This window comes from Schlegelella aquatica, assembly GCF_026013905.1.
Taxonomy (GTDB): domain Bacteria; phylum Pseudomonadota; class Gammaproteobacteria; order Burkholderiales; family Burkholderiaceae_C; genus Caldimonas; species Caldimonas aquatica.
In genome coordinates this window covers 1,803,502-1,916,818 of the sequence record NZ_CP110257.1, presented here as the reverse complement: position 1 = coordinate 1,916,818, position 113,317 = coordinate 1,803,502, and the positions used below count along the sequence as shown (strand labels likewise).

At 68.7% G+C, this 113,317-nt stretch carries 101 protein-coding genes, 2 tRNA genes, 1 pseudogene and 1 riboswitch (2 of these 105 running past the window's edge); of the genes and pseudogenes, 71 read left to right on the top strand and 33 right to left on the bottom strand.

Annotation, left to right across the window (positions count from 1 at the left end; genetic code table 11):
* From OMP39_RS08665 to OMP39_RS08600, 14 genes are all read left to right on the top strand, one after another.
* A protein-coding gene (locus tag OMP39_RS08665; protein WP_264891353.1) for a helix-turn-helix domain-containing protein crosses the window boundary here: on the top strand, positions 1-493 show its 3' portion. 386 nt of this gene lie to the left of the window's left edge; 493 of the gene's 879 nt are visible here — the last part of the coding sequence; the start codon falls outside the window, past its left edge; its stop codon occupies positions 491-493.
* Between the two features lie 22 nt (positions 494-515).
* Positions 516-1,796, top strand: a complete 1,281-nt coding sequence (gene ispG, locus OMP39_RS08660) for a flavodoxin-dependent (E)-4-hydroxy-3-methylbut-2-enyl-diphosphate synthase (protein ID WP_264891352.1) — start codon at positions 516-518, stop codon at positions 1,794-1,796.
* Positions 1,797-1,844: 48 nt separating this feature from the next.
* Positions 1,845-3,140, top strand: coding sequence for a histidine--tRNA ligase (hisS, locus tag OMP39_RS08655; protein ID WP_264891351.1), 1,296 nt, complete (start codon positions 1,845-1,847; stop codon positions 3,138-3,140).
* A 75-nt stretch (positions 3,141-3,215) separates the two neighbouring features.
* Complete coding sequence (locus OMP39_RS08650; protein WP_264891350.1) at positions 3,216-3,884, top strand: YfgM family protein; 669 nt, start codon at positions 3,216-3,218, stop codon at positions 3,882-3,884.
* 10 nt (positions 3,885-3,894) lie between these two features.
* A complete protein-coding gene (bamB, locus tag OMP39_RS08645) occupies positions 3,895-5,025 on the top strand; it encodes an outer membrane protein assembly factor BamB (protein ID WP_264891349.1) in 1,131 nt (376 codons plus the stop codon).
* 57 nt (positions 5,026-5,082) lie between these two features.
* Entirely contained in the window at positions 5,083-6,432 is a 1,350-nt protein-coding gene (gene der / locus OMP39_RS08640; RefSeq protein ID WP_264891348.1) for a ribosome biogenesis GTPase Der, read from the top strand.
* A gap of 70 nt (positions 6,433-6,502) precedes the next feature.
* Positions 6,503-6,745: an RNA chaperone Hfq gene (hfq, locus tag OMP39_RS08635; protein WP_264891347.1), complete on the top strand. Its 243-nt coding sequence runs from the start codon at positions 6,503-6,505 to the stop codon at positions 6,743-6,745.
* A gap of 77 nt (positions 6,746-6,822) precedes the next feature.
* Entirely contained in the window at positions 6,823-8,058 is a 1,236-nt protein-coding gene (gene hflX / locus OMP39_RS08630) for a GTPase HflX (RefSeq protein ID WP_264891346.1), read from the top strand.
* Positions 8,055-9,449 (top strand): FtsH protease activity modulator HflK, encoded by a 1,395-nt coding sequence (hflK, locus tag OMP39_RS08625; protein WP_264891345.1) that lies wholly within the window; start codon positions 8,055-8,057, stop codon positions 9,447-9,449. Before hflX ends, hflK begins: the two co-directional genes overlap by 4 nt.
* 27 nt (positions 9,450-9,476) lie before the next feature.
* Positions 9,477-10,364 carry a protease modulator HflC gene (gene hflC, locus OMP39_RS08620; protein WP_264891344.1) on the top strand — a complete coding sequence of 296 codons (888 nt, stop codon included), beginning with the start codon at positions 9,477-9,479 and terminating at the stop codon, positions 10,362-10,364.
* Between the two features lie 28 nt (positions 10,365-10,392).
* Entirely contained in the window at positions 10,393-10,560 is a 168-nt protein-coding gene (locus OMP39_RS08615; RefSeq protein WP_264891343.1) for a DUF2065 domain-containing protein, read from the top strand.
* Positions 10,561-10,636: 76 nt separating this feature from the next.
* Positions 10,637-11,800: an ATP phosphoribosyltransferase regulatory subunit gene (locus OMP39_RS08610; protein WP_264891342.1), complete on the top strand. Its 1,164-nt coding sequence runs from the start codon at positions 10,637-10,639 to the stop codon at positions 11,798-11,800.
* 48 nt (positions 11,801-11,848) lie between these two features.
* On the top strand, positions 11,849-13,183 hold the full coding sequence (locus tag OMP39_RS08605; RefSeq protein ID WP_264891341.1) for an adenylosuccinate synthase: 1,335 nt from the start codon (positions 11,849-11,851) through the stop codon (positions 13,181-13,183).
* Between the two features lie 57 nt (positions 13,184-13,240).
* Positions 13,241-13,762: a phosphoribosyltransferase gene (locus OMP39_RS08600; RefSeq protein WP_264891340.1), complete on the top strand. Its 522-nt coding sequence runs from the start codon at positions 13,241-13,243 to the stop codon at positions 13,760-13,762.
* 201 nt (positions 13,763-13,963) lie between these two features.
* On the opposite strand, the gene OMP39_RS08595 is transcribed toward OMP39_RS08600, so the two are convergent.
* Positions 13,964-14,048: transfer RNA gene (locus OMP39_RS08595), tRNA-Leu, on the bottom strand.
* An 87-nt stretch (positions 14,049-14,135) separates the two neighbouring features.
* Between OMP39_RS08595 and rnr the strand changes: the two genes are divergently transcribed.
* Positions 14,136-16,367, top strand: a complete 2,232-nt coding sequence (rnr, locus tag OMP39_RS08590; RefSeq protein ID WP_425340616.1) for a ribonuclease R — start codon at positions 14,136-14,138, stop codon at positions 16,365-16,367.
* Between the two features lie 45 nt (positions 16,368-16,412).
* Here the strand turns inward: rnr and OMP39_RS08585 are convergent, their stop codons facing one another.
* Positions 16,413-17,912 carry an NAD(P)H-hydrate dehydratase gene (locus OMP39_RS08585; RefSeq protein WP_264891339.1) on the bottom strand — a complete coding sequence of 500 codons (1,500 nt, stop codon included), beginning with the start codon at positions 17,910-17,912 and terminating at the stop codon, positions 16,413-16,415.
* A gap of 240 nt (positions 17,913-18,152) precedes the next feature.
* A complete protein-coding gene (locus OMP39_RS08580) occupies positions 18,153-19,505 on the bottom strand; it encodes an amidase (protein ID WP_264891338.1) in 1,353 nt (450 codons plus the stop codon).
* A 241-nt stretch (positions 19,506-19,746) separates the two neighbouring features.
* Between OMP39_RS08580 and rpsB the strand changes: the two genes are divergently transcribed.
* The 16 genes from rpsB to OMP39_RS08500 all read left to right on the top strand — a co-directional run bounded on the left by rpsB (position 19,747) and on the right by OMP39_RS08500 (position 34,774).
* Positions 19,747-20,490 (top strand): 30S ribosomal protein S2, encoded by a 744-nt coding sequence (rpsB, locus tag OMP39_RS08575; RefSeq protein ID WP_264891337.1) that lies wholly within the window; start codon positions 19,747-19,749, stop codon positions 20,488-20,490.
* Positions 20,491-20,684: 194 nt separating this feature from the next.
* Positions 20,685-21,575: a translation elongation factor Ts gene (tsf, locus tag OMP39_RS08570; RefSeq protein ID WP_264891336.1), complete on the top strand. Its 891-nt coding sequence runs from the start codon at positions 20,685-20,687 to the stop codon at positions 21,573-21,575.
* Between the two features lie 82 nt (positions 21,576-21,657).
* On the top strand, positions 21,658-22,368 hold the full coding sequence (gene pyrH / locus OMP39_RS08565; protein WP_264891335.1) for a UMP kinase: 711 nt from the start codon (positions 21,658-21,660) through the stop codon (positions 22,366-22,368).
* Between the two features lie 14 nt (positions 22,369-22,382).
* Entirely contained in the window at positions 22,383-22,943 is a 561-nt protein-coding gene (gene frr, locus OMP39_RS08560; RefSeq protein WP_264891334.1) for a ribosome recycling factor, read from the top strand.
* Between the two features lie 38 nt (positions 22,944-22,981).
* A complete protein-coding gene (uppS, locus tag OMP39_RS08555) occupies positions 22,982-23,713 on the top strand; it encodes a polyprenyl diphosphate synthase (RefSeq protein WP_264891333.1) in 732 nt (243 codons plus the stop codon).
* A 7-nt stretch (positions 23,714-23,720) separates the two neighbouring features.
* Entirely contained in the window at positions 23,721-24,560 is an 840-nt protein-coding gene (locus OMP39_RS08550; protein WP_264891332.1) for a phosphatidate cytidylyltransferase, read from the top strand.
* A gap of 4 nt (positions 24,561-24,564) precedes the next feature.
* The gene (gene ispC, locus OMP39_RS08545; protein ID WP_264891331.1) at positions 24,565-25,776 is read left to right on the top strand and encodes a 1-deoxy-D-xylulose-5-phosphate reductoisomerase; all 1,212 of its coding nucleotides are present in this window, start codon (positions 24,565-24,567) and stop codon (positions 25,774-25,776) included.
* The gene (gene rseP, locus OMP39_RS08540) at positions 25,773-27,140 is read left to right on the top strand and encodes an RIP metalloprotease RseP (RefSeq protein WP_264891330.1); all 1,368 of its coding nucleotides are present in this window, start codon (positions 25,773-25,775) and stop codon (positions 27,138-27,140) included. The genes ispC and rseP overlap by 4 nt, the downstream gene beginning before the upstream one ends.
* Before the next feature lie 4 nt (positions 27,141-27,144).
* Positions 27,145-29,463: an outer membrane protein assembly factor BamA gene (gene bamA, locus OMP39_RS08535; RefSeq protein ID WP_264891329.1), complete on the top strand. Its 2,319-nt coding sequence runs from the start codon at positions 27,145-27,147 to the stop codon at positions 29,461-29,463.
* Positions 29,463-29,981, top strand: a complete 519-nt coding sequence (locus OMP39_RS08530; protein WP_264891328.1) for an OmpH/Skp family outer membrane protein — start codon at positions 29,463-29,465, stop codon at positions 29,979-29,981. Before bamA ends, OMP39_RS08530 begins: the two co-directional genes overlap by 1 nt.
* A 10-nt stretch (positions 29,982-29,991) precedes the next feature.
* The gene (lpxD, locus tag OMP39_RS08525) at positions 29,992-31,023 is read left to right on the top strand and encodes a UDP-3-O-(3-hydroxymyristoyl)glucosamine N-acyltransferase (RefSeq protein ID WP_264891327.1); all 1,032 of its coding nucleotides are present in this window, start codon (positions 29,992-29,994) and stop codon (positions 31,021-31,023) included.
* Positions 31,020-31,463, top strand: coding sequence for a 3-hydroxyacyl-ACP dehydratase FabZ (fabZ, locus tag OMP39_RS08520; RefSeq protein WP_264891326.1), 444 nt, complete (start codon positions 31,020-31,022; stop codon positions 31,461-31,463). Before lpxD ends, fabZ begins: the two co-directional genes overlap by 4 nt.
* Before the next feature lie 3 nt (positions 31,464-31,466).
* Positions 31,467-32,255: an acyl-ACP--UDP-N-acetylglucosamine O-acyltransferase gene (lpxA, locus tag OMP39_RS08515; RefSeq protein ID WP_264891325.1), complete on the top strand. Its 789-nt coding sequence runs from the start codon at positions 31,467-31,469 to the stop codon at positions 32,253-32,255.
* An 8-nt stretch (positions 32,256-32,263) separates the two neighbouring features.
* The gene (lpxB, locus tag OMP39_RS08510) at positions 32,264-33,406 is read left to right on the top strand and encodes a lipid-A-disaccharide synthase (protein ID WP_264891324.1); all 1,143 of its coding nucleotides are present in this window, start codon (positions 32,264-32,266) and stop codon (positions 33,404-33,406) included.
* Entirely contained in the window at positions 33,378-34,004 is a 627-nt protein-coding gene (rnhB, locus tag OMP39_RS08505; protein ID WP_264891323.1) for a ribonuclease HII, read from the top strand. Before lpxB ends, rnhB begins: the two co-directional genes overlap by 29 nt.
* Positions 34,001-34,774, top strand: a complete 774-nt coding sequence (locus tag OMP39_RS08500) for a TrmH family RNA methyltransferase (protein ID WP_264891322.1) — start codon at positions 34,001-34,003, stop codon at positions 34,772-34,774. The genes rnhB and OMP39_RS08500 overlap by 4 nt, the downstream gene beginning before the upstream one ends.
* A gap of 268 nt (positions 34,775-35,042) precedes the next feature.
* Here OMP39_RS08500 and ppsR read toward each other — a convergent pair whose 3' ends face one another.
* A complete protein-coding gene (ppsR, locus tag OMP39_RS08495; RefSeq protein WP_264891321.1) occupies positions 35,043-35,864 on the bottom strand; it encodes a posphoenolpyruvate synthetase regulatory kinase/phosphorylase PpsR in 822 nt (273 codons plus the stop codon).
* Positions 35,865-36,072: 208 nt separating this feature from the next.
* Between ppsR and ppsA the strand changes: the two genes are divergently transcribed.
* From ppsA to dnaB, 10 genes are all read left to right on the top strand, one after another.
* Positions 36,073-38,469 carry a phosphoenolpyruvate synthase gene (gene ppsA / locus OMP39_RS08490; RefSeq protein ID WP_264891320.1) on the top strand — a complete coding sequence of 799 codons (2,397 nt, stop codon included), beginning with the start codon at positions 36,073-36,075 and terminating at the stop codon, positions 38,467-38,469.
* A gap of 175 nt (positions 38,470-38,644) precedes the next feature.
* Positions 38,645-38,941, top strand: a complete 297-nt coding sequence (locus OMP39_RS08485) for a hypothetical protein (RefSeq protein WP_264891319.1) — start codon at positions 38,645-38,647, stop codon at positions 38,939-38,941.
* The gene (locus tag OMP39_RS08480; RefSeq protein ID WP_425340615.1) at positions 38,932-39,522 is read left to right on the top strand and encodes a tetratricopeptide repeat protein; all 591 of its coding nucleotides are present in this window, start codon (positions 38,932-38,934) and stop codon (positions 39,520-39,522) included. The genes OMP39_RS08485 and OMP39_RS08480 overlap by 10 nt, the downstream gene beginning before the upstream one ends.
* 106 nt (positions 39,523-39,628) lie before the next feature.
* The gene (locus OMP39_RS08475) at positions 39,629-39,883 is read left to right on the top strand and encodes a DUF4212 domain-containing protein (RefSeq protein WP_264891317.1); all 255 of its coding nucleotides are present in this window, start codon (positions 39,629-39,631) and stop codon (positions 39,881-39,883) included.
* A 4-nt stretch (positions 39,884-39,887) separates the two neighbouring features.
* Positions 39,888-42,005, top strand: coding sequence for a VC_2705 family sodium/solute symporter (locus OMP39_RS08470; RefSeq protein ID WP_264891316.1), 2,118 nt, complete (start codon positions 39,888-39,890; stop codon positions 42,003-42,005).
* Positions 42,006-42,246: 241 nt separating this feature from the next.
* On the top strand, positions 42,247-42,609 hold the full coding sequence (rpsF, locus tag OMP39_RS08465) for a 30S ribosomal protein S6 (protein ID WP_264891315.1): 363 nt from the start codon (positions 42,247-42,249) through the stop codon (positions 42,607-42,609).
* 52 nt (positions 42,610-42,661) lie between these two features.
* Entirely contained in the window at positions 42,662-42,961 is a 300-nt protein-coding gene (priB, locus tag OMP39_RS08460; protein WP_264891314.1) for a primosomal replication protein N, read from the top strand.
* Between the two features lie 37 nt (positions 42,962-42,998).
* Positions 42,999-43,283, top strand: coding sequence for a 30S ribosomal protein S18 (gene rpsR, locus OMP39_RS08455; RefSeq protein WP_264891313.1), 285 nt, complete (start codon positions 42,999-43,001; stop codon positions 43,281-43,283).
* Between the two features lie 12 nt (positions 43,284-43,295).
* The gene (rplI, locus tag OMP39_RS08450) at positions 43,296-43,748 is read left to right on the top strand and encodes a 50S ribosomal protein L9 (protein ID WP_264891312.1); all 453 of its coding nucleotides are present in this window, start codon (positions 43,296-43,298) and stop codon (positions 43,746-43,748) included.
* 215 nt (positions 43,749-43,963) lie between these two features.
* Positions 43,964-45,379: a replicative DNA helicase gene (gene dnaB / locus OMP39_RS08445; protein ID WP_264891311.1), complete on the top strand. Its 1,416-nt coding sequence runs from the start codon at positions 43,964-43,966 to the stop codon at positions 45,377-45,379.
* A 92-nt stretch (positions 45,380-45,471) separates the two neighbouring features.
* Here the strand turns inward: dnaB and OMP39_RS08440 are convergent, their stop codons facing one another.
* The 3 genes from OMP39_RS08440 to OMP39_RS08430 all read right to left on the bottom strand — a co-directional run bounded on the left by OMP39_RS08440 (position 45,472) and on the right by OMP39_RS08430 (position 48,468).
* On the bottom strand, positions 45,472-47,127 hold the full coding sequence (locus tag OMP39_RS08440) for a PhoH family protein (RefSeq protein WP_264891310.1): 1,656 nt from the start codon (positions 47,125-47,127) through the stop codon (positions 45,472-45,474).
* 253 nt (positions 47,128-47,380) lie between these two features.
* Entirely contained in the window at positions 47,381-47,854 is a 474-nt protein-coding gene (locus tag OMP39_RS08435) for a peroxiredoxin (RefSeq protein WP_264891309.1), read from the bottom strand.
* 230 nt (positions 47,855-48,084) lie between these two features.
* On the bottom strand, positions 48,085-48,468 hold the full coding sequence (locus tag OMP39_RS08430) for an Mth938-like domain-containing protein (protein ID WP_264891308.1): 384 nt from the start codon (positions 48,466-48,468) through the stop codon (positions 48,085-48,087).
* 135 nt (positions 48,469-48,603) lie between these two features.
* Here OMP39_RS08430 and OMP39_RS08425 point away from each other — a divergent pair, with 135 nt between their 5' ends.
* From OMP39_RS08425 to clpB, 9 genes and pseudogenes are all read left to right on the top strand, one after another.
* Positions 48,604-49,830, top strand: coding sequence for a pyridoxal phosphate-dependent aminotransferase (locus OMP39_RS08425; RefSeq protein ID WP_264891307.1), 1,227 nt, complete (start codon positions 48,604-48,606; stop codon positions 49,828-49,830).
* A gap of 10 nt (positions 49,831-49,840) precedes the next feature.
* On the top strand, positions 49,841-51,154 hold the full coding sequence (locus OMP39_RS08420) for a homoserine dehydrogenase (RefSeq protein ID WP_264891306.1): 1,314 nt from the start codon (positions 49,841-49,843) through the stop codon (positions 51,152-51,154).
* A 30-nt stretch (positions 51,155-51,184) separates the two neighbouring features.
* Entirely contained in the window at positions 51,185-52,591 is a 1,407-nt protein-coding gene (gene thrC, locus OMP39_RS08415) for a threonine synthase (protein WP_264891305.1), read from the top strand.
* A 24-nt stretch (positions 52,592-52,615) separates the two neighbouring features.
* Entirely contained in the window at positions 52,616-53,200 is a 585-nt protein-coding gene (mobB, locus tag OMP39_RS08410) for a molybdopterin-guanine dinucleotide biosynthesis protein B (protein WP_264891304.1), read from the top strand.
* Complete coding sequence (locus tag OMP39_RS08405) at positions 53,142-54,347, top strand: molybdopterin molybdotransferase MoeA (RefSeq protein ID WP_264894504.1); 1,206 nt, start codon at positions 53,142-53,144, stop codon at positions 54,345-54,347. Before mobB ends, OMP39_RS08405 begins: the two co-directional genes overlap by 59 nt.
* Positions 54,344-54,595, top strand: a complete 252-nt coding sequence (locus OMP39_RS08400; RefSeq protein ID WP_264891303.1) for a MoaD/ThiS family protein — start codon at positions 54,344-54,346, stop codon at positions 54,593-54,595. Before OMP39_RS08405 ends, OMP39_RS08400 begins: the two co-directional genes overlap by 4 nt.
* 1 nt (position 54,596) lies before the next feature.
* Positions 54,597-55,076, top strand: a pseudogene (gene moaE, locus OMP39_RS08395) (molybdopterin synthase catalytic subunit MoaE); the annotation flags it as partial.
* Positions 55,077-55,174: 98 nt separating this feature from the next.
* Positions 55,175-55,561, top strand: coding sequence for a fluoride efflux transporter CrcB (gene crcB, locus OMP39_RS08390; protein WP_264891301.1), 387 nt, complete (start codon positions 55,175-55,177; stop codon positions 55,559-55,561).
* Positions 55,562-55,679: 118 nt separating this feature from the next.
* Positions 55,680-58,292, top strand: coding sequence for an ATP-dependent chaperone ClpB (gene clpB / locus OMP39_RS08385; RefSeq protein ID WP_264891300.1), 2,613 nt, complete (start codon positions 55,680-55,682; stop codon positions 58,290-58,292).
* A 75-nt stretch (positions 58,293-58,367) separates the two neighbouring features.
* Here clpB and OMP39_RS08380 read toward each other — a convergent pair whose 3' ends face one another.
* Positions 58,368-59,567, bottom strand: coding sequence for a hypothetical protein (locus OMP39_RS08380; protein WP_264891299.1), 1,200 nt, complete (start codon positions 59,565-59,567; stop codon positions 58,368-58,370).
* Between the two features lie 303 nt (positions 59,568-59,870).
* On the opposite strand from OMP39_RS08380, the gene nadB reads away from it, so the two are divergent.
* On the top strand, positions 59,871-61,493 hold the full coding sequence (nadB, locus tag OMP39_RS08375; RefSeq protein ID WP_264891298.1) for an L-aspartate oxidase: 1,623 nt from the start codon (positions 59,871-59,873) through the stop codon (positions 61,491-61,493).
* Between the two features lie 13 nt (positions 61,494-61,506).
* Here the strand turns inward: nadB and OMP39_RS08370 are convergent, their stop codons facing one another.
* The 9 genes from OMP39_RS08370 to OMP39_RS08330 form a co-directional block, all read right to left on the bottom strand.
* On the bottom strand, positions 61,507-61,791 hold the full coding sequence (locus tag OMP39_RS08370; RefSeq protein ID WP_264891297.1) for a late competence development ComFB family protein: 285 nt from the start codon (positions 61,789-61,791) through the stop codon (positions 61,507-61,509).
* A gap of 76 nt (positions 61,792-61,867) precedes the next feature.
* Positions 61,868-63,103, bottom strand: coding sequence for an imidazolonepropionase (gene hutI / locus OMP39_RS08365; protein WP_264891296.1), 1,236 nt, complete (start codon positions 63,101-63,103; stop codon positions 61,868-61,870).
* A gap of 17 nt (positions 63,104-63,120) precedes the next feature.
* Entirely contained in the window at positions 63,121-64,110 is a 990-nt protein-coding gene (gene hutG, locus OMP39_RS08360) for a formimidoylglutamase (protein WP_264891295.1), read from the bottom strand.
* Positions 64,110-65,657, bottom strand: coding sequence for a histidine ammonia-lyase (hutH, locus tag OMP39_RS08355; protein ID WP_264891294.1), 1,548 nt, complete (start codon positions 65,655-65,657; stop codon positions 64,110-64,112). Before hutH ends, hutG begins: the two co-directional genes overlap by 1 nt.
* Positions 65,654-67,339: a urocanate hydratase gene (gene hutU / locus OMP39_RS08350; protein WP_264891293.1), complete on the bottom strand. Its 1,686-nt coding sequence runs from the start codon at positions 67,337-67,339 to the stop codon at positions 65,654-65,656. The genes hutH and hutU overlap by 4 nt, the downstream gene beginning before the upstream one ends.
* A gap of 648 nt (positions 67,340-67,987) precedes the next feature.
* On the bottom strand, positions 67,988-68,854 hold the full coding sequence (gene nadC, locus OMP39_RS08345) for a carboxylating nicotinate-nucleotide diphosphorylase (RefSeq protein ID WP_264891292.1): 867 nt from the start codon (positions 68,852-68,854) through the stop codon (positions 67,988-67,990).
* 25 nt (positions 68,855-68,879) lie between these two features.
* Positions 68,880-69,992: a quinolinate synthase NadA gene (nadA, locus tag OMP39_RS08340; protein WP_264891291.1), complete on the bottom strand. Its 1,113-nt coding sequence runs from the start codon at positions 69,990-69,992 to the stop codon at positions 68,880-68,882.
* A 236-nt stretch (positions 69,993-70,228) separates the two neighbouring features.
* Positions 70,229-71,539, bottom strand: coding sequence for a hypothetical protein (locus OMP39_RS08335; protein ID WP_264891290.1), 1,311 nt, complete (start codon positions 71,537-71,539; stop codon positions 70,229-70,231).
* 191 nt (positions 71,540-71,730) lie between these two features.
* A complete protein-coding gene (locus OMP39_RS08330) occupies positions 71,731-72,624 on the bottom strand; it encodes an AraC family transcriptional regulator (RefSeq protein WP_264891289.1) in 894 nt (297 codons plus the stop codon).
* 110 nt (positions 72,625-72,734) lie between these two features.
* Between OMP39_RS08330 and OMP39_RS08325 the strand changes: the two genes are divergently transcribed.
* The 3 genes from OMP39_RS08325 to OMP39_RS08315 all read left to right on the top strand — a co-directional run bounded on the left by OMP39_RS08325 (position 72,735) and on the right by OMP39_RS08315 (position 76,758).
* Positions 72,735-73,988: an MFS transporter gene (locus OMP39_RS08325; protein WP_264891288.1), complete on the top strand. Its 1,254-nt coding sequence runs from the start codon at positions 72,735-72,737 to the stop codon at positions 73,986-73,988.
* A 119-nt stretch (positions 73,989-74,107) separates the two neighbouring features.
* The gene (locus OMP39_RS08320) at positions 74,108-75,811 is read left to right on the top strand and encodes a thiamine pyrophosphate-binding protein (RefSeq protein ID WP_264891287.1); all 1,704 of its coding nucleotides are present in this window, start codon (positions 74,108-74,110) and stop codon (positions 75,809-75,811) included.
* Positions 75,812-75,852: 41 nt separating this feature from the next.
* The gene (locus OMP39_RS08315; protein ID WP_342454849.1) at positions 75,853-76,758 is read left to right on the top strand and encodes a cobalamin-binding protein; all 906 of its coding nucleotides are present in this window, start codon (positions 75,853-75,855) and stop codon (positions 76,756-76,758) included.
* A 120-nt stretch (positions 76,759-76,878) separates the two neighbouring features.
* Here OMP39_RS08315 and OMP39_RS08310 read toward each other — a convergent pair whose 3' ends face one another.
* The 4 genes from OMP39_RS08310 to yedA form a co-directional block, all read right to left on the bottom strand.
* Entirely contained in the window at positions 76,879-77,709 is an 831-nt protein-coding gene (locus tag OMP39_RS08310) for an ABC transporter ATP-binding protein (protein ID WP_264891286.1), read from the bottom strand.
* Entirely contained in the window at positions 77,706-78,701 is a 996-nt protein-coding gene (locus OMP39_RS08305) for a FecCD family ABC transporter permease (protein ID WP_264891285.1), read from the bottom strand. Before OMP39_RS08305 ends, OMP39_RS08310 begins: the two co-directional genes overlap by 4 nt.
* Before the next feature lie 17 nt (positions 78,702-78,718).
* Entirely contained in the window at positions 78,719-80,581 is a 1,863-nt protein-coding gene (locus OMP39_RS08300) for a TonB-dependent receptor domain-containing protein (protein WP_264891284.1), read from the bottom strand.
* 63 nt (positions 80,582-80,644) lie between these two features.
* Positions 80,645-80,873, bottom strand: a riboswitch (cobalamin riboswitch).
* Between the two features lie 59 nt (positions 80,874-80,932).
* Positions 80,933-81,862, bottom strand: coding sequence for a drug/metabolite exporter YedA (gene yedA / locus OMP39_RS08295; protein WP_264891283.1), 930 nt, complete (start codon positions 81,860-81,862; stop codon positions 80,933-80,935).
* A 149-nt stretch (positions 81,863-82,011) separates the two neighbouring features.
* Between yedA and OMP39_RS08290 the strand changes: the two genes are divergently transcribed.
* The 4 genes from OMP39_RS08290 to OMP39_RS08275 all read left to right on the top strand — a co-directional run bounded on the left by OMP39_RS08290 (position 82,012) and on the right by OMP39_RS08275 (position 84,867).
* Entirely contained in the window at positions 82,012-82,497 is a 486-nt protein-coding gene (locus OMP39_RS08290; protein ID WP_264891282.1) for an Lrp/AsnC family transcriptional regulator, read from the top strand.
* The gene (rraA, locus tag OMP39_RS08285) at positions 82,494-82,988 is read left to right on the top strand and encodes a ribonuclease E activity regulator RraA (RefSeq protein WP_264891281.1); all 495 of its coding nucleotides are present in this window, start codon (positions 82,494-82,496) and stop codon (positions 82,986-82,988) included. Before OMP39_RS08290 ends, rraA begins: the two co-directional genes overlap by 4 nt.
* A gap of 300 nt (positions 82,989-83,288) precedes the next feature.
* Positions 83,289-83,489, top strand: a complete 201-nt coding sequence (locus tag OMP39_RS08280) for a hypothetical protein (RefSeq protein WP_264891280.1) — start codon at positions 83,289-83,291, stop codon at positions 83,487-83,489.
* Complete coding sequence (locus OMP39_RS08275) at positions 83,479-84,867, top strand: GAF domain-containing protein (RefSeq protein WP_264891279.1); 1,389 nt, start codon at positions 83,479-83,481, stop codon at positions 84,865-84,867. Before OMP39_RS08280 ends, OMP39_RS08275 begins: the two co-directional genes overlap by 11 nt.
* A 47-nt stretch (positions 84,868-84,914) precedes the next feature.
* Here the strand turns inward: OMP39_RS08275 and OMP39_RS08270 are convergent, their stop codons facing one another.
* The 3 genes from OMP39_RS08270 to mfd all read right to left on the bottom strand — a co-directional run bounded on the left by OMP39_RS08270 (position 84,915) and on the right by mfd (position 89,539).
* Positions 84,915-85,241 (bottom strand): hemerythrin domain-containing protein, encoded by a 327-nt coding sequence (locus OMP39_RS08270; RefSeq protein WP_264891278.1) that lies wholly within the window; start codon positions 85,239-85,241, stop codon positions 84,915-84,917.
* A gap of 98 nt (positions 85,242-85,339) precedes the next feature.
* Positions 85,340-86,038, bottom strand: coding sequence for a phosphoserine phosphatase SerB (gene serB / locus OMP39_RS08265; RefSeq protein ID WP_264891277.1), 699 nt, complete (start codon positions 86,036-86,038; stop codon positions 85,340-85,342).
* Between the two features lie 15 nt (positions 86,039-86,053).
* Complete coding sequence (gene mfd, locus OMP39_RS08260) at positions 86,054-89,539, bottom strand: transcription-repair coupling factor (protein ID WP_264891276.1); 3,486 nt, start codon at positions 89,537-89,539, stop codon at positions 86,054-86,056.
* Between the two features lie 207 nt (positions 89,540-89,746).
* Here mfd and ispD point away from each other — a divergent pair, with 207 nt between their 5' ends.
* Positions 89,747-90,433: a 2-C-methyl-D-erythritol 4-phosphate cytidylyltransferase gene (gene ispD / locus OMP39_RS08255; RefSeq protein WP_264894500.1), complete on the top strand. Its 687-nt coding sequence runs from the start codon at positions 89,747-89,749 to the stop codon at positions 90,431-90,433.
* On the top strand, positions 90,433-90,912 hold the full coding sequence (ispF, locus tag OMP39_RS08250) for a 2-C-methyl-D-erythritol 2,4-cyclodiphosphate synthase (protein WP_264894498.1): 480 nt from the start codon (positions 90,433-90,435) through the stop codon (positions 90,910-90,912). Before ispD ends, ispF begins: the two co-directional genes overlap by 1 nt.
* Before the next feature lie 37 nt (positions 90,913-90,949).
* Here the strand turns inward: ispF and OMP39_RS08245 are convergent, their stop codons facing one another.
* Together OMP39_RS08245 and ompR are read right to left on the bottom strand one after the other, a co-directional pair.
* Positions 90,950-92,281, bottom strand: coding sequence for a sensor histidine kinase (locus OMP39_RS08245; RefSeq protein WP_264891275.1), 1,332 nt, complete (start codon positions 92,279-92,281; stop codon positions 90,950-90,952).
* A 231-nt stretch (positions 92,282-92,512) separates the two neighbouring features.
* Positions 92,513-93,223, bottom strand: a complete 711-nt coding sequence (ompR, locus tag OMP39_RS08240; protein WP_280925504.1) for an osmolarity response regulator transcription factor OmpR — start codon at positions 93,221-93,223, stop codon at positions 92,513-92,515.
* Between the two features lie 242 nt (positions 93,224-93,465).
* On the opposite strand from ompR, the gene OMP39_RS08235 reads away from it, so the two are divergent.
* A complete protein-coding gene (locus OMP39_RS08235; protein WP_264891273.1) occupies positions 93,466-94,197 on the top strand; it encodes an SIMPL domain-containing protein in 732 nt (243 codons plus the stop codon).
* 65 nt (positions 94,198-94,262) lie between these two features.
* Here the strand turns inward: OMP39_RS08235 and OMP39_RS08230 are convergent, their stop codons facing one another.
* On the bottom strand, positions 94,263-95,033 hold the full coding sequence (locus tag OMP39_RS08230) for a 3-hydroxybutyrate dehydrogenase (protein WP_280925503.1): 771 nt from the start codon (positions 95,031-95,033) through the stop codon (positions 94,263-94,265).
* 109 nt (positions 95,034-95,142) lie between these two features.
* Between OMP39_RS08230 and OMP39_RS08225 the strand changes: the two genes are divergently transcribed.
* From OMP39_RS08225 to OMP39_RS08215, 3 genes are all read left to right on the top strand, one after another.
* Entirely contained in the window at positions 95,143-96,021 is an 879-nt protein-coding gene (locus tag OMP39_RS08225) for an alpha/beta fold hydrolase (RefSeq protein WP_264891272.1), read from the top strand.
* Positions 96,018-98,273 carry a RelA/SpoT family protein gene (locus OMP39_RS08220; RefSeq protein WP_264891271.1) on the top strand — a complete coding sequence of 752 codons (2,256 nt, stop codon included), beginning with the start codon at positions 96,018-96,020 and terminating at the stop codon, positions 98,271-98,273. Before OMP39_RS08225 ends, OMP39_RS08220 begins: the two co-directional genes overlap by 4 nt.
* Before the next feature lie 44 nt (positions 98,274-98,317).
* Positions 98,318-98,394 (top strand) — tRNA-Val (locus tag OMP39_RS08215).
* Positions 98,395-98,480: 86 nt separating this feature from the next.
* On the opposite strand, the gene OMP39_RS08210 is transcribed toward OMP39_RS08215, so the two are convergent.
* Complete coding sequence (locus OMP39_RS08210; protein ID WP_264891270.1) at positions 98,481-99,473, bottom strand: sodium:calcium antiporter; 993 nt, start codon at positions 99,471-99,473, stop codon at positions 98,481-98,483.
* Positions 99,470-102,190 carry a cation-translocating P-type ATPase gene (locus OMP39_RS08205; RefSeq protein ID WP_264891269.1) on the bottom strand — a complete coding sequence of 907 codons (2,721 nt, stop codon included), beginning with the start codon at positions 102,188-102,190 and terminating at the stop codon, positions 99,470-99,472. Before OMP39_RS08205 ends, OMP39_RS08210 begins: the two co-directional genes overlap by 4 nt.
* Before the next feature lie 338 nt (positions 102,191-102,528).
* On the opposite strand from OMP39_RS08205, the gene phaR reads away from it, so the two are divergent.
* The 3 genes from phaR (at position 102,529) to OMP39_RS08190 (ending at position 105,855) form a co-directional block, all read left to right on the top strand.
* The gene (phaR, locus tag OMP39_RS08200) at positions 102,529-103,110 is read left to right on the top strand and encodes a polyhydroxyalkanoate synthesis repressor PhaR (protein ID WP_264891268.1); all 582 of its coding nucleotides are present in this window, start codon (positions 102,529-102,531) and stop codon (positions 103,108-103,110) included.
* A gap of 59 nt (positions 103,111-103,169) precedes the next feature.
* Entirely contained in the window at positions 103,170-104,582 is a 1,413-nt protein-coding gene (gene rimO, locus OMP39_RS08195) for a 30S ribosomal protein S12 methylthiotransferase RimO (RefSeq protein WP_264891267.1), read from the top strand.
* An 85-nt stretch (positions 104,583-104,667) separates the two neighbouring features.
* Positions 104,668-105,855, top strand: coding sequence for a PLP-dependent transferase (locus tag OMP39_RS08190; RefSeq protein ID WP_264891266.1), 1,188 nt, complete (start codon positions 104,668-104,670; stop codon positions 105,853-105,855).
* 114 nt (positions 105,856-105,969) lie between these two features.
* Here the strand turns inward: OMP39_RS08190 and smpB are convergent, their stop codons facing one another.
* Positions 105,970-106,434 (bottom strand): SsrA-binding protein SmpB, encoded by a 465-nt coding sequence (gene smpB, locus OMP39_RS08185; protein WP_264891265.1) that lies wholly within the window; start codon positions 106,432-106,434, stop codon positions 105,970-105,972.
* Between the two features lie 46 nt (positions 106,435-106,480).
* On the opposite strand from smpB, the gene OMP39_RS08180 reads away from it, so the two are divergent.
* Together OMP39_RS08180 and OMP39_RS08175 are read left to right on the top strand one after the other, a co-directional pair.
* Positions 106,481-106,930, top strand: coding sequence for a type II toxin-antitoxin system RatA family toxin (locus tag OMP39_RS08180; RefSeq protein WP_264891264.1), 450 nt, complete (start codon positions 106,481-106,483; stop codon positions 106,928-106,930).
* Positions 106,931-106,932: 2 nt separating this feature from the next.
* The gene (locus OMP39_RS08175; RefSeq protein WP_264894494.1) at positions 106,933-107,229 is read left to right on the top strand and encodes an RnfH family protein; all 297 of its coding nucleotides are present in this window, start codon (positions 106,933-106,935) and stop codon (positions 107,227-107,229) included.
* A gap of 34 nt (positions 107,230-107,263) precedes the next feature.
* Here the strand turns inward: OMP39_RS08175 and OMP39_RS08170 are convergent, their stop codons facing one another.
* A complete protein-coding gene (locus OMP39_RS08170) occupies positions 107,264-107,773 on the bottom strand; it encodes a DUF4124 domain-containing protein (protein WP_264891263.1) in 510 nt (169 codons plus the stop codon).
* 234 nt (positions 107,774-108,007) lie between these two features.
* Between OMP39_RS08170 and guaB the strand changes: the two genes are divergently transcribed.
* Both guaB and guaA read left to right on the top strand, forming a co-directional pair.
* Complete coding sequence (guaB, locus tag OMP39_RS08165; RefSeq protein ID WP_264891262.1) at positions 108,008-109,480, top strand: IMP dehydrogenase; 1,473 nt, start codon at positions 108,008-108,010, stop codon at positions 109,478-109,480.
* Positions 109,481-109,550: 70 nt separating this feature from the next.
* A complete protein-coding gene (gene guaA / locus OMP39_RS08160) occupies positions 109,551-111,134 on the top strand; it encodes a glutamine-hydrolyzing GMP synthase (protein WP_264891261.1) in 1,584 nt (527 codons plus the stop codon).
* Between the two features lie 317 nt (positions 111,135-111,451).
* Here the strand turns inward: guaA and OMP39_RS08155 are convergent, their stop codons facing one another.
* Both OMP39_RS08155 and OMP39_RS08150 read right to left on the bottom strand, forming a co-directional pair.
* The gene (locus OMP39_RS08155) at positions 111,452-113,092 is read right to left on the bottom strand and encodes a Na/Pi cotransporter family protein (protein ID WP_264891260.1); all 1,641 of its coding nucleotides are present in this window, start codon (positions 113,090-113,092) and stop codon (positions 111,452-111,454) included.
* On the bottom strand, positions 113,047-113,317 hold the end of the coding sequence (locus OMP39_RS08150) for an SLC13 family permease (RefSeq protein ID WP_264891259.1). Its footprint extends 1,076 nt past the window's final position; 271 of the gene's 1,347 nt are visible here — the last part of the coding sequence; its start codon lies beyond the right edge, outside the window; its stop codon occupies positions 113,047-113,049. The genes OMP39_RS08155 and OMP39_RS08150 overlap by 46 nt, the downstream gene beginning before the upstream one ends.

Here is a 113,317-nt window from a genome sequence, read left to right as displayed (position 1 = left end):
TTCGCTGGGTGGGGGCGAGGAGGCCACCCCCTCGTCGCCCGCACCGAGCGCGCCCGCCTCCGGCCCTGCCGCGCCGGCCGCGCCCGCGTCTCCCGCTTCGCCGGCCTCGGAGCTGGCGGTGCAACAGCCGGTGCTGCCGCCGCTGCAACCCGCCTCGGTGTCCGGTGCGAACTCAGGCCCGGCTGCCGCGGTCGCCCAGCCTGCTGCGGCCCCGGCTGCGCCCGCGCCGCAGGAGCCAGCGGGTGCCGGCGACGCCGGCGGGTTGCTGGTCGTGCGTACCAGCGGCGAAAGCTGGGTGGAGGTGCGCGACGCGACCGGCCGGGTGCTGCTGTCCAAGCTGATGCGCAGCGGCGAAACCGCCCCGGTGGACGGCCCGCTGCCGCTGCGCCTGCTCATCGGCAATGCCAGTGTGACGGAAGTGTCAGTGCGGGGCCAGCCCCTCGACCTCAAGCCCTACGTGCGCGACAACGTCGCCCGCGTCGAGCTGCGCTGACCGCTCGCCAGAAGGGCCAGTCATGCACGAGACCCTCAAGCCCCTGAACGCGCCCATCGACCCGGCTCGACCGGCGCCGCGCCGCTCGCTGCAGGCGCGCGTCGTCTGGGGCCCGCGCGTCGTGACTATCGGCGGCGATGCCCCGGTGCGCGTGCAGTCGATGACGAACACCGACACCACCGACGTGATCGGCACCGCGATCCAGGTGAAGGAGCTGGCGCAGGCGGGTTCCGAGCTGGTACGCATCACGGTCAACACGCACGAAGCGGCCGAGGCCGTCCCTGCGATCCGCGAGCAACTGGACCGCATGGGGGTGGACGTGCCGCTGGTCGGCGACTTCCACTACAACGGCCACAAGCTGCTGACCGATGTGCCCGCGTGTGCCGAGGCGCTGTCCAAGTACCGCATCAATCCTGGCAACGTGGGCAAGGGCGAGAAGCGCGACCGTCAGTTCGCGCAGATGATCGAAGTCGCGATGCGCTACGACAAGCCCGTGCGCATCGGTGTCAACTGGGGCAGCCTGGACCAGGAGCTGCTGGCGGGCATGATGGACGAGAACGCGCGCCGGCCTCAGCCTTGGGACGCCAAGCAGGTGATGTACCAGGCGCTGGTCACGTCGGCGATCGAGTCGGCCCGACAGGCGGAGGCGTTGGGCATGCCGGCGCACCAGATCATCCTGTCGTGCAAGGTGAGCGGCGTCCAGGACCTCGTCACCGTTTATCGGGCGCTTGCCGAGCGTTGCCGCTATGCATTGCACCTCGGCCTGACCGAGGCGGGCATGGGCACCAAGGGCACCGTGGCCTCGGCCGCGGCGCTGTCGGTTCTGCTGCAGGAGGGCATCGGCGACACGATCCGGGTCTCGCTCACGCCGCAGCCCGGCGAGCCGCGCACGCAGGAGGTGGTGGTGGCGATGGAGATCCTGCAGGCCTTGGGTCTGAGGATCTTCGTGCCGAGCGTGACTGCCTGTCCGGGCTGCGGGCGCACGACGAGCACGGTGTTCCAGGAGCTGGCCAAGCAGATCGATGACTTCCTGCGCATGCAGATGCCGGTGTGGCGCTCACGCTATCCGGGTGTCGAGAGCCTCAAGGTGGCGGTGATGGGTTGCATCGTGAACGGTCCCGGCGAGAGCAAGCACGCCGATATCGGCATCAGCCTGCCCGGCACCGGCGAGGCGCCAGCTGCGCCTGTGTTCATCGATGGTCAGAAGGCCCTCACCTTGCGCGGCGAGGGCATCGCGCAGGAGTTTCAGAAGATCGTCGAGGACTACGTGGAGCGCCGGTTCGGCGCGAAGACGGTGGCCTGACGGCCCGGGGGTCGGGACGGCGCCACTCGCGAGCAGAGCAAGAATCAGATGGCAGACCAGAACAAGGCAATCCGTGCCGTCAAGGGCATGAACGACATCCTCCCGCCGGAGTCGGCGCGGTGGGAGTGGTTCGAAGACAAGGTGCGCGCGTTGATGCACCGCTATGGGTACGCCAACATCCGCACCCCGATCGTGGAGCCGACGCCGCTGTTCGTGCGCGGCCTGGGGGAGGTGACGGACATCGTCGAGAAGGAGATGTACTCCTTCGTCGACAGCATGAACGGCGACCCCCTGACACTGCGGCCCGAGAACACCGCCGGCGTGGTGCGGGCTGTGGCCGAGCACTCGCTGTTGTACGACGGCGGCAAGCGCGTCTACTACATGGGGCCGATGTTCCGCCACGAGCGCCCGCAGCGCGGCCGCTATCGGCAGTTCCACCAGATCGGTGCCGAGGCCCTCGGCTTTGCGGGGCCGGACGTGGATGCCGAGCTGATCCTGATGTGCCGGTCGCTGTGGCGCGACATCGGGCTCACCGATGTGCGGCTCGAGCTCAACAGCCTGGGCCAGCCACAGGAGCGTCGCGCCCACCGGGAAGCGCTGGTCGCCTACTTCGAGAAGCACCGTGACGCGCTCGATGCGGATGCGCAGCGGCGCCTGCATACCAATCCGCTGCGCATCCTCGACACCAAGAATCCTGCGATGCAGGAACTGGTAGAGGGCGCGCCCAAGCTGCTGGAGTACCTCGGCGAGGAGTCGCTGGCGCACTTCGACGCCGTGCGGCGCGTGCTGGAGGCCAACGGCGTCGAGTACAGGATCAACCCCCGGCTCGTGCGCGGGATGGACTACTACAACCTCACCGTCTTCGAGTGGGTCACCGATCGGCTCGGCTCGCAGGGCACGGTCTGCGGCGGGGGGCGCTACGACTACCTCATCGAGCAGATCGGGGGCAAGCCGGCGCCGGCGGTGGGCTGGGCGCTCGGCGTCGAGCGGGTGCTGGAGCTGCTCAAGGAACTCGGCGTGGAGCCCGACGTTCCGGGGCCGGCGGCCTATGCCGTCGTGCCGAGCAGCGAGGCCCTGGCGCCGGCCATGACCACCGTGGAGGCCTTGCGGGCGGCCGGCGTGTCCGTCTTGATGCATGCGGCCGGCCGCGACGGCCCGGGCAGCATGAAGAGCCAGTTCAAACGGGCCGACGCCAGCGGCGCGCGTTACGCACTGATCTTTGGCGAGAGTGAGCTTGCGCAGGGGCTGGTCGCGATCAAGCCGCTGCGCGAGGGCGGGGGCGAGCAGCGCACCCGCCCCTTGGCCGACGTGGCCCGCTGGGCTGCGGAACTCCTCACCGCATAATCACGCCGCGGGGCCGCGCTGCGGCCCTCGCTTTTTGAGCGGCTCCGACCGCCGCATCTCCTGCACGGAACGTCCATGGCGACCCATCTCGATCTCCAAGAACAGGAACAGCTCGACCAGCTCAAGCACTTCTGGAAGCAGTACGGCAACCTCATCACCTGGACGCTGATCCTCGCGCTCGGCGCCTTCGCGGCCTGGAACGGCTGGCAGCAGTGGCAGCGCAAGCAGGCCGTCGAGGCCAGTGCGCTGTTCGACGAGGTGGAGCGTGCCGCCCAGGCGGGCGACGCCGACCGGGCCCAACGTGCCTTCGCCGACATCAAGGAGCGCTATCCCAGGACCGCCTACGCCGCGCAGGCCGGGTTGCTGGCGGCGAGCACCTTGCAGGCGAAGGCCAAGGACGAGGCGGGCCGCGCCGCGCTCCAATGGGTGGCCGAGCAAGCCAAGCAGGAGGAGTACAAGGCGCTGGCGCGACTGCGTCTGGCGGGCCTCTTGATCGACTCGGGCTCGCATGACGAAGCCCTGAAGCTGCTGGAGAACATGCCGCCGGCATTCGAAGGGCTGGCGGCCGATCGCCGCGGCGACGCGCTGATGGCCAAGGGCGACAAGGCCGGGGCCCAGGCGCAGTACGAGAAGGCCTACAAGGCCATCCCGGAATCGCAGGACCTGCGCCAGCTCGTGCTGGCCAAGCTGACCGCACTCGGCGCACCCCCGGCGCCGGAGGCCGCAGCGTCGGCGGCGCGTTGAGGAGACGGGCATGAGCAAGACCGTCGCTCGTTCGCGTCTCGGCATCCTGGCCGTCTTTGGAGCGCTGCTTCTGGGCGCCTGTGGCGGTCCTGAGAAGCCCAAGCCCACGCCGCTGGAGCAGCCGGCGCCTTCGGCCGTGCAGCTGCAGCGGCTGTGGTCGCACCGCATGGACCGTTTCGCCTACCCACTCACGCCGCGTGTGGTGGGCGGCCGTGTGCTGGTGGCCGACAGCCAGGGGCAGCTTGCGGCACTGGAGCTCGCCAGCGGGCAGGTCGCGTGGCAGGCCAACGCCGGAGTCCCGGTGGCGGCAGGTGTCGGCAGCGACGGCCGTTGGAGCGCGGTCGTGAGCCGCAACAACGAGCTGATCGTGTTCGAGCAGGGCCGGGAGATCTGGCGCCGGCGTCTGCCGTCGGCCACCGTCACGGCGCCGCTGGTGGCCGGCGAGCGCGTGTTCGTCTACGCCTCCGACCGTTCGGTCCATGCCTTCGACGCCGTCAACGGAGGCAAGCTCTGGACGCTGCAACGCCCCGGCGACCCGCTCACCTTGGCCCACCCGGGCATCCTGATGCCGATGGGCGACACGCTCCTGGTGGGCCAAGGCTCGAGGTTGGCCGCCGTCGACCCCCTGCGCGGCACCCCGCGCTGGGAAGTGACCGTCGCCTCGCCGCGCGGGGTCAACGAGGTCGAGCGGCTGGCCGACCTGGTCGGCCCCGCCGCACGCGACGGCCGTACCGTTTGCGTGCGCGCGTACCAGCTTGCAGTCGGATGCATCGACGCGGCCACCGGCTCGCTGCTCTGGTCGCGCAACACGGGCGGCACCGCCGGTGTCGCTCTCGAAGGCCAGCGCCTGTACGGCGTCGATGCGCACGACCGTGTGACGGCGCGCGCCCGGGGCAACGGCGAGGTGCTGTGGTCCACCGAGCGGTTCCGCTTCCGCGGGCTCACGGCGCCGGCGGTGGCCGGCGAACTGCTCGTCGTGGGGGACGAGCAGGGGTACGTGCACCTGCTCGCCTCGCGCGACGGGCAGCCGCTCGGCCGCCTGGAGCTCGGTTCGGCACTGGCCGCGCCGCCTCTGGTGGCGGGACAGACCCTGCTGCTTGCCACCCGCGACGGCTCGGTGCACGCGTACCGGCTGCCATGAACCGCCTCTTGTCCACCCCTCGGCCTCCCTTGCGCGACTGACTGAAAGCCATCGACCATGAAACCCGTCATTGCACTGGTCGGACGACCCAACGTCGGCAAGTCGACGTTGTTCAATCGCCTGACCCGCTCGCGTGATGCGATCGTGGCCGACTACGCCGGCCTCACCCGCGACCGCCACTACGGCGACGGCAAGGTCGGCGAACACGAGTTCATCGTCATCGACACCGGCGGCTTCGAGCCTGATTCCTCCACGGGCATCGTGCGCGAGATGGCCAAGCAGACGAAGCAGGCGGTCGCCGAGGCCGATGCCGTCGTCTTCGTCGTCGACGTGCGAGCCGGCCTTTCCGCACAGGACCACGACATCGCGCAGTACCTGCGCTCCACCGACAAGCGCGTGATCCTCGCGGCCAACAAGGCCGAGGGTATGCGGGACGCGCCGCAGCTCGCCGAGTTCTACGAGCTGGGCATGGGCGAGCCGCACGCGATCTCTGCGGCCCACGGGCAGGGCGTGCGCAGCCTGGTCGAAGCCGCCCTGGAAGGGCTGGAGCCCGCACCCGAGCTCGGCGAGGAGGAGGGCGAGGAAGACGCCGAGGCGCCCGTCATCAAGCTCGCCGTCGCCGGGCGCCCCAACGTCGGCAAGTCCACCCTGATCAACACCTGGCTCGGCGAGGAGCGCTTGGTGGCCTTCGATCTGCCAGGCACGACGCGCGACGCCATCCGGGTGCCGTTCGAGCGCAACGGGCAGCGCTTCGAGCTGATCGACACGGCCGGCCTGCGGCGCAAGGGCAAGGTCTTCGAGGCCATCGAGAAGTTCTCGGTCGTCAAGACGTTGCAGGCCATCGCCGAGTCCAATGTGGTCGTGCTGCTGCTCGATGCCACCGAGGGCGTCACCGACCAGGACGCGCACATCGCCGGCTATGTGCTCGACAACGGCAGAGCGGTGGTGATCGCCGTCAACAAGTGGGACGCGGTCGACGACTACCAGCGCCAGATGCTGCAGCGCTCGCTGGAGCAGCGCCTGGCCTTCCTCAAGTTCGCTCCGGTGTTGCACATCTCGGCGCTCAAGCGCCAAGGTCTGGGGCCGCTGTGGAAAGCGATCGCCGACGCCCACGCCTCGGCCTTCCGCAAGATGCCGACGCCGGTGCTCACGCGCCTGCTGCACGAGGCCGTCCAGTTCCAGGCCCCCAAACGCGCGGGGATGTTCCGCCCCAAGCTGCGCTACGCGCACCAGGGCGGCATGAACCCCCCGCGCATCATCATCCACGGCAATTCGCTCGAGCACGTCACCGAGGCTTACAAGCGCTACCTGGAAGGGCGCTTCCGGGAGCATTTCAAGTTGGTGGGGACGCCCTTGCGCATCGAAATGCGCTCGTCCCGCAACCCCTTCACTGAGAAGGACTCCTGACCCCCTGGTCGGAACCCCGGGGCCCTGTGTTAACGTGCGGGCTCCGGAACTTTTCAACACGGAGCATATCGTGAGTAACAAAGGGCAACTTCTACAAGACCCGTTCCTGAACCTGCTGCGCAAGGAACACGTGCCGGTGTCGATCTATCTCGTCAACGGCATCAAACTGCAGGGCCACATCGAGTCTTTTGATCAGTATGTGGTGCTCTTGCGCAATACCGTGACCCAGATGGTCTACAAGCACGCGATTTCCACCGTCGTGCCGGGTCGCGCAGTGAACTTCCACGTCGGAGAGCAGTCCGAATCTCACTGAGGCCACCGGGTGCCCGACACCGGGCGCCCGCATGCCGCGGGTTCCTCCTTCTCATCACGGCTGACGCGACCCCCACTTTGAATTCTTCTTCTCCGGCGAGCCCGACCCGCACTGTGCTGGTCGGCGTGGATTTCGGCCCTGGTTCGCCTTTCGACCCCACGCTCGACGAGCTGGCGCTGCTCGCCGAGTCCGCGGGGGAGCAGCCGGTCGCGCGACTCACGGCGCGCCGCAAGTCGCCCGATCCGGCCCTGTTCGTGGGCAGCGGCAAGGCCGAGGAGATCAAGGCCCTGGTGGATGCCCACCAGGCGCAGTCGGTGCTCTTCGATCAAGCGCTTGGCCCGGCCCAACAGCGCAATCTCGAGCGGTTCCTCGGCGTGCCGGTGGCCGATCGGACGACGCTCATCCTGGAGATCTTCGCTCGCCGCGCTCAGAGCCACGAAGGCAAACTCCAGGTGGAACTGGCCCGCCTGCAGTACCTCTCCACCCGGCTCGTGCGCCGCTGGACCCACCTGGAAAGGCAGCGGGGTGGCGTGGGTCACCGGGGCGGTCCCGGCGAAACGCAGATCGAGCTGGACCGCCGCATGATCGGCCAGCGCATCAAGTCGCTGAAGGCGCAGCTGGAGCGGGTCAAACGGCAGCGCAGCACGCAGCGGCGCTCGCGCGAACGCAACAACACCTTCACCGTCTCGCTCGTCGGCTACACCAACGCCGGCAAGTCCACGTTGTTCAACGCGCTGGTCAAGGCCCGCACCTACGCGGCCGACCAGCTCTTCGCCACGCTCGACACCACCACGCGGCAGCTCTACCTGGCGGAGGCCGAGCGGTCGGTCTCGCTGTCCGACACCGTGGGCTTCATCCGCGATCTGCCGCACACCCTGGTCGAAGCCTTCCAGGCGACGCTGCAGGAAGCCGCCGATGCGGACTTGCTGCTGCACGTCGTCGACGCGGCCAGCCCGTCGTGGCAGGAGCAGGTGGAGGAGGTGCAGCGCGTGCTCAAGGAGATCCAGGCCGACGACATCCCCCAAGTGGTCGTCTTCAACAAGGTCGATCTGCTCGAGGCCTCCGGCCGCCCGCGCGCCGCGGTCGATGCCTTCGAGGTCGAGCCCCACCGCACCGTGCCGCGCGTGTTCGTGAGCGCAGCGCAGGGCGAGGGATTGGACGAATTGCGCCATATCATCGCGCAGGCGGCGCTCGGGCAGCTCGAACTGCCGGTGGCCGCCGAGCCGCAGACGCCGGCCGAGGACGGCGAGCCCGCCCCGGCCTGCGCATCGGCCGACACACAGAAGAATCGAGTCTCCACTGCAAGAGCATGAACACGAGCACCTCTTACGCTTCCCGAGCGAGGTCGGGTCGGGCCGTCGGCGGCCGCATCAAGGCGGTGAGCCTGGCGCTCGCGCGCCTTCTGGCGGGCACTGTTCGCTGGACGGGCCACCGGCTCTTGAACCTGAACGATTCACGCTGGGGGCGTCAGCTCGATCCACAAGCCAATGAGCCCACCCGCCATCAGCAGGGGGGGCCGGGCGGAGGACGCAATGACGGCCCGCCGGACCTGGACGAGTTGTGGCGCGACTTCAATCGCAAGCTGAGCGGCCTGTTCGGTGGCAAGGGTGGCGGGCCCCGCCCGGGCGGCAACGGCGGGGGTGGAGGCTTTCAGCCCGACATGCGCGGCGCCGGCCTGGGCGCGGGCCTGATCGCGGGGGTGGTCGTACTCATCTGGCTCGGCAGCGGCTTCTTCATCGTGCAGGAAGGCCAGCAGGCGGTCGTGATGTCGTTCGGCAAGTTCGCCTACACCACCGACGCCGGCTTCAAGTGGCGCATGCCGTACCCGTTCCAGTCCCACGAGGTCGTGCCCGTCACTCAACTGCGCTCGGTGGAAGTGGGCAGCGCCTCGGTCATCCCCGCCACGGGCCTGCGGGATTCCTCGATGCTGACGCAAGACGAGAACATCGTCGACATCCGCTTCACCGTGCAGTACCGCCTGAAGGACGTGCGGCAGTACCTGTTCGAGAACCGCCGCCCGGACGATGCGGTGGTGCAAGCGGCGGAGTCCGCGGTGCGCGAGATCGTCGGGCGCAGCAACATGGACCAAGTGCTCTACGAGCAGCGCGACGCGATCGCGGCCGACCTGGTCAAGCTGATCCAGTCCCAGCTCGACAGGCTGAGCGCCGGCATCCTCATCGCCAACGTGAACGTGCAAAGCGTGCAGCCGCCCGAGCAGGTGCAAGCCGCGTTCGACGACGCGTTCAAGGCGGGGGCCGACCGCGAGCGCCTCAAGAACGAAGCGCAGGCCTATGCCAACGAGGTGATTCCGCGCGCGCAGGGGACCGCCTCGCGGCTGCGCGAGGAGGCCGAGGGCTACCGATCGAGGATCGTGGCCCAGGCCGAGGGCGATGCCGACCGGTTCCGCGCGATCCTGGTCGAGTACGAGAAGGCGCCGGGCGTCACGCGCGACCGCCTGTATCTGGAGACGATGCAGCAGATCTACGCCAACACCGCGAAGGTGCTCGTGGATGTGCGCAACAACAGCAACCTGCTGTATCTGCCGCTCGACAAGCTGATGCAGCAAACCGGCGGCGCGGCCTACGGCTCCGCCGGGGCCGCGGCCGCTCCCTCGGGCAGCGAGAGCACGTCGGCTCCGTCCCCCACACCCGCCGACACCCGCGCCCGCGACAACCAGCGTACGCGCGAGCGCGAGAGCCGATAAGTCCCGCACCACGACAGAAAGAGAATCATGAATCGCATCGGACTCATCGTTTCGACCCTGCTGCTGGTGCTCGTGGTGGCCGGTTCGACGCTCTTCGTCGTCGACCAGCGCAAGTTCGCGGTCGTGTACGCGCTCGGCGAGATCAAGGAAGTGATTCAGGAGCCGGGCTTGAAGGTCAAGATGCCGCCCCCGTTCCAGAACGTCGTGTTTCTCGACCGCCGCATCCAGACGCTGGACGCCCCGGAGACGCGCCCCATCTTCACCGCCGAGAAGAAGAGCCTCGTGGTGGACTGGCTCGTGAAGTGGCGCATCGTGGATCCGCGTCAGTTCATCCGCACCAACGGGGTGGACATGCGCAATGCCGAGACACGACTCGCCTCGATCGTGCAGGCTGCCTTCAACGAGGAAGTGACCCGCCGCACCGTGCGGGAGGTCATCGCGATCGAGCGCGAACGGGTGATGCAGGGCGTGCGGCAGCGGCTGGCGGACGACGCCAAGTCCCTGGGCATCGAGATCGTCGATGTGCGCACCAAGCGGGTGGACTTCTCCGCCAGCATCACCGAGGCCGTCTATCGCCGCATGGAGTCGGAGCGCAAGCGGGTGGCGAGCGAACTGCGTTCCACGGGCGCTGCCGAAGGCGAGAAGATCCGTGCAGATGCCGACAAGCAGCGCGAGATCATCATCGCCGAAGCGTATCGCGATGCCCAGCGCATCAAGGGCGAGGGCGACGCGAAGGCGGCGGCCATCTACGCGTCGGCCTTCGGGCAGAACGCGCAGTTCGCGCAGTTCTACCGCAGCCTCGAGGCCTACCGGCAGAGCTTTCGCAACAAGAACGACGTGATGGTGCTCGACACCGACACCGAGTTCTTCCGCGCGATGCGGGGTGGAGCGGCCCCGGCACGCAGCAGCCGCTGACGCTCGCGCGATGAAGGATCCCTTGTGGATGGCACTCGCTTGGGTGCTGGTGATCGAGGGTCTGTTGCCCTTTCTCAGTCCGGCCACCTGGCGGCGGGTGTTCGAGCAGGCCTTGCGGCTGCGTGACGGCCAGATCCGTTTCCTGGGCCTTGCCAGCATGATGGGCGGGGCCCTGCTGCTGTGGTTGATGGGCTGACGCCCGCACCCCGTGTGCCGAGGGGCGGGCGGCGTCACGCCGGTACAATCGCGCTTTTAATCCCCCGGTGTTTTCTATGACGTCTGCTTGGCTGCTGCCCGAGCACATCGCCGATGTGCTGCCTTCCGAGGCGCGGCGCATCGAGGAACTGCGGCGCAGTCTGCTGGACGCGGCGCGCAGCTACGGCTACGAGCTCGTCATGCCGCCGCTGCTGGAGTACCTCGAGTCGCTGTTGTCGGGTACGGGCCGGGAACTCGACTTGCGCACCTTCAAGCTCGTGGACCAGCTGAGCGGCCGCACGATGGGCGTGCGCGCCGACACGACGCCCCAGGTCGCCCGCATCGACGCCCATCTGCTCAACCGCCAAGGCGTCACCCGCCTGTGCTATTGCGGCCCGGTGCTGCACACCCGCCCTTCAGGGCTCCACGCCACGCGCGAGCCGCTGCAGTTTGGCGCCGAGATCTACGGGCATGCGGGGCTCGAGGCCGACCTGGAGTCCCAGGAACTCGCGCTCGAGGCGCTGCGCGCCGTGGGCATCGGACGGCTCACCTTGGACATGGCCGACGCGCGCATCGTGCACGGCCTGCTGGCCGGCGTCACGGCCGATGCTGCGACGTTGGAGGAGGTCTACAGCTGCCTGGCCGCCAAGGACGCCGCGCGTCTCGCGGAGATCACGGCCGACTTCCCTGCGGCATCGCGCGAGGGGCTGGCGGCATTGATCGGTCTGTACGGCGGGCCGGAGGTGCTCGACGAGGCGGCGCAGGTGCTGCCCGCCCGGCCGGGTATCCAGGCTGCGCTCGCCGACCTGCGCTGGCTGGTGGAGCATGTGGGCCGCGCGCATCCCGACGTGCGGCTGAGCGTCGACCTGGCCGATCTGAGCGGCTATGCCTACTACAGCGGGCCTCGCTTTGCCGTGTACGCCGAGGGCTGGGCGGACTCCCTCGTGCGAGGCGGCCGCTACGACGAGGTGGGCGCGGTGTTCGGCCGCCGGCGGCCCGCGGTGGGCTTCAGCGCCGACTTGAAAGAACTCGTGCGCCTCGCGCGCGTGGACGGCACGCGTGCCGCCATCCGCGCGCCATGGGGCGAGGATGCTGCGTTGCGGGCGGCCATCCGGCGCCTGCGCGAGCAGGGCGAGACGGTCGTGTGCGTGCTGCCGGGCCACGAGCACGAGATCGAGGAATTCGCCTGCGACCGCGAACTGGTGCAGGCGCAAGGGCAGTGGGTGGTGCGCGCGCTCTGACGCCCCCGCCATTGTCACGACAGGACTTCGCTTTCCAGGAACGTATTCATGACTGAGCAACAGCAGCGCGGGCGCAACGTCGTCGTGATCGGCACCCAGTGGGGTGACGAGGGCAAGGGCAAGGTGGTCGATTGGTTGACCGACCACGCGGCCGGGGTCGTGCGCTTCCAGGGCGGGCACAACGCGGGCCACACCTTGGTCATCCGTGGCAAGAAGACCGCGCTGCAGCTCATTCCGTCGGGCATCATGCGCGAAGGGGTCGCCTGCTACATCGGCAACGGCGTCGTGGTCGATCCTACCCACCTGCTCGGCGAGATCGAGCGGTTGGAGGCCGCCGGCCTGGAGGTCCGCTCGCGCCTGTTCATCAGCGAGTCGTGTCCGCTGATCCTGCCGTTCCACGTCGAGGTCGATCGTGCGCGCGAGGCGCTGCGCGAATCGAGCGGCGCCGGCAAGATTGGCACCACGGGCAAGGGGATCGGCCCGGCTTACGAGGACAAGGTCGCCCGCCGCGCCTTGCGGGTGCAGGATCTCAAGCACCCCGAGCGCTTCGCGAGGAAGCTGCGCGAGTTGCTGGACCTGCACAACTTCGTGCTCGAGGGCTACCTGAAGGCGCCGCGGCTGGAGTTCCAGCCCATCTACGACCAGGCGATGCAGATGGCCGAGCAATTGAAGCCGATGCTCGCCGACGTGGGCGTGCGCATCCACGAGACGAACCTGCGCGGCGAGAACATGCTGTTCGAGGGCGCGCAGGGTACGCTGCTCGACATCGACCACGGCACCTACCCCTACGTCACCTCGAGCAACTGCGTGGCCGGCAATGCGGCGGCGGGCTCCGGCGTGGGCCCTGACAAGCTGCACTACATCCTCGGCATCACCAAGGCCTACACCACCCGCGTCGGCAGCGGGCCGTTCCCGACCGAGTTGCCCATCGATCAGGAAGGCACGGTGGGGCATCACCTCTCGACCGTCGGGCAGGAGCGCGGCACCGTCACGGGCCGGGCGCGTCGTTGCGGCTGGCTGGATGCGGCGGCGCTCAAGCGCTCGATCCTCATCAACGGGGTCTCGGGTCTGTGCATCACCAAGCTGGACGTGCTCGACGGCCTGAAGGAGATCCAGGTGTGCGTCGGCTATGAGCTCGAGGGGCGCAAGATCGACATCCTGCCGCTCGATGCGGACGAGATCGCGGCCTGCAAACCCATCTACGAGACCTTCCCAGGCTGGACCGAGAGCACCGTGGGTCTGACGCAATGGGATCAGCTGCCGCTCAATGCGCGGCGCTATCTCGAGCGCGTGCAGGCCTTGATCGGCGCGCCCATCGACATGGTGTCCACCGGGCCCGACCGAGAGCACACCATCTTGCTGCGCCACCCGTACAAGGCCTGATCGAGACGACTGCTTACCCTGCTTGAAGATGGCGCTGCACGGCGCCCGAGGACCAACATGCTCACCGACGACGGCAAACACCTGTACGTATCCTGGGACGAATACCACATGCTGATCGAGCGCCTGGCGCTCAAGGTCCACAACTCCGGCTGGGAGTTCGATCAGATCCTGTGCCTCGCGCGCGGCGGCATGCGCCCGGGGGACGTACTGTCGCGCGTGTTCGACAAGCCGCTGGCGATCATGTCCACCAGTTCCTACCGGGCCGAGGGCGGCACGATCCAGGGCCGGCTCGACATGGCGAAATACATCACGATGCCCAAGGGCGAGCTGGCCGGCCGCGTGCTGCTCGTCGATGACCTGGCGGACTCGGGCGTCACGCTCAAGGCAGTGGTGGAGCGTCTACGTGGGATGCCGGCGATCACCGAACTGCGCTCAGCCGTGATCTGGGTGAAGGGCGTGTCGACCTACACGCCGGACTACTACGTCGAGATGCTGCCGACGAGCCCGTGGATCCACCAGCCGTTCGAGGAGTACGACGGCTTGCGGCCCGAAGGGCTGGCGAAGAAGTACGAAGTCTGAATACCATGCACAAGAGGCGCCGCGACGGCGCCTCTACTTTTTCGGCCGTTCGGCGTCGCGGGTCTAGCGGGGCACGCGCCGCAACTGGCGCTCGGGCCGGCAGCCGCCGGCTTGCGGTGCTGACGGGGGTGCGGCACGATGGATGCATGTGCCGCGCCGAAACGAAAAAGCCCCGCATCGAGGATGCGAGGCTTTCGTATCTGGTGCCCAGGAGAGGACTCGAACCTCCACGGAGTTACCCGCTAGTACCTGAAACTAGTGCGTCTACCAATTCCGCCACCTGGGCTTCGGTGTCTTGCAAAGAGCTTGCGCCGTTTGCATCGGAACAGAAGGAGATTCTATCATCAAAAATTCCAACATCACAAGTACCTCAGTGACCGGATTGCTCAGCGAAGTCGAAGGCATCGTCCAAGGCCATCGTGACGGACACGGCTTCGTGGTCCGCGACGACGGCGAGGCCGACATCTATCTCGCGCCGCAGGAGATGCGCGGCGTTCTCCATCGCGATCGCGTGCGGGTGCGGGTGATCCGCTACGACCGCCGTGGCCGACCGGAAGGGCGGGTACTGGAGATCCTCGAGCGCAAGAAGACACCCATCATCGGCCGATTGCTGCACGAGGGTGGGGTGTGGATCGTGGCGCCGGAGGACAAGCGCTACGGGCAGGACATCCTGATTCCCAAGAACGCCACCGCCAAGGCGCAGGCGGGCCAGGTGGTCGCGGTCGAGTTGACCGAGCCGCCCTCGCTGTACTCGCAGCCCGTGGGTCGCGTCACCGAAGTGCTCGGCGACATCGACGATCCGGGCATGGAGATCGAGATCGCGGTGCGCAAGTACGAGGTGCCGCATCGGTTCTCGGCGGAGACGATCGCGGAGGTCTCGAAGCTGCCCGACGCGATCCGCCCCGCCGATCGCAAGCACCGCATCGACCTCACGGATGTGCCGCTCGTCACCATTGACGGCGAGGACGCCCGCGACTACGACGACGCGGTGTATTGCGAGCCGGCCCGCGTGGGCCGCGGCAAGGGCTGGCGCTTGGTGGTGGCCATCGCGGACGTGAGCCACTATGTCAAACCCGGCACGGCGCTGGACGCCGACGCGTACGAGCGCGCGACGTCGGTCTATTTCCCGCGCCGGGTGATCCCGATGCTGCCAGAGAAGCTCTCCAACGGGCTGTGCTCGCTCAACCCGGACGAAGACCGCCTGGCGATGGTCTGCGACATGCTCGTCAACGCCAAGGGAGAGATCCACGCGTACCAGTTCTTCCCGGCGGTGATTTGCTCGCACGCGCGCCTCACCTACACCGAGGTTGCGGCCATCCTTGCCAACACCCGGGGGCCCGAAGCGATGCGGCGTGCGGACCTGGTGCCGCATCTGCTGCACCTGTACGAGGTGTACCGGGTGCTGCTGAAGGCCCGAGTGGAACGCGGCGCGGTCGATTTCGAGACGACCGAGACGCAGATCGTCTGCGACGAGAACGGCCGTATCGAGAAGATCGTGCCGCGCGTGCGCACCGACGCGCACCGGCTGATCGAGGAGGCGATGCTGGCCGCCAACGTTTGCTCGGCGGACTTCATCGCTCGGGCGGAGCATCCCGCGTTGTACCGGGTGCACGAGGGGCCGACCCCGGAGAAGAAGACGATCTTGCAGAACTACCTGCGTGCGCTCGGCCTCGGCATGAACATCAGCGACGAGCCGCACCCGCGCGAGTTCCAGGCGATCGCCGATGCAACCAAGGAAAGGCCCGATGCGCAGCAGATCCACATGATGCTGCTGCGCTCGATGCAGCAAGCGATCTACACGCCCGTCAACAGCGGCCACTTCGGGCTCGCCTACGAGGCCTACACGCACTTCACGAGCCCGATCCGGCGCTACCCGGACCTGCTCGTGCACCGGGTGATCAAGGCGCTGCTGCAGGGGCAACGCTACCGCATCGGCGCGGCCTTCCTCAGCGACGAGCCCCGCAAGAAGGGCGGGCGCAGCAAGACGCCCGCAGAAGAACTCGCGCAATGGGAGGCCGCAGGAGAGCACTGCAGTGCCTGCGAACGCCGCGCGGACGAAGCGTCGCGTGACGTGGAGGCCTGGCTCAAGTGCAAATTCATGCGTGAGCACCTGGGCGAGGAGTTCAGCGGCACCATCAGCGCGGTCACCAGCTTCGGTCTGTTCGTGCAGCTCGACGCGCTGTACGTCGAAGGGCTGGTGCACGTGACCGAGCTGGGCGGCGAGTACTTCCGATTCGACGAGGTCCGGCAGGAGCTGCGCGGCGAGCGCACCGGCGTGCGGTACGCGGTGGGCGGTCGCGTGCGCGTGCAGGTGATCCGCGTCGATCTGGACGGCCGCAAGATCGACTTCCGCATCGTGCGCGACGTGCTGGAGGCGCGCCCCCCCGCACGAGGGAAGGGCAGGGTGCTCGAAGGCGCCGAGGGGAAGGTGTCCGAGCTCGAGCGTGTGCGCCAGGCCGACCGGGAGGTCAAGGCCGCGCGGTCGCGTCGTGCGTCTGCCAAGAGCACTGCACGCAAGAGCCCGGCCAAGGGCACCGGCCGGGCGCCCCATCCCGTGCAGGCGGCCAAGAGCGCCGCCAAGAAGTCCCGAGCGCGTCGCAAGTAGCGGCAGGATCGAACGGCGGCCTGGGGGAGGCTGGGTGGGGGCGTGTCAGATCGCCTCGGCCAGCTCGCTCGCGGGGTAAGGCCCCCGGTGCGTCGCGGCCCAGCGGTCGGCGGCTGCCCCGTGTTCCCACACGGCACGCACCGCGGCGTCCAGTGCAGCCTCGCCCGGCCGCCAGGTGCCGCCCAGCCAGCCGGCCAGCACATCGCCGGTGCCGGGTGTCGCGAGTGCGGCATTGCCGGTCGGGTTGATCCACGAGGGCCCCTCCGGCCCGGCGATGACAGTGCCGGAGCCCTTCAAGACGACCGTGACCCTCAGCCGGCCGGCCAGCTCACGCGCCGCCGCCACGCGATTCGCCTGGACGTCGGCCGAGCTGCTGCCGAGCAAGCGCGCGGCCTCCAAGGGGTGGGGCGTGAGGATGGTGGCGGCGCCCCGGGCGCCGCGATGCGAGAGCAGGGTGCGCAGCGCCTCGTCGGCGGCCATCGTGTTGAGGGCGTCGGCGTCGAGCACGAGACGCGGTGCCGCATGCAGCACGGCCGGCAGGATCTGCGCCACCTCACTGCCTCCGCCGCAGCCGCACACGACCGTCCCAGTGCCGGCGCGCAACATCGGCTCCAGCGAGCCGAGCGGCCTCACCATCAGCTCCGGATGGGTCGGATCGACCGCGAAAGCGTCCTCGGCCAGCGGCACCAGATAGACGCGTCCGCCGCCGGCTCGTACCGCCGCGCGGGCGGCGAGGAGCGCCGCGCCCACCATGCCGGGAGCACCCGCCACGACGATCACGTCGCCGAAGCTGCCCTTGTGATGTGCGTGCAGCCGCGCGGGGCGCACGGCCTGGACGGCACCCTCCGAGGCGAGCCAGGCGTCGGGTGCCACCGTGGGAGCGCCGAGGTCATGCCACCACACCGTTCCGGCGTGGTCTCGTCCCTGCGCGGTGAAGAGCCCCGGTTTCAAGGTCAGGAGACTGAGCGTGTGGTCGGCGCGCACGCAGGCGCGCAGCTCGGTGTCGAAGACTCTGCCGGTCTCGCCGTCCAGCCCGGTCGGCAGGTCCACGGCGAGCACGGGGCCGGGCCAGCGGCGTAGGGCCGCCACCGCGTCGCCCAAGGGTCCTTCCGGCCGGCGGGACGAACCGAGTCCGAGCAGCGCGTCGATCGCGAGGTCCTCGCCCCTCGGTTCGAAACCGTAGACAGGGGTCTGCTGTATCGGCACACCGGCGGCGCGCGCCTCCTCCAACGCACGAGCGGCGTCCGCCGGCAGTCGCGCGGGGTCTCCGACGAGGCTCACCGATACTGCTCGCCCGGCCCGGTGCAGCCACGCAGCCGCGACCAGGCCGTCGCCCCCGTTGTTGCCCGGGCCGCATGCCACCCACACGCGCCGCGCATGGGGCGCGACGGCGAGGGCGAGGCGGGCCACCGCGGTGCCGGCGCGACGCATCAGCGTGAAGGGCGGCAGCTCTGCCTGCGCGGCTTGTTCCGAGGCCCGGGAGCCCTGTGCCCCGTGCAGCGGCCAAGGGGCAGGGGGGCTTGCAGCCGCCGTGCCGAGTTGCATGGGCGGGGGCCACACGCGGACGGGCGGGTCTTCCGGAGCCATCGGGGAGGCGGGAGCAGTGCAGGGCAGGCGGGAGAGGCTCATGCCCCGACGATAGCGCACCGTGTTGCCGCGGCGCACCCCGATCATGACCAGCGGCCCTGGGTGGCAGCATTCGGTGGCAGCGGCCGGCATTCGGGCGGCGGGCGCGCTGCGCCGGTGCATGGCGTGCCGCGCCGAGAGTGGTGAGTGACGGCGCCTTCAGCGCGCGCCGGTGCGCAAGGCGTCTTCGATCAGCAGTCCGGCCTCGAGGACGGCGTCATCGCAGAGCGCGCCGCTCCAGACCATGAGCCCTACGGGCAGGGCGCCCGGCTCGTGGCAAGGCAGGGACAGCGCGCAGCCGTCCAGCATGTTGACCACCGAGGTGTTGCGCAGCAGCAGGGCGTTGATGCGGAAGAACTCGGCGTCGTCGTGCTCGATCGCGGCGATCGGCGGCGCGGTGATCGGCACCGTGGGCGACAGCAGAGCGTCGAAGGCAGCCGTCGCGTCCGCCATGCGGTCGATCCATGCCCGGCGCCCGTGCATCAGTTCGATGTAGTCGGCCGCGCTCATCGTCGAGCCGCGCTCGATGCGCTGGGCCACCCGCGGATCGTAGTCGCCGCGCCTCTCGGCGAGGAGCCGGCGGTGCCAGCTCCAGCTCTCGGCCGCGGAGAAGCCCCCCGCCGACTGCAAGGAGGCGAGTTCGTCGAGTTCGGGCAGCTCGATTTCCTGCACACGCGCCCCCTCGCGCGAGAGCCGTTGCACGGCCGCTTCGAAGGCCCGGGCGACGCCCGGATCCAGATTGTCGAGCATCACGCGCCGAGGGATGGCGAATCGCCACGCCTCCAGCGGCCGGCTGCTGAACCGGACCTTGCGTTGCGCCAGCACCTCGTGCACGACCACTGCATCACGCACGCTGCGGGTCATCGCGCAGGCCGTGTCGAGCGTGGTCGACAGGGGGACCGCGCCCTGCAGCGGCGTTAGACCGGCGGTGTTTTTGAACCCGACGAGCCCCTGCAAGGCTGCGGGGATGCGGATCGAGCCGCCGGTGTCCGAGCCCAACCCGACCCAGCAGGCGTCCCCGGCCACCGAAGTGGCCGCCCCCGAACTCGAACCGCCCGGGATGCGGGGCGTCGGGTCCGAGTCGTGCGTGCCCATGTTGCGGGGCGTGCCGTGATGCGGGTTCCAGCCCACGCCTGAAAAGGCGAACTCGGTCATGTTGGTGTGGCCTACGAGGAGGGCTCCGGCCGCCCTCAGTCGGGTCACCACCGCGGCGTCGGATGTCGCGGGCGGCGCATCGGCCAGCACCTTGGAGCCCGCGGTCGTGACCTGCCCCGCCACGTCGAAGAGAGCTTTCACGCTCACCGCGACGCCGGCCAGCGGGCCGCACGGCAGCCCGGCCGTGCGCGCCAGGTCGGCCGCCCGGGCCGCCGCCTGCGCCTGCTCCCAGAAGCCGACCAGGAACGTGTGCGCCATCTCGGGCCTGGCGGCCGCCCGGCGGTGGTCTGCGAGGAGCTCGGTGGCACTGGCCCGACCCTCGGCGAGGGCGCGGCGCACGTCATGGAGATCGTCCATCGGGGACCTGCTATACTCTTCGGGTTTATCTGGATGGCTGCCGCCTGCTGGCAGACGAGCCTTCGCTCATCGAAGCGAAAGGGTGGCGCCGAGGGCTCCATCCTCAGGGCGGTCGAACGGGTCGGCCCCGGATGAACGAATCGCGAACCGGCGCCAAAAGGTGTTGCGCGTGGTGTGTGCCGAAAGGCAAGTGCTGCAAGCAATCTTCGCCGGATTCTAGACCCAACCTTTGGAGCATCAGATGCCTGTCACCATGCGCGAAATGCTGGAAGCGGGTGTCCATTTCGGACACCAGACCCGCTTCTGGAACCCCAAGATGGCCCCCTACATCTTCGGCCATCGCAACAAGATCCACATCATCAACCTCGAAAAGACGTTGCCGATGTTCGAGGAGGCGCTGAAGTTCGTGCGCCAACTCTCGGCACGCCGGGGCACGATCCTGATGGTGGGCACCAAGCGTCAGGCGCGCGACATCGTCGCCCAGGAGGCGCAGCGCTGCGGCATGCCCTACGTCGACCAGCGCTGGCTGGGCGGCATGCTGACCAACTTCAAGACGGTCAAGACCTCGCTCAAGAAGCTCAAGGACATGCAGGCCCAGGCCGAAGCGGGGCTGGAGCAGATGAGCAAGAAGGAAGCGCTGCTGTTCCAGCGCGAGCTGGCCAAGCTCGAGAAGGACATCGGCGGCATCCAGGACATGAACGCCCTGCCTGACGCGCTGTTCGTGGTCGACGTCGGCTACCACAAGATCGCCGTGGCCGAGGCCAAGAAGCTCGGGATCCCGGTGATCGGCGTCGTCGACACCAACCACTCGCCCTCCGAGATCGACTACGTGATCCCGGGCAACGACGACTCCGCCAAGGCGGTCGCCCTGTACGTGCGCGCCGTGGCCGATGCCGTGCTGGAAGGCAAGGCCAACGCCGTCAACGAGGTCGTCCAAGCCGCTCAGGGCGAAGACGAGTTCGTGGAAGTCAACGAAGCCGCCTGAGCAGCCTGAGTGCCGCCGCCCGGCCGCCCGATGGCGGCGCCGAGCCCCCTCTGGGGTCGGCGTCTGCCGGCCGGGCGTGTGTGCACGAGGGCGCTCGAAGAGGGGGCTGCTTCAGCCCCCTTTTTTCAACGCCGACCGAATCTGTCCGCGGGCGCTGAGGGCGCCCGCCGCTATCGAATCACAGGAGATACGAGATGCCTGCAATCACCGCCAGCATGGTCGCTGAACTGCGCGCCAAGACCGATGCCCCGATGATGGAGTGCAAGAAGGCCCTGACCGAGGCCGACGGGGACATGGCCCGCGCCGAGGAAATCCTGCGGGTCAAGCTGGGCAACAAGGCCGGCAAGGCCGCCTCGCGCATCACCGCCGAGGGCGTCGTCGCGGCCTTCGTCGAGGGCACCACCGGCGCGCTGATCGAGGTCAACTGCGAGACCGACTTCGTCTCGAAGAACGACTCCTTCCTGGCGTTCGCCAAGTCGCTGGCCGAGCTGGTGGCCAAGAACGACCCGGCCGATGTGGCCGCGCTGTCGGCCCTGCCGCTCGCGCAGGACGGCTTCGGCCCCACCGTCGAGGACGTGCGCAAGGGCCTCATCGGCAAGATCGGCGAGAACATGTCCATCCGCCGCTTCAAGCGCTATGCCGGCGGCGCTCAGCTCGCCAGCTACCTGCACGGCACCCGGATCGGCGTGATCGTCGAGTTCGACGGTGACGCCGTCGCGGCCAAGGACGTCGCGATGCACGTCGCGGCGATGAAGCCGGTGGCCCTGTCGTCGGCCGACGTGCCCGCCGAGCTGGTCGAGAAGGAGCGCAAGATCGCGGCCGAGAAGGCAGCCGAGTCCGGCAAGCCGGCCGAGATCGTGGCCAAGATGGTCGACGGCGCGGTGCAGAAGTACCTGAAAGAGGTGTCCCTGCTGAACCAGCCCTTCGTCAAGAACGACAAGCAGACTGTCGAGCAGATGCTCAAGGCCGCCAACACCACGGTCAAGAGCTTCACGCTGTACGTCGTCGGCGAGGGCATCGAGAAGAAGCAGGACGACTTCGCCGCCGAGGTGGCTGCCCAGGTCGCCGCGGCCAAGGGTCAGTAAGTAACAGAGCCCGCCCGTCCGCACCGTACACTTCTCGCGAACCGACGTCATCACGACAGACGCCATCCCTTCGGAGGACTGAATGCCGGCGTACAAGCGCATCTTGCTGAAACTCTCGGGCGAGGCCCTCATGGGCGACGATGCCTACGGCATCAACCGGGCGACCATCGTGCGCATCGTGCGAGAGATCCAGGAGGTGACGGCGCTGGGCTGCGAGGTGGCGGTGGTCATCGGCGGCGGCAACATCTTCCGCGGTGTGGCGGGCGGCTCGGTCGGCATGGACCGGGCCACCGCCGACTACATGGGAATGCTGGCCACCGTCATGAATGCCCTGGCGCTGGCCGACACCATGCGCCAGGAGGGCATGACGGCGCGAGTGATGTCGGCAATCGGCATCGAGCAGATCGTCGAGCCGTACGTGCGGCCCAAGGCGCTGCAGTACCTGGAGGAGGGCAAGGTGGTGATTTTCGCCGCCGGCACCGGCAACCCCTTCTTCACGACGGACACCGCCGCGGCTCTGCGCGGGGCGGAGATCGGCGCGCAGATCATGCTGAAGGCCACCAAGGTGGATGGCGTCTACACCGCCGATCCCAAGAAGGACCCGTCGGCCACACGTTACGCGAACATCACGTTCGACGAAGCCATCGTCAGGAACCTGCAGGTGCTGGACGCGACCGCGTTTGCCCTGTGCCGCGACCAGAAGCTGCCGATCAAGGTGTTCAGCATCTTCAAGCCGGGCGCGCTCAAGCGCGTGGTCCAGGGAGAAGACGAGGGCACCCTCGTGCACGTCTGAGGAGTACCGAGCTCATGAACATCGCAGAGATCAAGAAGACCGCCGAGCAGAAGATGCAGAAGTCGGTCGAGGCGTTCAAGCACGAACTGACCAAGATCCGCACCGGTCGCGCCCACACGGGCCTGCTCGACCAGGTGCATGTGGAGTACTACGGCTCCATGGTGCCGATCAGCCAGGTGGCCAACGTCACGCTGCTCGATGCACGCACCATCAGCGTACAGCCCTGGGAAAAGGGCATGGGCGCCAAGATCGAGAAGGCCATTCGCGAGTCCGATCTGGGCCTCAATCCGGCGGCCCAGGGCGACCTCATTCGCGTGCCGATGCCCCCGCTGACGGAGGAGCGTCGCAAGGAGCTGACGAAGGTCGTGCGGCACGCTGGCGAGGAAGCGCGCGTGGCGGTCCGTAACCTGCGGCGCGAGGCCAACGAACAAGCGAAGAAGCTGCTCAAGGAAAAGCTCATCAGCGAGGACGACGAGCGCCGCTGCCAGGACGACGTGCAAAAGCTCACCGACCGCACGATCGCCGAGATCGACAAACTGGTCGCGGCCAAGGAGGCCGAGATTCTGGCCGTCTGACGCGGGCTGCCGTGTCCGCTGCCGAAAAGGGTGTGGCCATGATGACCTCTGCCCCGATGCCCCGCCATGTCGCCATCGTCATGGACGGCAACGGGCGGTGGGCCGCCCGGCGCCACATGCCTCGCTCGTTCGGTCATGAACAGGGGGTGGAGGCGCTGGTGCGCACCGTGCGCGCCTGCGTGGTCCGGGGGATTCCGTACCTGACGGTCTTCGCCTTCTCCTCCGAGAACTGGAAGCGCCCCGAGGAAGAGGTTTCCGGCCTGATGAACCTCGTGCTGGTGGCCGTCTCGCGCTACGTGCGGCGCTTGGCCGAGGAGGGCGTGCGCATCTGCATCGTGGGAGATCGCTCCCGGGTGTCCGAGAAGGTGCGCGCCTCGTGGCAGGAGGCCGAGGACGCCACCCGCCACAACAGCCGCCTGGTGCTCTCGGTGGCCTTCAACTACGGGGGCCGCTGGGACATGGTGCAGGCCTGCCGCCGCCTGATCGAGGAGGGCGTTTCCCCCGAGCAGGTGGACGAGGCGACGGTGGCCCGCTACATGGCACTCCACCACGCGCCCGACCCGGACCTGTTCATCCGCACGGGCGGGGAATTGCGCATCAGCAACTTCCTGTTGTGGCAGGCGGCCTACTCCGAACTGTATTTCACCGACTGCCTGTGGCCGGACTTCGACGAGGCCGAACTGGACCGCGCGCTCGCGGCGTACGCGGCGCGCGAGCGCCGTTTCGGGGACGTGCGACCGGCCGTCGAGCCCGCGCCCCAGGCGGCATGAGGGCCGAATGCTCAAGCAGCGTGTCATCACCGCGCTCGTGCTGCTGGCCATCCTGCTGCCGGCGCTGCTGGTGCCCCAAGTCTGGCCTTTCGCCCTGCTGAGTTTGGCGGCTGTCGGGGCGGCCGCATGGGAGTGGGGGCGGCTCAACGGCTTGTCACCTGGCGGCTCGCTCGGCCTGGGCGCGGCTGTCGTGCTCGCGTGCGGGCTGAGTTGGAATGCGACGACCGTGCTCGGCTCGACCCCGGCGCTGTGGTGGGGCGCCGCGGGCGGCTGGGTGGTCGGCGGTGCCTTGCTGCTGCGCGGAGGGCCGACAGGCTGGCCCCGCTTGGCGCAACCCGTGCGGCTGGCCATCGGCGCGGTCGTCCTCTGGCTGACCTGGATCGCCATGACGCAAGCCAAGGCGGAGGGCCTCAACTTCCTGCTTTCCGTCTTCTGCCTCGTGTGGGCGGCGGACATCGCGGCCTACTTCGGCGGGCGTGCCTTCGGCCGGCGCAAGCTGGCCCCGACGATCAGCCCCGGCAAGAGCTGGGAAGGGGTCTGGAGCGGAATGGCCGGCGTGCTCGCGCTGGCGGTCGTGTGGACGTTCATCGAGCGCAGTACGGGGGGCGGCATCGAGCCGAGCCTGTACAGTCGTCTGTATGAGCGGGCGGGCTGGGGCGGCTTCGTGGTCGCGTGTGCCTTCCTCGTCTCGATGAGCGTGGTGGGCGACCTGTTCGAATCGCTGGTCAAGCGCAGCGTCGGCGCCAAGGACAGCAGCGGCCTCCTGCCCGGCCACGGCGGGGTGCTGGACCGCATCGACGCCTTGTTGCCCGTCTTTCCGATCGCCTGGACCTTGAGCCGGCTTTGACATCATGAGCCATCTCCCGTCCCGACAGCGGGTTTGCATCCTCGGCTCGACCGGATCGATCGGCACCAGCACGCTCGATGTGATCGCACTCCATCCGCAGCGCTACGAGGTTTTCGCGCTGGCGGCGCGCGAGCGGGTCGAGCCGCTCCTGGAGCAGTGCCTGAGATGGCGGCCGCGCTACGCCGTGATGGTGGAAGCCCGGGCGGCCCGGGACTTGCGGCAGCGGCTGCGCGAAGCGGGCTCGCCCACCGAGGTGCTGGAGGGCGCCGCTGCGCTGGATGAGATCGCCTCGCATCCGGAGGTGGACGCGGTCATGGCGGCCATCGTGGGTGCGGCGGGGCTTTCTCCTTGCCTGGCCGCCGCCCGCGCCGGGAAGCGGCTCCTGCTCGCGAACAAGGAGGCCCTGGTCGTCGGCGGCGGCTACTTCATGGCCGCCGTGCGCGAGGGCGCAGCGCAGCTCCTGCCGATCGACAGCGAGCATTCCGCCATCTTCCAGTGCCTGCCCGACGATCCGGCCACTTGGAAACGCCGGATCGCGCGCATCGTGCTCACCGCCTCGGGCGGGCCGTTTCGCCAACGGCCGCCCGAGTCGCTGCGGCACGTCACGCCCGACGAAGCCTGCGCGCACCCCAACTGGGTGATGGGGCGCAAGATCTCGGTGGACTCCGCCACGATGATGAACAAGGCGCTGGAGGTGATCGAGGCGCGCTGGTTGTTCGATCTGGCGCCCGAACAGATCGAGGTCGTGATCCACCCCCAGAGCATCGTCCATTCGATGGTGGTGTGCCACGACAACTCGGTGCTCGCGCAATTGGGGACCCCGGACATGCGCGTTCCGATCGCATACGGTCTGGCATGGCCCGAGCGCATCGAGTCGGGCAGCGAGGCGCTGGATTTCAGCCGGCTGGCGGCGCTCAGCTTCGAAGCGCCCGACCGCGCGCGCTTCCCGGGCCTGTGGCTGGCCTGGGAGACCTTGCGCGGCCCTGAAGGCAGCACGGCGGTGCTGAACGCCGCGAACGAGGAGGCGGTGGCGGCCTTCCTTGGCGGAACCATTCGGTTCGATCAGATTCACACGGTCAACGCGCACACGCTCGACGCCGTGGCGGGCCGGTTGGATGCGGGCTCCGTGACCTCGCTGGAGGCCTTGCTGGAGCTGGACGCCACCGCCCGTCGCCACGCGCGCGACTTCCTTCGCACACGGCTGGCCGCGTCATGACCACTTTGTTCGCGTTCTTGCTGACCCTCGGCATCCTCATCGTGGTGCACGAGTGGGGTCACTACCGGATGGCTCGTGCCTGCGGGGTGAAGGTCCTGCGTTTTTCCGTCGGTTTCGGCAAGGTCTTGTGGCGGCGCCAGCGCAGCCCGGAAAGCACGGAGTTCGTGATCTCGGCATTGCCGCTCGGCGGCTATGTGCGCATGCTGGACGAACGGGAGGGCCCGGTGCCCTCGCAATGGGCGCACCAGGCCTTCAATCGCCAGCCGCTGCGCTCTCGGGCGCTCATCGTCGCGGCCGGCCCTGCGGCCAACCTGATCCTTGCCGTATTGCTCTATGCCGCGGCCGGATGGGTCGGCATGGACGAACCCAAGCCCGTGCTCGGAGCACCGGCTGCGGGAAGCCTGGCCGAGCACAGCGGCATGCGGGCGGGCGACTGGGTGCAGGCGGTGATCGACGCCGACGGCGACCGCATACCGGTGCAGTCGCTCAACGACCTGCGCTGGCATGTCACCGACGCCACCGTGGAAGAGCGCGACCTCACGCTCGAAGTCACCGATGCCCAGGGCCGCCATGCGCGCGAAGTTCGCCTGCCGCTGGCGCAGATCGGCTCGCGCGAGGTGGATGCGCAGCTGTTGCAACGTATCGGGCTCGCGGGCCCGTACAGCGAGCCCGTCCTCGGGACCGTGATGGAGGGCGGTGCGGCGGCGGTGGCCGGCCTGCGCGCGGGCGATCGGGTGCGTGCAGTGGATGGGCGCGAGGTGCCGGACGCGAACCGGCTGCGCGAATGGGTTCGAGCCAGCGTGAAAGATGGCGAGCCGGTGACGATGCAGTGGCGCATCGAGCGTGCGGGCCGCGTGCTCGACGTGACGGTGACACCCTCGGTTCGAGAGATGGACGGGGTGCGTGTGGGACGCATCGACGCCTACGTCGGGCAGGCGCCGCAGATGGTGCGGGTGACGTACGGGGCGCTCGAGGGGCTGGTCTATGGCGTGCAGCGCACCTGGGAGGTGGCGGTGCTCAGCCTGAAGATGCTCGGCAAGATGCTCATCGGCGAAGCGTCGCTGAAGAACCTGAGCGGCCCCCTCACGATAGCGGACGTGGCCGGCCAGTCCGTGCAACTCGGGCTCGCGTACTACCTGGGCTTTCTGGCACTGGTGAGCGTGAGTTTGGGCGTGCTCAACCTGCTGCCGCTGCCGGTCCTCGATGGGGGACACCTGATGTATTATCTTTTCGAAGGAGTGACAGGGCGGCCGATCTCGGACGTGTGGCTCGACCGGCTGCAGCGTGGGGGTGTGGCCATCATGCTCTTGATGATGTCACTCGCCCTCTATAACGATGTGGCCCGGCTCCTGGGTCTGCACTGACCGCATGCACTCTTCCCGTTCGCGCATCCGTCTGCCTTCCCTTCGCCGTACCTCCTCGATCGCAGCTGCCGTCTTCCTGGCCCTCCAGTCCGGTTGGGCGTGGGCGGTCGAGCCCTTCGCGCTGCGAGACATCCGCATCGAGGGCTTGCAACGTGTCGAGCCGGGCACCGTGTTCGGCTCGCTGCCGTTTCGCATCGGCGACATCTACAACGACGAGAAGGGGGCGGCTGCGTTGCGGGCCCTGTTCGCCACGGGGCTCTTCTCGGACGTGCGCCTCGAGGTCGACAAGGACGTGGTGGTGGTCGTCGTCGAAGAGCGCCCGATCATCGCCGGGGTCGAGTTCGTCGGCACCAAGGAGTTCGACAAAGAGGTGCTGACCAAGGCGCTGCGCGACGTCGGAATTGCCGAGGGGCGTCCCTTCGACAAAGCCTTGATCGACCGCGCCGAGCAGGAGCTCAAGCGTCAGTATCTCGGCAAGAGCCTGTACGGCGCGGAGGTCATCACGACCGTCACGCCGCTCGAGCGCAATCGCGTCAACGTCACCTTCACGGTGGCCGAGGGCGACGTCGCCAAGATCCGGGAGATCCGCATCACCGGCAACCGGGCCTTCTCGGAAAGCGAACTGAAGGGCCTGTTCTCGCTGACCACCGGGGGCTGGCTCACCTGGTACACCAAGTCCGACCGGTATTCCCGCGCCAAACTCAACGCGGACCTGGAAGCCCTGCGGTCGTTCTACCTCAACCGCGGCTATCTCGAGTTCTCCATCGAGTCCACCCAGGTCGCCATCTCGCCGGACAAGGAGAACATCTCCATCACCATCAACATCCGCGAAGGGCAGCCTTACGTGGTGACCGATGTGAGACTGGAAGGCGACTACCTGGGCAAGGAGGACGACTTCAAGTCGCTGGTGGCCGTGGAGCCAGGCAAGCCGTACCGGGCGGAGGACGTCGCCGAGACAGTGCGCAAGTTCTCCGAGCGCTTCGGCAACTTCGGCTATGCATTCGCGCGCATCGAGCCGCGCACCGACATCGACCGCAGCCACGGGCGTGTGGCGCTGACGTTCGTCGCGCAGCCCCAGCGCCGCGTGTACGTGCGCCGCATCAACGTGTCCGGCAACGCCCGCACGCGCGACGAAGTGATCCGGCGCGAGTTCCGCCAGTTCGAGTCCGCCTGGTACGACGGCGACAAGATCCGTCTCTCGCGCGACCGTATCGACCGTCTTGGCTTCTTCAACGAGGTCAACATCGAGACGAACGAGGTGCCGGGCACCAACGACCAGGTCGACCTGACGATCAACGTCGTCGAGAAGCCCACCGGCAACCTGTTGCTGGGCGCGGGGTTCTCCAGCGCCGAGAAGCTCACCCTGACCGCCTCCGTCAAGCAGGAGAACGTCTTCGGGACCGGCAACTACCTCGGCGTCGAGTTCAACACCAGCAAGTACAACCGCACGTTCGTGGTGAGCACGGTGGACCCGTACTTCACCATCGACGGCATTTCGCGCTCGCTGGACTTCTACTACCGGACCACGCAGCCGCTCTCGAGCCAAGGCAGCGACTACAAGCTCGTCACGCCCGGTGCCGCGGTGCGTTTCGGCGTGCCGTTCACCGAGTTCGACACGGTGTATTTCGGCATCGGGATCGAGAGTACCGAGATCCGGGGCGACGACGGTTCGCTGCCGAACGGGTACTTCAAGTACCGCGAGCAGTTCGGCGCGCGCAGCCTGGGCATTCCGCTCACGCTCGGATGGACGCGCGACGGGCGCGACAGCGCCCTCGTGCCCACGCGCGGTCGCTATCAGCGCGTGAATGCCGAGGTGAGCCTGGCCGGTGACGCCCACTATGTGCGGGCCAACTACCAGTTCCAGCAGTACATCCCGCTCAGCCGCGCATTCACGCTCGCCTTCAACACCGAACTCGGCTGGGGCAAGGGGCTGCAGGGTCGTCCGTTCCCGATCTTCAAAAACTTCTACAGCGGCGGTCTCGGTACGGTGCGTGGCTTCCAGCAGGGCTCGCTCGGCCCGGTGGACGCGACGGGGGCCTACCTCGGCGGCCCGAAGCGGATCAATCTGAATGCCGAGCTGTATGTGCCTTTCCCCGGCGGTGGGCCCGATCGCACGTTGCGGCTCTTCGGCTATGTGGATGCCGGCAACGTGTTCGCCGAGGACCAGAAGTTCACCTTCTCGGACCTGCGTGCATCCACCGGTATCGGCTTGAGCTGGATCTCCCCGATCGGCCCGCTGAAGCTCTCGTATGGCTTCCCAGTGCGCCGGGAGCCTGGCGATAGAATCGAACGATTGCAATTTCAGATTGGGACTGCGTTCTGATGGACAAGACCCGGGTGATTTCGAGCGTCTGTGCGGGCCTCCTGGCATTGGCTCTGCATGGCGCCGTGCAGGCGCAGGAACTGAAGATCGGCTACGTCAACAGCGACCGCGTGTTGCGGGATGCCGCGCCCGCCAAGGCGGCGCAGGCCCGTCTGGAACAGGAGTTCTCCCGGCGCGAGAAGGAACTGGCCGACATGGCTGCCAAGCTGAAGGCGGCCTCCGACAAGCTCGAGAAGGACGGGCCGACGCTCTCCGAGTCGGAGCGGGCGCGCCGCCAGCGTGAACTCGTGGAGCAGGACCGCGAGTTCCAGCGCCGCCGCCGCGAGTTCCAGGAAGACCTCAACCAGCGCAAGAACGAGGAACTCGCCGCGGTGGTCGAACGTGCCAACCGCGTGATCAAGCAGATCTTCGAGCAAGAGAAGTTCGACCTGATCGTGCAGGAGGCCGTGTTTGCCGGCCCCCGCGTGGACATCACCGACAAGGTGATCAAGGCCCTCAACGCCAACGGCGGCAAGTGAATGGGCGGTCGTGAGTCAGGTACGTCTGGGTGAGATCGTCGACGAGCTCGGCGGCGAACTGATCGGCTCCCGCGATCTCACGATCTCGCGCATCGGCCCTCTCGAAGGGGCGACTCCCTCGACCCTGTCGTTCCTCTCGCATCCACGCTATCAGGCCCAGCTCGCCACCACGCAGGCGGGGTGTGTGATCGTGGCGCCGGCGATGCGGGAGGCCGCCGTCGCACGGGGGGCCGCCCTCGTCACCGACGACCCCTACCTGTACTTCGCGCGGCTCACCCAGTGGTGGGCGCGACGGGTGCGCCCGGCATTGCCTCCCGGTGTGCACCCGAGCGCCGTGGTGTCGCCCAAGGCCCTGCTCGGGCGCGACGTGCGCATCGAGGCGGGGGCGGTGGTCGAGGCCGATGCGGTCGTCGGTGAGGGCGCCGTGGTCGGCGCGCAAGGCTATGTCGGCCAGGGAGCCAGGCTCGGCGCAGGCACGCGTCTGGCGCCGCGGGTGACGGTGCTCGAACGGTGCTCGCTCGGCGAGCGCTGCATCGTCCACCCGGGCGCCGTCATCGGCGCCGACGGCTTCGGATTTGCGCCGCACGCGGGCGAGTGGGTCAAGATCGAACAGCTGGGGGCCGTGCGCATCGGCAACGACGTGGAGATCGGAGCGAACACCTGCATCGACCGCGGGGCGCTGGACGACACCGTGATCGAGGACGGCGTCAAGCTGGACAACCTGATCCAGATTGCGCACAACGTGCACATCGGAGCGCACACCGCGATGGCGGCCTGTGTGGGTGTGGCGGGCAGCGCCCGCATCGGGCGGCACTGCACGGTGGGTGGCAGCGCGGGCATCCTCGGGCACCTGACGATCGTCGATCACGTGCACATCTCCGCGATGGCGCTGGTCACGCGCTCGATCCTTCAGCCGGGCGTCTACAGCGGCTCGTTTCCCATCGACGACAATAAGACCTGGGAAAAGAACGCGGCCACCCTGCGGCAGCTGCACACGCTGCGCGAGCGCCTGCGTGCCCTGGAAAAGAAGTTCTCCCCATGATGGACATCCACACGATACTGAAGAAGCTCCCGCATCGCTATCCGATCCTGCTGGTCGATCGCGTGCTGGAGATCGAAAAGGGCAAGCGCATCAAGGCGCTCAAGAACGTCACGATCAACGAGCCGGTCTTTACGGGCCACTTCCCGAACCGGCCGGTGATGCCCGGCGTGCTGATGCTGGAGGCCTTGGCGCAGGCCTCGGCCTTGCTCGCCTTCAATGCCGAGGACGTGGACCTCGACCCGCGCGCGGTGTACTACTTCGTGGGTATCGACGGGGCGCGCTTCAAGCGACCGGTGGAGCCTGGCGATCAACTCATCCTCGAGGTCGAGATGGATCGTGCGCGCGCCGGCATCTACAAGTTCAAGGCCAAGGCGCTGGTGGGCGACGAGCTGGCCGTCGAGGCCGAGCTCATGTGCACCATGCGGCTCATCGACGCTTGACGCATGGCGATCATCCATCCGACCGCGATCGTTGATCCCAAGGCTGAGCTGGCGGCGAGCGTGTCCGTCGGCCCTTATGCCGTCATCGGCGCTGACGTTCGCATTGGCGAGGGCACGACGATCGGTGCGCATTGCACGATCGAGGGGCCCACGACCATCGGGCGGGACAACCGGATCTTCCAGTTCGCCTCGCTCGGCGCGGCGCCGCAGGACATGAAGTACCGCGGCGAGCCGACGGAGCTGGTCATCGGCGATCGCAACACCATCCGCGAGTTCTGCACCTTCAACCGCGGGACGGCGCAGGACGCCGGGGTGACGCGTGTGGGCCACGACAACTGGATCATGGCGTACGTCCACCTGGCGCATGACGTGCAGCTGGGCGATCGCATCATCCTCGCCAACAACGCCACGCTGGCCGGGCACGTGCATGTCGGGGACTGGGCGATCATCGGCGGGCTGACGGGCGTGCACCAGTTCACGAGGATCGGAGCGCATGCGATGGTGGGCTTCGGCAGCCACGTGTCGCAGGACGTTCCACCTTTCATGACGGTGGCCGGCAACCCCCTGGCGGTGCACGGTTTCAACGTCGAAGGGTTGCGCCGTCGCGGCTTTTCCGCCGAGCGCATCGCGCTGGTCAAGCAGATGCACCGCCTCCTGTACCGCCGCGGTCTGACGCTGGAGCAGGCCAAGATGGAGATCGCGGCGCTGCGAGGCAGCGTGGCGGGCGGCGATGCGGACATCGAGTCGATGCTCGGCTTCCTGCAGACCTGCACGCGCGGGATCGTGCGCTGAGGTCCGGCATGGATCGCGCACCGCAGCTGGCGCTGGTGGCCGGCGAAGCCTCGGGAGACTTGCTGGCCGGATTGCTGATGGGGGGCCTGCGCGCTCGATGGCCGGCGCTGCGCGCCGCGGGCATCGGTGGGCCCCGCATGGCCGCGCAGGGGTTCGAGGCCTGGTGGCCGCACGAGAAGCTGGCGGTGCGCGGATACGTGGAAGTGCTGCGCCATTACCGCGAGATCGCCGCCATCCGGCGCACGCTCGGTGACCGGCTGCTGCGTGAGCGGCCGGACGCCTTCATCGGGGTGGACGCTCCGGATTTCAACCTCGGCCTGGAAGAGCGCTTGCGCGCCGGGGGAGTGCGGACGATCCATTTCGTCTGTCCGTCCATCTGGGCGTGGCGCGGCAAGCGTGTCGAGAAGATCCGACGCGCGGCCGACCACGTGCTGTGCCTGTTCCCCTTCGAGCCGGAGCTGCTGGCCGCGCATGGGATCGCTGCCACCTATGTCGGGCACCCCCTGGCCGATACCATCCCGCTCGAGGTGCCGCGCTCGAAGGCGCGCCAGGCACTGGGCGTCGGCGAGGGGGAGACGGTGGTGGCGCTGATGCCCGGCAGCCGGCGCAGCGAGGCGCAGTACATGGCCGCTTCGGTGGTGCAGGCAGCGGCCGAGATGCATCGGCGCGAGCCGGGCCTGCGCTTCTTGCTGCCGGTGGTGCCGGGGCTGCACGGGCTCATCGCGCCGGCCGTCGAGCAGTACGCGGGCGGGGCGGCAGTCACGCTCGTCGAAGGTCGCTCGCACGAGGTGTTGGCCGCGAGCGACGTGGTGATCGTCGCCAGCGGCACGGCCACGCTGGAAGCGGCCCTCTTCAAGCGGCCGATGGTCATCACCTACAAGATGCACTGGCTGAGCTACCAGCTGATGAAGCGCATGGGCTATCTGCCGTGGGTGGGTCTGCCCAACATCCTGTGCGAGGATTTCGTCGTGCCGGAGCTTCTGCAGGATGCCGCCACGCCGCAGGCCCTTGCGGATGCGGCCTTGCGCTGGCTGCACGACCCTGCGGGATGCGCGCGGCTCGCGGAGCGTTTCACCGAACTTCACTTGCGGCTGCGCCGCGACACGGCGCAGGCGGCCACCCATGCGATCGAGGAAGTCCTGCGGGGTTGAGCAGTTGCAGTTGCACTGGGACGTGCAGGGCCTGGTCGCGGGCGTCGACGAGGCCGGACGCGGGCCGCTCGCGGGCCCGGTGGTGGCTGCGGCGGTGATCCTGGACGACGAGAACCCGATCGAGGGGCTGGCCGATTCGAAGCAGCTGACCGAGCGCGCGCGGGAGCGGCTCTTCGACGAGATCCGTGCCAAGGCGCTGTGCTGCTCGATCGCCGAGGCCAGTGTGGACGAGATCGACACCCTCAACATCCTGCAAGCCACCTTGCTGGCGATGCGAAGGGCCGTGGAGGGTTTGCGGTTGCGGCCGGCGAAGGTGCTCGTGGACGGCAACCGCCTGCCCGTGCTGAAGGTGCCGGCCGAGGCGATCGTGCAAGGCGATGCGCGGGTGCAGGCCATCTCCGCGGCATCGATCCTGGCCAAGGTGCATCGGGATCGCCTGTGCCTGGCCCTGCACGAGGCGCATCCCCAGTATGGGTTCGCCGCGCACAAGGGCTATGCCACGCCGGAGCACCTGGAGGCGCTGCGCGAGCACGGGCCTTGCCGCCACCACCGCCGCAGCTTCGCGCCGGTGCGCGAAGCGCTGGAGGCCCGCGCATGAGGGTGGAGGCGCTCACCTCGCGCGACAACCCCTTGTTCGTCAAGGTGCGCAAGCTCTTGCGTGACCCCGGGGCCTACCGCAAGCTGGGGTGTGTGTGGCTGGAGGGGGACCACCTCGGCGCGGCGTGGCGCGCCCGAGGCGGTGCCGGTGGCGAGGCGGTGTTCACCGAGCAGGCGTGGGCTCGCGCCGATCGCCGGGCCTTGGCCGAGAGTGCCCAACGCGTGGCCGTGGTGCCGCAGGCGCTGATGCGCGAACTCAGCCTGCTCGAGTCGCCGCCCGACTGCGGGTTTCTCGTGCCCTGGGCCGGCCCGGGCGAGGTGAGGGCGGGGCTCGACACCGTGGTGCTCGACCGCCTGCAAGACGCCGGCAACGTGGGCGCGATTCTTCGCAGCGCCGCGGCGCTCGGCGTGAGGCAGGTGGTGGCCCTCAAGGGCACGGTCGGGCTGTGGTCGCCGAAGGTCCTGCGTGCCGGCATGGGGGCCCATTTCGCACTGGAGTTGGTGGAGGCCGCGCAGGCCTCGGTCCTCGACGGGCTGGGCGTGCCGCTGGTCGGGACCAGCTCGCATACTTCGCTCGAGCTGCATCGCTGCCGCCTGCCGTCACCCGTGGCGTGGGTCTTCGGGCACGAGGGCCAGGGCTTGGAAGCGGCCTTGCAGGCGCGCTGCGAGGCGGTCGTGCGCATCCCCCAGCCGGGCGGCGAGGAGTCGCTCAACGTGGCGGCGGCCGCCGCGATCTGTCTGTACGAGTCATTGCGGCAGCGGCTCGCCTGAGGTGGCGGCCACGGGCGGGGCGGCACAGGGGGCTGCGCCCAAGCAATGGGCGCGGGCGCGGATGTCGTGGCCCAGCAGCCACAGCAGAGTGGCGCGGGTGAAAGGGGGCATGGCGGGCGGGGAGAGTCCGAATGGGGATCTTTCCCGTTTGCAGGCCGCCATATCCGGCTGCATCCCCCGGAAGAAGGGGATCCGGTGAGGCGAGACGGCCGCACCCCGAGTCTGGGTGTATCCGCCGGGAGTCAGGCGCGGGTCCTGCTCGTGACGTTCAATACACCAGTCGATCCGGCCGAATGTCGCGCAGTATCGTGGTGGCGATCTCCTCGATCGACTTGTGCGTCGACGACAACCAGGCGATGCCTTCGCGCCGCATCAAGGCTTCGGCGGCGGCGACTTCGTAGCGGCAGTTCTCCAGGCTGGCGTACTTGCTGCCCGGGCGGCGGGAGTTGCGAATCTCGGCCAGCCGTTCGGGCGCAATGGTCAGGCCGAAGCACTTCGCCTTGTGCGGCGCCAGAGCCGAAGGCAGGCAGTTGCGCTCGAAATCCTCCGGAATCAAGGGGTAGTTGGCCGCCTTGATGCCGTGTTGCATGGCCAGATACAGCGAGGTCGGTGTCTTGCCGCTGCGGCTCACGCCGATCAGGATCACGTCGGCTTCAGCCAGGTTCTTGGCCGACTGCCCGTCGTCGTGCGCCAGCGAGAAGTTGATGGCCTCGATCCGGTTGTGGTACTCCTGACTCTTGGCAACGTCCGAGAACCGGCCGATGCGGTGGCTGGACTTCATGCCGAACTCGGCTTCCAGCGGCTCGACGAAGGTCATGAACATGTCGAGCACGAGGCCGCGGCACTCCTCTTTGACGACGTGCAGCACGTCCGGGTCCACCAACGTGGTGAAGACGATCGGCCTGCGGCCCTCGACCTCCGCGGTGCGGTTGATCTCGGCAACCACCTGGCGCGCCTTGTCCACCGTGTCGATGAACGGCATGCGCACATGCCGCGGCTGAATCGCGAACTGTTTGAGGATCGAGTTGCCGAACGTCTCCGCAGTGATGCCGGTGCCGTCGGACACGAAGAACACGGTGCGTGTCGTCATAAAGAAATTGTTAAGTTTCGGTTTCGGGGGTCGGCCGCCGCGGGAAGGCCCTTAGAATTGCCGCCAAGTATCTCTCGTCACAGCCCATGCCCGCCCGACCGCACGAACGAGAATCCACAAAGTGGAAGGGCCCGCATGCGTCCTCGTCGGACGCCGCCCAGCGCGGGGCACCGGGAGCGCCGGTTTCTCAACATCACGGAGCTTTCCCATGTCTTCCCCCTCCCTGGCGACCGCCCTGGTCGTACCGTTTGAGAACCTGAGGATGACCGACGTCGAGGTGGTCGGCGGCAAGAACGCCTCCCTCGGCGAGATGATCAGCCAGCTCGCGGCCTCCGGTGTGCGCGTGCCCGGCGGTTTCGCGACGACCGCCCACGCATTCCGGGAGTTCCTGCGCGCCGGCGGGCTGGTCGAGCGCATCAACGACAAGCTCGCCTCGCTGGATATCGACGACGTGAAGGCGCTCGCCGAAGCGGGCGCCCAGATTCGCCAGTGGGTCGTGGACACGCCGTTCCCGCCCGCGCTGGAGCAGGCCATCCGCGCCGAGTTCGAAAAGCTCACCGCCGGCGACCCGCACGCCTCGTTCGCCGTGCGCTCGTCCGCCACGGCCGAGGACCTCCCCGATGCTTCCTTCGCCGGACAGCAGGAGACCTTCCTCAACGTGGTGGGCATCGAAGACGTCCTGCACAAAGTCAAGGAGGTCTTCGCGTCGCTCTACAACGACCGTGCGATCAGCTACCGCGTCCACAAGGGCTTCGCGCACGGTGACGTCGCGCTGTCGGCGGGCATCCAGCGGATGGTGCGCTCCGACCTGGGCGCCTCCGGCGTGATGTTCACGATCGACACCGAGTCCGGCTTCAAGGACGTGGTGTTCATCACCGCCAGCTACGGCCTGGGCGAGACGGTGGTGCAAGGCGCGGTCAATCCGGACGAGTTCTACGTCCACAAGCCCGCGCTCAAGAACGGCAAGTTCCCCATCATCCGGCGCAACCTCGGCTCCAAGCTCATCAAGATGGAGTTCGCCTCGTCCGAGGAAAAGGCACAGTCCGGCAAGCTGGTCAAGACGGTCAACACGCCTCCCGAGCAACGCAACCGCTACTCGCTCAACGATGCCGACGTGGTCGAGCTGGCGCGCTACGCGCTCGTCATCGAGGAGCACTACGGCCGTCCCATGGACATCGAGTGGGGCAAGGACGGCCGCGACGGTCAGATCTACATCCTGCAGGCCCGCCCCGAGACGGTGAAGAGCCAGGCGCAAGGTGGGGTCGAGCATCGCTACAAGCTCAAGGGCCAGGGCACCGTGCTGGTCGAGGGCCGCGCGATCGGCCAGAAGATCGGCACCGGGCCGGTGCGCATCGTCCACTCGATCGCCGAGATGGAGAAGGTCCAGCCGGGCGACGTGCTCGTGACCGACATGACCGACCCCAACTGGGAGCCGGTGATGAAGCGCGCCAGCGCCATCGTCACCAACCGGGGCGGGCGCACCTGCCACGCGGCCATCATCGCGCGCGAGCTCGGCATCCCGGCCGTCGTCGGCTGCGGCCACGCGACCGAGGTGCTCAAGGACGGGGCCTTGGTCACCGTCGTCTGCTCGGAAGGGGACACGGGCTACATCTACGACGGCTTGCTCGAGACCGAAGTCGTGGAGGTGCAGCGCGGCGAGATGCCGTACTGCCCGGTGAAGATCATGATGAACGTGGGCAATCCCCAGCTCGCGTTCGACTTCGCCCAGATGCCCAACTCGGGTGTCGGCCTGGCGAGGCTCGAGTTCATCATCAACAACAACATCGGTGTCCACCCGAAGGCCATCCTCGACTACCCCAACGTCGATGCCGACCTGAAGAAGGCGGTCGAATCGGTCGCGCGCGGTCATGCATCGCCTCGCGCGTTCTACGTGGACAAGCTCGCCGAGGGGGTGGCCACCATCGCCGCCGCGTTCTGGCCCAAGCCCGTGATCGTGCGGCTGTCGGACTTCAAGTCCAACGAGTACCGCAAGCTGATCGGCGGCTCCCGTTACGAGCCCGAGGAAGAGAACCCGATGCTCGGCTTCCGCGGCGCCTCCCGCTACATCAGCGAGGAGTTCGCCGAGGCCTTCGCGATGGAGTGCGAAGCGATCAAGCGCGTGCGCAACGACATGGGCCTCACCAATGTGGAGATCATGGTCCCCTTCGTGCGCACGCTCCAGCAGGCCGAGCGCGTGACGCAACTGCTCGCCCAGCACGGGCTGCAGCGGGGCAAGGACGACCTGCGCGTCATCATGATGTGCGAGGTGCCGAGCAACGCGATCCTGGCCGAGCAGTTCCTGGAGTACTTCGACGGCATGTCCATCGGCTCCAACGACCTCACGCAGCTCACCCTCGGCCTGGACCGCGACTCCGGCCTGGAGTTGCTGGCGCACGACTTCGACGAGCGTGATCCGGCGGTGCGCGCGCTCATCTCCCGCGCGATCGCGGCCTGTCGCGCCGTCGGCAAGTACGTCGGCATCTGCGGTCAGGGGCCGAGCGACCACCCCGACTTCGCCGACTGGCTCGCGCAGGAGGGAATCGTGTCGATCTCGCTGAACCCCGACACGGTCATCGAGACCTGGCAGCGACTGGCCAAACGCTGAACCCCCGATCGCGATCCGCGCTGCCTTGCGGGGCCCCTTCTGGGGCCTTTTTCCATTTCGGGCCAAAGGGCAGGGTAACTCCTCATCGGACTGTTCCGTAGGAGCAAGGGCCGCGTCAGAAATCTGTAAGGCAGCCCGTCAGAATGCAACTGACGGGATCGAGAAAGGTGAGACCGTGCTCCTGTTCGTGTCCGCCGTGAAGCTAGTGGCCGAGATCGCACTGCTCGCCTTTGCCGGCCAGTGGGTGTTGGGCCTCCTTGCCGGCAAGAAGCGCGACGGCAACCTGTTCTACCAGTTGCTGGGTATTCTTACGCAACCCTTTGTGCGGCTCGCACGCGTGCTGAGCCCGAGCATCGTCCTCGACCGCCACGTCCCGCTGGTGGCGTTCCTGCTTCTGGGGATCGTCTGGGTCTCGGCGACGCTGGGCAAGATCAGCATCTGCTTGGAGTTGGGAGTCCAGGCATGCCGGTGAGCCCTGCATCCGGCCCCCGATCCTGGCGCTATCGCTGGCTCAAGTGGCAGGCGATGGCCTGGCTGGTCATCGGCGACCGGCGGCGCGCGGCGCTCGTCTTCGACGAGATGCTCGCACGCTTTCCCGGCGATCCCTATGCCCGCATGAGCCGCGCCCATCTTCGCGCCCAGGCGGGGCAGAAGGAAGGCGCGCTCGACGACTACGCCCAGCTGCTCGAATCCCATCCCCGTCACGGGGCCGCCGCGTGGTTCAACTACGGCTTTCTGCTGGAAGAGTCCGGCCGTTATGACGACGCCGAGCACGCTTTCCGCCGGGCGGTCGAACTCGACCCCAAGCTCGACCGCGCCTGGTACGGCCTCGGGCTCGTCCTCATTCGCGCCCACCGCTTCGACGAGGCGGTGCAGGCCCTCAAGCGCAACACCGAATTGCAGCCCATGAGCCCCTACGGCTGGTACCAACTGGCCCGGGTGCACATGGACCGTCACGAGCCCGAAGAGGCAGCGAAGATCATTCGCCACCTCAAGGGCTTCGAGCCCAAGGTCGCTGCTCAACTGGAGCGCGAAACCGGCTTGGCCGTGTGACGGGGCACGAGCGGCCCTGCTGCGAGCTCGCCTGGAGGAGACGGGCGAGGGGCCGCCTCAGTCGCGCGCCGCAAGGTGCGCGGCATCATCAAAGGAGACCGGAGTCATGCAACTGTCGAGCAAGCATGAGGAGTACTGGCGAAAGAACCTGAGGATCACGGGCATCCTGCTCGCGATCTGGTTCGTCGTGACCTTCGTGGTCGCGTTCTTCGCCCGCGACCTCAGTTTCAACTTCTTCGGGTGGCCATTCAGCTTCTGGGTGGGTGCCCAGGGGGCGTTGGTGGTCTATGTGTTGATCATCTGGTACTACGCCCGGTACATGAACCGGCTCGACCAGGAATACGGCGTGGCCGAGGAGTGACACCATGGCAGGCATGACACCCACTGCAGGGGCGAGCTCGAGCGCGGCGGCCAACGCGGCGTTTCGCAAGCAGCTCAACAAGGTGTACGGCTGGTACACCGGCGGCTTCCTCATCTTCATCGTTGTGTTGGCCATCCTGGAGCAGGCCGGGATGCCGAAGAACTGGATCGGCTTCATCTTCCTGCTCGCCACCGTGGCTCTGTACGCCGGCATCGGCATCATGAGCCGCACGACCGACGCGGCGGAGTACTACGTGGCCGGGCGCCGCGTGCCGGCCATCTACAACGGCATGGCCACCGGCGCCGACTGGATGTCGGCCGCGTCGTTCATCGGCATGGCGGGCACGCTCTACCTCACCGGTTACGGCGGCCTGGCGTTCATCATGGGCTGGACGGGCGGCTACTGCCTCGTGGCACTGTTCCTCGCGCCCTACCTGCGCAAGTTCGGACAGTTCACGATCCCCGACTTCCTGGGCGCCCGCTACGGCGGCAACCTGGCCCGGTTCATCGGCATCCTGGCCGCCATCTTGTGCTCGTTCACCTACGTGGTGGCGCAGATCTACGGCGTGGGTCTCATCACCACGCGTCTGACGGGCTTCGCCTTCGAGATCGGTATCTTCGTCGGCCTCGGCGGCATTCTCGTGTGCTCCTTCCTCGGCGGCATGCGGGCGGTGACCTGGACCCAGGTGGCCCAGTACATCATCCTGATCATCGCCTACCTGATTCCTGTCGTGTGGCTGTCCGTGAAGCAGACGGGCGTGCCCGTGCCGCAGGCCGTCTACGGCTACCAGCTCGAGAAGGTCTCGGCCAAGGAGAAGGAGCTGCGCAACGACCCGAAGGAGCAGGAGGTCATCGCCGTCTTCAAGAAGCGCGCCGAGGAAGCGGCCGCCAAGCTCAAGGACGTGCCGGCCGCCATGGCCGCCGACCGCGCGGCCGCCGAGAAGAAGGTGGCGGACCTCAAGGCCCAGAACGCACCGCTCGCCGAGATTCAGGCCGCCGAGAAGGCGCTCGCTTCACTGCCGGCCACCGAAGCCGACGCCCGCAAGGCCTACGAGGCGGCCCAGAAGGCCAACGAGGCCAGGGCCAAGCCGCTCGGGGGCATGCCGGCGCATGCGCAGCAGTTCGCCGGCGATCCCAATGGCGACGAGAAAGCCCGCAAGACCTTCGACGAGTCTCGTCGCAACTTCCTCGCCCTGGTGTTCTGCCTGATGGTTGGCACGGCCGCGCTGCCGCACATCCTGATGCGCTACTACACCACGCCCTCGGTGAAGGAGGCTCGTGAGTCCGTCACCTGGTCGCTGTTCTTCATCTTCCTGCTGTACTTCACGGCTCCGGCACTGGCGGTGCTGGTGAAGTACGAGGTGTTCAACGTCCTGGTCGGCACGCCCTTCGACAAGCTGCCCGCATGGATCGCGCAGTGGTCGCGCGTCGATCCGACGCTGCTGTCGGTGACCGACGTCAACGGTGACGGCATCCTCCAGCTCGGCGAGATGAAGATCGGTGGCGACATCATCGTGCTCGCCACGCCCGAGATCGGTGGCCTGCCCTATGTCATCTCCGGCATGGTGGCCGCCGGTGGTTTGGCCGCGGCGCTCTCCACTGCCGACGGCCTGCTGCTGACGATCGCCAACGCGCTGTCGCACGACCTCTACTACAAGATGATCGATCCGAACGCCCCGACCTCGCGCCGGGTGACGATCTCGAAGATCCTCTTGCTGGTGGTGGCTCTCGCGGCCGCCTACGTGGCCGCTCAGAAGCCCGCCGACATCCTGTTCCTCGTCTCCGCTGCCTTCTCGTTCGCGGCTGCCGCCTTCTTCCCGGCCCTCGTGCTCGGGATCTTCTGGAAGCGCGCGAGCAGCATGGGCGCGGTGCTGGGCATGATCGCCGGCCTCGGCGTGACCTTCTACTACATGGCCACGACCCAGCCCTGGCTGCGCGGCGTGTTCGGCGTGACCTCGCCCGTGGAGCTGTGGTGGGGGATCCAGCCGATCTCCGCGGGTGTGTTCGGGGTGCCGATCGGCTTTGCGGTCATCATCCTGGTCAGCCTCTTCACTCCGGCGCCGAAGAAGGAAGTGCAGGAGCTCGTCGAGCACGTGCGCTATCCCAACCTGAAGGCCGCCTGACGTCCGCACCACCGGACGGCCGACAGGCCGAAGCGGCGCCGACCGGCGCCGCCTCCCAACCCCCAAGCCCGCGGCACCGCCTGCGGGCATTTTTCTTTGTGTCTGCTACAATTTCGGGCTTTCCTTGCCGCACCCGTTACTTGGGGCGGGCTTGCAACTGCCTTCGGGCAGCAGTGCGGGCCGGCCCATCGAGTGGGACGCCACGGGGCGGCTTCCCTCTTGGAATCCACAAGGAGTTTCGATGCGTCATTACGAAATCGTGCTGTTGATCCATCCGGATCAGAGCGAGCAGGTGGGCGCGATGGTCGAGCGCTACAAGGCCGTCGTGGCCAACGCGGGTGGCAAGGTCCACCGCGTCGAGGACTGGGGCCGCCGCCAGCTGGCCTACATGATCCAGAAGCTCGCCAAGGCCCACTACGTGTGCTTGAACATCGAGTGCAGCAAGGAAACGCTGCAGGAGCTCGAGACGGCCTTCCGCTTCAACGATGCCGTCCTGCGCCATCTGACCGTTCAGAAGTCCAAGGCCGAGACCGCGCCTTCGGTCATGATGAAGCTGGTCGAGAAGGAAGAGGCCAAGAAGGCGCAGCAGGAGGCGTCGGCCTGAGAGGCCGGCTGCCGCGACGTCTGCCTGCCATCGAACGGCGCCCGCGTGGCCCATGAACCGCGTGGAGTTGTCGGCAACGGTGGTGGAGCGGGGCGCGATGCGTTACACGCCCGCCGGCTTGCCCGCACTCGACCTGCGCCTGGCGCACGAGTCGGTCTTGACGGAAGCGGGGCACCCTCGCAAGGTCCGCCTGGAACTCAAGGCGGTCGCGGTCGGGGATCTCACGCAGCGCCTGTCCCGCACGGAGCTGGGACGCCCGGTCATGGTTTCCGGGTTTCTTGCTTCGCAACGCAACGGCCGCGGACTCGTGCTGCACATCACCGAACTGCAAGACGTTTCCAGCTCGTACTGAGATTGGATCGATAGACACAAAGAGATAGAGGTCAAACATGCCCGCACCTCGTGGTAAGTCCTCCAAGGACCGCAAGTCCAAGCGCAGCCAGCAGTCGCTGCTGTTCAAGCGCAAGCGTTTCTGCCGCTTCACCGCGGCCGGTGTCGAGGAAATCGACTACAAGGACGTCGATACGCTGCGCGACTTCATCAGCGAAAACGGCAAGATCATTCCGGCCCGCCTGACCGGCACCCGCGCCATCTACCAGCGCCAGCTGTCGACCGCCATCAAGCGCGCCCGCTTCCTGGCCCTGCTGCCGTACACCGATCTGCACAAGGTCTAAGGAGTCGACCCCATGCAAGTCATCCTGCTCGAGAAAGTCGCCAACCTGGGCAACCTCGGTGACGTCGTCAAGGTCAAGGACGGCTACGCTCGCAACTACCTGATCCCGACCGGTGCCGCTCGCCGCGCCACCGAGGCCGCGGTCAAGGAGTTCGAGGCCAAGCGTGCCGAACTGGAGAAGGCCGCTGCGGACAAGCTCACCGCCGCCCAGGCCCAGGGCGAGAAGCTGGCCGGCAAGACGGTCACCGTCGCCCAGAAGGCGGGCGTGGACGGCCGCCTGTTCGGCTCCGTGACCAACTTCGACATCGCCGAAGGTCTGAAGCAGCAAGGCTTCGACGTGCACAAGTCGCAGATCCGCCTGCCCAACGGCCCGCTGAAGGTCGTGGGCGAGCATCCGGTGTCGGTGGCGTTGCATACCGACGTCGTGGTCGACATCACGGTCGCTGTGGTGGCGGAGAACGACTGATCGCCCTCCAGGCACCGACAAGGGCCGGCCGTGCGCCGGCCCTTTTGTTTTGATCCGCGCGGCGGGCGGTTCGATGCACCGGATCTCCACAGGGATGTCCCCTGGCATTCCACAGAACTTTTCACGCCCCATGCACAACCTGTCCACAGCGATGTGCACTGCTGCCGCCTCAGCCCTCTTGTCCGCCCGGCCGAGGGGGCCTATCGTGAGCGTTTATGTCTGCGATCCTGAACCCCTCCGAATCGTCCGGACGTCCCGCCAGGGTGGATGACGAGGTCGCCCGCCTGCGGGTGCCTCCTCATTCGGTGGAGGCCGAGCAGAGCGTGCTCGGGGGCCTCTTGCTCGACAACGGAGCTTGGGACCGGGCCGGCGATCTGCTGACCGACAGCGACTTCTACCGCTACGAGCATCGTCTCATCTATGCGGCCATCGGCGCATTGATCAACGCCAACAAGCCGGCGGACGTCATCACCGTCTTCGAGCATCTGCAAAGCCTCGGCAAGGCCGAGGAGTGCGGAGGGCTCGTCTATCTCAATGCGCTCGCCCAGAGCGTGCCGAGCGCGGCCAACCTTCGCCGCTATGCGGAGATCGTGCGGGAGCGCGCCGTGCTGCGCAAGCTCGTCGCCGCCGCAGACGAGATCGCCACCGCGGCGTTCAATCCCCAGGGCCGGGCGGTTTCGCAGATCCTCGACGAGGCCGAGGGCAAGATCTTCCAGATCGGCGAGGAGGGCAACCGGTCGAAGCAGGGCTTCCAGAGCATGGACCAACTGGTCGTGGACCTCATCGACCGTGTCACCGAGCTCTACGAGAATGGAGCCGAGGAAGTCACGGGCGTGCGCACCGGCTTCTTCGATCTGGACCGGATGACGGCCGGCCTGCAGCCGGGCGACCTCATCATCCTCGCGGCCCGCCCCTCGATGGGCAAGACCGCGTTCGCCTTGAACATCGCCGAGAACGTGGCGGTGCAGGAAGGGCTGCCGGTCGTGGTGTTCTCGATGGAAATGGGGGCGGCCCAGCTCGCGCTGCGGATGGTCGGCTCCTTGGGGCGCATCGACCAGAGCCACTTGCGCACCGGCAAGTTGGCCGACGACGAGTGGGGGCGCCTCAGCGAGGCCGTGGAACGGTTGAAGAGCGCGAACGTGTTCATCGACGAAACGCCTGCGCTGAACCCGGCGGAACTGCGTGCGCGGGCGCGCCGTCAGGCGCGCCAGTGCGGCCGCCTTGGCCTCATCGTGGTGGACTACCTCCAGCTGATGAGCGGCACCGGCTCCAGCGAGGAGAACCGTGCCACCGAGATCGGCGAGATCTCGCGGGGCTTGAAGGCGCTGGCCAAGGAACTGCAGTGCCCGGTGATCGCGCTGTCGCAGCTGAACCGCTCGGTGGAGCAGCGCACCGACAAGCGCCCCATGATGAGCGACCTGCGCGAGTCGGGGGCCATCGAGCAGGACGCGGACGTGATCATGTTCATCTACCGCGACGACTACTACAACCGCGACAGCAAGGAGCCCGGGGTCGCGGAGATCATCATCGGCAAGCAGCGTAACGGCCCGGTCGGCACGGTGAAGCTGGCCTTCCTGAAGCCGCTGACGAAGTTCGAGAACCTCGCGCCCGGCTACGGTAGCGAGTACTGAGCCCCGGCGCCCGGCGACCCGAGGCCGGGCCGCAGCGCCCCGGGGGCGCTTCAGCTCCGAACGATCACGCGAGGCCGAGGGCCGCCGCGACTTCAGAGCACTTCGCTCGCGAAGTCGGCCAGGCGCGAACGCTCGCCGCGCGCGAGCGTCACGTGGCCCGAGTGCGGCCAGCCTTTGAAGCGATCGATCGCATAAGTGAGGCCCGAACTGCCCTCGGTGAGGTAGGGCGTGTCGATCTGCGCAAGATTGCCCAGGCACACGATCTTGGTCCCGGGGCCGGCCCGCGTGATCAGCGTCTTCATCTGCTTGGGCGTGAGGTTCTGCGCCTCGTCGATGATGACGTACTTGTTGAGGAAGGTGCGCCCGCGCATGAAGTTCATGCTCTTGATCTTGATCTTCGAGCGCACCAGCTCGTTGGTGGCAGCGCGTCCCCATTCGCCGGCCGAGCTGTCCGTGCGCGCGAGCACTTCGAGGTTGTCGTCCAACGCGCCCATCCACGGGGACATCTTCTCTTCCTCGGTGCCGGGCAGATAGCCGATGTCCTCGCCGACCGGCACCGTCACTCGCGTGACGATGATCTCGGTGTAGCGCCGTTCGTCGAGCACCTGCGACAAGCCCGAGGCCAGCGTCATCAGCGTCTTGCCGGTGCCGGCCGTGCCCGTCAGCGTGACGAAGTCGCACTCCGGGTCCATCAGCAGGTTGAGCGCGAAGTTCTGTTCCCGGTTGCGAGCCGTGACGCCCCACACCGCGTTCTTCTGATGCGTGTAATCCTTCAGCGTTCGCAGGACGGCGGTCTTGCCGGTGATCTCGGTGACCTTCGCGTACAGGGGCGCCACGCCCGGCGCCTCGAGGTAGACGAACTGGTTGATCAGCAAGGCAGGCACGAGCGGGCCGCTGATGCGGTAGAAGGTGGAGCCGCCTTGCTGCCAGCTCTCCATCGTCTTGCCGTGCCGTTCCCAGAAGTCGGGCGGCAGGGGCATCACGCCGGTGTACAGCAGGTCGACGTCGTCCAGCGTCTTGTCGTTGTAGTAGTCCTCTGCGGGCAGGCCCAGCGCGCGGGCCTTGATACGCATGTTGATGTCCTTGGACACCAGCACGACCTCGCGGTCGGCGTGCTGCGTGCGCAACGACTGCACGACGCCGAGGATCTGGTTGTCGGCCTTGCCCTGCGGCAATCCCTCGGGCAGCTCGGCCTTGAGCAGGTGCGTCTGGAAGAACAGCTTCCCGGCGGCCTCGCGGTGCCCGGTCTTGGCGAGCGGAATGCCGCGCTGGTGCTCCTCGGCCGAAATGCCCGCGACGAGGGCGTCGAGCTCCCGACTGACCTGCCGGGCGTTGCGTGCCACTTCCGACATCCCCCGCTTGTGACTGTCGAGCTCTTCGAGCGTGATCATCGGCAAGTAGATGTCGTGCTCGTCGAAGCGGAAGATCGACATGGGATCGTGCATCAGCACGTTGGTGTCGAGCACGAAGAGCTTCGGCGGGCCTTCCGACTTCGGGCGCCGGATCTTCGGACCCGTCTGCCGCAGGGTGGCGGGCGGGGCAGCCACTTCGGCGGTGGCGGGCGCCCGGGCGGTGTGGGCGGAAGGCCCGCGCTCGTGCGGGGCGAACAGGTCGAGCACGGGCGGGGAGGTGGGTTCCGCTTTCTCGGCCTTCTGGGGGCGTTTGCCCGCTCGCGGGGCAGCCTGGGCGTCGATCTCGGTGAGGGAGAGGATGTGGGCTTTCTTGGCGGGCGGCTTGGGCAGAGGCATTGGCGCGGCGAAGTGAGCTACCAAACAAAAAAGCCGCAGGGACACCCGTGCGGCTTTGCGTTCATGCAGGAGCGGATTCTCGACTCAACAGCATGAACCGATTATGCACATCCCGCGGGGCTCGGCAATCACCGTGAAAGCCCGATGCCGGCGGCGCGAAAGTGTGCGAACGTAAGTAACACGGGGCGAAGGACCTGTCGCAGCCGAAAGGAAAATGCGCTGAACGGCCTCGCTGGCACGCCGGCCGCGTGGATCAGCCTTTTTGCAGCGCCTTGACCGCCTTGAGCACTTCGTCCACATGGCCGGCGACTTTGATGCCGCGCCACTCGTGGCGCAACACGCCGTCGGCATCGATCACGAAGGTGCTGCGCTCGATGCCCTTCACCTTCTTGCCATACATGATCTTGTTCTTGACCACACCGAACATGTGACAGAGCTTTTCCTCGGTGTCAGCGATGAGTTCGAATGGCAGCTCAAGCGCCTGTTTGAACTTCTCGTGCGACGCCATGTTGTCGCGCGACACGCCAAACACCACCGCTCCTGCCTTCAGGAAATCCTTGTGCCGGTCGCGAAACTGCATGGCTTCCGTCGTGCAGCCGGGAGTATGGTCCTTCGGGTAGAAATAAAGCACGACGATTTGCCCCGCATAGGCCTGGGGCGTGAATTTCACGCCACCAGTCGCGAGCGCTTCAAATTCCGGAAGGGGTTTATTGAGGGCTGGCGTCATGAAGGTGTTATAGGATGTGGTTGAGGCACGCACAGGCGAGCTACTTATTATACCGCCCAAGGCAAGCCCCGCCGGGATAAGGGGGACCCCTCAAGAGAGGGGAAACGGCAAGCCGCCGGGCCGGCCGTGCGGCCCCGCGGAGCACCGGGCGGCGCAGCACGATGGCTTTGCGCGCTGCGCGGTCTCCCAACGCCGCGACCCCCCCCGGCCGCAGCCCCGGACCGCAGCCTTCAAGCCGCGGCCGCCTCGATCAGCAACGCAGCGACCACGCTGCGACCCTCCGAGACGAGGATGTTGTAGGTCCGGCAGGCTGCCTGGGTGTCCATCGTCTCGACCCCGATGCCCCGTTCGAGCAGCGGGCGCAGCAGCGCCGCGCTCGGAAAGCGAAGCCGGTTGCCGCTGCCGAAGATCACGACCTCCGGCGCCAGCGCGGCCACCTGCTCGAAGTGACCCGCCTGCAGGTCCTCCAGGCGGTTGCAAGGCCAGTCGAGCACGTCTCCCTGGGCGGGGACCAGCACGCTGCGGGCGTGCGCCTGGCCGTTGACCGTCACGCTCGCGCGGTCGTAGCCGCTGATCATGTTCGCGCCTTCGAGGCGGTCGGGTTGCAACTTCACGCAGACGTCCTCTGCAAGGCGCGGGAGGGCGGAAAACGCGCCGAAAAGGGAAGGGGCTGTGGTTAAATTATAGGTTTTGCGCTGCAGCAAATCTGCAATTCCTGTAACGGCCCAACCCTCATCCGGAGGTCTTCTTTGAAACCCGTCGCCAAGTCAGCGAAGCTGGCCAATGTGTGCTACGACATCCGAGGCCCGGTGCTGGAGAAGGCCCGGCAGATGGAGGAAGAGGGCCACAAGATCATCAAGCTCAACATCGGCAACCTGGCGGTCTTCGGCCTGGAGCCTCCGGAAGAGATCGTGCAGGACATGATCCGCAACCTGCCGCACACGGCGGGCTACACGGACTCCAAGGGGCTCTTCGCGCCGCGCCGCGCGGTGGTCCACTACACGCAGGAAAAGGGCATCCGCGGCGTCACGGTCGATGACGTCTACCTCGGCAACGGGGCCTCGGAGCTGATCGGCATGAGCATGAACGCGCTGCTCAACGACGGCGACGAGGTGCTGATCCCGGCCCCCGACTACCCGCTGTATACGGCGGTCGTGTCGTTGTCGGGGGGTACGCCGGTGCACTACATGTGCGACGAACAGTCGGACTGGATGCCGGACATCGCCGACATCAAGGCCAAGATCACGCCGCGCACGAAGGCGCTGGTGGTCATCAATCCCAACAACCCCACGGGGGCGTTGTACCCCGAGTCGGTGCTGCTCGAACTGGTGGAAATCGCGCGCCAGCACCAGCTGATCGTCTTCGCCGACGAGATCTACGACAAGACGCTCTACGACGGCAACACGCACACGAGCATCGCCTCGCTGGCCGACGACGTGCTGTTCGTCACCTTCAACGGCTTGTCGAAGAACTACCGTTCCTGCGGCTACCGGGCCGGCTGGATGGTCGTCTCGGGCGAGAAGCGGCACGCGCGCGATTACATCGAGGGGCTCAACATGCTGGCCTCGATGCGGCTGTGCGCGAACACGCCGGGGCAGCTCGCGATCCAGACGGCCCTGGGCGGCTACCAGAGCATCAAGGACCTGGTCGCGCCGGGCGGGCGGCTGTGCCGCCAGCGCGACCTCGCGCACCAGCTGCTCACCGACATCCCGGGCGTGACCTGCGTGAAGCCCAAGGCGGCCCTGTACATGTTCCCGCGGTTGGACCCGAAGATGTACCCGATCGAGGACGATCAGCAGTTCGCCTACGAGTTGCTCGCGGACGAGAAGGTGCTGATCGTGCAGGGCACGGGCTTCAACTGGCCCTATCCCGACCACTTCCGGCTCGTGTTCCTTCCCAACTCGGACGACCTGACCGAGGCGATCGGGCGCATCGCGCGGTTCCTCGATCACTATCGCAAACGCCATTCCCTCTGAGAACTCCCACATGAAGCCCATTCGTATCGGCCTGCTCGGCGCCGGGGTCGTTGCCAGCGGCGTGGCCCAGGTGCTTGCGCGCAACCAGGCGGAGATCAAGCGCCGCGCCGGTCGCGGCATCGAGATCGCGCGTGTCGGCGTGCGCAACGTAGACAAGGCGCGGGCCGCGCTGGGCGCCGAGATCGAGCTCACCACCGATCTCGATGCGCTCGTGCGCATGGAGGACATCGACATCGTGGTCGAGTTGATCGGAGGGACCACCCGGGCGCGCGAGCTCGTGCTGGCCGCGATCGACGCGGGCAAGCATGTGGTCACGGCCAACAAGGCGCTGCTTGCGGTGCATGGCACGGAGATCTTCGCCGCCGCGTGCCGCAAGGGCGTGATGGTGGCCTTCGAAGCCGCGGTGGCCGGCGGTATCCCGATCATCAAGGCGCTGCGAGAGGGCCTGACGGCCAACCGCATCCAGTGGATCGCGGGCATCATCAACGGCACGACGAACTTCATCCTCTCGGAGATGCGCTCCAAGGGACTGGACTTCGACGTGGTGCTCAAGGAAGCCCAGCGCCTGGGCTATGCCGAGGCCGACCCCACCTTCGACATCGAGGGCATCGATGCCGCGCACAAGGTCACGATCATGAGCGCGATCGCCTTCGGCATCCCGATGCAGTTCGACAAGGCGTATGTCGAAGGCATCACCCGCTTGCAGGCCACGGACATCACCTACGCGGAGCAGTTGGGTTACCGGATCAAGCTGCTGGGTATCACCAAGCGCAGGGCCGAGGGCATCGAGCTGCGGGTGCACCCCACGCTCGTGCCGGCCAAGCGGCTCATCGCCAACGTCGAGGGCGCGATGAACGCCGTCGTCGTGCACGGCGACGCGGTGGGCTCGACGCTCTACTACGGCAAGGGCGCGGGCTCGGAGCCCACGGCCTCGGCGGTGGTGGCCGACCTGGTGGACGTGACCCGCCTGCATACCGCGGACCCGGATCACCGCGTGCCGCATCTGGCCTTCCAGCCGGACGCGCTGGACGACGCGCCCATCCTGTCGATGGAGGAGGTGGTGACCTCGTTCTACCTGCGGTTGCGGGTGGCGGACCAGACGGGCGTGCTGGCGCGCATCACCGGCATTCTGGCCGAGCACGACATCTCCATCGACGCAGTGTTGCAGCGCGAGGCAGGCGACGACGAGAACCAGACGGATCTCATCATCCTCACGCACGACACGCAGGAAGGGCGCATGAACAAGGCCATCGCGCAGATGCAGTCGCTGCCGACCGTGCTGCAGCCCATCGTGCGCATCCGCAAGGAAGAATTGAACAACTGAAAGCACCCGCCGGCGCGTCGGAGACCAGCGTTGAAGTACATCAGCACCCGCGGCGACCGCACGGAACGCCGCTTCTCTGAGATCCTCCTGGAAGGACTGGCCCCCGATGGCGGGCTGTATCTGCCGACGCACTACCCGCGCGTCGACGCGGCCACGCTCGAGCGTTGGCGCACGCTCGGCTATGCGGAGTTGGCGTTCGAGATCCTCTCGCTCTACATCGACGACATCCCCGCGGCCGACTTGCGACAGATCGTGCATCGCACCTACACGCCGGAGGTGTTCGGGACCGAAGCCATCGTGCCGCTCAAGCCGCTGGAGCCCGGCGTGGCGCTGGAGGCGCTGTCCAACGGGCCGACGCTCGCCTTCAAGGACATGGCGATGCAGTTGCTCGGCCACCTCTTCGAGTACGAACTCGCGCGGCGAGGCGAGGAGCTGAACATCCTGGGGGCGACTTCGGGCGACACCGGCAGCGCGGCGGAATACGCCATGCGCGGCAAGAAGGGCATCCGCGTCTTCATGCTCTCGCCCTACGGGCGGATGAGCCCGTTCCAGCAGGCCCAGATGTACAGCCTCCAGGACGCCAACATCCACAACCTGGCGGTGCAGGGTGTCTTCGACGACTGCCAGGACATCGTCAAGGCCGTCTCCAACGACATCGAGTTCAAGCGCCGGCACAAGATCGGCACGGTCAACTCGATCAATTGGGCGCGGCTCGTGGCGCAGGTGGTGTACTACTTCGCCGGCTATTTCCAGGCCACCAAGAGCAACGACGAGGAAGTGAGCTTCGCGGTGCCGTCGGGCAACTTCGGCAACATCTGCGCCGGACACGTCGCGCGGATGATGGGCCTGCCGATCCGCAAGCTCGTGCTCGCGACGAACGAGAACGACGTGCTCGACGAGTTCTTCCGCACGGGCACCTACCGCGTGCGCAAGGGCTCGGAGACGTACGAGACGTCCAGCCCGTCGATGGACATCTCCAAGGCGTCGAACTTCGAACGGTTCGTCTTCGACCTGCTGGGACGCGACGCCGAGCGCACGCGCCGCCTCTTCAAAGAGGAGGTCGAGCAGCGCGGAGCCTTCACGCTGGAGCCGCAGGAGTTCGCGCGGGTGAAGGACTACGGCTTCGTCTCGGGCCGCAGCACCCACGCCGATCGCCTGGCCACCATTCGCGCCACGTGGGAGCGCTTCGGCGTGATGATCGACACCCACACGGCCGACGGGCTGAAGGTGGCTCGTGTGCACGTCGAGCCCGGCGTGCCGATGCTGGTGCTGGAGACGGCGCTGCCGGCGAAGTTCGCCGCCACGATCCGGGAGGCGCTGGGCCGCGAGCCCGAGCGCCCGCGCGGTCTGGAGGGGATCGAGGAATTGCCCAAGCGCTTCACGGTCATGCCGCCGTCGGCGCAGGCGGTCAAGGACTACATCGCGCAGAATTGCTGATCCCCTCGACGGATCGGCAGGTTCATGAAAGTCGTCGGTTTCTGCGGTTACTCGGGTTCGGGCAAGACCACGCTGGTCGAGCAGTTGATCGTCCAGTTGCGCTTGGCGGGGCAGCGGGTGTCGGTGGTGAAGCACGCCCACCACCAGTTCGACATCGACTACCCGGGCAAGGACTCGTGGCGCCATCGACAGGCGGGGGCGTTCGAGGTGGTGGTCGCCTCGGACCGGCGCCTGGCGAAGATCCGCGAGTATGAGGTGCAGATGGAACCGACGGTGCACCAGCTGATCGCCGAACTGGTGGAGTGCGACTGGGTGCTGGTCGAGGGGTTCAAGCATGCCGACATCTGCAAGATCGAGGTGTGGCGTGCGCAGACGGGCAAGCCCGCACAGTACCTGCACGATCCGTTCGTCACGGCCATCGCCACCGACAGCCCCGATCGGCTACCCGAGCCAACCCTGCGGCCGGTCCTCGATTTGAACGATCCCGACGCGGTGGCGCAGCATCTGCTGGACAATCAACACCGCTATGAGTACCGCTCCCCGTTCCCCGATGTTGAGCCTCGAGGAGGCCTTGACGAGGCTGCTCTGTTCGATCCGGCCGCTGGCTGAGACCGAGACGCTGCCCGTGGCCGAGGCCCTTTGCCGTGTGCTGGCCGAGGATGTGGTGTCGCCGATCGACGTGCCGGCCCATGCGAACAGCTCCATGGACGGCTACGCCGTGCGAGGGGCCGATGTGGACGTGCCCGGCAAGGTGCTGCCCGTCGTGCAGCGCATTGCGGCCGGTCAGGTCGGCGAGCCCCTGCGCCCCGGCACGGCGGCGCGCATCTTCACGGGCGCGCCGCTGCCCGAAGGGGCGGATGCGGTCGTCATGCAGGAGCAGTGCGAGCCCGTCGAGGGCGGGGTGCGGATACAGGTGGTCCCGCAGCCGCGCCAGTGGATCCGTGAGGCCGGCGAGGACGTGCGGCGCGGCTCGGTGGTGCTGCCCCGCGGGATGAGGCTGACGCCGCAGGCGCTCGGGCTCGCAGCCACGGTGGGGCGTGCGCAACTGACGGTGGTGCGCCGCCCGCGCGTGGCGCTCTTTTCCACCGGCGACGAATTGGTGATGCCCGGCCAACCCCTGAAGCCCGGCGCGATCTACAACTCGAACCGGGACACGCTGAAGGGCCTGCTCGCCCAGTTCGGCTGCGAGTGCTCGGACCTGGGGATCGTGCCGGATCGCCTGGCGGCGACGCGAGAGGCGCTGCGTCAGGCCGCCGAGCACCACGACTTGATTCTCACCTCCGGTGGCGTCTCGGTCGGCGAGGAGGACCACGTCAAGCCCGCGGTGGAGGCCGAGGGTCGCCTGGACCTGTGGCAGATCGCCATCAAGCCGGGCAAGCCGCTCGCCTTCGGCGAAGTGCGCGCCCAAGAGCGGTCGGCGTGGTTCATCGGGTTGCCGGGCAACCCGGTGTCGAGCTTCATCACCTTCCTTGTCGCCGTGCGTCCCGTCATCCGGGCCCTGCAAGGGGCTGCGGTCGATCCGCCGGCGCCGGTGTGGTTGCCTGCCGGCTTCGACTGGCCCCGACCGGACAAGCGGCGTGAGTTCCTGCGGGTGCGGCGCGGTGCCGACGGGCGACTGGAGCTGTTTCCCAACCAGAGTTCGGGCGTGCTGACCTCCACCGTCTGGGCGGACGGCGTGATCGACAATGCGCCGGGTCATGCGTTCCGCGCGGGTGAGCTGGTGCCCTATCTCTCGTTTGCGGAGTGGATGCAATGAAGGTGCGGGTGAAGTACTTCGCGTCGATCCGCGAGGCGCTGGGAGCCGGTGAGACGGTGGAAATGGCGCCCGGCGCCACCGTAGGCGACCTGCGGGACCGGCTCCTGGCGGCCAGCCCCGCGCACGCCCAGGCCCTCGCGCGTGGGCGGGCACTGCGCTGCGCGCTGGACCAGGCGATGTGCGACGAGAAGGCCGCGCTGCGCGAGGATGCGGAGGTGGCGTTCTTCCCACCGGTGACGGGAGGCTGAAATGAGCGGGCACGTCGCGCGGGTGAGCATCCAGACGGAGGACTTCGACCTCGGCGCCGAGGTGGCCCGGCTGCGGGCGGGCGACCCCCAGGTGGGCGCCGTCGCGTCGTTCGTCGGCACGGTGCGCGACGTGAGCGAGGGCAGCGCCGTGGCCCGCATGGAGCTCGAACACTACCCCGGCATGACGGAGCGGGCCATCGAGGCGATGATCGACGAGGCGATGCGGCGCTTCCCGGTGCGCGCCGCCCGGGTCATCCACCGCGTCGGCCCGCTCGCGCCGGGCGATCAGATCGTGCTCGTGGCAGTGACGGCGGCCCACCGGGGCGCGGCCTTCCAGGCATGCGAGTTCCTGATGGACTACCTCAAGACCCAGGCACCCTTCTGGAAGAAGGAACACACCCCCGAGGGGGCCCGATGGGTCGATGCGCGCGCCAGTGACGACGCGGCGCTGGCGCGATGGGGGATTGCCGCCGGCAACGCCATGCCCGGCGTCGGGCCGGGCGAGGGGCCCGTGGACGCCCGCGGCACGCCTTCCGGGGCCGGCGCCGAGGGGCGGCCGGCCGACGAAGGGCGGGGTGCATGCAGTCACTGACCTGGGGGCACGCGGCGGCGGTCGCCCTCGGCGCGGTGGGCGGCGCGTGGGCCCGCTGGTTGACCGGCGTCTGGCTCAACGGGGCGTGGCCCGGGTTTCCGCTGGGCACACTGCTGGTCAACTGCGTCGGCGGCGTACTGATCGGGGCCGCCCTCGTGTGGTTCAGCCGCCACCCCGACGAGTTCTGGCGGCTGCTGTTCGTCACGGGCTTCCTGGGCGCGCTCACCACCTTCTCGTCGTTCTCGGTCGAGTCGCTGCACCTGTTGCAAAAGCAGGCCTGGGGCTTGGCGCTCGCGCATACGCTGGCCCATGTGGTGGGCAGCCTGGCGGGGGCGGCCCTCGGCTTCGTCGCCGCGCGGCAGTGGCTGGCGTGAAGCGCTGCGCGCGCGATACTGGGCTTCGCCCTTGACCCAGCGCAGGCTGCGGCGTGCCGGTTGCACTTGAAATGGCACCGGCTCCCCTCATTTCCGTCGCAACCGGAGGATTTTTCCCATGCGACTCGAGAAACTCACCACCAAGTTCCAGGAGGCCTTGGGCGAGGCCCAGAGCCTGGCGCTGGCCCATGACAACCCCTACATCGAGCCGGCGCACATCCTGCTGGCGATGCTGCAGCAGGACGAAGGCCCGAAAGCGCTGCTGGACCGCGCGGGGGCGAACACCGCGGGCCTGCGCCGCGCGGTCGAGGCTGCGATCAAGCGCCTGCCGCAGGTGCAGGGCGCCGAGCAGGTCCAGGTGGGCCGCGACACCGTCTCGCTGCTGCAGGCGGCCGAGAAGGAGGCGCTCAAGCGCGGCGACCAGTTCATCGCCAGCGAGATGTTCCTGCTGGCGCTCACCGACACCAAGGCCGAGATCGGCCAGATCGCCAAGGAGCACGGGCTGACGCGCAAGGCGCTGGAGGCCGCCATCGACGCGGTGCGAGGCGGCCAGCGGGTGGAGAACGCCGAGGCCGAAGGCCAGCGCGAGGCGCTGAAGAAGTACACGCTCGACCTGACCGAGCGCGCCCGCCAGGGCAAGCTGGACCCGGTGATCGGGCGCGACGACGAGATCCGCCGCGCGATCCAGGTGCTGCAGCGTCGCAGCAAGAACAACCCGGTGCTCATCGGCGAGCCCGGCGTGGGCAAGACGGCCATCGTGGAGGGGCTGGCGCAGCGCATCGTGGCCGGCGAGGTGCCCGACACGCTCAAGGACAAGCGCGTGCTGGTGCTCGACATGGCGGGCCTGCTGGCCGGCGCCAAGTACCGCGGGGAGTTCGAGGAGCGGCTGAAGGCGGTGCTCAAGGAAGTCGCGCAGGACGAAGGCCGCATCATCCTCTTCATCGACGAGATCCACACGATGGTGGGCGCGGGCAAGGCCGAGGGCGCCATCGACGCGGGCAACATGCTCAAGCCGGCCCTGGCGCGGGGGGAACTGCACTGCATTGGCGCGACCACGCTCGACGAGTACCGCAAGTACATCGAGAAGGACGCGGCGCTGGAGCGGCGCTTCCAAAAGATCATCGTGGACGAGCCCAGCGTCGAGCAGACCATCGCCATCCTGCGCGGCCTGCAGGAGAAGTACGAGGTGCACCACGGCGTCGAGATCACGGACCCGGCGATCGTGGCCGCGGCCGAGCTTTCGCACCGCTACATCACCGACCGCTTCCTGCCCGACAAGGCGATCGACCTGATCGACGAGGCCGCGGCCAAGATCAAGATCGAGATCGACTCCAAGCCGGAGGAGATGGACCGGCTGGACCGGCGCCTCATCCAGCTCAAGATCGAGCGCGAGGCGGTGCGCAAGGAAAAGGACGAGGCCTCGCAGAAGCGCCTGGCGCTGATCGAGGAGGAGATCGCCAAGCTCGAGCGCGAGTACGCCGACTTGGAGGAGATCTGGAAGGCCGAGAAGGCGGCCGCTCAGGGCTCGGCGCAGCTCAAGGAGGAGATCGACCGTATCAAGTTCCAGATCGAGGAGCTCAAGCGCAAGGGCGACTTCAACAAGGTCGCCGAGCTGCAGTACGGCAAGCTGCCCGAGCTGGAAAAGCGCCTGAAGGACGCGCAGGCCAAGGAGGCCGGCAAGGCCAAGGACGCGAAGGACGGCGGCCGCCCGCAGTTGCTGCGAACGATGGTCGGCGCCGAGGAGATCGCCGAGGTCGTCTCGCGCGCCACCGGCATCCCGGTGAGCAAGCTGATGCAAGGCGAGCGCGAGAAGCTGCTCAAGATGGAAGAACGGCTCCACGAGCGCGTGGTGGGCCAGGACGAGGCCATCCGCGCGGTGAGCGACGCCATCCGCCGCTCGCGCGCCGGCCTGGCCGATCCCAACCGTCCGTACGGCTCGTTCCTGTTCCTGGGTCCCACCGGCGTGGGCAAGACGGAGCTGTGCAAGGCGCTGGCCGCGTTCCTGTTCGACAGCGAGGAGCACATGATCCGCATCGACATGAGCGAGTTCATGGAGAAGCACTCCGTGAGCCGGCTCATCGGTGCGCCGCCGGGCTACGTGGGCTATGACGAAGGCGGCTATCTGACCGAGGCGGTGCGGCGCAAGCCGTACAGCGTGGTGCTGCTCGACGAGGTCGAGAAGGCGCACCCGGACGTGTTCAACGTGTTGCTGCAGGTGCTGGACGATGGGCGATTGACCGACGGCCAGGGGCGCACGGTGGACTTCAAGAACACCGTTATCGTGATGACCAGCAACCTGGGCTCGCACCTCATCATGCAGATGGCGGGGCAGGACCCGGAAGCCATCCGCGATGCGGTGTGGGTGGAGGTCAAGCAGCACTTCCGTCCGGAGTTCCTGAACCGGATCGACGAGACGGTGGTGTTCCACGCACTCGACCAGAAGCACATCGAGTCGATCGCGAAGATCCAGCTGCGTCAGTTGGAGCAGCGGCTCGAGAAGATGGACATGAAGCTGGACGTCTCGCCGGCGGCGCTGGCGGAGCTGGCCAAGGTGGGCTTCGACCCGGTGTTCGGCGCGCGGCCGTTGAAGCGCGCGATCCAGCACCGCATCGAGAACCCGGTGGCCAAGCTCATCCTCGAAGGCAAGTTCGGGCCGAAGGACGTGATCCCGGTGGATGTGCGCCAGGGCGAGAAGGGGCCGGAGTTCGTCTTCGAGCGCGTCGTGCACTGAACGCCGGTCACGGCATCCATTCCCGGGCCCACCTGTGCGGTGGGCCTTTGTTTTCCTTGCCCGCCGGGGCCGATTTCAACGCGACCAGAGGCCGTCGAGCCGTTGGAGTTGGAAGCGCACGAGGGACTGGTTCGTCTTGCTGCGATCGAGCAGGGCGTGCAGGGCCAGCTCAGGATGGCCGGGCACCGGGCGCACCACCTGGTGGTGCCGGTCGGAGGAGATGAGCAGCTCCTGCGCGGGCTCGGCGAGTGCCAGGGCCATTCGGGCCAGGTGCTGGGCGTTGAGCAAGTTGCTGCCCTGCCGCGCCATGTCGAGTGCGCTCGGGGCGTGGCCGGCGTGGGCCAGGGGGGCTCCCGTCGCCACCTCGAAGACGCAACAGGCGAGCAGTCCGGCGAGCCCGCGCACCTGCTCGACGTAGCGCGCTGCGGAGGACGAGTGCGCAGCCGCGGTCGCAGCGGCTGGTGCGGCGACCCTCGGCGTAGGGGCGATGAAGGGCGCCGGGGCGTCCGTGATCGCGTCGCCGGCAGGCTTCAGGTCGAGGGTCAGCGGGGCGAGTGAAGGGGCGGCCACCGGGGCCAGCCGGCCGCGCGCGGAGTTCTTCTGCCAGAAACCGAGGATGTAGGACCACGCATCCGAGCCGCGAGCGGGCTGCGGCGAGGCGCGCAGCAGCAGGCCGTGGCGTTGGACCACCTGGCTGCACTGCGACGCCGCGGCCGACACCGCGTTGGGCCCCAGGGGCAGCACCAGCAGGTTGGGGCAGACCCAGCGGGCACTGTGGACCGCGTGCAAGGCCTGCCGCAGTGCGTGGGCGGGTGCCGGGGCGACCTGTTCGCTCAGGATGAGCACGCTGGCCTGAGCGAGTTCCATCATGACCTTGGCAATCGCCTGCTGCGCCGCGGGGGTGGCCTCCACATCGGTGCTGTAGACGCGCACCGAAGTCGAGGTGCCCGGCAGCGTGTAGTCGGCGTAGCGGATGGTGGCCAGGGTCGTGCCGTACCCTTGCTGCCGGATCACGAGTTGGCGGATCGACCCGTTTCCCATGGCGGCCAGTTGCTTGAGCAACTGAAGGCCCGTGGGGCCGCCGGCGAGATCGTGGAGGGCGAGGTGACGGCTTTCGAGGTGCTCGAATTGCTGGCGCAGCGCCTCCGCGGCGTCGCAGGAGACGAAGAGCTCGCGCAAGTTGGGGCCGATGAGGCGGCCGATCTCGCGCTCCGCGGGGTCGAGGTACTCCTTTTCGCCGCGCATGATGCGCGTGGCCATCATGTCGGCGGGCATGGTCGCTTCCCATTCGCCGGCGGGGACGGGCCCTGCGTTCGCGGCTCCCGGAGTACGGCTTGTGGTCGCTGCGTTGGACGTCTGCATGGAAGACCCCATGATGTGTCGATGCAGTGTAACGACCAGTTTCTGGTAGCGCGCCCCCCGGATGGGGGAAGGTCCCGGGGCCGCGGGGAAGGCTGGCCCCAGAAGCCCGCGGGCGAGGGGCGTCGATAGAATGAACCAGGGCTGAGTTGTGACTCAATTGACGTCGCACGCAGCGACGCCCGGCGCGTCAGGCGCCGTATCGACGACGGATCACACATGACTATGGAGACGCAAGCGCCGGTGGTCATCATCGGCGCCGGCCTGGCCGGATTGACGGTGGCGCTGCACCTGGCGGACCGCCAGCCCGTGGTGGTGCTGGCCAAGCGGGGGCTGGAAGAGGCAGCGACCGCCTGGGCTCAGGGAGGCATCGTCGGCGTGCTCGGCAGCGACGACAGCGTCGAGAGCCATGTTCGAGACACCCAGGATGCCGGCGCTGGCCTGGTGGACGAGCGCACCGCGCGGTTCATTGCGGAGCACAGCGCCGAGGCCATCGAATGGCTGGTGGCGCAGGGGGTGCCCTTCTCGCCGGACCCGAGCGGCCCGCTGGGCCTGCACCTCACGCGCGAAGGCGGGCATGCGGTGCGACGCATCGCCCATGCGGCCGATGCCACCGGCAAGGCGATCCACGACGTGCTGCTGGCCGAGGTCCGGCGTCATCCCAACATCCGGCTGCGCGAGCGCTGGATGGCTGTGGACCTCATCACGTCGCGTCACCTGCGCCGGGAGGAGCCGCCCCGCTGCTATGGCGTGTACGCACTGGACATCGAGCACGGCCGGGTGGAGACGCTGCCGGCCGCCGCCGTCGTGCTCGCCACCGGCGGGCTGGGCAAGGTGTACCGCTACACCAGCAACCCCGACACCGCCACCGGCGACGGCATCGCGATGGCCTGGCGCGCAGGCTGCCGCGTGGGGAACATGGAGTTCATCCAGTTCCACCCGACCTGTCTCTATCACCCGCAGGAGCGCAGCTTCCTCATCACGGAGGCCTTGCGCGGCGAGGGCGCACACCTGAAGCTGCCCGACGGGCGCCGGTTCATGACGGATCATGATCCGCGCGGTGAGCTGGCGCCGCGCGACATCGTGGCCCGGGCGATCGACTTCGAGATGAAGAAGCACGGCCTGGACCACGTGTGGCTCGATGCCACCCACCTCGGCGCCGAGTTCCTGAAGGAGCACTTCCCGACGATCTATGCGCGGTGCCTGCGGCTGGGCATCGACATCACGCGCCAGCCGATCCCGGTGGTGCCGGCGGCGCACTACGCCTGCGGAGGCGTGGTGACGGACCTGGACGGGCGCACGGACCTCCCCGGGCTGTATGCGGTGGGGGAGACGAGCTACACCGGGTTGCATGGCGCCAACCGGCTCGCGAGCAACTCGCTGCTCGAATGCGTGGTGCTGGGCCGCACCGTGGCTGCGCACATCGGTGCGCAGGACCACGAACCGCTGCCGGTGCTGCCCGCCTGGGACGAAAGCCAAGTCGAGGACGCGGACGAGCAGGTGGTCATCGCCCACAACTGGGACGAGCTGCGCCTGTTGATGTGGAACTACGTGGGCATCGTGCGCACCACCCGGCGACTGGAGCGCGCGTTGCACCGCATCCGGCTGCTGCGCAGCGAAATCGACGACTACTACGCCAACTTCCGCGTCACGCGCGACTTGCTGGAACTGCGCAATCTGGTCGATTGCGCGGAACTGATCGTGCGCTCGGCGCTCCTGCGGCACGAAAGCCGCGGGCTGCACTACAGCCGCGACTACCCCCGCACGTTGCCGGCGAGCTTTCCGACGATCCTGGTGCCGCCCGCTGCGCGGCGGGCCAACGGCGCGCCCGTGCCGGGTTGAACGACGCTCGTGTTCAGCGTGCCCGCATCGCGCGGCGCGCCTGCACGAACTCGAACGCGTGGTGCACCGCCTCGTCGATAGCGCGCTCGTTGTCGGCGCGCTCTTTCTCTGTCAGATAGAAGGCCAGATCGACGTCGTGGCGGATGTAGCGCGGCGGCAGCCGGTTGAGGGCGACGCACACCACGTCGGCCAGGAGTTCAGGCTCGAGGGCCGGGTAGCGGGGAGCGAGTTCGGCCACGGCCTGCATGACCGGGCGCTCGTAGTAGTTGTGGACGGAGGCGAAATCGGGGGAAGACATAGGGGGCGGGCTCGTCGATGGACTGACCGCAGTGTGCGAGGAGGCCCGCACCTCCGATTCGCCGAATAGCGCGCCTTCAGCGGGCCAGATCCAGCCGGCCCCCGCGCCAGCACGCAGCCAGGGGCCGGTGGCCGAACTGGCAGGCCAGGTCCCGGGGGTGGTCGATGTCCCACAGCGCGAGGTCGGCACGCAGGCCGGTCGCGATGCGGCCCACCTCGTCTTGCAGACCCAGCGCCCGCGCCGCATGACGCGTGACGCCCGCCAGGGCCTCCGCGGGCGTGAGGCCGAAGAAGGTGCAGCCCATGTGCAGCATCAGCAACAGCGAGGTGCAGGGGCTCGTGCCGGGGTTGCAGTCGGTGGCGAGCGCCATGGGCACGCCGTGCTCGCGCAGGGCTTGCACGGGCGGCAAGCGCGTCTCGCGCAGGCAATAGAAGGCCCCGGGCAGCAACACGGCGACGGTGCCCGCAGCCGCCATCGCTCGCACGGAGGTTTCGTTCGTGCATTCGAGATGGTCGGCCGAGAGCGCGCGATGGTCGGCGGCGAGCTGCGCCCCGCCCAGGTCGGAGAGCTGATCCGCATGGAGCTTGACGGGCAGCCCGCGCTGCGCGGCAGCCTGGAAGACCCGCCGCGTCTGCTCGGGCGTGAAGCCGATGCCTTCGCAGAACGCGTCCACCGCGTCGATCCAGCCCTCGCGGTGGAGCGTCGGCAGCATCTCGCCGCAGACGAGGTCGATGTAGTCGTCGGCCCGGCCCTGGAACTCGGGGGGCAGGGCATGGGCGCCGAGAAAGGTCGTGCGCACCGTCACGCCCTCGCGCTCGCCAAGCCTGCGCGCGGCCTGCAACATGCGCCGTTCGGCGGCCAGCTCCAGCCCGTAGCCGGACTTGATCTCCACCGTCGTCACGCCCTCGGCCATGAGCGTTCGCAGGCGAGGGGTGGCGGCGGCGATGAGTTCGTCGAGCGTGGCTTGGCGGGTCGCCCGCACTGTGGAGACGATGCCGCCACCGGCGCGCGCGATGTCCTCGTAGCGTGCGCCTTGCCAGCGCAGCTCGATCTCCGCCGCCCGGCTGCCAGCCCACACGAGATGCGTGTGGCAGTCGATGAGGCCGGGCGTCAACCAGCGTCCCTCAGCGTCGAACTCGGGCAGGGCCCGGTGGGGTGCCGGCACTCGCGCGGCCGGTCCCACCCAGGCGATGCGGCCATCCTGCACGGCGACGGCCGCGTCGCGGCACTCGCCCCAGCCGGTGGCGTCCGCCATGGTGGCGAGGTGCACGCGGCGTATGAGCCAGGAGCGGGTCTCGGGCGTGGAGTTCATCGGGCGGCTCTCCTGTCTCAAGGGCTGCGTGCTCCGCAGTGAGCTTGCGCCACCTGCCACACGAGGCGGGCGGCGGTGCGGGCCGTGCGCTGGTCGATGTCCAGCCGGGGGTTGAGCTCGGCCACGTCGGCCAGCCGCAGCCGGCCGCAGCCTGCGACCGTCTGCACCAGCGGCTCGATCACTTCGATCGCGACGCCGCGCGCGGCCGGTGCGCTGACGCCCGGCGCCGTGGCGGCGGGCAGCACGTCCAGACAGACGGTGAGGTACACGGCGTCGAAGCCTTCGAGCCACTGGGCCAACTCCGCGCGCAGGGCCTCCAGATGGAGCAGGGTCATCTGCTCGTCCAGCGTCCACTGCACGCCGAGCGAGCGCGCGGTGTCGAACAGCGCTCGGGTGTTGGCCGCGCGCGAGACTCCCAGCACGCGGTAGTGCGCGTCCCAGCCGTGCGCGCGAGCATGCTCCAGGGCCTGCAGGAAGGGTGTCCCGGAGGTGGCCTGCACGTCGCGGCGCAGGTCGAAGTGGGCGTCGAAGTTCACGATCGCCAGCCGCCGGGCGCGACCCGACTGGAGCAGCGATGCGAGGCCCTGGTAGCTGGCCCACGCGATCTCATGACCGCCTCCCAGACCGATCACGAGGTGGCCTTGGTCGAGCAGGCGCGCGGCCCGCTCGGCATAGCGGCTCTGCGCGGCTTCGAGGTCGCCGTCGAGGCACGGCACGGTGCCCGCGTCGATGAGGGGCTGCGCCGATGCGGCCGGCAGCGACGCCAGGGCGCGGCGCAGCGCGAGCGGCCCCTCGGCCGCCCCGGCGCGGCCCTGGTTGCGGCGCACGCCTTCGTCCGAGGCGAGGCCGAGCAGGGCCACGCCCGCCGCGGCTGAGCCTCCAGGTGCATCGCTCCAGGGCTGCACCACTTGGTGCCAGCGCCAGCCGGCTTCGCCGTCGGCGGCATCCACACGGCCTTTCCAGGGGGTCCGCCAGTCTTCGCCGGGGGGCGGGGTGGGGCCGGGCATCACGGCTCGCTCCAGGAGGGCAGCACCCGGCCCGCGTAGCGGGTGAAGCCGCCTGCGTCGATGAGTTGCTCCACCGCGGCGATGTCGGGGGCGAAGACGCGGTCCTGGTCGTAACGCGGCACCTTGCTGCGGATCAGCGCGTGCGCCTCCTCCAGCGTGCTGGAACTGCGCAGCGGGCGATGGAAGTCGATGCCCTGCGCCGCCGCCAGCAGCTCGATCGCGATGATGTGGCGCACGTTGGTCGCCATGTCGGCCAGCTTGCGCGCGGCGAAGGTGGCCATGCTGACATGGTCCTCCTGGTTGGCCGAGGTCGGCAGCGAATCGACGCTCGCCGGGTGCGCGAGCGTCTTGTTCTCGCTGGCCAGCGCGGCCGCGGTGACGTGCGCGATCATGAAGCCCGAGTTGACGCCCGGCTCCTGCACCAGGAAGGGCGGCAGCCCTGAGAGGCTGGCATCGATGAGCAGCGCGATGCGCCGCTCCGAGAGCGCGCCCACCTCGGCGATGGCCAGCGCAAGCGTGTCGGCCGCGAAGGCGACCGGCTCGGCGTGGAAGTTGCCGCCGGAAAGCACCTCGCCGGTGTCCGCGAACACGAGCGGGTTGTCCGACACCGCGTTGGCCTCGGTGACGAGGCTGGCTGCCGCTTGGCGGATGACGTCCAGGCAGGCGCCCATCACCTGAGGCTGGCAGCGCAGGGAATACGGGTCCTGCACGCGGTCGTCGCCCACACGGTGCGAGGCGCGGATCTGGCTGCCCGCGAGCAACGCGCGGTAGAGCGCGGCAACGTCGATCTGGCCCCGGTGGCCGCGCACGCGGTGGATGCGATCGTCGAAGGGGTCGTCCGAGCCCTTGGCCGCGTCCACGCTCATCGCCCCGGCGACGACGGCGGCGGCGAACACCTGCTCGGCGCGCAGCAGTCCCATCAGTGCGATGCCGGTGGAGACCTGCGTGCCGTTCAGGAGTGCGAGGCCTTCCTTGGCTTCGAGCGCGAGGGGGGCGAGTTGCGCCCGCCGCAGCCCCTCGGTGGCCGGCACGATGCGCCCGTCCATGCGCACCTGCCCTTCGCCGAGCAGCGGCAAGGTCAGGTGCGCGAGCGGCGCCAGGTCCCCCGAGGCGCCGACCGACCCCTGCGACGGGATGCAGGGCCACACCTGCGCGTTGTAGAGCGCCACCAAGGCGTCGAGCACCTCGGGGCGCACGCCCGAGTAGCCCCGGGCCAGCGATGCGATCTTGAGCAGCAGGATGACGCGCACCGTGTCGTCGTCCAGCAGCGGCCCCACGCCCACCGCGTGCGAACGCACGAGGTTGGTTTGCAGCTGCGCGAGCTGGTCGCGCGCGATGCGCACCTTGGCAAGCTTGCCGAAGCCGGTGTTGATGCCGTAGGCCGGTGCGTCACCCTCGGCGATGCGCCGCACGACCTCGGCGCTGGCCGCCACCGCAGCCCGGCATTCGAGATCCAGCTCGATCGGGATGAAGCCCTGCGCCACCTCGCGCAGTGTGGGCAGTTCCAGCCGGCCGGGGTGCAGCGTGAGCGTGGAGGCGGGCATCATGCGCGGTCGTCCTGGAAGAGCATGGGCAGGTGCAGGCCGTGGCGTCGCGCGCACTCCTGGGCGAGCTCATAGCCGGCATCGGCGTGGCGTACCACGCCCAGGGCCGGGTCGTTCCACAGCACGCGCTCGAGCCGTCGGTCGGCCTCGGGCGTGCCGTCGCACACGATGACGACGCCCGCATGCTGAGAGTACCCCATGCCGACGCCGCCGCCGTGGTGCAGGCTCACCCACGTGGCGCCGCCGGCGGTGGCCGTGAGGGCGTTGAGCAGCGGCCAGTCCGACACGGCGTCGGAGCCGTCACGCATCGCCTCGGTTTCGCGGTTGGGGCTCGCCACCGAGCCGCAATCCAGGTGGTCGCGGCCGATCACGATGGGGCCCTTGAGCTCGCCGCGACGCACCATCTCGTTGAACGCGAGGCCGGCCAGATGCCGCTGCCCCAGGCCCAGCCAGCAGATCCGCGCGGGCAGCCCCTGGAACGCGATACGCTCGCGGGCCTGGTCGAGCCAACGACGCAGGTGAGCGTCTTGCGGGAAGAGCTCCTTGACCTTGGCGTCGGTCTTGTAGATGTCCTCCGGGTCGCCGGAGAGGGCCACCCAGCGGAAGGGTCCTTTGCCCTCGCAGAAGAGGGGGCGGATGCAGGCGGGGACGAAACCGGGGAAGTCGAACGCGTTCTTCACGCCTTCGTCGAAGGCGACCTGGCGGATGTTGTTGCCGTAGTCGATGGTGGGCACGCCCATCTCGTGGAAGGCGAGCATCGCGCGCACGTGCTCGGCGCACGAGGCCGCCGCCGCCCGGGCGAGCCGCTCGCGCTCGGCCGTGCCGCCGTGGCGGGCCGCTTCCCACTGCTCGACCGTCCACCCGCGCGGCAGGTAGCCGTTGAAGAGGTCGTGGGCCGAGGTCTGGTCGGTCACCGCATGGGGGCGCGGCCCGCCCGCCCGGGCCCGCTCGACGAACTGAGGCAGCAACTCGGCGGCGTTGCCCAGCAGCGCGACGGAGGTGGGCTGGGTCGCACGTTCGAGGATGCCCAGCGCTTCGTCGATGCTGTGGGCCTTGTGGTCTACATAGCGCGTGCGCAGGCGGAAGTCGATGCGCGACTCCTGGCATTCGACGACGATGCAGTGGGCCCCCGCGAGCACGGCGGCCAGGGGTTGGGCGCCGCCCATGCCGCCCAGGCCGGCAGTCAGGATCCACTTGCCGGACCAGTCGCCGCCGTAGTGCTGGCGGCCCAGCTCGACGAAGGTTTCGTAGGTGCCTTGCACGATGCCCTGCGAGCCGATGTAGATCCAGGAGCCGGCCGTCATCTGGCCGTACATCATCAGCCCCTTGCGGTCGAGTTCGTGGAAGTGCTCCCAGGTGGCCCACTTGGGCACGAGGTTGGAGTTGGCGAGCAGCACGCGCGGCGCATCGGTGTGGGTGCGCAGCACCGCCACCGGCTTGCCGGACTGCACCAGCAGCGTCTCGTCGGCCTTCAGGCGCTCGAGCGTGCGCATGATGGCGTCGAACGACTCCCAGTTGCGGGCGGCCTTGCCGATGCCGCCGTACACGACGAGGTCCTGCGGGCGCTCGGCGACGTCGGGGTCGAGGTTGTTCTGGATCATGCGGTAGGCCGCTTCGATCTGCCAGTTGAGGCAGTGCAGTTGGGAACCGCGGGGGGCGCGCACGACGCGGGGGCCGGATGTCATGGTGATCTCCTCGGTGAGGGGGTGGCCGGAGCTGCTGCCCGCCGGGCGGGGGCTCGGGGGCGCCATGGGTGATGGAGGGCATGATAGCAACTTGTATAGACAGGTCAATACAAGTTCTTGGCCGGAGGGGAGGGGGTACTGCGGCGGGTGGAGCGTCCGGCCGGTGGGGAGCCTGCGAGCTCCGGCCCCATCGCGGTCGGCGACCGAGCGGGGCGGGAGGTGGGCCTCGTCAACACGAGCCAAGTGGCTCACCCGTCAGGACACCGCGAACCAGGGCCTGCGCCCGCAGGCACGCCCACCGGCCTTTGGGGGCGGGGGTGGGGTTCGTAGAGGTGAGGGGGTACTGCGGCGGGTGGAGCGTGCGGCCGGTGGGGAGCCTGCGTGCTTCGGCCCCTCGCGGTCGGCCACCGAGCGGGCGGGAGGTGGGCCTCGTCAACACGAGCCAAGTGGCTCACCCGTCAGGACACCGCGAACCAGGGCCTGCGCCCGCAGGCGCGCCCACCGGCCTTTGGGGGCGGGGGTGGGGTTCGCAGAGGTGAGGGGGTACTGCGGCGGGTGGAGCGTGCGGCCGGTGGGGAGCCTGCGTGCTTGGCCCCTCGCGGGCCGCCACCGAGCGGGGCACGCCCTGACGCGAGGCTCCAGACCGAACTACAGCCGCTCCAGCACCCGCATCGAGTAGTCGACGGCCTTCACATCCTTGGTCAGCCGCCCGATCGAAATCCGGTCGACCCCGGTCTGGGCGATGGCGCGAACCTGGTCGAGCTGGACGCTGCCCGAGACTTCGAGCAGCGCGCGACCCTGGTTGATGGCGACCGCTTCGCGCATCGCATCCAAGGTGAAGTTGTCGAGCAGCACGCTCGCCGCACCCGCCGCCAGTGCCTCGCGCAATTGGTCCAGCGTTTCCACCTCGATCTGGATGTCCACCCCCGCTTGCAGCGCCTGCGCTGCACGCAACGCCTGCGTGACGCCACCGGCGGCTGCGATGTGGTTCTCCTTGATGAGGATGCCGTCGTACAGGGCGAGCCGCTGGTTCTGACCGCCGCCCACCCGCACCGCGTATTTCTGGGCCAACCGCAGGCCGGGGATGGTCTTGCGCGTGTCGAGGATCGCGCAGCCCCGCGGGTTGGGCGAGGCGCCCTCGATCGCCTGCACGTGGCGACGGGTGATGGTGGCCGTGCCCGACAACAGCTGAAGGAAGTTGAGCGCCGGACGCTCGGCGGCCAGCAGGGCGCGGGCGTCCGCCCGCAAGTGGCACACCTCGGTGTCGGGCCGCATCAGGGCGCCTTCCTGGTAGTGCCACTCGATCTGGGCCTCGGGATCGAGCGCACGCACGCAGTCCTCGAACCAGTCGCGCCCGCACAGCACCGCCTCCTCGCGCACCAGGACGCGGGCCTTCACGCGGCGCCCTGCCGGCACCAATCGGCCCGTCCAGTCGCAGCGGCCGATGTCTTCCATCAGGGCCTCGCGCACGTTGCGGGCGCGGGCTTCATCGAGGGTTTCGTTGTGGTCGAACATGAAAAGGGCAAAGCGTGCGATGCGATCAGGCGGCGCCCACGTTGGGCACGAACCCCTGGGCCGGCTTGGCGATGGCGGAGGGATTCCTCGCCACGAAGTCGAGCATGCGTTCGATGCAACCCAGCGCCTGGCTGCGCGTGGGCTCGGGCACCGTGATCTCACCGACGCCGGTCTCGAGGCAGGCCACCACGCCTTGCAGCGCATTCATCGCCATCCACGGGCAGTGCGCGCAGCTCTTGCACGTGGCGCTGCGGCCGGCGGTCGGGGCTTCGAGCAGGGTCTTGCCGGGGGCGAGCTGCCGCATTCGATGCAGGATGCCGTTGTCGGTGGCGACGATGAATTCCTGAGCCTGCGAGCTGATGACCGCGTTGAGCAACTGCGAGGTGGAGCCGACCACGTCGGCCTGCTCGACCACGCTGCGCGGCGACTCGGGATGCACGAGCACGAGCGCGCCCGGGTGTTCCTTGCGCAGCAGTTCCAGTTCCAGGCCCTTGAACTCGTCGTGGACGATGCAGGCGCCGTTCCACATCAGCATGTCGGCGCCGGTCTGTTCCTGGATGTAGCGCCCCAGGTGCCGGTCCGGCGCCCAGAGAATCTTGTCGCCCTGGGCCTTGAGGTGGGAGACGATCGCCAGCGCGCACGAGCTCGTCACCATCCAGTCGGCCCGGGCCTTCACGGCGGCACTCGTGTTCGCGTAGACCACGACTTTGCGATCGGGGTGGGCATCGCAGAAGGCGGCGAATTCGTCCGGCGGGCAGCCCAGGTCCAGCGAGCAGGTCGCGTCCAGGTCGGGCATCAGCACGCGCTTGTCGGGGCTCAGGATCTTGGCGGTCTCCCCCATGAAGCGCACGCCCGCCACCACCAGGGTCTTGGCCGGGTGGTCGCGTCCGAAGCGCGCCATCTCCAACGAGTCGGCGACGCAGCCCCCCGTCTCGAGCGCGAGGTCCTGGATGTCGCCGTCCACGTAGTAGTGGGCGACGAGGACGGCATCGTGGCGTGCCAGCAGCTCCTTGGCCCGCTCCTTGGCGCGGTCGCGCTCCTCGGGCGTGAGGCGCGGGGGAACCTTGGCCCAGGCATGGGCGGTGCAACTCGCGCCGCTCGCATCCTGGCGCGTGTAGTCGTAGATCACTTGTTCCATCGTGGGCTGCCCGGCGGGGCCGGCTGTGGGCGTGAATCGAAAGGCGAAACGTCGAATGCTAGCCTAGCACTGCGCGTCATACCGGGCGGGCGGGATGGTGATGCAGGCCCCCGGGGCGGCGGCGCGATGCCGTGTGCCACGAACATGGCGGCGGCTGCCCGGATGTCAAGTTGCCCGGCGAGGCAGTGGCGGCTGCGATGCAGGCGAGAAACTGGAGGCAGGAAGGGCCCGGCCGGTCAGCCGAGCGACTTCTCCGCCTCCATGATCTTGAAGCGCGCCAGTGCCAGGTTGGTGCGCTGCTTGTCGAGCACCGCGAGCAGGAACACCTGCGGCTGGGCGCTCAAGGTGCGCAGCACTTGGTGGCGCGGCCCCTGGGTGACGATGATCTCCTCGACGCGGTCCGTGGTGCCCAGCGAGCCCGCCTGCCGGCGGTGGGCGCGCAGGACTTCGGTGTGAGTGGCCGCGGCCAGCTCGAGCGGCAGGTCTGGCGCATCGGCTGCCCGTTCGGCCTGCAGAACGAGGCCCGTGGTGGCATCCACCGCACAGCAGCCGAGCATGCCCTCCAACTGCATCAACTGGTTCAGCGCGCGGTAGAGCCGCCCCCCGTCGAGACCGCCGAGGGGTGCGTCCCCCTTCTGCGGAGCCGGGGCGGCAGCTGCGTCCGACGCGCGGTGTTCCTCCGGTGCGACTGCTGCGGCGCTCGGCCCTCCCAGGTCGGCCACGCGGATCGGGTAGGTCCGCTCCCCGTCCGCCGCTGCCAAGGCCATTTCGTCCCACGAGGGCAGTGCCTTCACCTCGTTCCAGGTGTGCAGGATGGCGTTCCAGACGTTGGAGGCGCTGGTCATGGGCTCGGTGCTCACGGCCACGTGCAGGCGCCCCGGCCACGGCAGCGCCCTGATGCGCGACGCGTGGGCCGCCATCGGGGTCGAGAGCATGAAGAGCAGGTGGGGGCATCGCCAGAGCTGCCCGAGCGCCGCCGCGTGCAGCCGGGTGGCGATGTCGTCCAGGGCAGCCACGCTCATGGGCGCGACGATGACGACGGTGAGATGGCTGCTCTCCATCAACGCGATGGGAATCGCCTGGGCCTCGCTGCCGGCTTCGCGCACGTCGGTGTGGTAGATCTTGAGCGGCTCTTCGAGGCGGCGGGGCAGCGCCGTGCGTTCGATCAGGGCGATCGTGGCCAGGGTGTTCTGGCGGCGCAGGTGGAGCCGCTCCACCGGCTGCCCCGAGGCGTCCGAAAGAGCCTTGACCACGCCGGCCGCCCACATGCGGCCCGGGTCGAAGAGGGTGATCTGGCGGCTGGCGGTTTGCAGGTCGGCCCGCGTCTCGGCCAGGTGCTGGCGGATCGCCTGCGCGGGCGAGCCCACGACGAACAGGTCGCGGGTGTGCTTGTCCACCATCTGTCCGCGGTCGTTGACCTCGGTGGCGCTGCTCTCCAGGATCGCGGTGGCGGCGAAATCGGCAGGAGGGGTGTCGGCGCCCCAGCGGCGACCGCGGCCGGGCGGCTCGTTGAAAGGGCCGAGGTCTCCGAACAGGGAAGTGAGCATGACGCACTCCTCGGGAAGGGGGCGGTCGCCGGGCGGCGCCTCGCGGGCCCGGTCGCATCGACCGCAGCGCACCGGCCATCTTCCCCTTCGGCGGTGTGGAGGCAGTGTAGGCCGCCGAAGGGCGCCCGTCAGGCGAGACTGGACGAGCGGCCGTGCGCAGGCGGCCAGTGGTGCGCCGGCGCTCGCCCGGATCAGGCGGTGCTGAAGAAGCGGCTCGGCGGCTCGCCCACGGCGCGGCGCACCATCGCGCTGAAGGCGCTCGGGCTGGCATAACCGAGTTCGGCGGCGATGTGCGCCATCGGCAGCCGGCGGGCCGCCAGTGCCAGCGCCTGCGCGAGCAGCACCTGCTGCCGCCACTGCCCGAAGGTGACGCCCAGCTCCTGTCGGAAGAGGCGCGCCACCGTCCGCGGGCTGGCGCCCACCTGGCGGGCCCACGCTTCCAGCGTCTCGTGGCGGGCGGGCGAGGCCCATACCGCCTCGCACAGCGCCCGCAGGCGCTTGTCGCCGGGCATGTCCACGCCCAGGCGCACCGGCCGGGCGCGGAGCAATTCGTCGCACACCAGCGCGCTCAGCAGCCGCTCGCGCTCCAGCGCGTGCGGCTCGGGGAAACCCTCGTCGTCCGGGCGCGTGTCCAGTTCGAGCACGAGCACGCGAAGCAGGTCCGACACCTCCAGCACCCGGCAGCATTGCCAGCCCGAGTGGTCGTCGAGTGCAAGCGCGCGGGGCGCGCCCGGTGCGAGCGGGACGGAGCGTTCACCCCGGGGCAGGAAGTACACCGTGCGCATGTCGGCGTCTTCGACGACCGTGATGGCGTGCTCCAGGCCCGGGGGGATCCACACTGCACGAGACGGCGGCACCAGGCAGGTGGTGCGCCCGGCGCTCACCCTCAGCACGCCCGAGGCGGAGAAGGTGAGCTGACCCCACGGGTGGGTGTGGGCCAGCACGCGCGTCTCGGCGCTCAGGCGATGCGCCTTGGCGCGCACCGGCCGCTCGGGCGTCGGCGCATAGAGGTGCGGGGTCAGGGGCCCGACGGGGGGTGGGGGTGGGGAGGGTGAGGCGGCGCGCCGCCCCGATGCGGTTGGCATGTTCTCAACACAAGTTGGCCGGCTATCGTAACCCGGACGCCAGCGTCGCGCCTAACATCGGATGAAACTGCCTCTGCGTTCGCCGCCCGGCCTCGGGTGCGCCAGCTCTCATGACCACGACCCCTGCCACCGCCGTTCCCCTGCGCCAGGACGCTCGCACAATCGGGCTGATCGGGCTGGCCCACGGCACCTCGCACTTCTTTCATCTGCTGCTGCCGCCGCTGTTTCCCTGGTTCATCCGCGACTTCCAGCTCAGCTACTCCGAGCTCGGACTGCTGGTGACGGTGTTCTTCGTCGTCTCCGGGGTCGGGCAGGCGCTGTCGGGATTCCTGGTGGACCGCATCGGCGCGCGGCCGGTGCTGTTCGCGGCTTTCGGATGCTTCGTCACGGCCGCGCTGGCCGCTGCGCTGGCCTCCGGCTACACCGGTCTGGTGCTCGCGTCGGTGCTCGCCGGGCTCGGCAATGCCCCATTCCATCCGGTGGACTTCACCATCCTCAACAAGCGGGTGTCGCAAGCCCGGCTGGGTCACGCGTTCTCGGTGCACGGCATCACGGGCAATCTGGGCTGGGCCGTCTCGCCGGTGCTCCTCGTCGGCATCACGCAAGCCACCGGCTCGTGGCGGCTGGCGTATCTCGCGGCGGCTTGCGTGGCGGGTGTCGTCATCGCCGTGCTGGTGTGGAACCGCGATGCCATCGACGACCGCCAGGGCCGCTGGGCCCACCAGGCGCGTCAGGGGGCGGCTGGCCCGGGGGGCACGGAGCACGCGCTGGCGTTCCTCGGGCTGCCCTCGGTATGGCTGTGCTTCTCGTTCTTCTTCTGGTCCACCTGCGCCTTGGCGGCCATCCAGAGTTTCGCCAGCCCGGCGTTGCAGCAGTTGCAGGGCTTGCCGCTGTCGATCACGTCGCTGGTCGTCACCGGGTTCATGCTGTGCGGCGCGGTGGGCATGGTGCTCGGCGGCTTTCTGGTCGGCAAGGTGCGGCGGCTGGAATGGACCATTTCCGCGGCCCTGCTCGGCGCAGCCCTGCTGTTGGTGCTTGCAGGCGCGGGGGCGGCACCCGGCGTCGGGGCGGCCGCCCTGGCCGCACTGGCCGGCTTCGGCACCGGCCTGGCCGGGCCCTCGCGCGACATGCTGATCAAGCGCGCGGCGCCCCCGGGCGCGACGGGGCGGGTGTACGGCATGGTGTACTCGGGCCTCGACCTGGGCTTTGCGGTGGCCGCGCCGGTCTTCGGGGCGCTGCTCGACGGAGGGCGGCCGGCCGGGATCTTCTACGGGGCCGCGGCGGCCCTGGTGATGAGCGTGGCCTCTGCCGCGCTGGTGGGGGCGCGGCAGCGAGCGCGCGTGCCCGCCGCGCAGGCGGCGTGATCCTGGCGTGAACCGAATCTTCTTCGGCGGCCTCTCCGCATAATGGACGCCATCCACAGGCGGGTCGCCCCGAGGCGCCCGTCCATGGCCACCTTCTGCGCACCTTCAGGAGACGCTTCATGCCCGCATCCCGCCTTGCCGGCCACGCCCTCGTCGAAGCCTTGATCGCCCAAGGGGTGGACACCGTCTTCGGTGTCCCTGGCGAGAGCTATCTGGCCGTGCTGGACGGGTTCTACGAGCACCGTGAGCGCATCCGTTTCGTCGCGTGCCGGCAGGAAGGAGGCGCGGCCTTCATGGCCGAGGCGCAGGGCAAGCTCACGGGGCGGCCGGGGATCTGCTTCGTCACTCGCGGCCCGGGCGCCACGAATGCCAGCATCGGGGTGCACACCGCCTTCCAGGACTCCACGCCCATGATCCTGTTCGTCGGGCAGGTGGGCTCCGACGTGCGCGACCGCGAGGCTTTCCAGGAGGTGGATTACCGCGCGATGTTCGGGCCGAACACCGGCGGCTTTGCGAAGTGGGTCGCCGAGGTGGATCGCGCCGACCGCCTGCCGGAATACGTGGCCCGGGCCTTCCACGTCACGATGCAGGGGCGCCCCGGCCCGGTGGTGCTGGCCTTGCCCGAGGACATGCTCACGCAGAGGACTGCCGCTGCGGTGTTGCCCCGTGTCGAGCCGGTGCATGCATGGCCGGCGCCCGATGCCCTGGAGCAACTGCACGACCTGTTGAGGCAAGCCCGGCGGCCGATCGCCATCGTGGGCGGCGGCGGATGGACGCCGCGAAGCGCGGCCGCGTTGCAGCGGTTCGCCGAGAACTGGCGTCTGCCGGTGGCTTGCGCGTTCCGCTTCCAGGACCTCTTCGACAACCGGCATCCGCTGTACGCGGGGGATGTGGGCATCGGCATCAACCCGCGTTTTGCCGACCGTATCCGCGAGGCCGACCTGCTGCTGGCGATCGGGCCGCGACTGGGCGAGATGACGACGGGCGGCTACACGCTCATCGAGGCGCCCCGGCCCAAGCAGAAGCTCGTCCACGTGCACGCCGGGCCGGAGGAACTGGGTCGCGTGTATGCCGCCGACCTCCTGATCCAGTCGTCGATGGCCACTGCGGCGATGGCACTCGAAGGCCTCGAGGCACCGTCACAGGTGTCGTGGGTGGCGTGGGCCGACGAGGTGCACGCGGCGTTCGAGGCGAACCGGGTGTCCACGCCCGTCCCCGGGCCGCTGGACATGGCCGAAGTCGTCAAGACCATGGAGCGCGTGCTGCACGAAAGCGGCCGCGCAGACGCGATCTTCACCAACGGCGCCGGCAACTACTCGGGATGGCTGCACCGGTACTACCGGTACGGCTCGCTCGCCCACACCGGGCGGACCCAGCTCGCGCCCACATCCGGAGCGATGGGCTACGGCGTTCCGGCGGCGGTGGCGGCGAGTCTCCTGCAGCCCGGGCGCACCGTGGTCAACGTCGCGGGGGACGGCGACTTCCTGATGAACGGGCAGGAACTGGCCACGGCCACCGGCTACGGCGCGCGGCCGATCGTGCTCGTGGTGGACAACGGCACCTACGGCACGATCCGCATGCACCAGGAGCGCGAGTACCCTGGCCGTGTGAGCGGCAGCGACTTGTTCAACCCGGACTTCGCGGCGCTCGCCCGGGCTTACGGCTGGCATGGCCGCCTGATTGCCGAAACCGCGGAGTTCGAGCCCGCGTTCCGCGAGGCGCTGGATCGCCGTGAGCCCACGCTGCTGCACCTCAAGCTGGACGCGCAGATCAGCACCAGCCGCGCAACGCTCAGCCAACTGCGGGGGGCGGCCAAGTGCTGAGGCTCGTCTTGGCGCTCACCATCTTCAGGCCTGGGCCCGGCATGATGCGCGCTGTCTGGGGGGCCGTCTGGCTCGTGGCGGTGGCTCTGGCCCCGATGCGTACCGCCGCACAGCAGGTCGAGGTCGTCGACGACCTCGGACAGCGGGTGCGCCTGGCGGCCCCGCCGCGCCGCATCGTGAGCCTGGCCCCCCACGCCACCGAACTGGTGTTCGCCGTCGGAGCCGGGGCCCGGCTGGTGGGGGCGATGGACCACAGCGACTACCCGCCCGCCGCAAGGCGACTCCCTCGCGTGGGCGACAGCCGCTCGATCGACCTCGAGGCCGTCGCGGCGCTCGAGCCCGACCTCGTGATCGTGTGGCCGACGGGCAATCCTCCGAGTCAGGTGGAGCGCCTGGCCAAGATGGGGTTGCCGGTCTACCGAAGCGAGCTGCGGCGCCTGAGCGAGATCGCCGATGCGATGCGCCGCCTGGGCATGCTGCTCGGCGAGGCCGAGGCCGCCGGGATGCAGGCGCAAGCCTTCGAGCGCGAACTGACCGCGCTGCGTCGCCAACAGGAGGCCAAGGCGCCCGTGCGCACCTTCTACCAGGTCTGGCCGCAGCCGCTCATGACGCTCAACGACCAGCACCTCGCGAGCGACGTGATCCGCCTGTGCGGCGGCGTCAACGTGCTCGGGGCCCTGACGCCGCTGGTGCCCACCGTCTCCACGGAAGCGGTCCTCGCTGCCGACCCCGAGCTGATCCTCGTTTCTGCTCCCCCGGCCTCCGCTCAGGCGGCCCAGCAGGTCCAGGCATGGCGGCGGTTCGGGCGCGTGGCGGCGGTGGCCCACGGGCAGGTGAGGGCCGTGGACCCGGACCTGCTCAATCGCCCCACGCCCCGCATCCTTCTGGGCGCGCGCGAGGTGTGCCAGGCCCTGGACGATGCGCGCCGGGCACTGGGCAGACGGTAAAGGCCTGCGCGGCAAGGTGCATCGCCACTCGCCCGTGCAAGCCGCGCAGGCAGCGCCGTCGCGCCGGGATGGGGGACAGCGTTGCGGGACGGGCAGGAGGAAAGGCCGCGGGCGAGCGGCTCACCGGGAGGCGGCAGGCAGGTAATGCCTGCGACCTTCGAGATCGACCGGGACCATCGTCCAGCCGTACGCAGCCTGCAAGGTGTCCGGGCGCAGCACTTCCTCGATGGGGCCGGCGATCCACCGGGGCGCCTCGCGGTCGGTGCACAAGAGGGCATGGGTGCAGCACGCAAGAGCCAGATTGACGTCGTGCAGCGAGAGCACCACGGCGCGGTCGCCGAGGGCCTTCAGCAGTTCGCACACCGCTTGCTGGTGAGGCACGTCGAGGTGGGCGGTCGGCTCGTCCAGCAGCAGCAGCGGCACGTCCTGCGCGAGCGCGGCGGCCAGCGCCACCCGCTGGCGCTCGCCCCCGGAGAGGCTGCGCACGTCCTGCTGCGCCAGGTGGGCGGCGTCGCAGCGGGCGAGGGCGTGCAAGGCGCGCTCGCGATCGTGCGCCGACAACCACCCGAAGCGCCCCGCGTACGGGCGGCGCGCCGCGAGCACGACATCCAGCGCGGTCATGCCGAAGACGTCGTGGTGGTGCTGAGGCGTGTACGAGCGCAAGCGCGAAAGTTCGTGCACCGACCACCGCTCCAGCGGGCGGCCCTGCAGCAGCAAGCTCCCGGCGCTGGGCTGGCACAGGCCGGCCAGGGCCCGCAGCAGGGTGCTCTTGCCACAGCCGTTGGGGCCCAGCACCGCCCAGCGTTCGCCGCGATGCACCGCCCAGTCCAGCCCGGCGAGCAGGCGGCGCGCGCCGGGGCGCAGTTCGAGCCCGTGCGTCTCGAGCAGCGGGCTGGACTCTGCGGCGAAGGGCACGGGCGGGTGGGTGGGCAGGGGCGGGGTCGGTCTCATGCTCGCGCTCCGCTGCGCAGCAACAAGGCCAGGAACGTCGGTACACCGACGAAGGCCGTGATGACGCCCACCGGCAGCTGCACGGGCGCGAAGGCGCTGCGTGCGAGGGTGTCGGCCAGCACCAGGAACGCACCGCCCCCCAGTGCCGCGGCGGGCAGCAGCACACGCTGGTCGTGCCCGATCAGCAAGCGCAGGGCGTGGGGCACGACCAAACCGACGAAACCGATGCTGCCGCCCACCGTGATCGCGGTGCCGGCCGCCAGCGACGCCAGCACGACGACCTGCCAGCGCAGCCGGCGGACATCGACACCGAGCGTGTAGGCCTGCGCGTCCCCGATCAGCAGCACGTTGAGGTCCGGCGCCAGGCGCGCCGCGACGGCGATGCACGAGCCGGCGACCGCCAGGGCCAGGCCGTACCGGTCGGCGCCGCTCAGGTCGCCAAGCATCCAGAACACCATGCTGCGCAGCTCCCGGTCGGGGGCCACCGAGAGGATGAAGCTCACGATGGCGCCGAACCCTGCGCCCAGCACGACACCGATCAGCAGCAACTGCACGCTGGCCGCGGCGCTGTCGGCATGCCGCCGAAACGCACGTGCGCCGAGGAGGAACACCAGTGCGGTGGCCAGCAGGGCGCCGACCGACGCGCCGGCGCCGATCCACACCGCGCCCAGCCCGGCCCACAGTGCGAGCAGCGCGCCCACCGAGGCGCCACCGGAAACACCCAGCACGTAGGGCTCGGCCAGGGGGTTGCGCAGCAGCGCCTGGAGCAAGGCTCCAGCGAGCGCGAGCAAGGCACCGCAGCCGAAGGCCGCGAGCGCGCGCGGCAGACGCAACTCCAGCACGATGTCGGCCTCGGTGGCGCTGCCGCCGCGGGTCAGGGCCTGCCACAGCGCGTGCCCGCCGAGCGGCTGGCTGCCCCAGGCCAGGGCCAGCAGCAGGGCGGCCACGGCCAGCGCAGCCAGGACGGCGAGAGGCCACCACGCGGATCTCATCGGCGCATCACACTTTCTCAGAGGTCTGCCTGCCACTGCAGCCCGACGTAGGCGCTGCGCTCAGCCTGCCGGTAACCGTAGGCCGTCTCGTAGCGCGTGTTGCCCGCGTTTTCGATGCGGCCGAAGACGCTCCATCGACGTCCGATGGACCGGCGCACGGTGAGGTCCACCACCGAGTAGTCGGACAAGGTCTGCGCTGCGTCGGGCCGCTCACCGGTGTGACGCCAGTCGATCCCCAGGCGCCACCCGGCGAGTTCGTGCGACACGGCGAGCGAGGCCAGCGTCTTGGCGCGGCGATTGAGCCTCTGGTCGGTCTCCTCGTCGCGCGGGTCCTGGCGCGTGAGGCTGGCGCGCAGGTCCGTGCGGCCGAGGCGGCCGCTGTACGACAGCTCCACACCGCGGTTGCGTGTGCGGGCGACGTTCTCGAACCGGTTGGTGGCGAAGTCGTACACGAGCTGGTCGCGCAGCCGCGCGCGAAACGCCGTGATGCGAAGCACGTGAACACCTTGCGCATACTGGACGCCCAACTCCTGGTTGCGGGCGTGCTCGGGCCGCAGGTCCGGATTGCCGAAGAACGGCGCGTACAGGTAGCCCAAGGGCGGGGCGTTGAAGGCCGTCGAAGCGCTGGCGATCGCCTTCCACCGCTCCGTCAGTCGGAAGCCGTAGCCCAGGTAGTAGGTCGACTTGGAACCCACGCCCTCGGTGTCGTCGTGTCGCAGGTTGACCTGCACGCTGTGCGGCCCCGCGGTGCCCGAGATGCCCGCGTACAGGGCATCGACGGTGCGGGACTTCTCGTACTCGTCGGTGTCGATGCGTTGGTACTGGCGCGAGACCCCGGCGGTGGCTTGCCAACGCGGTGCGAGCGCCACGGTGTTGTTCCACTGCAGCGCCCGCGTGCGGGTCCGCGCGTCGCTCTCGAAGTCGAACGAGCCGGTTTGCGCGTTGATGTCGCGGTCGCGGAACTCACCCAGCGACAACATGCTCTCCCACGCCTGCGTCCAACGGTTGTCGGACTGCACTTGCACGCTGCCCAGCCGCGAGCGGCGGGTGTGCACGTCGCCGGGCGCATCGAAAGAACTGCCGCTGTCGTACTCGCCACGGCCCTGGCTGGAGAAGGCCCGCAGGCCCAGCGTGTGGCCCGCCGCGACCTCGTGAGACAGGCCCAGCGTCAGGCTGCGGTTGCGGTATCCGTCGTCGTCGGGGTTGGCCGTGGCGAACTTCTTCGCGTCGATGGCGGAGAAGCCGTCCGTCGTCAGGTAGGAGGCTCCCAGCGTCCACGCGGTCGCCGCCTGGCGACCGCCGATGCTCGCGCTGGCCCGCGAGGTGCCATACGAGCCGGCTTCCAGCTGTACGGAGGCGCGCGGCGGTCCTTCGTGACGGCGGGTGAAGATCTGGATCACGCCGCCGACCGCGCCCGAGCCGTAGATGGCCGAGACGTTGCCGCGCACGATCTCGACGCGCTCCACCTGATCGAGCATCAGCTGCTCGATGCTGACCGTGCCGGTGGCGTCCTGCTTGGTCATCGGCATGCCGTCCACCATGATGAGCACCTGCGAGGAACCGGCGCCGCGCATGAAGATCGAGGTTGCGGTGCCCAGCCCGCCGTTGGAAGTGATCTGCAGACCCGCCTCGCGCGAGAGCAGGCTGGGCAGGTCCGGCACCTGCGCGCGGACGATGTCCTCGCGTGAGATGACGGTGGTGTGAGGCAGCGCCTCGGTGAGCGGCTGCGGCAGGCGCGATGCGGTGACGACCACCGTCTCCAGCGGGGATTGGGCGCGGGCGGCGGGCGGGGCGGCCAGGCCGAGACCCAGGGGTACCGCAGCGGACAGGGGCGCGAGCATCCATCGCCGTGCGCGAGGGCCGGAAGCAATGCGTTTCATGGACATGAGCGAGCAAGACGCCCGGACCTGCTTCCCCGCAGGCCGAGCACACGAACGCGCACGGGGCGCGTTCCCCTGTTGGCCGGTATCCGGGCTGACAGAGCAACCCCGGTCACCTTCCCAGCGCCGAAACGCCAGTGGTCGAGGACCGGAGCGGAAGCGCGAGGCTTCGTCTGCTTACCGTTGCGGGGGCAGCGCAGGTTGGAGTCCGGCGTGGCCGGCGGCTCTCCCTGCTTCCCGTTTAACTGCACGGCCGGACGGCCGCGCGAGCACCAACAGGAAACGATTGTACCGAGCCGTGCCCTGCGCCACGTTTGTGCGTGCGCAAGGGCAGGGTCCGCATGGGAGCCTCTATGTCCGGTGCGGACGGTGCGCGCCCGACGCCTTGCCGCGCAGCATCAGCACCACGCCCACGAGCACGATACCGGCGGCCAGCCACTCGTACCCCGTGACGTGCTCGCCGGCCACGAACACTCCGAGCAGCATCGCGATCACCGGGTTCACGAAGGTGTAACTGGAGGCCAACGCCGCGCTCGCCCGGGCGAGCAGCACCATGTAGGCATTGAAGGCGACGAGCGAGCCGAACACCACCAGGTAACCCCATGCCGCCACTGCCAGGGGCTGGGGCGGCCACTCGGGCGATTCGCCGGACAGCCACGCCATCGCCATCAGCAAGGCGCCGCCGCACAGCATCTCGCTCGCGAATCCCATCGCCCCGGGGGCGAGCGGCAGGCTGCGCTGGCTCAGCACGCTGCCCAGCGACCACCCGGCGCAGGCCATGGCGATCGCCGCCAGACCCGCCGGTGACGCCTGGAAGCCCGCGCCCTGAGTCAACAGCAGCACGCCTGCGAGGCCGACCACGATCCCCGCCGTTTCCCAACGCGTGGGCAAGAGCCCCCAGATGAGGTTGAGGGCCGCGATCATCAGCGGCACGACGGCGATGAACGCCACCACGAGCCCCGAGCCGACCGTCTGCTCCGCATAGGCGGTGCCGCCCATGCCGCCGCCCAGCATCAATGCCCCCACCACCGCCGCGTGCAACCACTGCCGGGCATTGGGCAGCGGGCGTCCGCGCCAGCGCATCCACGCCATGAGCAGTGCCCCGGCCACGAGAAACCGCGTCCCCATCTGAAAGAAAGGGGGAAAGCTCAAGAGCGCGTACTTGATCGCGAGGTAGGTCGACCCCCACACCAGCCAAGTGGCGGCGAGGCAGCCCACCAGGACGGGATCGAGGCGGTGCGCGGACGGGCCACGCGAGGCCAGGGTGCTCAGGCTGGTCATTTGACGTCGGATCCTCTTGTGCTTCTTGATGGCGCCGGGCGAGCCGGATGGACATCATCCTAAGAAGGCGGCGAACCGCGATACAGTGGAGATTCAAGGAAGTGGGCGTCATAATCCTTACGGATTGCGGCTTGCGGGAGGGCGGCGCCTTGAAAATCGATCTGGACCACTACGACACGCGCATCCTTGCCGAACTGCAGGCCGATGCCAGGCTCTCCATGGCCGAGCTGGGGCGGCGCGTCCACCTGAGCCAGCCCGCCGTCACCGAGCGCGTGCGCAAGCTGGAGGCCGCCGGCGTCATCACCGGCTACCGGGCGCGCGTCAATCTGGAGAAGCTCGGCTATGGCATCCGTGCGCTCGTGAGGGTCGGCCGCGCCGAGTACGCGCGGGTCGTCAAGCTGATCGAGCAGACGCCGGAGGTCGTCTCCGCCTACAACGTGACCGGCGAGGACAGCTGGGTCCTCGAAATCGCGGTGATCGACGTGGCCCACCTCGATGCGGTGGTGACGAAGTTCTGCATGCTGACCGAAACTTCCACTTCCATCATCTTGAACACCCCGCGCGAGCAGCGGCCCATGCTGCCGGCCCGCAGCGAAGATGTACGCCCTCCCATCAAGAAGGTACAAGACGCATGACCTCGACTTCGACCTGTGACTTGTGCGATGCGCACAAGAACGACGCCGACGGCGCCTTCCGCGTGCTGCCGCCCGTGTTTCGCGACTTCGGCGGGCGGCCGCGGTTCCAAGGGCGTGTGACCACGGTGAAGTGCTTCGAGGACAACTCGCTCGTCAAGGCCGCGGTCGACACCCCTGGCGAGGGGCGGGTGCTGGTCGTCGACGGTGGCGGCTCGCTGCGCCGCGCATTGCTGGGCGGCAACCTGGCCGCCGCTGCGGCGCGCAACGGCTGGGCCGGCGTGGTGATCGACGGCTGCGTGCGCGACGTGCTCGAGCTGCGCGAGTGCGACGTCGGCATTCGGGCCTTGGCGGCGATGCCCCTGCCCACCGAGAAGCGGCAGGAAGGCCAGCGTGACGTCCCAGTGCTCGTCCAAGGCGTGCTCGTGCGCCCGGGCGAGTGGCTGGTGGCCGATGAAGACGGCATCGTGGTGATGCCGGCGCCGACGGTCTGAGCATGAACGCGCCGGCCGTCATTCCGCCGGAGCATCTGGCCCACCTGTCGCGGCGCGTGTCCATCATCGCTGCGAGCCGGGGCCCGGGCTTGCGCCCGAGCATGCGCGCGGTCGGTTGCGAGGTGAAGCACGACCCTCTGCGCATTGCCGTGCTGCTGTCGGCCAATGCAGCGGCGCGGGTCCTCGAGGACGCACGCAACACCGACTGGATCGCGGTCGTCTTCAGCGAACCGAGCACGCGCCGTACCGTGCAGTTCAAGGGCCGGGAGATCACCTTCGCGCCCGCGGGCGGAGCACAGGTTGGCCGCCGACTACGTCGAGCGTCTCGTGGCCGAGCTTTCGGGACTCGGTTATCCCGCGGACGTGATTCGCGCGGTGCTGGCCCAGGAGCCGGGCGAACTCGTGCGCGTGGAGTTCACACCGGTCCTGTCGGTCGACCAGACGCCCGGCAGCCGAATGGCGGCGCTGGTGCCCGCCCAGGAGGATCGACGTGGCAGCTGACCTCACCGTCGATGACATCCGTCCGTGCTTGGAGGGCGCCATCCCGGCGATGATGGCCACCTGCGACCTGGCGGGAGTGCCCAACGTCGCCTACTTGTCGCAGGTCGAGTACGTCGACAGCCGCCACGTCGCGCTCTCGTTCCAGTTCTTCAACACCACGCGCAAGAACGTGCTCCAGAACCCGCAGGCCGAGATCCTGCTGGTTCACCCGCACACCGGGGGCCTGTACCGCTTGCAGGCGAGGTACCTGCGCACCGAGACCACCGGGCCGCTCTTCGAGCGCATGAAGGCACGGCTGTCGGGGATCGCATCCCACTCGGGCATGAGCGGAGTCTTCCGCTTGCAGGGGGCCGACCTCTACGAAGTCGAGCGGGTCGAGCACGTGCCCAAGCTCGACTTGCCGGTCACCACGCGGGGCAGTGGCTTGCTGGCGGCGCTGCGCCGCTGTTCGCAGCAGATCGCGCACTGCACCGATCTCGGCACACTGGTCCATACCTTGCTCGAGAGCCTGGAGCAGGAGCTGGGAATTCGCCACTCGATGATGCTGATGGTGGACGCGGCCGGGGAGCGGCTCTACACCGTGGCGAGCCGCGGCTACCCGGCATCCGGTGTGGGCTCGGAGGTCCCCATCGGGCGGGGCGTGATCGGCGTGGCGGCGCGCGAGCGCACTCCCGTGCGTATCAGCCACCTCACGGCCGAGTACACCTACAGCCAGGCCGTGCGCGAGAGTCTGGCACGCACGGGCCACGCGGACGCCCTCGAAACCGCGATTCCCTGGCCCGGGCTGCGCGAGCCGCACAGCCAGATGGCCGTTCCCGTGTTCGCGTCGGGCGAGCTGCTGGGCGTGCTCTTCGTCGAGAGCCCGGAGACCCTGCGGTTCAGCTACGACGACGAGGATGCGCTCGTGGCCTTGGCGGGCCAGCTGGGGCCGCTCATCCGTCAATGCCAGCTCCATGCAGAGGCCCCGGACGACCCGGTGTCGCCCGGGCAGCGAACGGAGGCCGAGCCACCGCCCGCGTCCCAGGCGGTGTCCGAACCCTCAGCATCCGGGTCCCCGTTGTTGGTCAGGTACTACCCGGTCGACGGCAGCGTCTTCTTCGGCGTGGACTACGTGATCAAGGGGGTGGCCGGGTCCATCCTGTGGACCTTGTTGCAGGAGTACGCATCCAGCGGCCGCTGCGACTTCACCAACCGCGAGCTCCGGCTGGACCCTCGCGTGAGGCTGCCCGACGTGTGCGACAACCTCGAGGCCCGACTGGTGCTGCTCAGGCAACGACTCGCCGAGCGCGACGGGGGCGTGACGCTGGAGAAGTCCGGCAGGGGCCGTCTGCGCCTGCGCGTGAGCCGCCCCCTGACCCTGCAAGACATGAACGCCTGACCGCCGCGATGGATTGCGCCGATGGGGGCGCCCGGCCCTCACTCGCCTCAGTGCGCGGCGACGTACTCCGGCCAGACCTGGGGCGCTGCCGGCAGTCCCAGTCCTTTCGCGAGCTTGTGCCAGTCGGTGGTGCTCAGTTTGGCGCGGGCGAGTCCGAGCACCGAGTCGAACACGGGAGGCGGCGCATGCATGCGCATGTCGCTCAACAGAGCCAGGCGCTCCTGCGCCGCGCTGCTCGGCAGGATCCATGCGAGCACGAGGCTCATCTCCTGAGGGTCGAGCGACGCGACCACGGACTGATGGAGGTGAGCCAGTTCGTCGTCCGTGTAGTGCGCCCACAGCACCGCGTTGTGCGCGGTTTCCTCGTAGTGCATGTGCGGAAGCGCCGCCGTGCGGCGCTGCTAAATCAATCGTCAGCAAACCCTAAAGAGTCCTTAATCCCTCCTTCTGGGGGAGGGCGCGGGGCGGCGGGTCAACGCTGCAGCACCTCGAGCAGCCGGTCGAGCCCGCCCTCATCGATGGCGACCATCGCTTGCTCACGCACCTTCGGCTTGGCGTGGTAGGCCACGCTCAGTCCCGCCTCGCCCATCATCGGCAGGTCGTTGGCCCCGTCGCCCACGGCGATGGCCTGCTGGGGCGAGCAGCCCACGTCGGCGCACATCGTCAGCAACTGGCGGCGCTTTTCCTCGCCATCGACGATCTCGCCGACCACGCGGCCCGTGAGCTTGCCGTCGACGATCTCCAGCACGTTGGATTTGGCGCGGTCCATGCCCAGCCGCTCGCACACCCGGTCCGCGAAGTGAGTGAACCCGCCGGAGACGAGCAGCGTCTTGAGCCCCGCTTCGCGGGCGGCGGCCACGAGTGCCTCCGCGCCGGGATTGAGTCTCAACCGTTCGCGGTACACCTCGTCCAGGGCCGAGGCGGGCGTGCCGGCCAGCAGCGAGAGGCGCCGCCTGAGGCTCTCTTTGAAATCCGGGATCTCGCCGCGCATGGCGGCCTCGGTGATCGCGGCCACCTCGGCCTTCTTGCCGACGGCCGCCGCGATCTCGTCGATGCACTCGATGTTGATGAGCGTCGAATCCATGTCGAAGGCGATGACCTTGAAGTCCGACAACTTCATCGGCGGCATCGCGATGCGAACGACCAGGCCGGGGGCGATCTCGGTGTACATGCGGGTGAGAGGGTGTCAGGCGGGTTGTGGTGCGGGCGCGCCGAGCGAGCGCAGCACGTCGCGGACGAACTGCGCGCGCTCCCGGGCGTCTTGCGTGGTCTTGTCGATGCGCAGCTTCTCGTTGCCGGCCAGCTTGATGTGCCGGTTCTTCTGCACGAGCTCGATGATGCGCATCGGGTCGACGGGCGGATTGGGCCGGAAGGTGATGTTGATGAGCTGCGGGCCGGCGTCGATCTTCAACACCCCATAGGGCTTGGCCAGCACGCGCAGCCGGTGCACGTCGAAGAGCGTCTGGCCCTGGGGCGGCAGTTTGCCGAAGCGGTCGGTCACCTCCTCGAGCAGAGCGTCGATTTGGTTCATCGTCTCGGCCGAGGCGAGCCGCTTGTACAAGCTCAGGCGCACATGCACGTCGCCGCAGTAGCTGTCGGGCAGCAGGGCCGGAGCGTGCAGATTGATCTCGGTGGTGGCCGTGAGCGGCGACAGCAGATCGGGCTCGCGGCCCGCCTTGAGCGAGCGCACGGCCTCGGCCAGCATGTCGTTGTAGAGCTGGAACCCCACTTCCTGCATGTTGCCGCTCTGGCTCTCGCCCAGCACCTCGCCCGCGCCGCGGATCTCCAGGTCGTGCATCGCGAGGTAGAAGCCGGAGCCCAGCTCCTCCATGTTCTGGATCGCCTCCAGACGCTGGGCCGCCTGCTTGGTCAGGCCCTCGATGTCGGGTACCAGCAGGTAGGCATACGCCTGGTGGTGCGAGCGACCCACACGCCCGCGCAGCTGGTGCAGTTGCGCCAGACCGAACTTGTCGGCGCGCGAGATGACGATGGTGTTCGCCGTGGGCACGTCGATGCCGGTCTCGATGATGGTCGAGCACAGGAGGATGTTGTAGCGCTGCGCGACGAAGTCGCGCATCACACGCTCCAACTCGCGCTCGGGCATCTGGCCGTGGGCCACGGCGATGCGGGCCTCGGGCAGCAGCTCCTGCAACTTCTGGCGTCGGTTCTCGATCGTCTCGACCTCGTTGTGCAGGAAGTACACCTGGCCGCCACGCTTCAGCTCGCGCAGCACCGCCTCGCGGATCACCCCGCTGGACTCGTTGCGCACGAAGGTCTTGATGGCCAGGCGCCGCTGCGGCGCAGTGGCGATGACCGAGAGGTCGCGCAGGCCCTCCAGCGCCATGCCCAGCGTGCGCGGAATGGGCGTGGCCGTGAGGGTGAGCACGTCCACCTCGGCACGCAGGGCCTTGATCGCCTCCTTGTGGCGCACGCCGAAGCGGTGCTCCTCGTCGATGATGAGCAGGCCCAGGCGCGCGAACTTCACGTCGGGCGACAGCAGCTTGTGCGTGCCCACGACGATGTCCACCGTGCCGTCGGCCAGGCCCTTGAGGGCGGTGTTCACCTCCTTGGTGGAGCGAAAGCGAGACAGCTCCGCCACCTTGACGGGCCAGTTGGCGAATCGGTCGCTGATCGTCTGGAAGTGCTGCTCCGCGAGCAGCGTCGTGGGAGCGAGCAGCGCCACCTGCTTGCCGCCCGTCACCGCGACGAAGGCCGCGCGCAGGGCGACCTCGGTCTTGCCGAAGCCCACGTCGCCGCACACCAGCCGGTCCATCGGCTTGGGGCTGATCATGTCCTGGATCACCGCGTGGATCGCGGCGGCCTGGTCCGGCGTCTCCTCGAAGCCAAAGCTCGCGGCGAAGGCCTCGTAGTCGTGCGGCGAGAAGCGGAAGGCAAAGCCCTCGCGCGCCGCGCGGCGGGCATAGAGGTTCAGAAGCTCGGCCGCGGTGTCGCGCACCTGCTCGGCCGCCTTGCGCTTGGCGCGCTCCCATTGCCCCGAGCCCAGCTTGTGCAGCGGCGCTTCCTCCGCGCTCACGCCGGTGTAGCGGCTGATGAGGTGCAGTTGGGCGACCGGCACGTACAGGGTCGCCTTGTCGGCGTACTCCAGGTGCAGGAACTCGGTCGGCCCGTCGCCGAGGTCCAGGTTCACCAGGCCCTGGTAGCGGCCGATGCCGTGGTTGGCATGCACGACCGGGTCGCCGACCTTCAGCTCCGAGAGATCTTTGATCAGCGCATCGACGTTGCTGGCCTGCTCCTGCTGGCGCCGGCGGCGGCGCCCGGTCGGCGGCAGGGCGAAGAGCTCCGTCTCCGTGACGAACTGGAGCCCGCGTTCTTCGCCCTCGCGGGCCCAGTGGAAGCCGGCGGCCAGCGGCGCGACGGCGATCGCGAACTTCTCGTCACCGGCCTCGAGGAAGGCGGCCAGGGAGTCCACCGTCGGGGGCTCGATGCGGTTGTCGCGCAGCAGCTCGAGCAGGCTCTCGCGGCGGCCGGCCGATTCGGCCACCAGCAACACCCGGTGAGGCGTCGCGGCCAGGTGGGCCTGCAGCTTGCGCAACGGCTCCGGCGCGCCGCGGTCGGCCGAGAGATCGGGCAGCGGCCGCGCCCAGTCCATCGCTTCGCTACCGCGCACGGCCAGCTGGGGGTAGGCATTGGCCCGCTGAAAGAACTCTTCCGGCTTGAGGAACAGGTCTTCCGGCGGCAGCAGGGGCCGCTCCGGGTCATGCTGCAAGAAGCGATGGCGCTCGCGCGTGTCGGCCCAGAAGCGCTTGAAGGCCTCGTCGATCTCGCCGTGCAGCACCACGGCTGCGCTCCCACCGCCCGCGGAACCGGCCGGATCGTGGCTCGCCAGGTAGTCGAACAGGGTGGCCGTCTCGTCGAAGAAGAGCGGCAAGTAGTACTCGATGCCCGCGGTGGCGATGCCGATGCCGATGTCCTTGTAGACGCGCGCTTTGCTCGGGTCTCCCTCGATGCGCTCGCGCCAACGCGCGCGAAACGCCGCTCGCGCCTCCTCATCCATCGGAAACTCGCGGCCCGGCAGCAGGCGCACTTCGGGCACCGGGTAGAGGCTGCGCTGCGTGTCCGGGTCGAAGGTGCGGATCGAATCGACCTCGTCGCCGAAGAGGTCCACGCGGTAGGGAACCGGCGAGCCCATCGGGAACAGGTCGATGAGCCCCCCGCGCACCGCATACTCGCCGGGCGAGACCACTTGACTCACGTGGCTGTAGCCCGCCAGCGTCAGCTGCGCCTTGAGCGAGGCCTCGTCGAGCCTCTCCTTCTGTTTGAAGTGGAAGGTGTAGGCGGCCAGGAACGAGGGCGGCGCCAGGCGACCCAGCGCCGTGGTCGCCGGCACCAGCACTGCGTCCAGGTCCTTCTGGCGGATGCGCCACAGCGTGGCGAGCCGCTCGGAGATCAGGTCCTGGTGCGGCGAGAACGTGTCGTAGGGCAGCGTTTCCCAGTCCGGGAAGACGGCACAGCGCAACTCCGGCGCGAAGAAGGAGAGCTCGTCTTGCAGCCGTTGGGCATCGGCGGGCTCGGCCGTGACGATGGCCACCAGTCGGCCGGAGGCGCGCTCGCGGCGCACGAAGTCGGCGAGCAGGAGCGCATCCGCCGAGCCCGGTGGCCGCGGGACGGTGTAGCGTTTGCCGGGAGCGATCGGCGGGATCTGCGTGGACATGCGCGCGGCGACAAAAGCAAATCGCCCCGAGAGGCGTCCTCGGGGCGACAACAATGCGGATTATAGAATTGCCGCCTTCTCCCGCAGGCCGCCCGGCCTCGTCCATCTTCCAGGCGTGGGCGACGCATCTGAGCCGTGCCCGTTGCACCGAACCGACCGAAGCCTTCCGTGAGCTGCGCTGCCGATCCTCGCGTCCGACCGGCGACCCTGCCCGAACCGCGGCTCTATGCCCTGGTGCCCTGCGCGGGTGTGGGGACGCGGGCCGGCCAAGGCGGACCCAAACAGTATGCGCGCCTGGCGGGCCGCCCTCTCGTGGCCCACACGCTGGAGGCGTTGCACCGCATACCGGAACTTGCCGGCGTGCTGGTCGTGCTCGCCCCGGGCGACGATCGCTTTGCTGCCGAGCTGCCGCAGTACGCCGGCTGGGTGGCGCATGTCGGGGGCGACACCCGCGCGGCCAGCGTCGCCGCGGGCTTGGAGGAACTGGTGCGCCGGGGCGCCCGCGCCGAGGACTGGGTGCTGGTGCACGATGCCGCGCGGTGCCTGGTGCAGCCCGAATGGGTCCAGACCCTGATCGCGGCGTGCCGCGACGATGAGGTGGGCGGCTTGCTTGCACTGCCCCTGGCCGACACGCTCAAGGAGGACGTCGCGGGCCGCAGCGCTGTCACGCTGGAGCGCCGGGGCAAGTGGCAGGCACAGACGCCGCAGATGTTTCGCCTGGGCCTGTTGCGCCGGGCGCTGACGCAGGCCCGCGGCGAAGTCACCGACGAAGCCAGTGCCGTCGAGCAACTGGGCCTGCGGCCGCGCCTGGTGCCGGGCTCGCTGGAGAACTTCAAGCTCACCTACCCGCAGGACTTCGAACTTGCGGAACGTCTTCTCAGGAGTCGCCCATGATGGATTTGCGCATCGGTGAGGGTTGGGACACCCACCGCCTGGTCGAGGGCCGGCCCCTGGTGCTGGGCGGGGTGGCGATTCCCCATCGCCGGGGTCTGCTCGGGCACTCCGATGCCGATGCGCTCCTGCACGCGATCACCGATGCGATTCTCGGGGCCGCGGCCCTGGGTGATATCGGTCGGCACTTCCCGGACACCGACCCTGCATTTCGTGCGGCCGATTCCACCGTACTGCTCGCCGAGGCCATGCGGCGCGTGCGCAACGCCGGCTACGAGCTCGTGAACCTGGACAGCACCATCGTCGCGCAGGCCCCCAAGATGGCCCCGCACATCCCCGCCATGCGCGCGTCGATCGCGCGCGCCCTGGGGTGCGACGTGGGGCAGGTCAACGTGAAGGCCAAGACGGCCGAGAAGCTCGGCCCGGTCGGCCTCGAGGAATCGATCGAGGCGCGCGCCATCGCACTGCTGCGCCGGGCCTGAGCAGGGCATCGCGCAGCCGCCCCGGCCGAGGGCGGCCTCAAGGCGCCTTCTTGAGCCGGATGCGGGCGACGAGCCCGGTGTCGGGCGGCGGGGCGTTGCTGAGCTCGAAGGTGCCGCCCATGCGCATGACGGTCTTTTCCACCACCGCGAGCCCGAGCCCTGCGCCCGTGGCCGCCGTGCGTGCGGCGTCGCCCCGGAAGAACGGCGTCGTCAGCTGCGAAAGCTTCTCCGGCGGCACGCCCGGCCCGTGATCCCGCACCGTCAGGATGACCCACGGCCCCGTGCGCGCATAGCTCACATCCACGTGCGCGACCCCGTCGTCGCTGCGCCCGTAGCGCCGTGCGTTCTCGAACAGGTTGGCGAGCACGCGGCCGAGTTCGGTGTCGTCGGCCATGACCTTGGTGTCGATCGCCACGCGAGAGGTGATCCGGATCTGGTTGGTGTCGCGAAACGCGGCGATCTCGCGGTCGACCACGCCGCTCAGATGCACCGGGACGAGCTTCACCTCCCCGGGGCGGGCGTAGTCCATGAACTTGTCGATGATCGCGTCGAGCTGGTCGATGTCGGCGGCCATGTTGCGGCGGGCCTCGTCGTCGTTGACGCTCATCTCCACCTCCAGCCGCAGGCGGGCCAGCGGGGTGCGCAGGTCGTGCGAAATGCCGGCCAGCATCACGGCGCGGTCTTCTTCCACCTTGGCGAGTTCTCGCGCCATGCGGTTGAAGCCCATGTTGACTTCGCGGATCTCGCTCGTGAGCGTTTCCTCGTCCAGTTGGGACTCGTACTCGCCCTCGCGGATGCGGCTGGCTGCGAACGACAGTTGCTTGAGCGGCTGGTTGATGAGGCGTGCCACCCCCGCTGAGCCGAGGATCGTCGCGAGCAGCGCGATGCTGACCCAGATGAACCAGGTGCGCCCGGCCACCGACTGAACCCGGCCGGGATCGACCTGCAACCAGTAGCGGTCATTCTCGATCGTGAAATCGATCCACAGGCCCGGCGTGCCGTTCACCGAGGTGGCGACGGTCGTCGTCGGACCCAGGCGCGACCGCAACTCCTGGCCGATGCGCCGGGTGAAGCGGTCCGTCTCGAAGGGCTCGTAGCGGTCGCCGGGCTCGCGCGGCTGGACCTTGATCGACTCCTGCTCGGAGATCGTCTTGAGCAGCGTCACGCGGTTGATGGAGTCCGCATAGCGCAGGGCCGCCCGCGACAGGTTCACCAGGCTCGCCAACTGCTGCGCGGCCTGCACGGCGCGGGGCTCGAACTCGAGTGCGCGGAAGGTCTGGACCCACGCGAAGATGCCGAAACCGAGCAGGACCCCCAGAAGGATGAAGGTGCGCCAGAAGAGGCTGAGCGTCAGGCGTTTGCGCGGCATCGAAAAGCGGATGGGGCGGCCCGGCAAGGCCGGATGGCGGGAAGTTCAACTCGTCAGGCCGCCAAGTATCGGGCACAAAAAACCCGGCGAGGCCGGGTTTTCTTGAAGGGGAGGGCGCCGAACGCAGAGCAGTCGGACCGGCTGCGGGGCGTCCGGCGGGGCCTGCGTCGTAGCCCCGGGCAGACGCCCCATGGCGTTCCGGCCCCGTCTGCTGGCGGCTGGGCGCCGGCCTCAGGAGGTGCCGTCAGGCACGAAGACGTAGCCGACGCCCCACACCGTCTGGATGTAGCGAGGCTGCGACGGATCGGGCTCGATCATCTTGCGCAGACGCGAGATCTGGACGTCCAGGCTGCGATCGAAGGGCTCGAACTCGCGCCCGCGGGCGAGCTGGGCGAGCTTGTCGCGCGACAGCGGCTGCCGCGGGTGCCGCACCAGCGCCTTGAGCATCGAGAACTCGCCGGTCGTCAGCGGAATCTGCTCGCCGTCCTTGGTGAGCCGGCGCAAGGCAAGGTCGAACTCGAACGGGCCGAAGGTGACCGTCTGCGGCTCCTTGGCCGGGGCGCCGGGCGCTTCGAGCGTCGGGCGGCGGCGCAACACGGCATGGATGCGCGCCAGCAGCTCCCGCGGGTTGAAGGGCTTGGGCAGGTAGTCGTCTGCACCGACCTCCAGGCCCACGATGCGGTCGACGTCTTCCACCTTGGCCGTCAGCATGATGATGGGGGTGGCGTCGTTCGCGGCGCGCAAGCGTCGGCAGATGGACAGGCCGTCCTCCCCGGGCAGCATCAGGTCGAGCACGATCAGGTCGATCGTCTCGCGGGTCAGCACTCGGTTGAGCGCCTTGGCGTCCTCGGCCAGCAGCACTTCGAAGCCTTCCTGCGTCAGATAGCGGCGCAGGAGGTCGCGGATGCGCGCATCATCGTCGACGACAACGATGCGATCCATCCGGCCGTTGGGCGATTGAGAAGTCATGGGCAAAGCTCCCGAACTTGTAACAGGCGGGATTGTGTCGGGGCCGAACCGGCAATTTTGGGCAGCCTGACCGACTGTTACAAATCTTGCGCCTGTCGACAGGCGCTGACAAGGCCTAGATGCGAGGCGTGTGGGGTTGAGCGGTGGCCGGCTCCGGCGGAGCGGAGCTCGCCGCCACAATGGCCCCTTCGTTCGGTCCCCCGGAAAGGAATCCAATGACTCGACGCCTCCTGCCGCGGCACGCCGTGGCCGGTCCGCTCCTCGCCTTGGCCGCGGCCCTGGTCCAGGCCCAGCCCCGGCCCCAGCCCCAGCCCGAAACCGCGCTCGTGAACGTCGTCCACCTGCAGGCCGCAGCCAGCCTCGACGTGCCCAGAGACCTGCTCAGCATCACCCTGACGGCGGTGCGAGAGGGCACGGAGGCGGCCCAGGTGCAGGCTGCGCTGAAGCAAACGCTGGACGCGGCCCTCGCCGAAGCCCGCCGCCTCGCGCGCCCAGGCGACATGGAGGTGCGCACGGGCAACTTCTCGCTCTACCCCCGCTACGGCAACCAGGGCCGCATGAGCGGCTGGCAGGGCCAGGCCGAACTGGTGCTGGAGGGCCGCGACATGAACCTGATCGCCCAGGCGGCGGGTCGCTTGTCCGGGATGAACGTCACTCAGGTCGCCCAGGGGCTGTCGCGCGAGGCACTCGCCCGTCACGAGGCCGAAGTGACTGAGCGGGCGATCGCCAATTACCGGGCCAAGGCCACGGAGATCGCCCGCCAGTTCGGATTCAACGGCTACGTCTTGCGCGAGGTGCAGGTGTCCACCGGTGAGCCGCCGCGCCTTCCCGTGCCGGTGGCGATGCGCGCCAAGGCGGCCGCCGCGGAGGACGCCGCACCGGTGCCGGTCGAGATGGGCAAGGGCACGATCACGGCCACCGTGTCGGGCAGCGTGGTGCTCAAGTAGGACGCAAGCAGGAACTGGAGCCCGCTGCTCGAGCGGGCTCATCCTCTCTCGGGGGTGTCACTGGGTCACTGGGCGACCCAACCCCCGTCCACGTTCCAGGCCACGCCGCGCACATTGACGGCGGCTTCGGAACAGAGGAAGACGGCCAGCTCTCCCAACTGCTCGGGGGTCGTGAATTGCAGCGAAGGCTGCTTTTCGCCCAGCAGCCGCCGCTTGGCCTCCTCGACGCTCACGCCATCGCGCGCGGCGCGGTCATCCACCTGCTTCTGGACCAGCGGGGTGAGGACCCAGCCGGGGCAGATCGCGTTGACCGTCACGCCGGTGGTCGCGGTTTCCAGTGCCACGGCCTTCGTGAAGCCGACGATGCCGTGCTTGGCCGCCACGTAGGCCGACTTCTGCGCGGAGGCGACCAGGCCGTGCGCCGAGGCGACGTTGATGATGCGGCCCCAGTTGCGCTGCTTCATCGCCGGCAGCGCCAGGCGGGTGGTGTGAAAGGCCGAGCTGAGGTTGATGGCGAGAATCGCGTCCCACTTCTCGACGGGGAAGTCCTCGACGTTCGCCACATGCTGAATACCGGCGTTGTTGACGAGGATGTCCACCGCGCCGAACTCGCGTTCGGCATAGCGCATCATGTCCTCGATCTCGGCCGGCTTGCTCATGTCGGCGCCGTGATAGCCGGTCTTGACGCCCAGCCGCTCGACGGACTGGCGCGCCGCCTCGACATCGCCGAAGCCGTTGAGCACGACCTGCGCGCCTTGCCGCGCCAGCGCCTGGGCGATGCCCAGGCCGATGCCGCTCGTGGAACCGGTGACGAGAGCGGTCTTGCCTTTCAACATGATCTGTCCTCTTTGATATGGTTGCGAAAGCGGCGACAAGCGTTGCCGATTATCGGAGATCGATCCCGGCCCGCGCCGGGGCGAGAGCACCTTCGGAGGACCTGCACCCATGAGCGAACCGCGCCTGGACTTCGTTCAATGCCTGGACGGCCAAGGCCTGCATCGCATGGCCTACTGGGAATGGGGCGACCCCCACAACCCCAAGGTACTGGTGTGCGTGCACGGGCTCTCCAGGCAGGGGCGCGACTTCGACACCCTGGCCCGCGCCTTGCGCAAAGACTACCGCGTGGTGTGCCCCGACGTGGTCGGGCGGGGCCGCTCCGACTGGCTGGGCGACCCCATGGGCTACCAGATTCCTGCCTACGTGGCCGACATGGTCACGCTGCTGGCTCGGCTGAGGGCGGAGACGCTCGACTGGGTCGGCACGTCGATGGGCGGGCTGATCGGGCTCGGGGTGGCCTCGCTGTCCGGCAGCCCGATCCGCAAGCTGGTGCTCAACGACGTGGGGCCCACGATCGAGGCGCAGGCGCTGCAACGCATCGGCAGCTACTTGGGCCGGGTGCCGCGGTTCGGGTCGCTGGAGGAGGCGGCGGACTACTTCTGGTCGATCAGTCAGGGCTTCGGGCCTCACTCCCGGGAGCAATGGCTGGCGCTGACCGAGCCGATGCTGCGGCCGGTGACGGACACCCACGGCCGCGCCTTCGTACCGCACTACGATCCTCGCATCGCCGTGCCCTTTCATGCCGTCACACCCGAGGCTGCAGCCGCCGCCCAGGCCGCGCTCTGGCAGCGTTACGACGCCGTGCGGGCCCGCACGTTGGTGCTGCGGGGAGAGCAGTCCGACTTGTTGACCCGCGAGACCGCGCTCGAGATGACCCGGCGCGGCCCGCACGCCCGTTTGCACGAATTTCCCGGTGTCGGCCATGCGCCGACCCTGGTGGCACCCGAGCAGATCGCCGTGGTGCAGGAGTTTTTGCTGTCCGCATGAAGACCGGATTGCTCGACAAGCCGCCCGAGGCGGCACCCATCGTCCAGCTGGTGGGCGACGAGGCGGGCGAGACACGTGCCGCCCGCAGCACCGCCGAAGGGCTGGCGCAGGAGCTGGCGCGCCTGGAGCAGGCGCGCGCCTTTGCCGCGCCGCTCCTGGCCGGCCACACGCTCGACACGCAGGAAGACGCGTTGGAGCACGCCGACGGCGTGGCCACCATCCTGCGCGGCATCGGGGCCTCGGCCTCGATGCAGGCGGCCGTCTACCTGGTGTACGTGAGCGAGTACCTCAACAAGCCGGAGGAGGTCATCGCCAAGGCCTTCGGGCCGTCCTACGCGAGCCTGGTCGCGGCCACGCGCAAGCTGGTGCAGATCCAGCGCAACGCCCGCGACGCGCTCCTCGGAGACGAGGCCCGCGCCGAGCAGATGGAGCGCGTGCGCAAGATGCTGCTGGCCTTCTCCCGCGACCTGCGGGTGGTGCTGCTGCGGCTGGCCTCGCGCCTGCAGACGCTGCGCTACTACGCTGCCGCCAAGCGCGACTGCCCGCTCGTGCTCGCTCGCGAGTCGCTGCAGGTGTTCGCACCGCTGGCCAACCGTCTCGGCATCTGGCAGATCAAGTGGGAGCTCGAGGACCTGTCGTTCCGCTTCCTCGAGCCCGAGCAGTACAAGCGCATCGCGCGCATGCTCGACGAGAAGCGCCTGGAGCGCGAGCAGGTCGTCGAGGCCGCTCGCCAGCATGTGGCGCAGCTGCTCGCGCGCCACGGCATCTCGGCCGAAGTGCAGGGCCGGCCGAAGCACATCTACAGCATCTGGAAGAAGATGCGCGGCAAGCAGCTCGACTTCGACCACGTCTACGATCTGCGCGCGCTGCGCGTTATCGTGCCGACGGTGCGCGACTGCTACACCGTGCTCAGCCTGGTGCACGAGGCCTACCGCCCTCTGCCCGAGGAGTTCGACGACTACATCGCGCGGCCCAAGCCCAATGGCTACCAGTCGCTGCACACTGTCGTCTTCGACGAGCGCGGGCGCCCGATCGAGATCCAGATCCGCACCCGCGAGATGCACGAGCACGCCGAGCATGGCGTGGCCGCTCACTGGGCGTACAAGGAGGCCGGCACCAAGGGGTACGCCGGTGTGACGGCCGCCGGCGACTTCGAGATGCAGGTGGCCGAGGCCCGTCGGGCGGTGCTGCGGCAGTTGCTGGCCTGGGAGCGCGACTTCTCCGGCCAGGCCGAAGGGGCGGCCAACGTCTTCGACGACCGCATCTACGTCTTCACGCCCCAGGCGGCCATCGTCGAGCTGCCGAAGGACGCCACCCCGATCGACTTCGCCTACACCGTGCACACCGACCTCGGCCACCGCTGTCGCGGCGCGCGCGTGGACGGGGTGATGGTGCCGCTGCACACGCCGCTCAAGAGCGGGCAGACGGTGGAGGTGATCGCAGCCAAGGAGGGCGGCCCCTCCATGGACTGGCTGAACCCGGAGCTGGGGTATCTCAAGAGCCCCCGCGCGCGCGCCAAAGTGCGCGCGTGGTTCAACGCCCTGGCCCAACAGCAGACGATCGCCCGCGGACGCGAACTGGTCGAGAAGCTCCTGCAACGCGAAGGCCGCACCGCAATCAAGCTGGAGGACCTGGCCGGCCAGCTCGGCTTCAAGAGCGCGGACGCCTTGTTCGAGGTGGTCGGCAAGGACGAGTACTCGCTGCGCAACATCGAGCAGTTGCTGCGTCCCAGCGAGCCCGCGCCGACGACCGATGAAGTCATCGCCCTCAAGAAGTCGCGCGCCAGCGAGGGCGGGGCACCGCGGGGCGGCGTGCTGGTGGTCGGCATCGAGTCGCTGCTCACGCAACTGGCGCGCTGCTGCAAGCCGGCGCCGCCCGACGCGATCGGCGGCTTCGTCACCAAAGGCAAGGGGGTGGCCATCCACCGCACCGACTGCCCCAACTTCCGTGAGATCGCCGGGCGCCATCCGGAGCGCGTCATCGCGGTGGAATGGGGCGTGCCGGCCGGGGACAAGCCGGCGGTCTATCCCGTCGACGTGATGGTGCAGGCCAGCGACCGGCAGGGACTCCTGCGCGACATCCTGGAAGTGTTTGCCAAGGAGAAGATGAACGTCGTCGGCGTCAACACCCAGACGGTGCGTGACGTCGCCTCGATGACGTTCACCGTGGAGGTCTCAGACTCGGCGCGTGTGGCGTCTGTGCTGAACCACGTCGCCCAGGTGCCGGGGGTGCGCATCGCCCGGCGGCGATAGGCCTTGTTCGGTCGTCAAAGTGATGCTATAGTTTCAGCTTTCGCAGGCGCGTAGCTCAGCTGGTTAGAGCACCACCTTGACATGGTGGGGGTCGTTGGTTCGAGTCCAATCGCGCCTACCAAATTCCGAAGCCCCGGGGCCCTTGGCTGCCGGGGCTTTCTGCTTCTTGCTCGCACTGCCGCCGAAAGCGACGGCAGTGGCGACGGCTCACGCTCCGTGCAAGAAGACGAAGGTTGCGTTCAGTCCGTAGGCCGCCAGGAGCCCCACGCTGATCCAGCTGACCGAGCGGAGCACGCGGCCCCGCGGCCGCATCACCAGGCCCACGATCACCAGGCCCGTCATCATCACGGCGGCTCCCGAGGTGCCCACGTGCACGGGCGATGCGTCCGCCAGCAGGGGGCCGCGCAGGTAGAACAGGTCGTCCACGGCCAGGATGATCAGATTGAACAGATTGCTGCCCAGCAGGTTGCCAATGGCCATGTCCAAGGCCCCCAGCCGCAGCGCCGAGAGCGTGACGGCGACCTCGGGCAGCGTCGTGACGACAGCCATGAACAGGGTGCCCACGAAGCTGCGGCTCCAGCCCAGCTGAGTCGCCAGTTCGTCGGCCAGGTTGGGAAGCCAGCTGCCCGCAGCCAGCACCACGAGCGCGGCGGCGCCGAAACGTCGCAGGTCGCGTGTGGGGGAGGTGCGCGTGCCGCGGCCGGTTGGAGTGGAGCGAGCACCCTCGTGGGCGAACACGCACCGCAGACCGAGCAGATACAGCGCCAGCAGCACAGGGCTGTACAGCCCGAGGTTGAACGCCACGGGGGCCCGCGCACCGAGCATCAGGCTGATCACGACGAATCCCAGCATCACGACCCCGAAAGCAGCAGCGAGCAGATGTGAAGCACTGGCTTGCCGGTACATCGGCTCGTAGCGCTGGAGCAGATCGACGACGGCCAGGAACAGGAGATTGAACACGCAGGCCCCGAGGACGTTGCCGACCGCGAGGTTCGGCGCGTCCACCCACACGACGGCGCTGATGCCGCAGGCCAGCTCGGGCAGCGATGTGACGGTGGCGAGCAAGGCGAGGCCCACCCAGCCTCGGCCCCAGCCGTAGGTGTCGGCGAGGCGGTCGGCGCTCACGCTCAGCACGTATCCCGCCACTGCGATGAGTGCGGCGCACAGCGCGAATTGCGCGATCACCCACGCCATCGTCATGCCCCCCTCGGGCGCGTCGCGCCTACCAGGAGCTTGCGTGCTTCTTCCACCCACAGTACGAGGCTCGCCAAAGCCGCCAAAGGGATGAGCGAGGCCGGTGGTAACGGCACGGTGTGGAAGAGGGTGTTCATGGCCGGAGCATAGAGGACGGCGATCTGCAGGCCGACGCTCAACGCCAGTCCGCCGGCAAGCCATGGGTTGCGCAACAACCGCGGCCCGAGGGCAGAGGCGGTCGCCGACTGGCAGTTCAGCACGTTGAACCACTGACACATGGCCAGCACCGTGAAGGTCTCGGTGCGCACCAGGGCCTCGGGGACCCCCTGCGACAGCCGCCATGCAAACCAGCCGAAGGTGACGGCCGCGATCGTCGGGGTCATCAGCGCAATGCGCTGCAGCATGTCCTTGCCCAACAAGCGGTCGTCCCTCGAGACGGGGCGGCGTCGCATCTCGTCGCCTTCCGGCGGGTCCATCACCAGGTTCACGGTGACCGTGCCCTCCGTGACGATGTTGATCCACAGGATCTGGACGGCCGCCAGCGGCAGTGGAAAGCCGCCGAGCAACGCCAGCAGCAGCACCAGCACTTCCGCCATCGAGGTGGCAAACAGGTAGAGCACCACCTTCTTGACGTTGTTGTAGACGACCCGACCCTGCTCGACGGCCGCGACGATGGTGGCGAAGTTGTCATCGGTGACCACGATCTTGGATGCGCTCTTGGCCACCTCGGTGCCCGTCACGCCCATGGCCACCCCGACGTCGGCCCGAGCGAGGGCGGGGGCGTCGTTGACGCCGTCGCCGGTCATTGCGACCACCTCGCCGCGCGCTTGCAGTGCTTCGACGATGCGCAGCTTCTGAGCGGGCTGCACGCGTGCGAACACGGCGATCGACGGCAACTCGTCGCGCAGCTCTGCTTCGCCCATGCGCTCCAGCTCCATGCCGTCCACCGCGCGATCGCCGGGCCTCGCGATGCCCAGTTCCCGGGCGATGGCCAGCCCCGTGAGCTTGTGGTCGCCGGTCACCATCACCGGCCGGATGCCCGCCCGGCGACACTCAGCGACGGCGGCCTTCACCTCCTCGCGAGGCGGGTCGATCTGGCCGACGAGGCCAAGCAGGCGTACCCGTCCCGCCAGGGCGTCGAACCCTTGGGCCGGGTCGAGCTCGCCGTCGTCCACCGAGCCGAAGGCCAGTACGCGCAGCGCCCGCGAGGCCATCGCCTCGGAGGCCGCCCGGGCCGCGGCCAAGGTGTCGTGGTGCATGCCCTTGGCCAGCCTCAGCACGGCCTCCGGTGCGCCTTTGACCATCACCGTGTGGCACGCACCCGGCAGACGGTGGCGCGTGGCCATCAGCTTGGCGTCGGAGTCGAACGGCAGCTCCGTTTCACGGGGCGACTGCTCGCGCAGCGCGGCGAGATCGATGCCCGCCTTGGCCGCAAGGACGAGGAGCGCTCCTTCCGTCGGGTCTCCCAGTACCGTCCAGGCCGCGCGTTCCTCCTCCGGGGGCGCGAGTTCGGCATCGTTGCACAGGGCCGCCGCGGCAAGCAGGTCGTGCAGTGACGGCTCGCTCGTATCCGCCGGCCGACCTTCCTCGAGCAGCTCGCCTTGCGGCGCGTAGCCGATGCCGCCCACGGTGATGCGACGGCCGGGCCCGCCCGGCGCCGGCAGCCAGAGCTCGACGGCCGTGATCTCGTTGCGGGTCAACGTGCCGGTCTTGTCACTGCAGATGACGGTCGTCGACCCGAGCGTCTCGACGGCCGAGAGACGGCGGATGAGGGCGCCTCGCTCGGCCATGCGTTGCATGCCGACGGCCAGCGCGATCGTCATCGCCACCGGCAGGCCCTCGGGGACCATCGAAACCATCTGGCTGATCGCGACCATCAGCACGTCGGGCAGGGGCAGCGAGCGCCACATCCCGAGCAGCACCACCAGCACGAACAGGCCCAGCGCTGCTGCGACGAGTGCCCGGCCGAACTGGTCGAGCCGCCGCTCCAGCGGTGTCTTGGGCTCGTCGGCGTGTTCGGTCAGGCGGGCAATGCGGCCGACCTCCGTGCGCTCGCCGGTGGCGATGACCAGTGCGACCGCCCGACCGGCCGTGACGTGCGTGCCCGCATACACCATGTCGCGTCGGTCGGCGAGGCCGGTGGCCTCGGGGACGGCCGTGGAGGACTTGCTGACCGGGACCGATTCGCCGGTCAGGGCCGCCTCGGCCACCTGCAACTGCGCGTCCTCCAGCAGCCTCGCGTCGGCCGCCACCGCATCGCCGGCCGACAGCAGCATCAGGTCGCCGGGCACGAGCTCGGCGGCCTGCACCGAATGTTCCACTCCACCGCGCCGCACGCGAACGTGCAGGGTCGACAGCCGCCGCAAGGCGGCCATCGACCGCTCGGCCCGACCCTCCTGGAAGGTGCCGATCATCGCGTTGACCAGCACGACCGCGAGGATCACACCGGCGTCGCCACGGTGGCCGAGCGCGACCGCCAGCACGGACGCTGCAAACAGGATGTAGATCAGCGGGCTCTTGAACTGGCGCGCGAAGGTCCGCCAAAGGGGCCGGGGCGGCGGTTCGGGCAGGGCGTTGGGCCCGTACTGCGCGAGGAGGCGCAGGGCGGCCTGCGCATCCAGCCCGTGCTGCGGATCGGTGCCACAGCGACGAAGCGCCTCCTCGACACTCAGGGCATGCCAAGGGGCTGTGGTGTCGGGATCATCGGTGGTGGTCGGCGGCACGCCGGTGGTCCTTTTGCTGGTGGGAACGGGTGGATTGTGGAGGCCATGAAGGCGAAGGGGACCGCCGTTCGCGAGCCCGTGTCGCCGAACCCCCTGGGCAACATCGAGAGCCGGCACAGGGAACATGGAGGCCATGCGCGTCAGGATGGTTCCTCACTGCCGTGCGCGGGCCTGCGCAAGGGCGGGAATGGACGTTGCCCTGAACCGATGGAATCGGGGCTCGTTTCCTGCCGGGGGCCGCTCATTCCCCTGGGGAAACCCTCGGGCAGCCGCCGCCGCGCCCCCACCTAGAATCAATGAGCTGTGCGCCTGTGCGGCGCACCTGCTGGAGAAGATTCATGGCCCAAGCGAAATGCGATCACACGGGCGACGAGGCCCCATCGCACGCCATTCGCACCCTCAAGAAGTACCCCAACCGGCGCCTCTACGACACGCAGACGAGCAGCTACATCACCTTGGCCGACGTCAAGAAGATGGTCCTCGACGGCCAGGAGTTCGTCGTGCGGGATGCCAAGACCAACGAGGACATCACCCGCAGCATCCTGCTGCAGATCATCCTCGAGGAAGAGACGGGCGGGGTGCCGATGTTCTCGACGAACATGCTGGCGCAGATCATCCGCTTCTACGGGCACACCATGCAGGGGTTGATGGGTTCCTATCTCGAGAAGAACATCCAGGCCTTCATCGAGATGCAGAACCGGTTCGCCGAGCAGTCCAAGGGCATGTACGACCCGAAGAGCTTCAGCCCGGAGCTCTGGACGCAGTTCATGAAGGTCCAGGCGCCGATGATGCAAGGCCTGATGACGAACTACCTCGAGCAGTCGAAGAACATCTTCGTGCAGATGCAGGAGCAGATGCAGAAGCAGGCCGAATCCCTCATGCCCGGGTTCGGCGGCTTCCCCGGCGCGAACAAGCGCTAGGCGGGCCCCCTGCCGCTTCGAGGGCGGCAGGGCCCCGGATCGGCGAAAATCCGGGGATCATGTCCTCGACCTCCTACGACACTCCGACGGTCGCCCAGTTGCCCGGCGACGGGGCTGCCGCACCCCGTATCGGCTTCGTCAGCCTGGGCTGCCCGAAGGCGCTCACCGACTCCGAGCTGATCCTCACCCAGCTGCGTGCAGAAGGCTACGAGACGTCCAAGACCTTCCAGGGTGCGGATCTCGTCATCGTCAACACCTGCGGCTTCATCGACGACGCGGTGAAGGAAAGCCTCGACACCATCGGCGAGGCACTGGCCGAGAACGGAAAGGTCATCGTCACGGGGTGCCTGGGCGCCAGGACGGGTGAGAGCGGCGAGAACCTCGTTCGCCAGGTGCACCCCAAGGTTTTGGCCGTCACCGGCCCGCACGCCACGCAGGAGGTGATGGACGCCGTCCACCGGCACGTGCCCAAGCCGCATGATCCGTTCGTGGACCTGGTGCCCCCGACCGGCGTGAAGCTCACGCCCAAGCACTATGCCTATCTCAAGATCAGCGAGGGCTGCAACCACCGCTGCACCTTCTGCATCATCCCCTCGATGCGGGGCGATCTGGTCTCGCGGCCCATCGGCGAGGTGCTGGGCGAGGCGCAGCGGCTCTTGGAGGCGGGCGTCAAGGAGCTGCTCGTCATCAGCCAGGACACCAGCGCCTACGGCGTGGACGTGAAGTACCGCACCGGGTTCTGGAACGGCCGGCCGGTGCGCACGCGGATGCTGGATCTGGTCCATGCTCTGGGCGATCTGGCCGAGCGCCATGGTGCCTGGGTGCGGCTGCACTACGTCTACCCGTACCCCCATGTCGACGAGATCGTCCCCCTGATGGCCGAAGGCAAGGTGCTGCCGTATCTGGACGTTCCGTTCCAGCACGCTCACCCCGACGTGCTCAAGCGGATGAAGCGTCCCGCCGACGGCGAGAAGAACCTCGAACGCATTCAGCGCTGGCGGGAGATCTGCCCCGAGATCGTCATCCGCAGCACCTTCATCGCCGGCTTCCCCGGCGAAACCGAAGCCGAGTTCCAGTACCTGCTCGATTTCATGCGCGAGGCCCAGATCGACCGCGCCGGCTGCTTCGCTTACTCGCCGGTGCGAGGCGCTGCCGCCAACGGCCTGCCGGGTGCACTGCCCGACGAGGTGCGCGAGGAGCGCAGGGCGCGTTTCATGGCGGTGGCCGAGGCGGTTTCGACCGCCAGGCTCCAGCGCCGGGTCGGCGCCACGATGCAGGTGCTGGTCGATTCCGCACCGGCCTTGGGCCGCAAGGGCGGGGTGGGGCGCAGCTACGCCGATGCACCGGAGATCGACGGGGTCGTGAAGCTCCTGCCGCCGGAGAAGGCGTCCAAGACCTTGAAGGTCGGCGAGTTCACCAAGGCCCGCATCGTCGCCGCCGAGGGCCACGACCTGATCGCCGTGCCGGTGTGACGGCCGGCACGGCCGCCCGGCCACTGGACGACAGCGCCTCGCCACCCCGTGCGGGCGGTGTGCAAGGCAACCCGAAGGGAGACCCATGAGCCACGACCCCAGCACGGACCTCATCCATCACCCGTACCGTCCGCCGGAGGGCTTCGAGTCGCCCGCGATCGGCGTGCACAAGGGTTCGACGGTGTTCTTCCCCAATGTCGCGGCGATGCGCTCGCGCAGCTGGAAGGACAAGTCGGCCTACACCTACGGCTTGCACGGCACTCCGACCACCTTCACCCTGGAGGAGCGCATCGCGACGCTCGAAGGCGGCCGCCACACGCTGCTGACCAGCAGCGGCCTGCAGGCCATCATGCTGGTCAACCTCTCGCTGCTGCGATCCGGTGACGAGGTTCTGCTGCCCGACAACGTGTACGGGCCCAGCCGCGAGCTCGCGATGCACGAACTCGCCCGCTACGGTATCGGCCACCGCATCTACGATCCGATGGGGGGCGCCGAAGCGCTGGCGGCCGTGATCACCGAGCGCACCCGACTGCTGTGGGTCGAGGCGGCCGGTTCGGTCACGTTGGAGTTCCCCGACCTGCGCGGGCTGGTGCGCGCGGCGCGCGAGCGGGGCGTGACCGTCGCACTCGACAACACTTGGGGGGCGGGCATCGCGTTCCGTCCCTTCGACTTGGGGGAGGGCCTGGGCGTGGACGTCGCCATCCAGGCACTCACCAAGTACCCCTCTGGCGGCGGCGACGTGCTGATGGGCTCCATCACCACCGTGGAGCGGGCGTTGCACGAGCAGCTGATGATGACGCACAGCCGCTTCGGCATCGGCGTCGGGGCGAACGACGCCGAGCTGGTACTGCGCGGCCTGCCGAGCCTCGCGCTGCGCTATCGAGCGCAGGACGAGAGCGCCCGGCGCATCGCCCGCTGGGCCGAGAGCCGGCCCGAGATCGTGCAGGTGCTCCACCCGGCGCTCGCCGCCAGCCCCGGCCACGAGCATTGGCGTGCGCTGTGCAAGGGCGCCGCAGCCCTGGTGTCGCTGGTCTTCCACGAGCGTCACGAATGGCCGGCCGTCGAGCGATTCGTGGACGCCCTGCGAGTGTTCCGGCTCGGCTACTCCTGGGCCGGCCCCGTGAGCCTGGCCGTGCCGTACCGCCTGAGCGCCATGCGCAGCATCGCGCCGCGGTGGAACGGGGCGCTCGTGCGCCTGGCCATCGGACTCGAGCGCACGGAGGACCTGATCGCCGATCTGGAGCAGGCCCTGGCCGCGCTAGGGACCGACTGAGCCCCCGGCGGCGTCCCCGTCCTCGACGCTCAACCCTTCGGATTGGATGAGACTTTGTGTCTCATCAGCCGGCCCTTTTGGCGTTCGCCCAAAGGTCCTCCGCGTCTTCGACGCTCAACCCTTCGGGTTGGATGAGACTTTGTGTCTCATCAGCCGGCCCTTTTCGCGTTCCCAGTCGCGCTTTTTCTCGGTCTCGCGCTTGTCGTGCAACTGCTTGCCCTTGGCCAGCGCGATCTCGGCCTTCACCCGGCCGCCCTTGTAATGCAGGTCGAGCGGCACCAGGGTGTAGCCCTTCTGCTCGACCTTGCCGACCAGGCGCCGGATCTGGTCCTTGTGCATCAGGAGCTTCTTGGTGCGATCGGCCTCCGGGCGCACATGGGTGGAGGCGGTGCGCAGGGCGTTGATGCGGCAGCCGATCAGGAACAGCTCGCCGTCCTTGATGACGACGTAGCCGTCGGTCAGCTGCACCTGGCCGGCGCGGATGGCCTTGACCTCCCAGCCTTCCAGCACGATGCCCGCCTCGAAGCGTTCCTCGATCAGGTAGTTGAAACGGGCTTTGCGGTTTTCTGCGATGGACATGGCGGCAAGGTGAGGGCGAAGTCGCTCACTACAATCCGTGCATTCTATGAAGCACGTCAAGAAGTCGGTTCTGCTCTGGTACTCGGCGCAGGAGATGTACGAGCTCGTGACGCGCGTGAGGGACTATCCGAGCTTCCTGCCGTGGTGTGAGAAGGCCGAGGTGCTGGAGGAGTCGGGCGATCAGATGACGGCACGCCTCACGCTGCGCTACGCCGGTTTGCATCATGCCTTCACCACCCGCAACACCCACGTGGCGGGGCAAAGCGTCGTGGTCACGCTCGTGGATGGCCCGTTCTCGCTGCTCGAAGGCGAGTGGCGCTTCGTGCCGCTCAGCGCGCCTGGCAGCCCGCCAGCCTGCAAGGTCGAGCTCGACCTGCGGTACGCCTTCTCGAGCGCGACGCTCCAGGCCATCGTGAGCCCGGTGTTCGACCGCATCGCCAACACGCTGGTCGACTCGTTCGTCAAACGGGCCGAGCAGGTGTACGGAGCGCGTTGAAGATGCGCGTCGAGGTGCTCTACGCCCCCGGGCCTGGCCAGGTCGACCACGTGGAACTCGACCTCGCCGAAGGTTCGACCGTGCTGCACGCCCTGAGGGCCAGCGGCGTGCTCGAACGGCACCCCGAGATCGACCTTCAATCGCACGGCGTGGGGGTCTGGGGACGTGTGCAGCCGCTCGACAGCGCGCTGCGGGAACGTGACCGCGTCGAGATCTACCGGCCGCTGGTGGTGGACCCGAAAGAGGCGCGGCGCTTGCGCTACCGGCAGCACAAGGACAAGCGGCCGCGCTCGCGGTGAGCGGGCGGCGCATCAGGCTCGCTGTGCGGCGGGGCTACTTGCAGTCGCTGGCGATCACCTGACGCGTGCGCTCGGTTTCCTTCGCGCGGGCCGCGTCGTCCAGGATCTCTCGCTCGCCCTTGTCGTTGGTGCGGGCGATCCTCATGCCGCTTTCCAGGGACTGAAGGTAGCTGCGGGCACGGGCGCAGTTCTCGGCCCGCGCCTTGGCGAGCTTCTCCTCCTCGGCGCGCCGCTTGGCTTCCTTCTCCTGCTCTTCCTTCTTCTTGCGTGCCTCGAGTTCCTTGTCCACCGCGGGCGCGGCCGGCTTGGCGGGGGCGTTGCCCTCGGCGGCCGAGGCGACGGGCGCCGGCGCAGCGACGCGCAGCGTTCCGTTCGGGCGCTGCAGGATGTCCTTCTCGGGCACCGAGGCGGGCGGCGGCCGGTCGCTGTACTGCACCTTGCCGTTGGCATCGCGCCACTTCCATTGCGCGGCGGCCGGCAGGCTCACCGCGAGGCCGATCAGCAGGGCGAGCCAGGCGCGCAGGCGAGGTGAGACGTTTTTCATGGCGGCGCAGTGTAGCGGCGGGGGCAGCGACCACGAAGGGTACCGTTTCCAGACGGGCGGCGAGCGTGATCAATGGCACGGTTTCGCGAGCCGTGTTGCGACCGCGATGGGCACCGCAGCGTGCCGCACCCGACAGGGCGCAGCCCGGCCTGCGCACGCAGACGGAGCCTGCGGGAGCGCCTGCGTCAGCGGGGTCACTTCCGTATAATCCGCTTTTGCGTCTGGAGCTTCCCAATGCGCCTGCTCGGTAAAGCGCTCACCTTCGACGACGTGTTGTTGGTGCCGGCGTTCTCCCAAGTCTTGCCTCGCGACACCTCCCTCGCGACCCGCCTCTCCCGCAATATCACCCTGAACCTGCCGCTCGTGTCCGCCGCGATGGACACGGTGACGGAATCCCGTCTGGCGATCGCCATCGCACAAGAGGGCGGCATCGGCATCGTTCACAAGAACCTGCCCCCCAAGGCGCAGGCGGCCGAGGTGGCCAAGGTCAAGCGCTACGAGTCGGGCGTGCTGCGCGACCCCATCACCATCACGCCCGACATGCCCGTGCGCGCGGTGAAGGAGCTGTCGCAGCAGCACGGCGTCTCGGGTTTCCCGGTGCTGGAAGGCAAGACGGTGGTCGGCATCGTCACCGGGCGGGACCTGCGCTTCGAGACGCGGCTGGACCTGCCGGTGCGCGAGATCATGACGCCGCGCGAGCGGCTCATCACCGTCAAGGAAGGCGCCTCGCTCGAAGAAGGCAAGGCCCTGATGCACAAGCACAAGCTCGAGCGTGTGCTGGTGGTCAACGACGCCTTCGAGCTGCGCGGCCTGATGACCGTCAAGGACATCACCAAACAAACCAACTTCCCGAACGCGGCGCGCGATCCCCACGGTAAGTTGCGCGTCGGTGCCGCGGTGGGTGTCGGCGAGGGCACCGAAGAGCGCGTGGACGTGCTCGTCAAGGCGGGGGTCGACGTGATCGTGGTGGACACCGCCCACGGCCACAGCAAGGGCGTGCTGGACCGCGTGCGCTGGGTCAAGCAGCACTACCCGCAGGTGGACGTGATCGGCGGCAACATCGCGACCGGCGCGGCCGCGCTTGCGCTGGTCGAAGCGGGCGCCGACGCGGTCAAGGTCGGCATCGGCCCGGGTTCCATCTGCACCACCCGCATCGTCGCGGGCGTCGGCGTGCCGCAGATCACCGCGATCGACAACGTGGCGAAGGCACTGGCCGGCACCGGCGTGCCGCTGATCGCCGATGGCGGCGTGCGCTACTCCGGCGACATCGCCAAGGCCATCGCGGCCGGCGCCCACGCGGTGATGATGGGCGGCATGTTCGCCGGTACCGAGGAAGCCCCCGGCGAGGTGATCCTGTACCAGGGCCGCAGCTACAAGAGCTACCGGGGCATGGGCTCGATCGGCGCGATGAAGGCCGGCTCCGCGGACCGCTACTTCCAGGAGAACGACGAGGCCGCCAATCCGAATGCGGACAAGCTCGTGCCCGAGGGCATCGAAGGCCGCGTGCCGTACAAGGGCTCGGTCGTGGCCATCTTGTTCCAGATGGCCGGCGGCTTGCGCGCGGCGATGGGCTACTGCGGCTGCGCGACGATCGAGGAGATGCGCAGCAAGGCCGAGTTCGTGGAGATCACCTCGGCGGGCATCCGCGAGAGCCACGTCCACGACGTACAGATCACGAAGGAAGCGCCCAACTACCGCGTCGAGTAACGCCACCCTCGCGACGCAACCAGGCAGCACCCGGTGCTGCCTTTTGCATTTCTCAGGACAGGACCACCCCGTGCACGACAAGATCCTCATCCTCGACTTCGGCTCCCAGGTCACGCAGCTGATCGCCCGGCGCGTGCGCGAGGCGCATGTGTATTGCGAGATCCACCCCAACGACGTGGGCGAGGCCTTCATCCGGGAGTTCAACCCCAAAGGCGTGATCCTGTCGGGCAGCCATGCGAGCACCTACGAGTCGCACGAGCTGCGCGCGCCGCAGGTGGTGTTCGAGCTCGGGGTGCCGGTGCTGGGCATCTGCTACGGCATGCAGACGATGGCCGAGCAGCTCGGCGGCAAGGTGGAGTGGAGCGACCACCGCGAGTTCGGCTATGCCGAAGTGCGCGCGCACGGCCACACCAAGCTGCTCGAGGCGATCGAGGACTTCTCGACCGCCGAGGGCCACGGCATGCTCAAGGTGTGGATGAGCCACGGCGACAAGGTCACCGTGCTGCCGCCGGGCTTCAAGCTGATGGCCTCGACGCCGTCGTGCCCGATCGCCGGCATGGCGGACGAAGCGCGCCGCTTCTACGGCGTGCAGTTCCACCCCGAGGTCACGCACACCCTCAAGGGCCGCGACATCCTCAACCGCTTCGTGCTGCAGATCTGCGGCGCCAGGCCCGACTGGGTGATGGGCGACTACATCGCCGAGGCGGTCGAGAAGATCCGCGCGCAGGTCGGCGACGAGGAGGTGATCCTCGGCCTGTCCGGCGGCGTCGATTCGAGCGTGGCCGCGGCGCTCATCCACCGCGCCATCGGCGACCAGCTCACCTGCGTGTTCGTCGACCACGGCCTCTTGCGCCTGAACGAAGGCCAGATGGTGATGGACATGTTCGCGCGTAACCTGGGCGTCAAGGTGGTGCACGTGGACGCGAGCGAGCAGTTCATGGGGCACCTCCAGGGCGTGACCGACCCCGAAGCCAAACGCAAGATCATCGGGCGGGAGTTCGTTGAGGTGTTCCAGGCCGAGGCGAAGAAGCTCACCCGCGCGAAATGGCTCGCCCAGGGCACCATCTATCCGGACGTGATCGAGTCGGCCGGCGCCAAGACCGGCAAGGCCACCACGATCAAGAGCCACCACAACGTCGGCGGCCTGCCCGAGACGCTGGGCCTCAAGCTGCTGGAGCCGCTGCGCGAGCTCTTCAAGGACGAGGTGCGCGAGCTGGGCGTCGCGCTCGGTCTGCCGCACGAGATGGTCTACCGCCATCCGTTCCCCGGGCCGGGGCTCGGGGTGCGCATCCTGGGCGAGGTCAAGCGCGAGTACGCCGACCTGCTGCGCCGGGCCGACGCGATCTTCATCGAGGAGCTGCGCAACACAGTGGACACGGCCAGCGGCAAGAGCTGGTACGACCTCACGAGCCAGGCCTTCGCCGTCTTCCTGCCCGTCAAGAGCGTGGGCGTGATGGGCGACGGCCGCACCTACGACTACGTGGTGGCCTTGCGCGCCGTGCAGACGAGCGACTTCATGACGGCCGATTGGGCCGAGTTGCCCTACGGCCTGCTCAAGCGCGTCTCCAGCCGCATCATCAACGAGGTGCGCGGCATCAACCGCGTGACCTACGACGTGTCGTCCAAGCCGCCGGCCACGATCGAGTGGGAGTGAGCCAGAATGGCTCGACAGCGTCAGGCGACGTTCGGCGGATCGCAGAATCTTGACGTGACAAGGGTTCGAACTCAGACCGGTTCATCGACGTTCGTCGTCGACGACGGCCAAATGACGGTATCCATGACGGGCTTTGGGCTGCCACGCTGAAGTTGCTCGCAACGTGCCGTCAGACGGTCCACGGTATCGGGTGCCGGTATCGGTGAGGCCCACATGTCGGTCGTACGACGCCTGGGCGAGTCGGTCGGCGCGAACCCTTCTCGGGCCCGCTCGCTCACAGAGCTGGAACTCAAGACCCTGCGTGGCGCCGATGAAGGTCAGTCTGATGGGGTTCCTCCTCCGGCGATCCGCCGCCGTGCCTTATGAAGTTGCTGGGCGGCCCGGCGCAGCGCACTGCACCGGCGCAATGCCTGCTCCATGTCGGCCAGTGCCAGGCGAGCGTCGGCACCGGCGGCCAGCAATTGCGCCTTGAGGTCTTCGTAGCGGGCCTCCATCATGCCCAGGTCGGCGTCGAGGCCAGCCAGATCCACCGGCGCGGCCGGATCGCAGCGACGAAGCAAACCCTCGGCTGCTTCGGCAAACGCGGTCGCCGCGGCGGCTAGGCGTTCGTCGACCGGCCCCAGCGAGGGCAGCGTGGCGGCGGCCATGGCCTGTTCGGCAGCGGCTTCGTGGTACCGCTCGATGCGCAGCAGCTCGGCCAGCCGTGCACTGGCCGCCTGCGACATCGATGCACTGCGCAGACGCTCCACAAAGCGTTCGATCGCGCCGTCGAGGCTCGCCAGGATCGTGTGATCGGCCTTCAGTGCGGCCGCATCCGCGCCGGCCAAGGCGCTTCCGGTCATGCGCAGAGCGACCTGCCCGGCTCGTGCCACCTCGCGTGAAAGCGCGTCGAGCGCCAGCGTGGGCACGGCGAGCACGGTGTCGTCAAGGAACTGCGGCTGGGCCTCGTCTTCCTCGCGCGCGCGAAAACGCTTCTGCAGCCAGCGCGTCAGCCGCTGCGCCAGCGGCCACATCAGCAGCACGCCGATCAGGTTGAAGGTGGTGTGGAACAGGGCCAGCTGTGTGGCAGGGTCGGGCGGCAGACCGAGTGCTTCTCGTGCCCGGCCCAACACCCCGATGAGCCAGGGCAGGAGCAGCAGCGCGACCACCCCGGTGCCTAGATTGAAGACCACGTGCGCCGATGCAGCGCGGCGGGCGTTCGGCGTCGCTCCGATGGCCGCCAGCAAGGCCGTCACCGTGGTGCCGACGTTGGCGCCGATGACCACGGCCGCCGCACCCTGGGGGCCGATCAACCCGCCCTGTGCGGCGGTGAGGGTGATCGCCATGGCCGCGCTGGAGGACTGCATGAGTACCGTCATCAGCGCGCCGATGCCGAGTTGCGCCAGCACGCCGAGCGGCCCGTCGCCTTGCGGCATGCTGATCTGGCCGGCCAGCCCGGCGAAGGCCTGCTGCAGCAGGGCGATGCCCATGAACAGCAGCCCGAAGCCTGCGAGCGCGGTGCCGATGGCGCCGCTGCGCCGATCCTCGCCGGTCAGGCGCAACAGCGCACCCAGGCCGGCCAGCGGCATCGCCAGCAGCTCGACCTTGAACTTCAGGCCGACCAGCGCGACGACCCAGCCCGTCATCGTGGTGCCCACGTTGGCGCCGAACAGCACCCACAGCGCCGGACCGAGTGCGAGCAGGCCGGCGTTCACGAAGCCGATCGCCGCCACGGTGACCGCGCTGGACGACTGCACCAGGGCCGTGACCAGCAGCCCGGAACCCAGCGCGTGGACCCGCGTGCGCGTGGCGCCGGCCAGGATCCGGTGCAGGGCAGGGCCTGCGGCCAGTTTCAGGCCATCGGTCATCAGGCCCATGCCGAGCAGGAACAGGCCCAGCCCGCCGACCATCGTGCCGAGGGCCGGCAGGTCCATCACGTGAACACCCAGGCCGCCACGGCGGTGATGACGACGATGCACACGCCGTTCAGCACCAGACCGCAGCGCATCATCGTCGCCTGCGGCACCTCTTCGGTGGCGTAGACGATGGCATTCGGCGGGGTGGCCACCGGCAGCATGAACGCGCAGGACGCCGACACCGCGATGGCTGCGGCGAACAGTGGCGGTGGCAAACCCAGCGACGCTGCCACGCCCATGAAGATCGGCACCAGCAATGCGGCCGATGCCGTGTTGCTGACCAGTTCG

Excerpts from the sequence above, each read along its gene's own strand:
- serB (WP_264891277.1), bottom strand. The coding sequence starts at position 86,038 with ATGTACACCGAGATCGCCCCCGGCCTGGTCGTTCGCATCGCGATGCCG.
- OMP39_RS08170 (WP_264891263.1), bottom strand. The coding sequence starts at position 107,773 with ATGAAAAACGTCTCACCTCGCCTGCGCGCCTGGCTCGCCCTGCTGATC.
- der (WP_264891348.1), top strand. The coding sequence starts at position 5,083 with ATGAAACCCGTCATTGCACTGGTCGGACGACCCAACGTCGGCAAGTCG.
- hflK (WP_264891345.1), top strand. The coding sequence starts at position 8,055 with ATGAACACGAGCACCTCTTACGCTTCCCGAGCGAGGTCGGGTCGGGCC.
- OMP39_RS08440 (WP_264891310.1), bottom strand. The coding sequence starts at position 47,127 with ATGCCTCTGCCCAAGCCGCCCGCCAAGAAAGCCCACATCCTCTCCCTC.
- clpB (WP_264891300.1), top strand. The coding sequence starts at position 55,680 with ATGCGACTCGAGAAACTCACCACCAAGTTCCAGGAGGCCTTGGGCGAG.
- OMP39_RS08210 (WP_264891270.1), bottom strand. The coding sequence starts at position 99,473 with ATGACGATGGCGTGGGTGATCGCGCAATTCGCGCTGTGCGCCGCACTC.
- OMP39_RS08470 (WP_264891316.1), top strand. The coding sequence starts at position 39,888 with ATGGCAGGCATGACACCCACTGCAGGGGCGAGCTCGAGCGCGGCGGCC.
- frr (WP_264891334.1), top strand. The coding sequence starts at position 22,383 with ATGAACATCGCAGAGATCAAGAAGACCGCCGAGCAGAAGATGCAGAAG.
- OMP39_RS08270 (WP_264891278.1), bottom strand. The coding sequence starts at position 85,241 with ATGCACTACGAGGAAACCGCGCACAACGCGGTGCTGTGGGCGCACTAC.
- OMP39_RS08435 (WP_264891309.1), bottom strand. The coding sequence starts at position 47,854 with ATGACGCCAGCCCTCAATAAACCCCTTCCGGAATTTGAAGCGCTCGCG.
- OMP39_RS08550 (WP_264891332.1), top strand. The coding sequence starts at position 23,721 with ATGCTCAAGCAGCGTGTCATCACCGCGCTCGTGCTGCTGGCCATCCTG.
- OMP39_RS08610 (WP_264891342.1), top strand. The coding sequence starts at position 10,637 with ATGACGTCTGCTTGGCTGCTGCCCGAGCACATCGCCGATGTGCTGCCT.
- OMP39_RS08315 (WP_342454849.1), top strand. The coding sequence starts at position 75,853 with ATGATGCGCGCTGTCTGGGGGGCCGTCTGGCTCGTGGCGGTGGCTCTG.
- dnaB (WP_264891311.1), top strand. The coding sequence starts at position 43,964 with ATGTCTGCGATCCTGAACCCCTCCGAATCGTCCGGACGTCCCGCCAGG.
- pyrH (WP_264891335.1), top strand. The coding sequence starts at position 21,658 with ATGCCGGCGTACAAGCGCATCTTGCTGAAACTCTCGGGCGAGGCCCTC.
- ppsR (WP_264891321.1), bottom strand. The coding sequence starts at position 35,864 with ATGACGACACGCACCGTGTTCTTCGTGTCCGACGGCACCGGCATCACT.
- rpsR (WP_264891313.1), top strand. The coding sequence starts at position 42,999 with ATGCCCGCACCTCGTGGTAAGTCCTCCAAGGACCGCAAGTCCAAGCGC.
- OMP39_RS08245 (WP_264891275.1), bottom strand. The coding sequence starts at position 92,281 with ATGCCGCGCAAACGCCTGACGCTCAGCCTCTTCTGGCGCACCTTCATC.
- tsf (WP_264891336.1), top strand. The coding sequence starts at position 20,685 with ATGCCTGCAATCACCGCCAGCATGGTCGCTGAACTGCGCGCCAAGACC.
- OMP39_RS08500 (WP_264891322.1), top strand. The coding sequence starts at position 34,001 with ATGAGGGTGGAGGCGCTCACCTCGCGCGACAACCCCTTGTTCGTCAAG.
- OMP39_RS08400 (WP_264891303.1), top strand. The coding sequence starts at position 54,344 with ATGAAGGTGCGGGTGAAGTACTTCGCGTCGATCCGCGAGGCGCTGGGA.
- uppS (WP_264891333.1), top strand. The coding sequence starts at position 22,982 with ATGATGACCTCTGCCCCGATGCCCCGCCATGTCGCCATCGTCATGGAC.
- hutG (WP_264891295.1), bottom strand. The coding sequence starts at position 64,110 with ATGCCCGGCCCCACCCCGCCCCCCGGCGAAGACTGGCGGACCCCCTGG.
- OMP39_RS08475 (WP_264891317.1), top strand. The coding sequence starts at position 39,629 with ATGCAACTGTCGAGCAAGCATGAGGAGTACTGGCGAAAGAACCTGAGG.
- lpxA (WP_264891325.1), top strand. The coding sequence starts at position 31,467 with ATGGCGATCATCCATCCGACCGCGATCGTTGATCCCAAGGCTGAGCTG.
- rraA (WP_264891281.1), top strand. The coding sequence starts at position 82,494 with ATGACCTCGACTTCGACCTGTGACTTGTGCGATGCGCACAAGAACGAC.
- OMP39_RS08310 (WP_264891286.1), bottom strand. The coding sequence starts at position 77,709 with ATGAGACCGACCCCGCCCCTGCCCACCCACCCGCCCGTGCCCTTCGCC.
- OMP39_RS08650 (WP_264891350.1), top strand. The coding sequence starts at position 3,216 with ATGGCGACCCATCTCGATCTCCAAGAACAGGAACAGCTCGACCAGCTC.
- OMP39_RS08405 (WP_264894504.1), top strand. The coding sequence starts at position 53,142 with ATGTTGAGCCTCGAGGAGGCCTTGACGAGGCTGCTCTGTTCGATCCGG.
- OMP39_RS08605 (WP_264891341.1), top strand. The coding sequence starts at position 11,849 with ATGACTGAGCAACAGCAGCGCGGGCGCAACGTCGTCGTGATCGGCACC.
- OMP39_RS08335 (WP_264891290.1), bottom strand. The coding sequence starts at position 71,539 with ATGCTCACTTCCCTGTTCGGAGACCTCGGCCCTTTCAACGAGCCGCCC.
- ompR (WP_280925504.1), bottom strand. The coding sequence starts at position 93,223 with ATGGATCGCATCGTTGTCGTCGACGATGATGCGCGCATCCGCGACCTC.
- ispF (WP_264894498.1), top strand. The coding sequence starts at position 90,433 with ATGGATTTGCGCATCGGTGAGGGTTGGGACACCCACCGCCTGGTCGAG.
- ispG (WP_264891352.1), top strand. The coding sequence starts at position 516 with ATGCACGAGACCCTCAAGCCCCTGAACGCGCCCATCGACCCGGCTCGA.
- fabZ (WP_264891326.1), top strand. The coding sequence starts at position 31,020 with ATGATGGACATCCACACGATACTGAAGAAGCTCCCGCATCGCTATCCG.
- ppsA (WP_264891320.1), top strand. The coding sequence starts at position 36,073 with ATGTCTTCCCCCTCCCTGGCGACCGCCCTGGTCGTACCGTTTGAGAAC.
- OMP39_RS08585 (WP_264891339.1), bottom strand. The coding sequence starts at position 17,912 with ATGCAACTCGGCACGGCGGCTGCAAGCCCCCCTGCCCCTTGGCCGCTG.
- OMP39_RS08305 (WP_264891285.1), bottom strand. The coding sequence starts at position 78,701 with ATGAGATCCGCGTGGTGGCCTCTCGCCGTCCTGGCTGCGCTGGCCGTG.
- hutI (WP_264891296.1), bottom strand. The coding sequence starts at position 63,103 with ATGAACTCCACGCCCGAGACCCGCTCCTGGCTCATACGCCGCGTGCAC.
- bamA (WP_264891329.1), top strand. The coding sequence starts at position 27,145 with ATGCACTCTTCCCGTTCGCGCATCCGTCTGCCTTCCCTTCGCCGTACC.
- bamB (WP_264891349.1), top strand. The coding sequence starts at position 3,895 with ATGAGCAAGACCGTCGCTCGTTCGCGTCTCGGCATCCTGGCCGTCTTT.
- hflC (WP_264891344.1), top strand. The coding sequence starts at position 9,477 with ATGAATCGCATCGGACTCATCGTTTCGACCCTGCTGCTGGTGCTCGTG.
- phaR (WP_264891268.1), top strand. The coding sequence starts at position 102,529 with ATGGCCCAAGCGAAATGCGATCACACGGGCGACGAGGCCCCATCGCAC.
- nadA (WP_264891291.1), bottom strand. The coding sequence starts at position 69,992 with ATGGAACAAGTGATCTACGACTACACGCGCCAGGATGCGAGCGGCGCG.
- OMP39_RS08220 (WP_264891271.1), top strand. The coding sequence starts at position 96,018 with ATGAAGACCGGATTGCTCGACAAGCCGCCCGAGGCGGCACCCATCGTC.
- OMP39_RS08175 (WP_264894494.1), top strand. The coding sequence starts at position 106,933 with ATGCGCGTCGAGGTGCTCTACGCCCCCGGGCCTGGCCAGGTCGACCAC.
- OMP39_RS08230 (WP_280925503.1), bottom strand. The coding sequence starts at position 95,033 with ATGTTGAAAGGCAAGACCGCTCTCGTCACCGGTTCCACGAGCGGCATC.
- OMP39_RS08320 (WP_264891287.1), top strand. The coding sequence starts at position 74,108 with ATGCCCGCATCCCGCCTTGCCGGCCACGCCCTCGTCGAAGCCTTGATC.
- hisS (WP_264891351.1), top strand. The coding sequence starts at position 1,845 with ATGGCAGACCAGAACAAGGCAATCCGTGCCGTCAAGGGCATGAACGAC.
- mfd (WP_264891276.1), bottom strand. The coding sequence starts at position 89,539 with ATGTCCACGCAGATCCCGCCGATCGCTCCCGGCAAACGCTACACCGTC.
- priB (WP_264891314.1), top strand. The coding sequence starts at position 42,662 with ATGAACCGCGTGGAGTTGTCGGCAACGGTGGTGGAGCGGGGCGCGATG.
- hutU (WP_264891293.1), bottom strand. The coding sequence starts at position 67,339 with ATGACATCCGGCCCCCGCGTCGTGCGCGCCCCCCGCGGTTCCCAACTG.
- ispC (WP_264891331.1), top strand. The coding sequence starts at position 24,565 with ATGAGCCATCTCCCGTCCCGACAGCGGGTTTGCATCCTCGGCTCGACC.
- OMP39_RS08480 (WP_425340615.1), top strand. The coding sequence starts at position 38,932 with ATGCCGGTGAGCCCTGCATCCGGCCCCCGATCCTGGCGCTATCGCTGG.
- rseP (WP_264891330.1), top strand. The coding sequence starts at position 25,773 with ATGACCACTTTGTTCGCGTTCTTGCTGACCCTCGGCATCCTCATCGTG.
- OMP39_RS08235 (WP_264891273.1), top strand. The coding sequence starts at position 93,466 with ATGACTCGACGCCTCCTGCCGCGGCACGCCGTGGCCGGTCCGCTCCTC.
- nadB (WP_264891298.1), top strand. The coding sequence starts at position 59,871 with ATGACTATGGAGACGCAAGCGCCGGTGGTCATCATCGGCGCCGGCCTG.
- OMP39_RS08300 (WP_264891284.1), bottom strand. The coding sequence starts at position 80,581 with ATGAAACGCATTGCTTCCGGCCCTCGCGCACGGCGATGGATGCTCGCG.
- OMP39_RS08330 (WP_264891289.1), bottom strand. The coding sequence starts at position 72,624 with ATGCCAACCGCATCGGGGCGGCGCGCCGCCTCACCCTCCCCACCCCCA.
- OMP39_RS08325 (WP_264891288.1), top strand. The coding sequence starts at position 72,735 with ATGACCACGACCCCTGCCACCGCCGTTCCCCTGCGCCAGGACGCTCGC.
- yedA (WP_264891283.1), bottom strand. The coding sequence starts at position 81,862 with ATGACCAGCCTGAGCACCCTGGCCTCGCGTGGCCCGTCCGCGCACCGC.
- OMP39_RS08380 (WP_264891299.1), bottom strand. The coding sequence starts at position 59,567 with ATGCCCGCCGACATGATGGCCACGCGCATCATGCGCGGCGAAAAGGAG.
- rplI (WP_264891312.1), top strand. The coding sequence starts at position 43,296 with ATGCAAGTCATCCTGCTCGAGAAAGTCGCCAACCTGGGCAACCTCGGT.
- smpB (WP_264891265.1), bottom strand. The coding sequence starts at position 106,434 with ATGTCCATCGCAGAAAACCGCAAAGCCCGTTTCAACTACCTGATCGAG.
- OMP39_RS08420 (WP_264891306.1), top strand. The coding sequence starts at position 49,841 with ATGAAGCCCATTCGTATCGGCCTGCTCGGCGCCGGGGTCGTTGCCAGC.
- OMP39_RS08370 (WP_264891297.1), bottom strand. The coding sequence starts at position 61,791 with ATGTCTTCCCCCGATTTCGCCTCCGTCCACAACTACTACGAGCGCCCG.
- rpsB (WP_264891337.1), top strand. The coding sequence starts at position 19,747 with ATGCCTGTCACCATGCGCGAAATGCTGGAAGCGGGTGTCCATTTCGGA.
- nadC (WP_264891292.1), bottom strand. The coding sequence starts at position 68,854 with ATGTTCGACCACAACGAAACCCTCGATGAAGCCCGCGCCCGCAACGTG.
- guaB (WP_264891262.1), top strand. The coding sequence starts at position 108,008 with ATGCGCCTGCTCGGTAAAGCGCTCACCTTCGACGACGTGTTGTTGGTG.
- crcB (WP_264891301.1), top strand. The coding sequence starts at position 55,175 with ATGCAGTCACTGACCTGGGGGCACGCGGCGGCGGTCGCCCTCGGCGCG.
- hutH (WP_264891294.1), bottom strand. The coding sequence starts at position 65,657 with ATGATGCCCGCCTCCACGCTCACGCTGCACCCCGGCCGGCTGGAACTG.
- mobB (WP_264891304.1), top strand. The coding sequence starts at position 52,616 with ATGAAAGTCGTCGGTTTCTGCGGTTACTCGGGTTCGGGCAAGACCACG.
- OMP39_RS08190 (WP_264891266.1), top strand. The coding sequence starts at position 104,668 with ATGAGCCACGACCCCAGCACGGACCTCATCCATCACCCGTACCGTCCG.
- OMP39_RS08225 (WP_264891272.1), top strand. The coding sequence starts at position 95,143 with ATGAGCGAACCGCGCCTGGACTTCGTTCAATGCCTGGACGGCCAAGGC.
- OMP39_RS08615 (WP_264891343.1), top strand. The coding sequence starts at position 10,393 with ATGGCACTCGCTTGGGTGCTGGTGATCGAGGGTCTGTTGCCCTTTCTC.
- lpxB (WP_264891324.1), top strand. The coding sequence starts at position 32,264 with ATGGATCGCGCACCGCAGCTGGCGCTGGTGGCCGGCGAAGCCTCGGGA.
- OMP39_RS08530 (WP_264891328.1), top strand. The coding sequence starts at position 29,463 with ATGGACAAGACCCGGGTGATTTCGAGCGTCTGTGCGGGCCTCCTGGCA.
- rimO (WP_264891267.1), top strand. The coding sequence starts at position 103,170 with ATGTCCTCGACCTCCTACGACACTCCGACGGTCGCCCAGTTGCCCGGC.
- OMP39_RS08600 (WP_264891340.1), top strand. The coding sequence starts at position 13,241 with ATGCTCACCGACGACGGCAAACACCTGTACGTATCCTGGGACGAATAC.
- rnhB (WP_264891323.1), top strand. The coding sequence starts at position 33,378 with ATGCGATCGAGGAAGTCCTGCGGGGTTGAGCAGTTGCAGTTGCACTGG.
- OMP39_RS08180 (WP_264891264.1), top strand. The coding sequence starts at position 106,481 with ATGAAGCACGTCAAGAAGTCGGTTCTGCTCTGGTACTCGGCGCAGGAG.
- rpsF (WP_264891315.1), top strand. The coding sequence starts at position 42,247 with ATGCGTCATTACGAAATCGTGCTGTTGATCCATCCGGATCAGAGCGAG.
- OMP39_RS08580 (WP_264891338.1), bottom strand. The coding sequence starts at position 19,505 with ATGGACGATCTCCATGACGTGCGCCGCGCCCTCGCCGAGGGTCGGGCC.